This is a genomic window from Saccharopolyspora sp. NPDC003752, from assembly GCF_053605825.1.
Window position 1 is genome coordinate 56549 of sequence record NZ_JBSGJZ010000017.1, and the last position, 113182, is coordinate 169730.

The window sequence follows — 113182 nt, forward strand, 5'->3', positions numbered from 1 at the left end:
GGCAGGTCGCGGCGGCGGCCGCGCTCGGGCCGGTGGCCGTCGCGGACGCCTCGGCGACCAAGGTGTTCTCCTCGGAGCGCATCCAGCACCTGGGCCGGCTGCTGGCCGAGGTCGTCGGCCGGCACGGCGATCCGTCCGATGTGGACACCGCGGACCTGCTCGCCTGGCTCGACGTGCAGTACAAGCGCAACCTCGTGCTCACCTTCGGCGGTGGGGTCAACGAGGTGCAGCGCGAACTGATCGCCACTGCCGGACTCGACCTGCCACGCGTGCCGCGCTGAGCCGGAGGGAACATGACCAGCACTGCCACCGCGGCGGACGCCATCCTGGCCGCCGCCGACCGCATCCAGCAGCGCGGGCCGAGCGCCCCGCGAGCCGCGCGCGATCCCGTGAACCTCCCGATGATCAACAACTGGGTGGAGGCGATCGGCGACGCCAACCCCGTCTACACCTCGGCGGCCGACGCGGCCGCATCGGTCCACGGTGGACCGGTCGCGCCCCCGGCGATGGCGCAGGTGTGGACGATGGGCGGCCTGCACCCGGACCGCGACACCGACGACCCGCTGTACGCGATGATGGCCGCGCTCGACGACGCCGGGTACATCTCGGTCGTCGCGACCAACTGCGAGCAGACCTACCACCGGTACCTGCGGCACGGCGAGCAGCTCACCGTCACCACCCGGCTGGACGGCGTCGTCGGGCCGAAGAAGACCGGTCTCGGGGAAGGCTGGTTCGTCACCACCCGCAACACCTGGTACGTCGGCGACGAGCCGGTGGCCGAGATGCTGTTCCGGGTCCTGAAGTTCCGCCCGCCGGAGCGGAAACCCGAAGCGCCGCAACAACGATCCGGCGCCGACGTGATCCGGCCGGCGATCAACCCGGACACCGCGTACTTCTGGGAGGGCACGGCGGCCGGCGAGCTGCGCATCCAGCGCTGCGGGCAGTGCGGGCTGCTGCGGCACCCGCCGGGGCCGATGTGCCCCGAGTGCGGCGCCACCAAGCGGACCTACCTGGTTTCCGAGGGCCTCGGCGAGGTCTACAGCTACATCGTGCACCACCACCCGCCGGTGCCGGGCAAGGAACTGCCGCTGGTCGTCGCGCTGGTCGAGCTCGACGAGGGCGTGCGGATGCTCGGCGAGCTGCGCGGCGTCGACCCGGTGGCGGTCGAGATCGGCCAGCGGGTCGTGGCCGACTTCCAGCGGATCGACGACGAACTGGTGCTACCCGGATGGAGGCCGAAGGCGTCATGACACTGGCTCGAACGCGGTCGCTCGCCGAAGTGGCCATCGGCGACGCGCTGCCGGAGGAACGCATCGAGGTCTCGCCGACCTTCGTGGTCAGCACCGCCATCGCCACCCGCGACTTCCAGGACGTGCACCACGATCGCGACCTCGCGGTGGCCAAGGGCTCCAAGGACATCTTCGTCAACATCCTCACCACCACCGGCCTGGTGCAGCGCTACGTCACCGACTGGGCCGGGCCGGAGGCCCTGGTGCGCGGGGTGGCGATCAAGCTGGGCGTGCCGTGCTACGCCTACGACGTGCTGACCATGCACGGCCAGGTCCTGGAGCGGGACGGTGACGTGCTCGTCGTGGAGGTGCTGGGCCGCAACAGCCTCGGCACGCACGTCACCGGCACGGTCCGGGTGGAACTTCCGGAGGTGGCGCGATGATCTCGGGTGAAGCGGCGATCGTCGGGATCGGCGCGACGGAGTTCTCCAAGGAATCCGGGCGCAGCGAGTTGCAGCTGGCCGCCGAGGCCGTCCGGGCCGCCCTCGCGGACGCCGGGCTGGAACCGTCCGATGTGGATGGCCTGGTGACCTTCACCATGGACAACAACACCGAGACGGCCGTCGCCCGGGAGCTGGGCATCCCGGAGCTGAGCTTCTTCAGCCGCATCCACTACGGCGGCGGCGCGGCGTGCGCCACGGTGCAGCAGGCCGCGATGGCCGTGGCCACCGGCGTGGCGGAGGTCGTGGTCTGCTACCGGGCGTTCAACGAGCGCTCCGGGAGCCGGTTCGGGCAGGTGCAGGCCGCGGCAGCCGCGGCACCGACCTCGTCGGGGCTGGACAACAGCTGGTCGTACCCGGTCGGCGTGGCCACGCCCGGCGCGCAGGTCGCGATGTTCGCCCGCCGCTACATGCACGACTACGGCGCCACCAGCGAGGACTTCGGCCGCGTCGCGGTGGCCGACCGCAAGCACGCGGCGACCAACCCCCACGCCTGGTTCTACCAGCGGCCGATCACCCTGGCCGACCACCAGGCGTCGCGCTGGATCACCGAGCCGCTGCGGCTGCTCGACTGCTGCCAGGAAAGCGACGGTGGGGTGGCGATCGTGGTGACGAGCCGGGCGCGGGCCGCGGACCTGCCGCACCCGCCGGCCGTCGTGGCCGCGGCCGCGCAGGGCAGCGGCGCCGACCAGTTCACCATGACCAGCTACTACCGCGACGACCTGGCGGCGCTGCCGGAGATGGGCGTGGTGGCCCGGCAGTTGTGGCGGCAGGCGGGGATCGGGCCGCAGGACGTCCAGGTCGGCATCCTCTACGACCACTTCACGCCGTTCGTCCTGGTGCAGCTGGAGGAACTGGGCTTCTGCGGGCGCGGCGAGGCGAAGGACTTCATCGCCGGCGGCGCGATCGAGCTCGGCGGGCGGCTGCCGCTGAACACCCACGGCGGCCAGCTCGGCGAGGCCTACATCCACGGCATGAACGGCATCGCCGAGGCGGTCCGGCAGGTCCGGGGCTCGGCGGTGAACCAGGTCGACGACGTCGAGCACGTCGTGGTCACGGCCGGAACGGGCGTCCCGACCAGCGGCCTGGTGCTATCGACGGCGTGAGCTTCGCGGTTGCGCCGGTTTCGCGCGAGAACGGCGTTCGCCACGCCTGCGGATGACGGTTTCGCGCGAAACCGCCGCCCCGGGCGCCCTGCTAGCAGGACTCGCCGCACTTGGCGCAGATGCGCCCGCCGCCGCCCTGCTTCGGGACCGGCGCGTGGCCGCCGCCGGCCGGGCATTCGTCCATGTTCGGGACGTGCGGGGGTCTGCATCGGAGTGCGATCCGGCCTCGGTACTGCGTGAGTTTGGCTCGGATTGCGCCGCCGACACCCATGGTTCACTCCCGATCTTCGTGCCCTCGGACTTCACGTCGGCCGAGATCGCTTCGAGGAAAAGGTGCAAACGGTCGGTTTCTCGGGGGAAATTCGGGCACTCACCGTGGTCGGCTACCCGGACAGCACGTCGAGCAATCGCCCGAGACGTGATCGCAGGTGATCGCGCAGGTCCTCCGGGGCGTCGATGGTGAAGTCGGCGTCGAGGACGGCCAGGTCGAGGACACGGCGGGTGATCGCGGGCAGCGCGTCCTCGCCGAGCCGCACGGTGCAGCTGTGCTCGTCGATCGGGGTGACCCGGTCCGGCAGCAGCGGGTGCAGGTGCTCGCGCACGGTCTCGGCGGGGGCTTGCACCGTGACTCGGGCGGAGTAGCGGTAGGGCGCGTCGATGATCGAGCGCCGGATGTGCGCGGCCGGGCTTTCCGCAGGTAGGGCTTGCGGTTCGAAGCGGCGGCCGGTGGCCAGTGGCCGGATCAGGCGGTCGGCGCGGAAGGTGCGCCAGTCCTCGCGATCGCGGTCGAAGGCGATCAGGTACCACAGGCCGCGCACCGCGACCAGGCTGTGCGGTTCGACCCGACGGGATTCCGTTGCGCCACCGCGCTTCTCGTAGTCGAAGGACAGCACCTCGTGATCGCGGCAGGCCGCCCCGATGAGCGCCAGCGTCCCGGCGTCGACCTGCGGGCCGTCGCGCACCACCACCGGCACCGTCGCGCCCGCGAGGGCTCCCACCCGGCCGCGCAGCCGGGCCGGGAGCACCTGCTCCAGCTTGGCCAGCGCGCGGATCGAGCTCTCCTCGATGCCGGTCACGCTGCCGCTCGCGGCGGTGAGCAGCCCGGCCGCCACCGCGACGGCTTCGTCGTCGTCGAGCAGCAGCGGCGGCAGGTTCTTGCCCGAGGCCAGCCGGTAGCCGCCTGCGGTGCCGGTGGTGCTCTCGACCGGGTAGCCGAGCTCGCGGAGCCGGTCGATGTCGCGGCGCACGGTGCGGCCGGTGACCTCCAGCCGGTCGGCGAGCTCGCCGCCGGACCACTCGCGGCGGCTCTGCAGCAGCGACAGCAGGCGGAGCAACCGGGCGGGCAGCGTCGTCGTCATGTTCTCAGGATCGCACACCCTTGAGGACAAGAACTGTCCTCAAGGTCGGTTAGTGTTTCGGGCATGGCACCAAACGAATTCGCCGCACTGACCGACCGCGTGCAGGGACCGGTGTTCCTGCCGGGAGACACCGACTACGACGCCGAACGTTCCGGATTCCTGGCCTTCGACCAGCGCCGACCGCAGGTCGTGGTGGGCGCGGTCGACGCGGAAGATGTGCGGGCGGCGGTCGAGTTCGCGACGGCGCTGGACCTGCCGGTGGCGGTGCTGAGCACTGGTCACGGCATCGCCTCCGAGGTCGAGGGCGGGCTGCTGATCACGACCGGTCGCATGTCGGAGGTCCGGATCGACGCCGAGCGACGCACCGCGTGGTTCGCCGCGGGCGTGCGCTGGGGCCAGGTGGTCGAGGCCGCGGCGGAGTTCGGGCTGGCGCCGCTGTCCGGCAGCGCACCGCACGTCGGCGCGGTGTCTTACACCCTCGGCGGCGGCCTCGGGCACCTCGGGCGGCGCTACGGCTACGCCGCCGACCACGTGCGGGCCATCGAGATCGTCACCGCCGACGGGCGGCTCCGCCGCGTCACCGCGGAATCCGACGCCGAGCTGTTCTGGGCGCTGCGCGGCGCGGGCGGCAACTTCGGCGTGGTGACCGGCATGGAGGTGGACCTGATGCCGGTCGCGAGTCTCTACGGCGGCGGGCTGTACTTCGACTCGCACCTGATCGGCGACGTGCTGCGGAGCTGGCAGCAGTGGACCCGCGACCTGCCGGAGGAGATGACCTCCTCGGTCGCGCTGGTCCCGTTCCCGGACGTTCCGGCCCTCCCGGAGCCGCTGCGCGGCCGCCACGTCGTGCACGTGCGCATCGCGTACGCCGGTGATCCGGCGGAAGGGGAGCGGCTGACCGAGCCGCTGCGAGCGGTCGGGCCGCGGCTGATCGACTCGGTGCGCGAGATGCCGTACCGGGAGGTCGGCTCGATCAACAACGACCCGGTCCAGCCGATGGGCTACGTCACGGACAACGCGATGCTGCACGACTTCGACGACGCGGCGATCAAGACGCTGCTGGACCTGGTCGGCCCGGACGCGCCGCAGCGGTGCGTGGTCGAGGTCCGCCACCTCGGCGGCGCGCTGTCCCGGCCGGCGGGCAACTGCGTCGGGCACCGCGACGCGCCGTACGTCTTCGGCGTCAACTCCAAGGTCGACGAAGCCACCGTCGACGCGGCCCGCGAGCTGCAGAGCCGCGTCATGCGCGAGATGTCCCCGTGGTCGACGGGCGGCCGCAACCTGAACTTCCTGGCGGGCGGCAGCGCCGATCCGGAAGGCGTCCGCGCGGCCTACGATCCGGCCGACTACGACCGCCTTGCTGCGATGAAGGCGAGCCACGATCCGAAGAACCTCTTCCGCCTGAACCACAACATCCCGCCGGCGCGCTCGTGAGTGTTTGAGGCTGGCAGGAGGCTCGTGCCCCGAAGAGGCCGAGCGAACGGCCTGTTCACCTCGTCTACCGGGGCGAACGGTCCGTTCGCTTCGCCTCGGACGTGCTCGCCGGAGCGCTCACTCGTAGGTGATGTGGACCTCGTCGGTGATCGGGAGGGACTGGCAGGCCAGGATGATTCCGTCGTCGAGGTCTTCCTGGTCGAGGACCGAGTTCTGGAGCATCTTCACCTCGCCGCTCCGGATCCGGCAGGCGCAGGCGCTGCACGCGCCTTCGCGGCAGGAGAACGGCGCGTCCAGGCCCTTTTCCAGGAGCAGGTCCAGCAGGCGCTTCTGGCGCGGCCACGCGAACCGGTGGTGTTCGCCGTCGAGCTCGACCGCGATCGTCGCGGCGTCCTCGGCCGGTTCGGGCGCTTTGGGCCGCTTCTTCTCGAAGGGGTTGCGCTTCAGCGAGACGAAGCGTTCGACGTGGGTCCGAGCGCGCGGGACTTCCAGGTCCTTCAGCGCTTCCGCGGCGGCGTCCATGAAACCGCCCGGGCCGCACACGAAGCACTCGCGGTCCGCGAACGGCCTGATCAGCTCGCGGAGTGCGGGCACCGTCGGGCGGCCTTGCACCGATTCCAGCCAGTGCACCACGACGAGCCGGTCGGGGTGCCGGGCGTTCAGATCCCGGAGCTCGGCGGCGAAGATGACCGAATCCTCGTCCTGGTTGGCGTAGACGATCGCCACGCGCCCGGTCCCGGCCGCCAGCACCGACTTCGCGATGGAGATCACCGGCGTGATCCCGCTGCCCGCCGCGAGCAGCAGGAAGTCCTCGTCCAGCGAACCCGGCGTGAACGCCCCGCCGGGCGGCAGAACGTCCACAGTGGTCCCGGCGACGACGTTGTCGCACAACCAGTTCGAGCCGTAGCCGGCTCGCTTCACCGTGACCTGCCACGCCTCGTCGACGTGCGGCGAGCTGGACAGGGAGTAGCTGCGCGCCACCGAACCGGTGCGGTCGCTGGGGATTCGCAGGGTGAGGAACTGGCCGGGCCGGTAGGACCACTCCGGTGGCGGCTCGAACACCAGCGACCGGCTGTCCCGGGTCTCGTCGATGACCGCGGCGACCCGCAGTCGGGCGGGTTCGGGCATCACTGGCTCCTGGGGTCTCCTGGGGTCTGGTCCGCAATTTCCATTGAAATCGAACCTTCGATTTCAATGGAAATTGCGGTTCTGGGCTCCATCGGAATCCTGCGGCGACGTGGTGAGGTGGCCGTCGCGGGCCGCGGCGTCGACGCTCGCCAGCACGTCGGCGCAGGACTCGGCGACCTCGCCCGGACGGTCGGCGAACGTCGCGCACCGGCGAGCGCCTTCGGCGGTCCACTGGATGCTGGTGTGCTGCGGGCTGTTCTTCTTCGCCAGCACCCGCACGCCGCAGCGCCCGCACTCCACCGGGCACAGCCCCGACCGCAGGTAGTCGGCCCGGTCGGCGGCCGTGTCCTCGCGCACCCTGGCCAGCGCCGCGGGCCGGTCGGCCAGATCCGGTGCCTTCGCCCAGGTCATGAGCTCTCCGCCTGCTTGCGCGCGAGGTTCTCCGCGACTTCCCGCTCCCACACCTCGTTCGCGCGGCTGGTGTCCACTTCGAACTCGAACCGCGCCACCATGTCCTCGCTGACGTCCTCGACGTCCACGTAGAACTGCTCGTACCAGCGGCGCAGCTGGTAGACCGGGCCGTCCTCCTCGCACAGCAGCGGGTTGTCGATCCGCGTCTTGTTCCGCCAGATCTCCACGTCCTGCAGGAACCCGACGCCGGTGTTCTTGGCGATCTTGGCCGCCAGCTTGTCCGCCTGCTCGTCGGAGAGCCCCGGCAGCTTCTTGACCAGCACGCCCCACTGCAGCACGAACGAGTCGGCGGTGATCGGGTAGTGGCAGTTGATCAGGATCGTCTCGATGGTGTAGCCGTGGTACTCGTTCCACAGCCGGTCGATCATGTACGACGGCCCGTAGTACGACGCCTCCGAGCGCACCTGGTTGTCGCTGCCGGAGTAGGTGCCCGCGCCGATGTCCGGGCGGCCCTTGGTGGTCAGGTACTGGCTGGCGATGTGGCCTTCGAAGACGTTCTTGAAGTACGTCGGGAACGCGAAGTGGATGTAGAAGAAGTGCGCCATGTCCACCACGTTGTCGACGATCTCGCGGCAGTTCGAGCCCTCGATGCGCACGGTGTCCCAGGTCCAGTTGCTCCACTCGTCGGAGAACGACTCCGGCAGGTGCGGGATCGTCACGTCCGCCGGGGGCGGGTTGCCCTGCGGGTCGTTCCACACGAAAAGCTGCTTGTTCTCCTCCATCGCGGGCCACGCCTTGGTGCGGGCGCGCAGCGGAATCCGCTTCGCGTAGGGGATTCCGGTGCAGCGGCCGTTGCCCGCCCAGCGCCAGTCGTGGAACGGGCAGGCGACCGCGTTGCCCTTGATGGTGCCCTGCGTGAGGTCGCCACCCATGTGCCTGCAGTAGCCGTCGAGCACGTTGAGGCCGCCGTCCTCGCCCTGGAACACGACGAGCTTGGTGCCGAACGCCTCCACGGCGTGCGGCCGGCCGTCCTTGAACTGCTCGACCGGTCCGAGGCAGTGCCAGCCGCGCGCGAACCGGGTCGGTGGGGTCCCGACGTCGATGGTGCGCACCTCGTCGTTGTTTGCCGCCGTCATCTCGTCCCTTTCGCTCGTACCGCCTCGGTTGCCAGGTGTTGCGCGGCGAGGTATCCGAAGGTCATCGCTGGGCCGAGGGTCGCGCCCGGCCCCGCGTAGGTTCGGCCCATCACGGCGGCGCTGGTGTTGCCTGCCGCGTAAAGGCCTTCGATGGGCGTGCCGTCGTCGCGCAGCACCCGAGCGTGCACGTCGGTGCGCAGGCCGCCCTTGGTGCCGAGGTCGCCCGGCACGATCTTCACGGCGTAGAACGGCGCTACCTCCAGCGCGCCCAGGCTGGGGTTCGGCTTGTTGCGCGGATCGCCGTAGTAGCGGTCGTATCCGGAGTCGCCGCGCTGGAAGTCGGCGTCCACCCCGTTGCGCGCGAAGCCGTTGAACCGCTCGATCGTGCGGCGCAGCGCATCGGCGGGCACGTCGATGCGCTCGGCCAGCGCTTCGACCGTCGCCGCCCGCTGGATGGCCCCCGTCTTGTACCAGCGGCCCGGGAACGGCTGCCGCGGGCCCAGGCCCGCGAACATGTACCGGTTGCGGTAGCGCTGATCGGCGATGAGCCAGGTGGGCATGTGCCGCCCGGGCCCGTCGCCGGGGCCGTACATGGCGTGCACCGCGTCGACGTACGGCGCGGCCTCGTTGACGAACCGCTCTCCATCGCCGTTGACCAGGATGCAGCCGGGCAGGGTTCGTTCGGCGAGGCAGAACCACGGTCCGCCGGGCAGCGGGATCGACGGCCCCCACCACGCGTCGTCCATCAGCTCCGTCGCGGCACCGAGCCGCTGGGCGGCGATGATCGCGTCGCCGGTGTTGGCCTTCGCTCCGACTGTCCACTGCGTACCGATCGGCTCGCGCTGGTGCTGCTTGCGCAGTTGTTCGTTGTGCTCGAAACCGCCTGCGGCCAGCACCACTCCGCGCCGCGCCGACAAGATCCGGCGCTCACCGTCGTGCTCGACGACGACACCGGTGACCCGGCCGTCGTCGTGCTCCAGGTCGACCAGCGGGGTGTTCAGCCACACCGGCACGCCGGCGTCCCGCAGCGCGACCCGCAGGCCCGCGGACAGCGCTTGGCCGAGCGCGAGCAGGCGCTGCCCGCGGATCCGGGCGATCAGCCAGCGCGTTCCCACCCGCAGGGCGCGCAGCGGGCCGCGCGGGTGGCGGGCGAGCAGGTTCAGCCACCGGAAGTCGGCCTGCGTGACGACCAGGTTCGCCGGGGACTTGCCGTAGCCGGGTTCGAGGTCGGCGAGCAGGTCGCCGAGCACCCGGCCGTCCAGCGGTGCGGCCTCGATGGATCGCCCGCGCACCCGGCCGCCGGGGGCTTCGGGGTAGTAGTCCGCGTATTCGGGCACCCACCGCATGCGCAGCGGCGTGCTCGGCAGGACCTCGGCGAGCATCCGCGGGCCGGCTGCCAGGAAGGCCGCCTGCAGTTCGGGGTCGACCGCGTCGCCGACGATGTGGGCGAGGTAGGCGCTCGCGGCTTCCGGGCTGTCGGTGATGCCGGCCTCGGCGAGCACGTGGTTGTTCGGTACCCACACGCCGCCGCCGGAGCGGGCCGTGGAGCCGCCGAACTTCGCCGCCTTCTCGACGAGCACGACGTCGAGTCCCTGCCGGGCCGCCGTGAGCGCCGCCGTCATCCCGGCGGCGCCGCTGCCGACCACGACGACGTCGAACTCGGAGCGGGCATCGGGTGTCCCTGCGGTCATCGCACCTCCCTCGCGCCAACCTCGCGGTCAATACTGAAACATGTTATAGATTTCTGCGCCAGTGGCGCTATGGTGTAGCCAGAAAACGGGCACTTGCCTCGATGAACTCACGAAGAGAACCTGTTCCAAACTTGTGAGGGGTGCGATGGTCCAGCGCAGCGCGTTGCACGCCGATGTGGTGATCGTCGGCTTCGGCGTCGCCGGGGCCTGCGCCGCGCTCGAAGCGGCCCGCGCGGGCGCCCGAGTGGTGCTCATCGACCGGTTCGGCGGCGGCGGTGCCAGTGCCCTGTCGGGTGGCGTCGTCTACGCCGGTGGCGGCACCCGGCAGCAGCGCGCGGCCGGTGTGTCGGACACGCCCGAGGCGATGTACGCATACCTGCGGGAAGAGGTCGGCGACGCGGTCGGCGCGGACACGCTCCGCCGGTTCTGCGACTCCAGCGCCGACATGATCACCTGGTTGGAGCAGCAGGGCGTGCCGTTCGAGGGAAGCCTCTGCCCGTACAAGACGTCGTACCCGAGCAACCGGCACTACCTCTACTACTCCGGCAGCGAAGCGGCGGGCGGGTTCCGCGACGTCGCCGCGCCCGCCCCGCGCGGCCACCGCACGAAGGGCCGTGGCACGTCGGGGAAAGTGCTGTTCGCGGCGCTGGCGGAAGCGGTGCGCCGGGCCGGGGTCCAGGTGCTCACCGAGACCCGCGCGCGAGAGCTGGTGCTGGACGCCGATGGCAGGGTCTGCGCGGTCGACTGCGAGCGCGTCGGCGGAGCCGCTCGCCGCGTGCACCGGGCGTTGAGCCGCGTCGCGGCGAAACCCGGGCTGTACGTGCCGAAACTGGCGCGGCTGCTGCACGGCCGGGTCGAGCGGCTGGAGCGGCGCGGCGAAGCCGTGCGGATCCACGCGGACCGGGCAGTGGTCCTGGCCGCAGGCGGATTCGTGGCCAACCGGGAGATGATGCGGCGATTCGCGCCCGCCTACCGGGGCGGGCTGCCGCTGGGCACGCAGGGCGACGACGGCAGCGGCATCCGGCTCGGGCAGGACGCCGGCGGCGCGGTCGGCAAGCTGGACCGGATCTCGGCATGGCGTTTCATCAGCCCGCCCAGCGCGATGCTCAGCGGCGTCCTCGTCGACCGGGACGGTCGGCGGATCGGCGACGAATCCCGCTACGGCGCCGCGCATGGGCAGGCGCTCGTCGAGCGGCACGGCGGTCGGGGCTGGCTGCTGGTCGACCAGCGGTTGCAGCGGCTCGCGAAGCAGCAGCTGCGCAGCCAGACGGTGTGGTTCCAGCGGCTGCAAGCGCAGTACCTGCTCTCGACCGCGGCGACCGGCGACACGCTCGAATCGGTCGCCCGCGCAGCCGGTGTCGACGCTGCGGGATTGCAGACCACAGTGGACAGCCACAACATGGCGGCGCACGACGGGAAACCCGATCCGGCGGGCAAACCCGCGGAGTTCGTCCAGGTCCTGGACCGGCCGCCGTTCGCGCTGCTGGACGTCTCGATCCGGCCGAGCCTGGCCTACCCGTGCCCGATGCTCACCCTCGGCGGGCTGCTCGTCGACGAGGGCACCGGGCAGGTGCGGGACGAGCACGGCGGCACCGTTCCCGGCCTGTTCGCGGCCGGTCGCTCGGCAGTCGGCGTGTGCTCGGAGTCCTACATCAGCGGGCTGTCGCTGGCCGACTGCGTGTTCTCCGGCCGCCGGGCCGGGCTCAACTCGGCGAAGGGGTGAACGGATGCTGGCAGCTGACGCGCGCGCCGAGGTGGCGCAGCGGCTTTGGGACGCGGAGCGCGATCGCGCGCCGATACCGCCGCTGGTGGAGGCGATCCCGCGGCTGGACGCGGTCGACGCCTACGAGATCCAGCTGCTGAACGTGCGCCGGCGCGACGAGCCGGTCGTCGGCCACAAGGTCGGGCTGACCTCGCCGGTCATGCAGCAGATGATGGGCGTGTCCGAGCCCGACTACGGGCACCTGCTGGCGAGCATGCGGTTGCCCGAGGGCGAGCCGGTCGACCCGCGGCGGTACTGCGTGCCGCGGGTGGAGGTCGAGGTCGGGTTCCTGCTGGGCGCGGACCTGCCCGCGGAGTGCACCGAGGCCGACGTGCTGGCCGGGACCGAGGCGCTGGTGCCGGCGATCGAGCTGATCGACAGCCGGATCGCCGACTGGCGGATCAGCCTGGTGGACACGATCGCGGACAACGCGTCCTCGGCGGGCTTCGCGCTCGGCGCGGCGCGGATCGATCCGGGTTCCGTTGACTTGAAACGGATCGGCGCGGTGCTGTGGCGCAACGGCGAGGCCATCGAGCACGGCCGGTCCGACGCGGTGCTGGGCAACCCCGCCACCGCCGTCGCCTGGCTGGCGCGCAAGGTCGCCGCCTTCGGCGTGCGGCTGCGGGCCGGCAACGTCGTGCTGCCCGGCTCCTGCACCCGTGCGATCGACGTGTCGCCCGGTGACGAGTTCCGCGCCGACTTCCGGTGCGGGGGAGCCGATCTGGGCTCCGTGTCGGTGTCGTTCGGGTCGTGAGTGGTTGTGGCCGCCCTGGCGGCCACCACCACTCACGACACCTGACCTGCAGAAAGGAGGCGGAATGGGCAAGGCGACCGCGGCGATCGTCGGATCCGGCAACATCGGCACCGACCTGCTGCACAAGCTGAGCCGCTCCGCGCACCTCGAACCCCGGTGGATGATCGGCATCGACCCGGCCAGCGCTGGGCTGCGCCGGGCGGCGGACCTCGGGGTCGCGGCGAGCGCGGACGGCGTGGACTGGCTGCTGGAGCACCACCGCCCCGACGTGGTCTTCGAAGCCACCTCGGCGAAGGTGCACCGGGCCAACGCGCCCCGCTACGCCGAGGCGGGCATCCGGGCCATCGACCTCACGCCGGCCGCCGTCGGGCCCTACGTGGTGCCGCCGGTGAACCTCGACGAGCACCTGGACGCGCCGAACCTGAACCTGATCACCTGCGGCGGCCAGGCCACCATCCCGATGGTGCACGCGGTGTCGCGGGTGGTGCCGGTCGCCTACGCCGAGATCGTCGCGTCGGTCGCATCGGTGTCGGCCGGGCCGGGCACCCGCGCCAACATCGACGAGTTCACCCGCACCACCAGCAAGGGAATCGAGGTGCTGGGCGGCGCGGAGCGCGGCAAGGCGATCATCGTGCTGAACCCGGCCGATCCGCCGGTGATCATGCGCGACACGATCTTCTGCGCCATCCCGGCCGACGCCGACACCGACGCGATCGGCGCGTCCATCACCAAGATGGCCGCCGAGATCGCCGAGTACGTGCCCGGCTACCGGCTGCTCGCCGAGCCGCAGTTCGACCCGCCGTCGCCGGCCACCGGCGGCATGGCGCGCGCGGCGATCTTCGTCGAAGTCGAGGGCGCGGGCGACTTCCTGCCGCCGTACTCCGGGAACCTGGACATCATGACCGCCGCCGCGGTGCGGGTGGGGGAGCAATTGGTCAGCAAGGAGGCAGTGGCATGAGTAGTCCTGTGTCAACATCAGTCCTCCTCAACCGCACCTCAGGGGAACGTGACGCGAACCCGCCACGAGAAACCGCGAAACGCGAGATCGAGCCGGGCGCAACCACAACTGTGAAACGCGGAGAGGCGGAACTGGCATGACCGGCCTGCCGAACACCTACTCCGAGGCCCTGGACGTGCGGATCACCGACACGTCGCTGCGCGACGGCTCGCACCACAAGCGCCACCAGTTCACCGCGGCGGAGGTGCGCGACATCGTCACCGCGCTCGACGGCGCGGGAGTGCCGGTCATCGAGGTGACGCACGGCGACGGGCTGGGCGGCTCGTCGTTCAACTACGGGTTTTCCCGCACGCCCGAACAAGAACTCATCACCATCGCCGCCGAGACGGCGCGCAACACCAAGATCGCCGTGCTGATGCTGCCGGGAGTCGGCGTCACCGACGACATCGTCATCGCCCGCGACAACGGCGCTTCGGTGTGCCGGATCGCCACGCACTGCACCGAAGCCGACGTGTCGGAGCAGCACTTCGGCCTCGCGCGCGAGCTGGGCCTGGAGACCGTCGGCTTCCTGATGATGGCGCACTCCCAGCCGCCGGAGTCGCTGGCGGAGCAGGCGCGGATCATGGTCGACGCGGGCTGCCAGTGCGTCTACGTGGTCGACTCGGCGGGCGCGCTGGTGCTGGAGCAGGTGGCCGAGCGGGTGTCGGCGCTCGTCGCGGAGGTCGGCGGCGAGGCGCAGGTCGGCTTCCACGGGCACGAGAACCTCGGCGTCGCCGTCGCCAACTCCGTCGCCGCGGCACGGGCCGGCGCGGTGCAGATCGACGGCAGCGCAAGGCGTTTCGGCGCCGGGGCGGGGAACACTCCGGTGGAGGCGTTCGTCGGCGTGTGCGACAAGCTCGGCATCCGCACCGGGATCGACTTCTTCGCCATCGCCGATGCGGCCGAGGACGTGGTGCGCCCGGCGATGCCCGAGGAATGCCTGCTGGACCGCTCGGCGCTGATGATGGGCTACGCCGGGGTGTACTCCAGCTTCCTCAAGCACGCTGCCCGGCAGGCCGAGCGCTATGGCGTCAGCGAGGCGGCGCTGCTGGTGCGCGCGGGCGAGCGCAAGCTCGTCGGCGGCCAGGAGGACCAGCTCATCGACATCGCGCTGGAACTCCAGCGGGATCGACACGAATAAGAACATGTTCTAGCCTGTGATCACTCGGGAAACGGGAGCGGCCGATGAAGGACAGTCGAGCAGTCGTCGAACGGGTGCGGGAACTCCTGCCGGTCCTGCGGGACCGCGCGCAGAAGGCCGAGGACGGCCGGAAGATCCCGGACGAGACCATCGCGGCCCTGCAGGAGGCGGGCTTCTTCGCACTGCTGCAACCGGAGCGCTACGGCGGCTACGAGGCCGACCCGCTGGAGTTCTACGGCGCGGTCCGGCTCATCGGCAGTGCGTGCGGCTCGACCGGCTGGGTGGCGTCGATCCTCGGCGTGCACCCGTGGCACCTGGCCCTGTTCCCGGAGCAGGCCCAGGACGATGTCTGGGGCGAGGACCCGGCGACGCGGATCTCGTCGTCGTACGCGCCGATGGGCAAGGCGACCGTCGTCGATGGTGGCTACCGGCTCAGCGGGCGGTGGAGCTTCTCCTCCGGCTGCGATCACGCGTCGTGGGTGTTCCTCGGCGGGCCGGTGCTGGGCGATGACGGCAAGCCGGTCGACTTCTGCACGTACCTGCTGCCGTTGGGCGACTACCGGATCGAAGACGTGTGGGACACCGTCGGCCTGCGCGGCACCGGCAGCAACGACATCGTCGTGGAGGACGTCTTCGTCCCGCAGCACCGGGCGCTGAGCTTCGTGTCGATGTCCAAGACGCAGTGCCCGGGACACCAGGTCAACACCGCGCCGCTGTACAAGCTCCCCTGGGGGACGGTGCATCCGTCGACGATCACCGCCCCGATCATCGGCATGGCCCAGGGCGCCTACGACGCGCACGTGGCGCACCAGGCCAAGCGGGTGCGGGCGGCGTACGCGGGGGAGAAGGCCAAGGAAGACCCGTTCGCGAAGGTGCGGATCGCGGAGGCGGCCAGCGAGATCGACGCGGCGTGGCTGCAGCTGACGAACAACCTCGCCGAGGAGTACGCGCTGGTGCAGGCGGGCGAGGAAGTCCCGATGTCGCTGCGGCTGCGGGCCCGGCGAGACCAGGTGCGCGGCACGGCGCGGGCGATCTCGGCGATCGACCGGCTCTTCGAGAACTCCGGCGGTCGGGCGCTGTGGTCGGGCACGCCGATCCAGCGGTTCTGGCGCGACGCGCACGCGGGCCGGGTGCACGCCGCCAACGACCTGGAGCGCGCCTACCTGATGTTCGGTTCCGGAGAATTCGGCATCCCAGTTAAGGACTCCATGGTATGACGGTCGATTTCGAGACGACGAGCCGGACCGCGAAGCTGCCGTCCGGATTGACCCTGCACTACCACGAGGCCGGCGACCCGTCGGCGTCCACAGTGGTCATGTTGCACGGCGGGGGACCGGGGGCTTCCTCGTGGAGCAACTTCTCCCGCAACATCGGTGTCCTCGCCGAGGACTTCCACGCCATCGCGGTCGACCAGCCCGGATTCGGCCGCTCCGACAAGCCGACCGAGCACGGCCAGTACTTCACGCACAGCGCGACCGCGCTGCTGGAGCTGCTCGACGAGCTCGGGATCGAGCGCGCCCACCTGCTGGGCAACTCGCTGGGCGGCGGCACGGCGGTGCGCTTCGCGCTGAACCACCCGGATCGCGCCGGGCGGCTGGTGCTGATGGGCCCCGGCGGCCTGAGCCTGAACGCGTTCGCGCCGGACCCGACCGAGGGCGTCCGCAAGCTCAGCGCCTTCGGCGCGCCGCCTGGCCCCAGCAAGGAGAAGCTCGCCGACTTCCTGCGGGCCATGGTCTACGACCAGTCGCTGATCACCGACGAGCTCGTCGACGAGCGCTACGCCGCCGCGTCGAGCCCCGAATCGCTGGCCGCGATGCGGGCGATGGGCGCGTCGTTCATGCACCCGGACACCTTCGAGGAAGGCATGCTGTGGCGGGAGGCGTACCGCCTGCGGCAGCGCGTCCTGCTGATCTGGGGTCGCGAGGACCGGGTCAACCCGCTGGACGGCGCGCTGGTCGCGCTGAAGCTGATCCCGCGCGCGCAGCTGCACGTGTTCGGCCGCTGCGGGCACTGGGCGCAGGTGGAGAAGTTCGCCGAATTCAACCGGATCGCCAAGGATTTCCTGCTCGACTGAGAGACCTGGTTTATGCGAGAAGGCGGCCGCAATTCCCGCAGGGGGGCCGCTACTCGCACCGCCACGCAAGCCACAATCAAGACGATCAATAGGAGGCCCGCGGTGGGCATTCGTTCGCTCGGTTACTTGCGCATCGAGGCGACCGACGTCGAGGCGTGGCGGGTGTTCGGCCTGAAGGTGCTCGGCATGGTCGAAGGCACCGGAGGCGACCCGGACGCGCTGTACCTGCGGATGGACGACTTCCCGGCACGCCTGGTGATCCTGCCCGGCGAGCAGGACCGGCTCGCCACGTCCGGCTGGGAGGTCGCCAACTCCGGGGAGCTGGACGAGGTCCGGGCCCGGCTGGAGAGCGCGGGCGTGCCGTACGAGGAAGGCACGGCCGACGAGCTCGCCGACCGCCGGGTCAACGGGCTGATCAGCTTCACCGACCCGTCCGGCAACGGGCTGGAGGTCTTCCACGGGGTGGCGCTGCAGCACCGCCGCGTGGTCAGCCCGTACGGGCACCGGTTCGTCACCGAGGAGCAGGGCCTCGGGCACGTGGTGCTGTCCACCCACGACGACGAGGCGGCGCTGCGGTTCTACCGGGACGTGCTGGGCTTCCGGCTGCGCGACTCGATGCGGCTGGCGCCGGAACTGGTCGGCCGGCCCGCGGACGGGGATCCGGCCTGGCTGCGGTTCTTCGGCTGCAACCCGCGCCACCACAGCCTGGCGTTCCTGCCGATGCCGACGCCGAGCGGGATCGTGCACCTGATGGTGGAGGTCGCCGACGTCGACGACGTCGGGCTGACCCTGGACCGCGCGCAGCGGCGGAAGGTGCCGATGTCGGCGACGCTGGGGCGGCACGTCAACGACCTGATGCTGTCGTTCTACATGAAGACGCCGGGCGGCTTCGACGTCGAATTCGGTTGCGAGGGCAGGCAGGTCGAGGACGAGGACTGGATCGCCCGCGAGAGCACGGCGGTCAGCCTGTGGGGCCACGACTTCAGCGTCGGCGCCCGGCCATGACCGGCGACGAGGCACGGGTGTCACTAGCCCCGGAGCCGGCGGTGTTCCGGCGGGTGCTGGGGCACTTCGGCACCGGCGTCACGGTGGTGACGGGGACGGACGGCGAGCGGCCGGTGGGCTTCGCCTGCCAGTCGTTCGCGGCGCTGTCCCTGGACCCGCCACTGGTCCTGTTCTGCCCGGCCCGGACGTCCCGGGCCTGGCCGGTGCTGGAGCGGGCGGGGCGGTTCTGCGTCAACGTCCTGGCGGAGTCGCAACGACCGGTCAGCACGGTGTTCGGCCGCAGCGGCGACGACAAGTTCGCCGGCCTCCGCTGGCACCCGGCCCCGTCGGGCGCCCCGATCCTCGACGGCGTGCTGACCTGGATCGACTGCGACATCGAGGCGGTGCACGAGGCGGGCGACCACTACATCGCCATCGGCCGCGTCCGGTCCCTCGGCGAAACCGACGCCGGCGCACCGCTGCTGTTCTACCGGGGTGCCTACGCGGGCCTGGCCCCGACGCCGCAGGCCCCGCCAACGGATCTCGACCTGTTCCTCACCACGATCCACCCCGACGACTGGCTGTAACACCAGAAGCGAACGGCCCGTCCACTCCGCCTATCGAGACGAACGGCCCGTTCACCTCGGTCCGATTCGTGCCAGCCGGTATTGGATGAAGTGAACGGCCTGTTCACCTTGGCTATTGAGGTGAACGGGCCGTTCACCTCGGTCTGATTCGTGCCAGCCGGTATTGGATGAAGTGAACGGCCTGTTCACCTCGGCTATTGAGGTGAACAGGCCGTTCGCTTCGGCTTCTTCAGCGCAGCCGTTCGATGATCGTGCCCGTGGCCAGGGCTCCGCCGGCGCACATCGTGATCAGCGCCGTCGTGGCGTCGCGGCGCTCCAGCTCGTGCAGGGCCGTGGTGATCAGCCTGGCTCCGGTGCTGCCGACCGGGTGGCCGAGCGCGATCGCGCCGCCGTTGACGTTGACCCGGTCCAGGTCCGGTTCGTGCACCGTCGCCCACGACAGCACCACCGAGGCGAACGCCTCGTTCACCTCGAAGACGTCGATGTCCCCGAGCTTCATGCCGCTGAGCTCCAGCACCCGCTGGGTGGCCTGCACCGGCCCGTCCAGGTGGTAGTACGGCTCGCCGCCCACCAGGCACTGCGCGACGATCCGGGCGCGCGGCCGCAGGCCGAGCTCGGCGGCCCGGTCGGAGTCGGCCAGCAGCACGGCCGCCGCGCCGTCGGAGATCTGCGACGACGTCCCGGCCGTGTGCATCCCGTTCTCCAGAACGGGTTTCAGGCCGCCGAGGGCCTGCATGCTGGTTTCGCGCAGGCCCTCGTCGCGGGTCACCGGGTCACCGCCGGGAACGCGGACCGGGACGATCTCGCGGTCGAAGCGCCCCTCCCGCCACGCCGCCTGCGCTCGGTCCTGGGAGCGCAGGCCGAAGGCGTCCAGGTCCTCGCGGGTGATGCCGCGGCGCGCGGCGATGCGGTCCGCCGCCTCGTACTGGTTCGGCAGGTCGATGTCCCAGGTGTCCGGCCGCGGCATGCCCACGTCGGTGCCGAGGTTGCTGCGCAGCGGCACGCGGCTCATCGCCTCGACGCCGCAGGAGATGCCGACCCGCACCGCGTCGACGGCGATCAGGCCCGCGACGAGGTGCGTGGCCTGCTGCGCCGACCCGCATTGCGCGTCGACCGTGGTGCACCCGACCTGGTGCGGCAGGCCGGCGTTCAGCCACGCCGTGCGGGTGACGTTGTTCGACTGCTCGCCGGCCTGGGTCACGCAGCCGCCGATCACCTGGTCGGCCTCGGCGGCGTCGATGCCGGCGCGGTCGAGCAGGCCGCGTTGCGCGGCGCCGAGGATCTCGGCGGCGTGCAGCCCCGAGAGCCGGCCGCGGCGCTTGCCGATCGGCGTGCGGACCGCTTCCACGATCACCGGATTGCCCACCTGGATCTCCTCTCGCACGGTCTTCGACGTCAAAACTAGAACACGTTCTGATTCCTTTGCAAGAGTTCGGATCAAGCCTGGTCGAAAGTGCGTTCTCTTGCACGATTCAAGGTTAGTTACAGGGGTTTACTGAATCTTGGAAGTGTGGTTCTCTTGCTTAGAACTCGTTCCAATTCTTCGGTCGGATCTCGCGCCGCTGTAGGAGGTATCCGTGGTCGCACCGCGCATTCCGGAGGGCTTCGACTTCACCGATCCCGACCTGCTCGCCGAACGGCTGCCGCTGGCCGAGTTCGCCGAGCTCCGCCGCACCTCGCCGGTGTGGTGGAACCAGCAGCCCGACCGTCGCAGCGGGTTCGACGACGGTGGGTTCTGGGTGGTCAGCAGGCACGCCGACGTCAAGGAGGTCTCCCGGCGCAGCGATGTGTTCTCCACCTGGGAGAACACCGCCGTGATCCGGTTCAACGAGGGCATGAGCCGCGAGCAGATCGAGCTGCAGCGGTTCATCATGATCAACATGGATCCGCCGCAGCACACCAAGCTGCGCAAGATCGTGCAGCGGGGCTTCACGCCGCGGGCCATCAACAGCCTGGAGGCCGCGCTGCGCGACCGGGCGCAGCGCATCGCCACCGAGGCGCGCAAGCGCGGCACCGGCGACTTCGTCACCGACGTGGCCTGCGAGCTGCCGCTGCAGGCGATCGCGGAACTGCTCGGGCTGCCGCAGGAGCACCGCAGGGAGATCTTCGACTGGTCGAACCAGATGATCGGCTACGACGACCCGGAGTACGACATCCAGCCGGAGGTCGCCGCCGCCGAGATGCTCGGCTACTTCGCGAACATGGCCGAGGAGCGCCGCGGCTGCCCGATGGACGACATCGTGACCAAGCTCGTGCAGGCCGACATCGACGGCAACGCGCTGACCGCGGACGAGTTCGGTTTCTTCGTGATCCTGCTGGCGGTGGCGGGCAACGAGACCACCCGCAACGCCATCACCCACGGCATGCTCGCGTTCATGGACAACCCGGACCAGTGGGAGCTCTACAAGGAGCAGCGCCCGTCGACGGCGGCCGACGAGATCGTGCGCTGGGCGACGCCGGTGGTCGCGTTCCAGCGCACCGCGACGGCGGACGTCGAGCTCGGCGGCGTGGAGATCAAGAAGGGTCAGCGGGTCGGGATGTTCTACAGCTCGGCGAACTTCGACCCGGAGGTCTTCGACGAGCCGGAGCGCTTCGACATCACCCGCGACCCGAATCCGCACGTCGGCTTCGGCGGCAACGGCGCGCACTACTGCCTCGGCGCGAACCTGGCGCGCCTGGAGATCGACCTGATCTTCAACGCGATCGCGGACCACATGCCGGACATCAAGCGGGTGGGCGACCCGCGTCGCCTCCGCTCCGGCTGGCTCAACGGCATCAAGGAAGTCCAGGTCCAGTACACCTGATCGAACGCGCGACACCCCCGGCCGGGAAGTTCCGGCCGGGGGTGTCGCAATCCGATTTCGCCTGGAATCGGGAACTTCGGTGCCCGGGCCAACCGGTCAGGTCTCGGGCCCGCCGGGTGAAGTCGGCGAGCGCGTCTCCGGGAATCGGGCTGAGCGGCGGCGTCAGTTCGCCTGGCGGATGGTGGCCATCGCGCGGTCGAATTCCCAGAACGCTCGCATCGAGCGGATCAGGCCGGCGTCGTCGACGTGGTAGACGAACACGCCTTCGGCGTCCATCGCGTTGCCATCCGGGAGGAACGTGGTGACCCGGCCGACGTTGGCGGCTTCGCGGCCCGCCGCGAAGGAGTCGTCGATGTGGAACTCGATGCGGTCGGCCTGGGCGATCGCCAGGTCCCAGAAGGCGGCGATGCCTTCGCGGCCGTGGTGGCCGCGGCCTTCGGGATCGAAGACCGACGGGCCGACCGGGTCCTCCACGACGCCGTCCGGCGCGAACAGCGCCACCCATTCGTCCTTGGCGCCGCGCGCCACCGCGCTCATCGATGCCAGCGCCGCTTCGCGCGCCGGGTGCGGCTCGCGGGTCGCCGCCCAGTGCACGCCCTTGCTGTCCACGTCCACGTCCTGCCTCCTGATCCGGTCCGTGTCGGTTTCGCGCGAAAACGGCCGGGTGAACGTCGATTCCTCGCGAAATTGCGCCCGGGTCGCGTCACACGTTGTTGATCACGTTACCGGCGAACTTGGCGATCGACGACTGCTTGGTGCTCAGGTCCGCGTCGAAGCCGTGGCCGTCGAACAGCCAGGGGACCACGATCGCGTCCGTCACGCCGATCTCCGCCTGCTCCCGGTAGCCGTCGACGCCGAAGCGGTCCACGCAGACCGCCTGGATCTCGAACGGCTCACCGGCTCGCCCGCACTCCGCGCGCAGCTCGGCGAGCCGGCCGATGGTGCTGCGCAGGTCGTCGATGCCCATCATCGCCGATGCCCAGCCGTCTCCCACCCGGGCCGCCCGGCGCAGCGCCGCATCCGTGTGCCCGCCGACGTAGATCGGCACCGGGCGCGCCGGTGCCGGGCTCATCTGCAGGCGGTCGAAGTCGAAGAACTCGCCGTGGTACTCCACCATTCCGCCGCCGAGGATCAGCCGCAGGACCTCGATCGCCTCGTCCACCCGCGCGCCGCGCTTCGCGTACGGGGCGCCGCACCACTCGAACTCCTCCGGCGCCCAACCGAGCCCGATGCCCAGGCCGAACCGGTCGCCGGTGAGCACCGCGACCGACGCCAGCTGCCGCGCCAGCAGGACCGGATTGCGCGGCCCGAGCTTGAGGACCGACGTGTAGAACCGCAGGCGCGAGGTCGCCGCGCCCATCGCCGCGGCGGCGATCAGCGGGTCCGCCCACGGCGTTTCCGCGGTCCACATCCGCGAGCCGTCCGGGGTGTACGGGTAGGCCGCCGAGACCTGTTCGGAGTAGAACAGCGAATCCGGCAGGGCGACCGAGTCGAAGCCGCATTCCTCGGCGGTGCGGGCCAGCTCGGTGAGCTGGTCGAGCGGGCTCATCGCAACGGACAGCGTGAACTTCATCGTTCCCCCGGTTTCTGGGCTCCGACGACCCACATCGAGAAGTACTGGGAGCCACCCCCGTAGGCGTGGCCGAGCGCGGTGCGGGCGCCGTCCACCTGGTGCTCGCCCGCCTTGCCGGTCACCTGCATCGCCGCCTCGGCGAACCGCAGCAGCCCGGACGCGCCGATCGGGTTCGACGACAGCACGCCGCCGGACGGGTTGACCGGCAGCCGCCCGCCCAGCGCGGTTTCCCCGGCCTCGGTGAGCTTCCAGCCCTCACCGGCGGCCGCGAAGCCGAGGTTCTCCAGCCACATCGGCTCGAACCAGGAGAACGGCACGTAGATCTCCGCGGTGTCCACTTCGGACAGCGGATCGGTGATGCCCGCCTGCTTCCACAGCGCCGCGGCCGCGTCCCGCCCGGCCTGGGGGTTCACCTGGTCGCGCCCGGCGAAGGTGGTCGGCTCGGTGCGCATCGCGGTGGCGTGGATCCACGCGGCCGGGCCGCCCGCCGGTTCGTCGCCGATGATCACGGCGCACGCGCCGTCGGAGGACGGGCAGGTCTCGTCGTAGCGGATCGGATCCCACAGCACCTGCGAGGCCAGCACCGATTCCAGCGTGATGTCGTCCTGCTTGAGGTGCGCGTACGGGTTCCGGGCGCCGTTGCGCCGGTCCTTCACCGCGACCATGGCGCCGATGTGCCCGGGCGCCCCGGAGCGGCGGATGTAGGAGCGGACGTGCGGGGCGAAGTAGCCGCCCGCGCCCGCACCGACCGGCATGGTGAACGGCGGCACGATCGACAGCGCCCACATCGCGTTCGACTCGGACTGCTTCTCGAACGCCACCGCGAGCACCCGGCGGTGCACGCCGCCCTGCACGAGGCTGGCCGCGACGTTGCCGGTCGAGCCGCCCACCGATCCGGCGGTGTGCACCCGCAGCAGCGGTTTGCCGGTGGCGCCGAGGGAATCGGCGAGGTGCAGCTCCGGCATCATCACGCCCTCGAACAGGTCGGGCGCCTTGCCGACCACGACGGCGTCGATGTCCGGCCAGTCCAGGCCCGCATCGGCCAGCGCCCGCTCCGCGGCCTCCCGGCACAGCCCGGCGATCGAGACGTCCAGCCGCTTGCTGGTGTGGTGCGTCTGGCCGGTCCCGAGGACCGCCGCCGACCGCTTGCCCATCAGGACCTTCCCTCCATCACGCAGACCAGGTTCTGCTGCAGCGCCGGTCCGCTGGTCGCGTGCGCCAGCACCCGCCCGGCCCGCCCGTCCATCACGCGCGCCGCGGCCTCGCCGATGCGGGCCAGACCGGCCGCGAACATCGGATTGCCGCAGAGCGCGCCGCCGGAGGGGTTGATCGCGACCGAGTCGTCGAGCCCGATCGCCCGGCGCAGCAGGATTTCCTGGTGGGTGAACGGCGCGTGCAGTTCCGCGACCTCGACGCCGTCGGCCCCGGCGGCTCGCGCCGCGGCGGTGGTCGAAGCAGACCGGCGCAGGTCGCGGGAGCCGAGGCTGCCCGACTCGACGCGGTGCTCCAAACCGGTTATCCAGGCAGGCCTTTCGCGGATCTCCCGGGCCCGGTCCGCGCTCGCCAGGACGACGACGGCGGCGCCGTCGGAGATCGGCGCGCAGTCGTGCGCGCGGAGCGGATCGGCGATGTAGGGCGCGCCGAGCAGATCCTCGGCGTCGACCGATCCGGACACCTGTGCTCTGGGGTTTTCCGTTGCCGCTGCGCGACTTCGCGCGGCCACGGCCGCCATGTCGCGCTCGGTCCAGTCGCCGGCGTCCAGGCCGAGCCGGGCCTGCAGCCCGGCGATGCTCACCGAGTCCGGCCACAGCGGCGCGACCGAGTAGGGATCGAGCTGCAGCGCGAGGGTCCGGCGCAGGTCGCCCGCCGAGGACTTGCCGAAGCCGTAGACCAGGGCCGTGTCGACCTCGCCGGTGCGGATCTTCACCCACGCCTCGTAGAGCGCCCACGCCGCGTCCATCTCCACGTGCGACTCGTTGATCGGCGGGAACGCGCCGATGGCGTCGACCGCAGCGATGAACGAGAACGCCCGGCCCGCGAGGTAGTCCGACGACCCCGAGCACCAGAACCCGATGTCCTCCTTGGCGAGCCCGGTTCCGGCCAGCACTTCGCGGAAGATCGGCACCAGCATCTCGACGCCGTTGGTGGTGCCCCGGGTGGCGCGCACGTTCGGTGCCTGCGCGAACCCGACGACGGCTACGTCTGTCACGGCGGACTCCCGGGGGTTCAGAGGTGTTGGGCGTAGGACTCGAACGGCGCATCGGGCTCGCCGGTCGGTTCGAAGTGGTCGATGTTCTGCAGCGTGTGGTCCCACTCCTCGCGGGGTTTCCACACCGCGCGCACCCGCATCCCCATCCGGACCTCGTCGGCCGCGCAGCCGAGCACGAGGTGCAGGAACGCGATGTCGGCGCCGTCGAGCAGCACGTACGCGGACACGTACGGCGGCTTGATGCGCTGGCCCAGGAAGGGGACGTTGACGATGCAGAAGGTGGTCACGATCCCGGTGTCGGGGAGCTCGACCTCTTCCTCGGTGGGCACCCCGTCCGTCGGGCACGCGCCGCGCGGCGGGATGTAGACCTTCGCGCACGCCGGGCAGCGCTGGCCGAGCAGCCGCCCTTCGGCGAGGCCCCGCAGGTACCGGCTCTCCTCGGGGGACGCCGAGTGCCGGTAGTGCAGGTGCACCGGGGAGGTCAGCGTGGTGACGGGTTCCGCGCCCTCCGGTTCGTCGCGCTCCGAACCGCTCACGACGTCGTGCGCCGGTTCGAAGCAGGCGATGTCGCGGATGCCGTTGCCGAGTTCCTCGGCCCAGCGGACCCGCACGCGCATCCCGGTGCTGATCTGCTCCGGTGTTGGCACGTCGACGGCGTGCAGCATCGGCGTGTCCGCCCCGTCCAGCAGGACGAACGCCCAGGCGAACGGGCGCTGGAGCGGCTGGCCCTCCATCGGCTCCGGCATCCACGTCCAGCTGACGACGGTGCCCTGCGTGCCGACCGGCACGAATTCGTCGAGGACGGCGGCGGTTTCCGGGTCGTGCTCGACCGGCGGCACGTGCACCCGGCCGTCGCTGCCGCGGACTCCGACGATCCGGCGATCGCGCAGGGCGGTGGCGAACCGGCCGTGCACCGGCCCCAGGGATCGGGTGTAGTCGAAGCCGATTTCGAGAGGGGCGCTGAGTGGTTCCGGGAGCCCAGTCACGCACTGAAGTGAAACATGTTCTCGATTTTGGGGCAATATCCGGGCAGGATGACCCGGGAGGATTCGTCAGCAGTGCCGCCGGACGAGGAGGTTCGCGGATGAAGATAGGGCTGCAGCTCGGATACTGGGGTGCGCAACCGCCGTCGAATGCGGAAGAACTCGTTCTCGAAGCCGAGCGCGCGGGATTCGACGGGATCTTCGCGGCGGAGTCCTGGGGATCGGACGCGTTCACGCCGCTCGCCTGGTGGGGCTCCCGGACGAGCCGGGTCCGGCTGGGCACCTCGGTCGCGCAGCTCTCCGCGCGCTCGCCGGCCTCGTGCGCGATGCACGCGCTGACGCTGGACCACCTCTCCGGCGGGCGCTGCGTGCTGGGGCTCGGCGTGTCCGGCCCGCAGGTCGTCGAAGGCTGGTACGGCACGCCGTTCGCGAAACCCCTTGCCAGGACGCGGGAATACGTCTCGATCGTGCGGCAGGTGCTGGCCCGCGAGGCGCCGGTGCGCAACGCCGGCCCGCACCACCCGCTGCCCTACGACGGGCCCGGCTCGCTCGGCCTCGGCAAGTCGCTGCGCCCGATCACCCATCCGCTGCGCGCCGACCTGCCGATCTGGCTGGGCGCCGAGGGGCCGCGCAACGTTGCGCAGACCGCCGAGATCGCCGACGGGTGGCTGGCGGTGTACTACTCGCCGCGCATCGCCGCGACGTACGAGGACTGGCTGGCCGAGGGATTCGCCCGGCCGGGCGCGCGCCGCAGCCGCGAGGAGTTCGAGATCGCGGCCAGCTGCCAGGTGGTCGTCACCGACGACCCGGCGGCGGAGCGGGCGCGGCTGAAGCCCTCGCTGGCCCTCTACATCGGCGGGATGGGCGCGCCGGGCATGAACTTCCACGCCGAGCTGTTCCGGCGGATGGACTACGGATCCGCCGTCGACGACGTGGAGCGACTGTTCGCGGCCGGGCGGCGCGAGGAGGCGGTCGCGGCGGTGCCGGACGAGATGGTCGACGACATCGCGATCATCGGCGACGCCGAATCGGTGCGCAGCCGGGTCCGGGAGTGGGAGCGGGCCGGGGTGGACACGCTGCTGGTCGGCTGCCGCGAGACCGGGCACCTCCGCGGTGTCGCGGACGCGCTGGGGCTTGCCGAAAATCTGTAACGGGTTCTAGTTTGTAGGTCGCGCGGGTCGGCGTGCGGAGTCGTGAGTGCTGAGTCCGGTGAGAACCGGCTTCAGCGCTCACGACACCTCGCCCACCGCCGCGCCCTGCTCAGTACTCCGATTCCCGCGTCATCGTCGACAGGAGTCCGCCGTGTCCGACATCGGGCTGTGGAAGATCGCCGAGCAACAACCGAACCGGACGGCCGTGATCGCACCGGACGGAAGGGCGGTCGGCTACGCCGAACTCGCCGCCGCCGCGGACCGCTACGGACGCGGCCTGCAGAGCAGGGGTCTCGAGGCCGGCGACAGCATCGTCCTGATGCTGCCCAACGGCGATGACCTGCTCGCCGCGTACTTCGCGGCGCTGCAATGCGGGCTGTACGCGGTGACGGTGAACTGGCACCTCGTCGGTGCCGAAGTCGCCTACCTGATCGAGGACAGCGGGGCGAAGGCCTTCGTGGCGCACGAGCGGTTCGCCGAGACGGCTGCGGATGCCGCCGCGCGCAGCGGGCTTCCCGCGTCGGCCCGCTTCGCGGTCGGCGAGATCCCGGGATTCCAGGCCCTTTCCGGGCTCGGCGCGCAGGAGCCGCCGAAACGCCCGGAGGTGCGGACGACGGGCTCGCCCATGCTGTACACGTCGGGAACCACCGGTCGCCCCAAGGGCGTTCGGCGCCCGCTGACCGGGGCCGATCCGGACGAGGTTCCGGCCGCGGCGAAGTGGTTCTTCGGCATCTTCGGCCTGCAGCCGTTCGACGACCACGTGCACCTGTGCGGCTCGCCGCTGTACCACACCGCGGTGCTCAACTTCGTCAGCCACTCCGTCCAATTCGGACACACGGCGGTGCTGATGGACCGCTGGGACCCGGCGGAGATGTTGCGGCTGATCGAACTGCACCGCGTCACCCACACGCACATGGTGCCGACCCAGTTCCACCGGCTGCTGGCGCTGCCGCCGGAAGTCCGCGCGCGCTACGACGTCTCGTCGCTGCGCGCGGCGATCCACGGGGCCGCGCCGTGCCCGCCCGAGGTCAAGCGGGCGATGCTGGAGTGGTGGGGCCCGGTGGTGGTGGAGTACTACGCGGCGACCGAGGGCGGCGGCACCTCGATCACCGCGGCGGAGTGGCTGGACAAGCCGGGTTCGGTCGGCAAGGCGTGGCCGGGCTCGACGGTCAAGGTGCTCGGCGACGACGGCGCGGAGCTGCCGGCCGGCGAGATCGGCACCGTGTACATGCGGATGGGCGGCTCCAGCTTCGAGTACCACCGGGACGCGCAGAAGACGAAGCAGGCACGGGTGGGCGACCTGTTCACCATGGGCGACGTCGGCTACCTCGACGAGGACGGCTACCTGTACCTGTGCGACCGCAAGAGCGACATGATCATCTCCGGCGGGGTGAACATCTACCCGGCGGAGATCGAGAACGCCCTGTCGGTGCACCCGGAGGTCGCGGACGTGGCGGTGTTCGGCGTGCCGCACGCGGACTGGGGCGAGGAGGTCAAGGCCGTCGTGCAGCCGGCCGACGGCGTCGAGCCGGGGGAGGAGCTGGCGGCGGACCTCATCGCCTTCGCCCGGGACCGGCTGGCGAAGTTCAAGATCCCGCGCAGCATCGACTTCGTCGCGGAACTTCCCCGCGACCCCAACGGAAAGCTCTACAAGCGAAAGCTCCGAGAGCCCTACTGGACCGACCGCGACCGAGCGATCTGACGCCCCAGTTTCAATTGAAACCACCGAACCACACACCACCGGACGCAAGTTTCAATGAGGTTTTTCCAACCTCGTTCTGCGTGGCGGTGCGGGTAGCGGAACCTCAGAGGCTCCCTGGTCTGTGGGTGCCCTGACTTATGTATGTCCAATACACGGCGTCAGGACCGTCCTCGCCAGGAAGCCTCTGAGAACCCGCGGCGGTGCGAGTGCCGTAGGTGGGCTATGCGCCTGCGGCGCATGCGACACCCCATCGACGTGCACCTTTGCGACCCGCAGCTGCGGGCCGACCAGGATGAAAAACGCTCAATGGAAACCACCGAACCACACACCACCGGACGCAAGTTTCAATTGAAACCTGCGTCCGATGGCGCCCAGAACCAGAGGTTTCCATTTTCATCCTGGTCTGCGGCGTCAGGCCAGGTCCCGAGTGCGCAGGGGTCGTGAGTGCCCATGGTCGCCATAGCAGCCGTGACCACTCACGACCCAGGACGCAGGCCATTCGCGTAGAGGATGAAAAAAGGTCATTGAGACCTGGCCCGGGGGTCCCCGGGATGGAGGTTTCAATTGAAACCGGGCACCTCCGGGTCCAGTTTCAATTGAAACCTGGGTTGGGTGGGTTCTGGGTTACTTGCCGCGGAACTGGGGCTTGCGCTTCTCCGCGAAGGCCCTGGGGCCTTCCTTGGCGTCCTCGCTGCCGAAGACTGCCATGCCGAGCCGGGCGTCCACCTGGAACGCCTCGTTCTCCGGCATGCCTTCGGTTTCCCGCATCGTGCGGAGGATCGCCTGCACCGCGAGCGGGCCGTTGGCGGTGATGAGGCCGGCCAGTTCCAGGGCCTTGTCGAGGGCCTGGCCGTCCGGGACGACGTGGCCGATCAGGCCCAGGTCCTTGGCTTCGGGCGCGAAGATGTGCCTGCCGGTCAGGAGGATGTCCGCCGCGACCGTGTACGGGATCTGGCGCGGCAGGCGGACCGCCGAGCCGCCCAGCGGGAACAGGCCCCAGCGCGCCTCCGACACCCCGAACCGCGCGCTCTCGCCCGCCACCCGGATGTCGGTGGCCTGCAGGATTTCCGTGCCGCCCGCCACCGCGGGTCCTTCCACCGCCGCGATCAGCGGCTTGGTCAGCCGCCGGCCCTTGAGCAGCGGTTCGATCACGGACATGTCCATGCCGCGGGCGGTGTCGCCGGGATGCGCCTGCGTCATCGCCTTCAGGTCGGCGCCGGCGCAGAACGCGCCGCCCGCGCCGGTCAGCACGCACGCCCGGATGTCGTCGTCGCCGTCCACCTCGTCCCAGGCCTGCCGCATGATCTCCAGCATCGGCCCGGACAGGGCGTTGCGGACCTCGGGCCGGTTCATCGTCACCACGAGCACCGCGCCGCGCCGCTCGACCAGGCAGTGGGGTTGCTCGACGACCTCGGTTGTCGACGTCATGGGAACCTTTCCGGTCGGTGTTGGGAATCGGCTCGCCGGATCACCCGTTCGGCCGCAGGGGGAACCTGCCGGACGGCAAGCCGGATCACGCTCCGCGAGCGGCTGTCCGGGGCTTGCAGAACGTGACAATGATTCGGCTTTTCGGGTTCTTGTCCAGAACGATAACACGTTCTACTTTCTCTGGGGTGGCATACAACATCGCAGATCTTTTCGAGCACGCCGTCGATCTGGTGCCAGATCGCGTCGCCGTGGTCTGCGGCGAGCGGCGGTTGACCTTCGCGCAGCTGGACCGGCGGGCCAACCGGCTCGCGCACCACCTCACGGCCCGCGGCCTCGGTCCGGGCTCCCACATCGGGGTCTACTCCCGGAATTCCATCGAGGCACTGGAAACCATGCTCGCGGCCTACAAGATCCGCGCGGTGCCCATCAACATCAACTTCCGCTACGTGCCGAACGAACTGCGCTACATCTTCGGCAACGCCGACCTCGCCGCCCTGGTGCACGAGCGCCGATACAGCGACAACGTGGCCAAGGTCCGGCCGGATTTCCCGGAGCTGCGAGAGGTTCTCGTCATCGAGGACGGCAGCGACGCCGACTACGCGGGGTACGGCGGCATCGAGTACGAGTCGGTGCTGACCGGCCGGTCCGGCGAGCGGGACTTCCCGGAACGCAGCGCCGACGACCTCTACCTGCTCTACACCGGCGGCACCACGGGCATGCCGAAGGGCGTGATGTGGCGCCACGAGGACGTCTGGCGGGTGCTCGGCGGCGGCATCGACTTCATGACCGGTGAGGCGATGCGCGACGAGTGGCAGCAGGCCCGCGCCGGCGCCGAGAGCGGCGGCCTGATCCGGCTGCCCGCCGCGCCGTTCATCCACGGCGCCGCCCAGTGGGCCAGCTTCGGCAACCTCTTCGCTTGCAGCGCAGTGGTTTTCGTGCCGCAGTTCGACGCGCACGAGGTGTGGCGGGCGGTCGAGCGGGAGCGGGTCAACGTGCTGGCGATCGTGGGCGATGCGATGGCCCGGCCGCTCATCGAGGCGTTCCACGAGGGCAACTACGACGCCTCGTCGCTGGTGGCGATCTCCAGCAGCGCCGCGCTGTTCTCGCCATCGGTGCAGCGCCAGTACCTCGACGCGCTGCCCAACGTGGTGATCACCGACTCGATCGGCTCCTCGGAGACCGGGTTCAGCGGCATCGGCGTCATCGGGCGCGACAGCGCGCAGACCGGCGGCCCGCGGGTCAACGCCGACGCCGACACCACGGTGATCAGGGACGACGGGAGCTTCGCGGATCCCGGCGAGATCGGGTGGCTGGCCCGCAGCGGGCACGTGCCGCTGGGCTACTACAAGGACGAGGAGAAGTCGCGGTCGGTGTTCGTCGAGATCGACGGCACCCGCTACGTCGTCCCGGGCGACTACGCGCGGATCGAGGACGACGGCACCGTGACGATGCTGGGACGCGGCTCGGTGTCGATCAACACCGGCGGCGAGAAGGTCTTCCCGGAGGAGGTCGAGGCCGCCCTCAAGTCGCATCCCGACGTGTTCGACGCGCTGGTCGTCGGGGTGCCCGACGAGCGGCTCGGCCAGCGGGTCGCGGCCGTGGTCCAGCCGAGGGCCGGCGCGACGCCGGGGCTCGCGGACCTCGACGCGCACGTCCGGGAGTGGATCGCGGGTTACAAGGTGCCGCGCAGCCTGTGGCTGGTGGACCAGGTCACCCGCTCGCCCAGCGGAAAGCCCGACTACACCTGGGCGAAGCGGCACACCGAGACGCACGAGCCGGCCGACGTGCGCAAGCCGTCGCGGCGCGAGACAGCCACCGAACCGAGCTGAGGATCTATGCGAACGAAGATCTGCGACACCTTGGGCATCGAGCATCCGATCGTCGGCTTCACGCCTTCCGAGCACGTTGCGGCCGCTATCAGCCGGGCCGGTGGGATGGGCGTGCTCGGCTGCGTCCGGTTCAACGACGCCGACGAGCTGGACGCCGTACTGGACTGGATGGACGAGAACACCGACGGCAGGCCCTACGGCGTGGACGTCGTGATGCCCGCGAAGATCCCCACCGAGGGCGCGGCGGTCGACCTGCAGGCCCTGATCCCGCCGGAGCACCGGGAGTTCGTGCAGCGGACGCTGGCGGACCTCGGCGTGCCGGAGCTCGCCGATGGCGAGCAGCAGGCGGACGGCGTGCTCGGCTGGCTGCACTCGGTCGCGCGGTCCCATGTGGACGTTGCGCTGCGGCATCCCATCCGGCTGATCGCCAACGCCCTCGGCTCGCCGCCGGTGGACGTCATCCGGCAGGCCCACAATCACGACGTGCTGGTCGCCGCGCTGGCCGGGAAGGCCGAGCACGCCAGTCGCCACGTCGACAACGGCGTGGACATCGTCGTGGCGCAAGGGCACGAGGCCGGTGGGCACACCGGCGAGATCGCCACGATGGTGCTGGTGCCGGAGATCGTCGACGCGGTCGGCGACCGGGCTCCGGTGCTGGCGGCCGGGGGAATCGGGTCCGGCCGCCAGATCGCGGCGGCGCTAGCGCTCGGCGCCGGCGGCGCGTGGCTGGGCTCGTACTGGCTGACGACCAGCGAATACCAGCAGATGCCGGGCAACACCGCGACGCAGCAGGCGCTGCTGGCGGCGGGCTCCAGCGACACCGTGCGCTCCCGGATCTACACCGGGAAACCGGCCCGGCTGCTCAAGACCCGCTGGACGGACTCGTGGGCGGCCGACGACGCCCCCGAACCGTTGCCGATGCCGCTGCAGAACATCCTGGTCAGCGAGGCGCACCAGCGCATCATGCGCTCCGGCGATCCGGGAGTGGTCTCGATGCCGGTGGGTCAGATCGTCGGCCGGATGAACCAGATCCGCCCGGTCGCCGACGTCATCGCAGACCTCCTCGCCGAGCTGGACGAAACCATCGCCACCCTCAACAAGCTCCGCTGACAGCCTGTATCCGGCTCGTTTTGCGTGGCGGTGCGGGTGGCGGAACCTCAGACGCCGTCTGGACTGTGGGAGCCCCGACTTACGTATGTCCAATACGCGGCGTCGGGGCTGTCCTCGCCAGACGACGTCTGAGAACCCGCGGCGGTGCCGGTTGCGAGGGTGGGCTAAGCGGCTGGCGCCGCTTCAAAGGTAAAAGCCCGTGCTACAAGGTATCTCGGCGCAGGGCCCAGAATCCCTCGTCCTCCGACAGGACGTGGAAGCTGGCCCCGCCGTATTCCCTGGCGTAGTCGCGCATCTCCTCGGCCGTCTTGTCCGGCTCGTAGACGGCGACGTAGTCCGGGACGAAACCCTCGGTGTTGCCGGGGAAGAAGACCCGGCAGCGGTCGGTGAGGTGCGCGATCGTGGGGCTGTTGGCCAGGACCGTGGCGCCGTCCGGGATCTGGCTCAGCACGCTCTCCGCGGCGACCGGGTCCTGGTCGAAGCGCTCGTCGTTGCTCTTGGTCAGCTGCCCGATCGGGAGCATCAAGCTGAGTGCGGCCGCCGCCGCCAGGACCAGCCCCGGCAGGTGCGAGGCGTAGCCCCGCAACCAGGACGGATGCGTCTCGCGCAGCCGGGCGATCGCGTCGACCATCGCGAGCGTGACGATCGGCATCAGCACGGCGTTGTAGTGCCAGTCCGTGCTCCAGTAGTGCTCCTCGACGGACGCGAACCGCCAGCCGAGCGTCGGGAGGATGACCAGCAGCACCGGCGAGCGGAGCGCGATCAGGCCCGTCGTCGGGATCAGGAGCCACAGCGTGGTGCTGAACTTCTCGTCCACGCCCTCCAGCAGCGAGGCGGGGAAGGGGGTGTCGCCGGAGATCTTGTCCCAGTACCGGTACGCGCCCGTCGGGCTGAACGAGGGGATGACCAGCAGCGTGACGCAGGCCCAGATGACGCCGAACAGCACGGCGCTCGCCACGGCGACCCGGGCGAACCGCTTGTCGTGCCTGGCGCACCAGGCCAGCACCAGCGCCATCGCCGCCGCGGTGAGGGCGAGATCGTCCTTGACCAGCACGAGCGGCGCGGTGAGCGCGAGCGCGCGCCACCACCGCTGCGCCAGCATCGCCTCCAGGGCGAAGGCGACGAGCGGGACGGCGAAGCAGATCTCGTGGAAGTCGAAGTCGACGGCCCGCTGCACGCCCCAGGACAGGCCGTAGGCGACGCCCACGGTCCACCCCCGGGTGCCGCCGAGCAGGCGGGTGGCGGTCCGGGTGACCGGCACGACCGAGAGCGCGAACAGGGCCGCCTGCGCGACGAGCAGCGTCTGGGCGGAGGGGAACAGGTAGTACAGCGGCGCGAGCAGGACCAGCACCGGGCTGAAGTGGTCGCCGAAGATCACGAACCCGGGGCCCAGCAGGTCCGCGACCGGCATCCGGCCCTCGGCGTAGGAGCGCACGACCTGTTCGAAGATGCCCAGGTCGAACGACATCGAGCCGTAGTTGTTGTAGCGGGACAACGACAGCCAGGCGTAGCAGCCGAAGAACACCGCCCACAGCAGGAACAGGACCGCCTGGTTCGACACCGCGCGGTGGCCGCGGGCCGCGGCGGTGGTGGGAACGGCGGTGGTGGTGCTCATCGGGACTCCGTCGTGATCGGGGTGCTGGGTGTGATGGGCGGGTTCGAGGCGGACGAGGACGGGACGACCGCCGTCACGGCGGACGTGGTGAGCGTCGGCGCCGGGCCGGCGGGGACCACGGGCTGCTGCTCGCGGCCGTCGGTGGTCACGGTGACCGCGACGGCTATCGCCACCACGGCGGCCGCGCCGGTGACCCCGGCGGCGATCTGCTGGCGCAGCAGCCGCCGCCCGCCGCGCTTGGTGATCTCGCCGGCGGGCAACGGAGACGCGTGCCGCTCGGCTTCGGCGGCGGCGCGGCGGAATGCCGCGCGCACCTGGTCTTCCGCCGCTTCGGCGGGCTCGAAGTGGTGGTCAGGCACCGTGGTCCTCCGCGCGCAACATGTCGTCCATCCGCGCCGCCACCGCGGCCCTGCCCCGTGCCAGGTGGGTCTTCACGGTTCCGGTGGACATCCCGGCCTCCTCGGCGATCTGCGCGACGGACAGGTCGCAGACGTAGTGCAGCGCCATCACGAGCCGCTGCCTCGGCGGTAGCTGCCGCAGGATCGCGGACAGCGTGAGGAGCCCTCCCGGGTCCGGCTCGTCCGCGACGGCCGGGCGCTGGCCGGCGAGCCGGGCCCACGCCTGCGTCGCGCGCTTGGCGCGGTGCCACCGGCTGATGGCCACCCGGGTGGCGGTGACGCGCACCCACGCCTCCGGCGCGCCGTCGTGGAGCAGCGCGCTCCGGTGCGCCCACGCCCGCGCGAATGCCTCGTGCACCACGTCCTGGGCTTCGTGGACATCACCGGTGACCAGGCACAGCTGACCGATCAGCCGCCTGGCCGACAGCGCGTAGAACTCCTCGAACTCTTCGACCGTCAAGACTCGCGTAACCCCCGTGCGGTGTCCCTCATGAACCCTGTACTCGGCTAGGACGTTCCGGGTTGACATCGCGGGAGGATTTCCGCTCCGATGTGATCACCATCACGTCTGCGCGACGCCTTGCAAGTCCACTTAGGACAGCGGATCGGCGCCGGGCGCGACTAGTCGCGGGGCTCGACGAGCGCTTGCAGCAGCTCGCGCAGGGTTTCCTGCTGCTCCGGGGAGAGCGGGGCGAGCGGGGACCGGGTGCTCAGCCGCCGGACCACGGTGGTCCGGCTGCGCCGGCCTGCCGGCGTGAGCACGATCTGCTTGGCGCGCCGGTCGGTCGGGTGCGGCCGGCGCTCGACCAGGCCCTGCTGTTCGAGCCGGTCCAGCACGAACGTGGCGTTGGATGCCTCGCAGGACATCCTGGCGGCGAGCTCTCGTGCCGTGATCGGTTCGGAGAGCTCGCGGAGCGCGACGACCTGCGACGCGGTCAGGCCCAGTTCCTCGGCGACGCGGCGCACGTGGACGTCGAGGGTCTGCGCGAACTGGTGCACCAGCTTGCAGACGTCCCGGTCGATCTGGCTGCTCGTCGACGGATCCCTCGCCATGGGTCGAGTCTAGCGGCGATGATTCGAACTGTGGTAGTTCTAATTCACATCATGTGAGTTCGAACTAATTGGGGGTTCCGTGCCGCTTCCCTTGCTGTCCCTGATGCTGGTCGTTTTCGGCTTCACCACCGGGGAATTCGTGATCGCGGGCATCCTGCCGGACGTCGCCGCCGACCTGTCGGTGTCGCTCCCCGCGGCGGGCCTGCTGGTGACGGCCTACGCGCTGGGCATGATCGTCGGGGGACCGGTGGTCACCGTCCTGACCGCGCGACTGGCCCGCAAACCGCTCATCGTCGGCCTCATCGCCGTGTCCCTCGCCGGGAACCTCGGTTCGGCGGTGGCGCCGGACTACCCGGTGCTCTTGGTGGCGCGGTTCGTCGCCGGCCTGGTCGTGGCCACGTTCTTCGCCGTCGCGATCGCCACCGCCGTCTCGATGGCCCCGGCGGACAAGCAGGCCTCGACCGTGGCGAAGGTGGCCCTCGGCATGAACCTGGGCATCATCCTGGGCACGCCGATCGGCACCTTCATCGGTCACGACTTCGGCTGGCGGGCGACGTTCGCGGCCGTCGCCGCGCTCGTCGGCGTCGCCTTGCTGCTGGTGCTGCGCTTCGTGCCCGCCCAGCCCGCGATCGCCACCGGGCCGGTCCTCGCCGAGCTGCGCGTGCTCGCGCGCCGCGACGTCCAGTTGGCGATCGGCCTCACCGCGGTGGGCAACGTGGGCGTGGTGACCGTCTTCTCGTTCATCACCCCGCTGCTCACCGACGTCAGCGGCTTCGCTGCCGGGGCGGTCCCGGTGCTGCTGCTGGTCTACGGGGCGGGCGCGGTGGCCGGGAACTTCCTCGGCGGCTGGCTGGCGGACAAGGCCCTGATGCCCTCGGTGGCCGGTCTGCTCGCCGTGCTGGCCGGGACCTTGGCGCTGTTCTGGCTGGTCGGCGGCATGCAGGTGCCCGCGGCGGTGCTGACGTTCGTGATCGGCGTGCTGGCCTTCGCGATCATCCCGGGCATGCAGGCCCGCGTGCTGGCCGCCGCCGGTTCCGCGCCCACGCTGGCGGTGGCGGTCAACGCCGCGGGCTTCCAGGTCGCCGCCGCCTTCGCCGGGTGGCTGGGCGGGCAGGTCATCGACAGCGGCCTCGGCCTGCGGTCGATCTACCTCGTCGGCGCCCTGCTCACGGTGGCCGGGCTGGGCATCGCGGGCTTCATGCTGCAGCGCGACCGCCAGCCGGCCCACCGCTGCTGACACCGAGAGACGAGGAATTTCCCATGAATGGCAAGAAGTTGAGCGGCAAGGTCGCGCTGGTGACCGGCGGATCGCGCGGCATCGGGGCGGCGACCGCCCGGGCGCTGGCGGCCGAGGGGGCGACGGTGGCGATCAGCTACGCCAGGTCCGGCGACCGAGCCGAGGAAGTGGTGGCGGAGCTCGACGGGGCCGCCGCGTACCGGGCCGACCAGGGCGATCCGCGGCAGGTGGCCGATCTCGTCGGAGCCGTGGCCGCCGACTTCGGGCGGCTGGACATCCTGGTGAACAACGCCGCGAGCTTCGTCCCCGGCCGGGTCGACGCCGATGCCGATCCGGCCGCCCTGGAGCGCCAGTTCGCCGTCAACGTCGGCGGGGTCACCGCGGCCATCCGGGCCGCCGCGCGGACGATGGGCGAAGGCGGGCGGATCATCACGGTCGGCTCCATGCAGGCCACCCGCGCCGGGTTCCCGGGCGTCGCCGACTACGTGTCGACGAAGGCCGCGATCACCGGCTACAGCAGGGGCGCCGCCCGGGACCTGGGGCCGCGCGGCATCACCGTCAACGTCGTCCAGCCCGGCTCGGTGGCGACCGAGATGAACCCCGACGAAGGGCCGTTCGCCGACGTCCAGCGCTCGGCGAACGCGTTGGGCCGGTTCGGGAGGCCGACGGAGGTCGCGGCGGCCATCGCGTTCCTGGCCGGGCCCGGCGCGTCGTTCATCACCGGCGCGGTCCTCGACGTCGACGGCGGCTACCTGGCCTGATCGGACACCGGGGAGTAGCGGGTGGTCGAACGGTGCCAGACCGGGTCCGCGGTTTCGCGGCCCTCCGCGGCGAGTTGGCGCTTGACGACCTTGAAGGTCGCGGTGCGGGGGAGTTCCGCCGCGAGCCGGACGTAGCGGGGCCACTGCTTGGGGCCGAGATCGGATTGGGCGGTGAGGAAGTCGTGGAGGGTCGCGGGGTCGAACCCGGGCGTCGCGACCAGCGCGGCCATCACCTGGTCGCCCACCTGCGGGTCCGGGATGCCGTACACGGCGGCCTCGGTGATCTCGGGGTGGCGCAACAGGATTCGCTCGATCGGCGCGGTGCCGAGGTTCTCGCCGTCCACCCGCAGCCAGTCGGCCGAACGGCCCGCGAAGTGGCAGAAGCCGTCCGCGTCCAGGTAGGCGAGGTCGCCGCTCCAGTACATGCCGTCGCGCATCCGCTCCGCGTCGGCCTCCGGGGCGTTGTAGTAGCCCGCGAACCAGCCCGAACCGGCGGTGTTGACCAGCTCGCCGATCGCCTCACCGGGATTGAGCAGGCGGCCGTCGGCGGAGAACTCCGCCCGGGCACAGGGTTTCCCGGTGTCCGGGTGGAGCACCGCGACTCCGTCGGGGAGCCTGCCCAGCGCGCCGGGCGGCGTGTCGGGAGTGCGGGCCACCGCGACGCCGCCCTCCGAAGAGCCGAAACCGTCGACGACGCGGCAGCCGAACCGCTCGCCGAACCGCGCCAGGTCCCGTTCGTTGCCCTCGTTGCCGTACACCACGCGCAGCGGGTTCTCGGCGTCGTCCGGCCGTTCCGGGGTGGCGAGGATGTGCGAGAGCGGTTTGCCGACGTAGTTGGCGTAGGTCGCGCCGAAGCGCCGCACGTCGGGCAGGAAGCCCGAGGCCGAGAAGCGGCTGCGCAGCGCGATGCCCGCCCCGGCGGCCAGGCCGACCGCCCAGCCCGCCATCAGGGCGTTCGAGTGGAACAGCGGCATCGACACGTAGGTCACGTCGTCGCCGGTCAGGCCGAACCGGTCGGCCAGCATCCGGCCGGGCGCGGCGATCTTGCCGTGCGTGCAGCGAACCGCCTTCGGCTCGCCGCCGGTGCCGGAGGTGAACACCAGGACGAGCAGATCATCGGGCGTCGCGGGCACGGGATCGACCGCGCTGCCGGCGTGCTCGGCGAGCAGCGCCTGCCACGGCGGCTCGTCGATGACCAGCAGCTCCGCCGCCCCGAGGTCGAGGCCGTCCAGCAGCTCCGCGTGCGCGCTGTCGGTGACGACCAGCTGGCAGTCCGCCAGCCGGACATCGCGCGCCAGCGCCGCCCCGCGCCGCGTCGGGTTCAGGCCCACGACCACCGCGCCGGACAGGGCCGCGCCGCCGAGCAGGAACACGAACTCCGGGACGTTGCCGAGCAGGACACCGACGTGGAAGGGGCCGGGGCGGCGCAGGGATTCCAGCAGCGAGGCGTACTGGGCGCAGGCGCGGACCTTCGCCGACCACGTCCAGGCGCGGTCCTCGAACCGCAGCCCGCAGCTGTCGTCGTCGGCGCGGGCGAGCAGGAGTTCGGTCACCGTCGGCGTCATGTCAGACCGCCAGGGCGTCGCCGAGCCGGCCCAGCTGGTCGGCCGCGCCGCCGAAGGAGAACTCGTTGCGCTTGGCCGCGACGAAGTAGCGGTGCAGCGGGTGGTCGACGTCGATGCCGACGCCGCCGTGCACGTGGACCGCGGTGTGGGCCACCCGGTGCCCGGCGTCGGCCGCCCAGAACTTCGCGGTGGCCACCTCGGTCGCGCACGGCAGCCCCTCGTCGACCCGCCACGCCGCCTGCCACAGCGTCAGCCGCACGGCCTCCACGTCGATGAACGCGTCGGCCAGCCGCTGCGCGACGGCCTGGAAGCTGCCGATCGGCCGCCCGAACTGCACGCGTTCGCGGGCGTACTCGGCGGTCAGCTCCAGCGCCCGTTCGAGGACGCCGACCTGGTGCGCGCAGGTGCCGATGGTGGCCCGGGTGAGCAGCCAGTCCAGCGCCGCCGGATCGTCGCCCAGCACCCGGTCGTCGCCGACCCGCACGCCGTCGAGCTCCAGCCACGCTTCGCTGTCGGCGTCCACGATGCGCTGCCGCTCCACCGACAGTTGCGCAGGTTCGACGAGGAAGACCCTCACTCCGTCCGATGTGGACGCGGGAACCAGCACGAGATCGGCGACCATGCCGGCCGGGACCGTGGTCTTGGTGCCGGTGAGCACCCAGCCGTCGCCGGCGCGCTCGGCGCGGCAGGCGGGATGGCGCGGGTCGGGGTTGTGCTCCTCGGTGAGCGCGGCGGTCAGCACCAGCTCCCCCTTCGCCGCCGGGACGCCCCAGCGCTGCTGCTGATCGGGGTCGCCGAAGCGGGCCAACGCCGCCGTGGCCGTGGTGATCGAGGCGAGGTAGGGCACCGGGGCGACCGCGCGGCCCAGCTCGATCAGCACGGAGCACTGCTCCAGCAGCCCGAAACCGCCGCCGCCGACGGAACCCGGCAAGGCCGCCGACAGCACCTCCGCCCGCGCCAGATCAGTCCACAGTGCACGGTCGAACCGGTCCGGCCCGCGCTCGACCTCGCGCAGCCGCTCGTTCGTCACGCGATCGTCGAGGATCTCCCTGGCCAGCCCGCCCAGATCGAGCTGCGCCTCGGTGCACGAGAAGTCCATGAACCCTCCCTAGGGGCCTTCACCGCGGCGAACGGTGATTCCGGTTCTTGCCGGAGTGATCGCTCACGAGTGTGGTGTGTGGGTCGTGCGTGCCGGTTCCCACTGGCACGATCGCTCACGACTAGCGCTTCGACGGGGGCAGGCCGAGGCCCACCGCGGCGACGATGTCCCGCTGCACCTCGTTGGTCCCGCCGCCGAAGGTCAGGATCAGCGACGAGCGGTGCATTCGTTCGATCCGGCCGCGCAGCGCCGCACCCCGGGAGCCCTGCCGCACGTACGCGGCGCTGCCCAGCACCTCCATCAGCAGGCGGTAGGCCTCGGTGGCGAACTCCGTGCCGTACACCTTGGTCGCCGACGCCGTGGCCGGCGCGGGCTGCTGCTCCGCGGTCGTCGCGATCTTCCAGTTGACCAGCTTGAGGAACTCCGCCCCGGCGTGCACGCGCGCCAGATGCCGCCGCACCCACTCCTGGTCCAGCACCCGGCGCCCGTCGGTGAGCCGCGTTTCCCGCGCCCACTCCTGCACCTCGTCCAGCGCCAGCCGCAGCGGGGCGGCGGAGGTGAGCGCGACGCGCTCGTGGTTGAGCTGGTTGGTGATCAGCGGCCAGCCCTCGTTCTCGGCGCCCACCAGAGCGGACGTGGGCACGCGGAGATCCTGGTAGTAGGTGGCGCTGGTGGACGGTCCGGCGACGGTGTGCACCGGCGTCCAGGAGAAGCCGGGCGCGGCCGTGGGCACGATCAGGATGCTCAGGCCGCGGTGCTTCTTCGCGTCGCGGTCGGTCCGGCAGGCCAGCCACACGTAGTCCGCGTACTGGATCAGGCTGGTCCACATCTTCTGGCCGTTGATCACGTACTCGGCATCATCGCGGTCGGCGGTGGTGCGCAGCGAGGCGAGATCGGTGCCCGCCTCCGGTTCGGAGTAGCCGATCGCGAAGTGGATCTCGCCGCCCGCGATCTTCGGCAGGTAGTGCGACTTCTGCTCCGGGGTGCCGAAGCGCATGATCGTCGGCGCGATGCTGTTGAGCGTCAGGAACGGCACCGGGGCGCCGGCGATCGCCGCCTCGTCGGTGAAGATCAGCTGGTCCAGCATGCTCCGGTTCTGCCCGCCGTACTCCTCCGGCCAGCCCAGCGCGAGCCAGCCGTCCGCGCCCATCTGCCGGACCAGCTGCTTGTAGGCCGCGCCGTCGCCGTAGTCGCCGTGCGCGGTCAGTTCGTCGCGGAGCTCCGGTGTCATGAGCTTGCCGAAGTAGCGGCGCAGCTCCTTGCGCAGCTGCTCCTGCTCGGGCGTGTAGGCGATGCGCATGCATCCCTCCTGCGTCGACGGGAGAGCGTGTGGAACATGTTTCACCAACCATAGTCCGGATGTGGCGAGGTGGTCGATACATCGGGCTGCCACGAGTGATTTTTCGCTAGCGGCGCGCCGCGTGCGGTCGTGAAAACCGGTTCTATGATGGCGCGGCGCTCGGATCGGTCCCCGAATGGAGCAGTCACCCGGGGCCGGGTGGCTCGTTGTGCGGGCTGGATGACCGATCGGTGTGGCTCGGATGGCGGGTCTGCGCGAATCGGTAGAACTGGTTGCAACGTCGGATATCAGCGGATTCGGCGAATATTCCCCGATCTGCTCCCCGGCTCTTGATTGCAAGTGAGAACACGTTCTAATGTGTCTTGGATAACAGTGCGGGCGATCACGGTGAGGTGGCCAACCGGTGGAGGCAGCGGTGCTCAAGGGGAAGCGAAATGGTCCGCCAGATCGTGACCTTCGACTGAGCCGGGAGGCGCGGTGAGCTTGGACGGGAAAGTCGCGATCGTCACCGGAGCAGGTGCGGGGCTCGGTCGCGCGGAGGCGCTGGCCCTGGCCCGGGCCGGTGCGAACATCGTGGTCAACGACGTGTCCGATGGTGCGGCGGCGGTGGTGGCCGAGATCGAGGAGCTCGGCGTCAAGGCCGTGGCGGTCGCCGGGGACATCTCCGACAGCGCCGTCGCCGACGAGCTGGTCGGCACCGCGGTGCAGCGCTTCGGCGGCTTGCACGTGGTGGTGAACAACGCCGGCGTGTTGCGGGACCGGATGTTGTTCAAGATGACCGAGCAGGAGTGGGACGACGTGATCCGCGTCCACCTGCGCGGCCACTTCCTGTTGTCCCGCAACGCCGCCGCGCACTGGCGGGACGAGTACAAGCAGACCGGATCGACCTGCGGCAGCGTGATCAACACCGCTTCGGAGGCGTTCCTGCTCGGCTCTGCGGGGCAGCCGAACTACGCGGCGGCCAAGGCGGGCATCGCGGCGCTGACCGTGTCCACGGCGCGCGCGTTGGGGCGGATGGGTGTGCGGGCGAACGCCATCTGCCCGCGGGCGCGCACGGCGATGACGGAGGAAGTCTTCGGCCCGGCACCGGAAACCGGCGTCGACCCGCTGTCGACCGATCACGTCGCGCCGCTGGTCGCCTACCTGGCCGGCCCCGGTGCGCAGGCGATCAACGGACAGGTCTTCGTGGTGCACAGCGGGATGATCGCGCTGATGGCGGCGCCCGTCGTCGAGCAGCGCTTCGACACCGGCGGTCCGCTGTGGACGGAGGACGAGCTGGCCGGCACCGTCGGCGCCTACTTCGCGCAGCGCGACCCGGAACGCAACTTCGCCAGCGCCGAACTGCTTTCCCTGCCCTAGCCATACCCACAGCCAAGAGAGTCCCCAGGCGAGGAGGAGCCAGATGGCCCTGACCGTGCGGCAGCATCTCGACGCCGCGGCGCTCAAAGACGGATTGCTGCTGGTCGACGGCGAGTGGCGGCAGGCCCGCGCGGGCCGGACCTGGACGCACCACCACCCGGCGACCGGCGAGGCGGTCGGCGACTTCGCCATCGCCGATGCCGACGACGTCGACGACGCGGTCCGCGCCGCGCGCCGGGCGTTCGACGAAGGCCCGTGGCCGACCATCCGCGCCGGCGAGCGGGTGCGGCTGCTGCGCCGCTGCGCCGACCTGCTGCGTGAGAACGCCGACGACCTGCGGGCCCGCCAGGCGCTGGACAACAGCGTGCCGCTGTCGTTCGGCACCGTCTACGCGGGATCGGTGGACGTGGCGGCCGACGTCTTCGACCACCACGCCGGATGGATCGACAAGGCGGGCGGCGACACGCTGCCGCCGTACCAGGGCGGCGACCACCTGGCGATGACCTTCCGCGAGCCGGTCGGCGTGGTCGCCGCGGTGCTGCCGTGGAACGCGCCGTTCCTGCTGTTCGCGCAGAAGATCGCGCCCGCGCTGGCCGCTGGGTGCACCGTGGTGCTGAAGCCGTCGGAGTACGCGACGTTCAGCGTGCTGCGGATGGTGGAACTGCTGCTGGAGGCCGGTATCCCGGATGGCGTGGTCAACGTCGTCACCGGCCCCGGCGACCCGACCGGCGAAGCGCTGATCACGCATCCGCAGGTGGACAAGGTGAGCTTCACCGGCAGCCGCGAGGTCGGCCGCCGCATCGTCGAGGCCTCCGCGGGCACCATGAAGCGCGTGTCGCTGGAACTCGGCGGCAAGAGCCCGGCCATCGTCTTCCCGGACGCCGACGTGGGCTTGGCGGGCATGACCGCGATGGGCATGGTCACCCTCGGTCTTTCCGGGCAGGCCTGCGTCGCGCACACCCGCGCGCTCGTGCACCGGGACGCCTACGACGAGTTCGTCGGCGCCGCCGAGCTGATCGCCGGCTCGGTCACCTACGGCGACCCGTTCGACGCGGGCGTGCTGTCCAGCCCGCTGATCAACCAGCGGCAGCTGGACCGGGTGCTGGGCTTCATCGACAAGGGCCGCGAGGAAGGCGCGCGGCTGGTCACCGGCGGCGGACGGCCGGACGGCGACCTCAGCGCCGGGAACTTCGTGCAGCCGACGATCTTCGCCGACGTCGACAACGCGATGACCGTCGCGCAGCAGGAGATCTTCGGCCCGGTGCTGACGGTCGTGCCGTTCACCGACGAGGACGAGGCGGTGCGGATGGCCAACGACTCCGAGTACGGCCTCGGCGCCGGGGTGTACACATCGGACGTCCGGCGGGCGTTCCGGGTGGCGAAGCGGATCCGCACCGGCACGGTCGGGATCAACGGGTTCCAGGTGGAGCCGCACCTGCCCTTCGGCGGCTACAAGCAGTCCGGGCTCGGCCGGGAGGGCGGCCGCTCCGCGTTCGAGGCGTACACCGAGCTCAAGACCGTGCTGCTGCCGCTGACCGACGAGTTGATGTGACATGCGGTTAGCGGACAAGGTCGCGATCGTCACGGGCGCCGCGCGCGGCCAGGGCGCGGCGACGGCGCGCCGCTTCGTCGCCGAGGGCGCCAAGGTGCTGCTGGCGGACGTGGCCGACGAGGCGGGCAAGGAGCTCGCCGACGAGCTCGGCCCGGCCGCGGTGTACCAGCACCTCGACGTCGGCTCGGAGGACGACTGGGTCGACGCGGTGCGGGCGGCGCGCGAGCTCGGGTCGGTGGGCGTGCTGGTCAACAACGCCGGGGTGCTGCACTTCTCGGAGCTCGCGGACACCAGCCTGGCCGACTACGAGCGGGTCATCCGGGTCAACCAGATCGGCACGTTCCTGGGCATGCGGGAGGTGATCCCGGCGATGCGCGAGGCGGGCGGCTCGATCATCAACGTGTCCTCCGTGGAGGGTCTGGGCGGCATGCCGCTGCTGGTGGCGTACTCGGCCAGCAAGTTCGCCATCCGCGGGATGACGAAGGTGGCCGCGATGGAGCTCGGCAAGCTGGGCATCCGGGTCAACTCGGTGCATCCCGGGGCGATCGACACCCAGATGATCCACGAGGCGGCGGGCGGCCAGGTCCCGATGGACCACGTCGGCAAGCGCGTCGCGCTGGGCCGGGTCGGGCAGCCGGAGGAGATCGCGTCGCTGGCGGTCTTCCTGGCCAGCGACGAGAGCTCTTACTGCACCGGCGCGGAGTTCACGGCCGACGGCGGCGCAACGGCAACGCACGCACTCGCCTGACCAGGCGAGAGGCAAGGGCATCCCGGACGGTTCCACACCCGATGGGGTGGGTTCCTCCGCAATTTCAATGGAAATCGAAGGTCCGATTTCCATTGAAATTGCGGGACCCCGGATCAGCGCGGATCGGGAGGTGAGCTGGTGGCAGTGCGGAGTGCTGGGGCGTTCGCGCAGGTCGGGCGGATGGCCACGCTCGGGTGGGAGGTGCTGCGGGCCGTGCCGCGGCGGCCCTTCCAGGTCCGCGAGTGCATCCAGCAGGCCTGGTTCTTCGCCAGCGTCACGATCCTGCCGACCGCGCTGGTGGCGATCCCGTTCGGCGCCGTCATCGCGATGCAGCTCGGGTCGCTGACGCAGCAGATCGGGGCCCAGTCGTTCACCGGCGCCGCCAGCGCGCTGGCCATCCTCCAGCAGGCCAGCCCGCTGATCACCGCGCTGCTGGTGGCCGGGGCCGGCGGGTCGGCGATGTGCGCCGACATCGGTGCGCGCACCATCCGCGAGGAGATCGACGCGCTGGAGGTGCTCGGGATCTCGCCGATCCAGCGGCTGATCGTGCCCCGCGTCATCGGCGCGGTGCTGGTCGCCCTGCTGCTCAACGGCATGGTCAGCGTCGTCGGCGTGCTCGGCGGCTACTTCTTCAACGTGATCCTGCAGGGCGGCACGCCCGGCGCGTACCTGGCCAGCTTCAACGCCCTCGCGCAGCTGCCCGACCTGTGGATCAGCGAGTTCAAGGCGCTGCTCTACGGGTTCGTCGCCGGCGTCGTCGCCGCCTACCGCGGCCTCAACCCGGCCGGCGGGCCGAAGGGCGTGGGCGACGCGGTCAACCAGGCCGTGGTGATCACGTTCCTGCTGCTGTTCCTGATCAACCTGGTGCTCACCGGGATCTACCTGCAACTCGTGCCCCCGAAGGGATTGTGAGCCGATGGCCGTCGTCGACCCGGTCGCCGCCCCGTTGCGGCGGCGGATCACCCGCGGGCCCGGCGACGCGCTCGCCGAACTGGGCTGGCAGCTGTCGTTCTACCTGCGCGCCCTCGCCCTGGCGCCCGTCGCGCTGCGCCGCTACTACCGCGAAACCGCCCGGCTGCTCACCGAGGTCGTGTTCGGCAGCGGCGCGCTGGCCGTCATCGGCGGCACGCTCGGCGTGATGATCGGCATGACCGTCGCGACCGGCGCGATCGTCGGCCTGCAGGGCTATTCCTCGCTGAACCAGCTCGGCACCTCGGCGCTGACCGGGTTCGTCGCCGCCTACTTCGACACCCGCGAGGTCGCGCCGCTGTCGGCGGGCCTGGCGCTGTCGGCGACCGTCGGCTGCGGGTTCACCGCGCAGCTGGGCGCAATGCGGATCTCCGACGAGATCGACGCCCTGGAGGTGATGGGCGTGCGGACGCTGCCATACCTGGTGACCAGCCGGGTGCTGGCCGGGGTCGCGGCCGTCATCCCGCTGTACGTGGTGGGGCTGCTCGGCTCGTACTTCGCGTCCCGGCAGATCACCGTGTGGTTCTACGGCCAGTCCGCGGGCACCTACGACCACTACTTCCACCTGTTCCTGCCGCCGGAGGACGTCCTGTGGTCCTTCGGCAAGGTGATCGTGTTCAGCATCGCGGTGATCCTGACGCACTGCTACTACGGCTACACCGCGCGCGGCGGCCCGGCTGGTGTCGGCGTCGCGGTGGGATGCGCGGTGCGCACCTCGATCGTGCTGGTCGCGGTGCTGGACTTCTTCCTCAGCCTGGCCATCTGGGGCTCCACCACGACGGTTCGGATCTCGGGATGAACGGCCGGCGGAGCAGGCGCCGCTACCAGGCGCTCGGAGTGGTGTTCCTGGTCGCGGCCGGGATGTTCGTCGCGGGCACGATCGCCATGTACCGCAAGGCGTTCACGCCGGTCGTGGCGGTCAGCCTCGAAACCGACCGGATCGGCAACCAGATGCGGGTGGGCGCCGACGTCAAGGCGCGCGGCGTGGTGGTCGGCGAGGTGCGCGGCGTGCGCGCCGAGGGCGACCACGCGGTGCTCGACCTGGCACTGCGGCCGGACCAGGCGGAGCTGATCCCGGCGAGCGCGTCGGCGCGGCTGCTGCCCAAGACGCTGTTCGGGGAGCGCTACGTCTCCTTGCACATCCCGGAGAACGCCGGCTCGCGGGCGCTGGCCTCCGGCGACGTCATCCCGCAGGACCGCAGCGGATCGGCGATCGAGATCGAGAAGGTGCTCGGCGACCTGCTGCCGGTTCTGCAAGCGGTGCAACCGGAAAAGCTCTCGACGACGCTGACCGCGGTGTCGCAGGCGCTGGACGGCCGCGGCGAGCAGCTCGGCGACACGCTCGTGCAGCTGGACGGCTACCTGGAGCGGCTGAACCCGTCGCTGCCGAAGCTGGAGTCGGTCATCGCGCGCATCGACGACGTGGCCGACACCTACGCCGAGGCCGCGCCCGACCTCGCGCAGGCGCTGTCCGACCTGACCACCACCAGCAAGACCATCGCCGAGCAGCGGCAGGCGCTGAACACCATGCTGGGCACCGTCACCGGCAGCGCGAACGACCTGAACCGGTTCCTGGCGCTGAACGAGGACAACCTGATCAACCTCACCGGCACATCGAGGTCCACTCTGGAACTCCTCGCCGAATACGCCCCGGAGTACCCCTGCATGCTCAAGCAGTTCGCGGACTCGATCCCGAACGCCGAGCGATCCTTCGGCAAGGGCACCGAGAACCCCGAGATCGCCAAGTTCACCATCGAGATCACCGGCAGCCGCGGCAAGTACCTGCCGGGCGTGGACACGCCGAAGTACCTGGACCAGCGCGGGCCGCGCTGCTACCCGTGGGTCGAGGCGCCGGACACCTTCCCGCAGTACCCGCCGGGCGGGCCGGTGCAGGACGGTTCCGTGTTCCCGGAGCCGCCGCGCGACCGCGACGAAGTGTTCCCGTGGAAGCAGAAACCGGCGTCCACCACGTCGCAGTCGGTGGCGAACACGCCTGCTGAGCGGGACCTGCTGTCGACGCTGCTGGCGCCGCAGATGGGCGTGCCGCGCTCGGACGTGCCGGACTGGAGCGGGCTGCTGGTCGGCCCGGTGTACCGCGGGGCGGAGGTGACGGTGAAATGAGGTCGATAGTCGCGCCGCTGGTCAAGCTGCTGATCTTCGCGGCGGTCACGATCACGCTCACCGGGGTGCTCGCGATGACCATCGCCGCCTCCACCTCCGGCTCCGCCGACTCATACCACGCGCGGTTCGCCGACGCCTCCGGCCTGGACGTCGGCGACGACGTGCGGATGGCGGGCGTGAAGGTGGGCCGGGTGACCGGGCTGGAGGTCGTCGACGGCAAGCACGCCCTGATCCGCTTCGACCTCGACGCCGGCCGGCGCCTCCCGCGCGACGCCGCCGCGACCGTGAAGTTCCGCAACCTCGCCGGCCAGCGCTACCTGGCGCTGGACGCGGCGCTGCGCGATCCGGCGGACGTGCTGCCGCCGGGCGGCGAGATCCCGCTGGAGCGGACCCATCCGGCGCTGAACCTCACCGCGCTGTTCAACGGGTTCAAGCCGCTGTTCCAGGCGCTTTCACCGCAGGACGTCAACCAGCTCTCGGGCGAGATCGTCCAGGTGCTGCAGGGCGAGGCGGGCACGGTGGACAGCCTGCTCGCCCACACCGCGTCGCTGACGTCCACCATCGCCCGCAAGGACGAGGTGATCGGCCAGGTCATCGACAACCTCAACGCCGTGCTGACCACCGTCAACGCGCGCGGCCCGCAGCTGGGCGAGCTGATCACCTCGATGCAGCAGCTGACCAGCGGATTCGCCGAGCAGCGGAAGCCGGTGGGGGAGGCCGTCGCCGCGCTCGGCGAGCTCTCCAACACCACCGCCGGAATGCTGGAGGAAGCGCGGCCGCCGCTGCAGAGCAGCATCGGCGAGCTCAACCGGGTCGCCGGCATCCTCAACGCCGAGCAGCCGAAGCTGGAGGCCGACCTGCAGAACATCCCGGAGCGGCTCAACGCGCTGACCAGGACCGTCAGCTACGGCAGCTGGTTCAACTTCTACCTGTGCCGGATCTCGGGCACGGTCGGGATCTCCGAGATCAACATCTCGATCCCGATCCTGCCGCTGCCGGCCTCGGAGATGCCGGAGAGGTGCAAGCCGTCATGAAGCGGTTGCGGGAGCGGAACCAGGCCGTCGTCGGCCTGGTCGCCGTCGTGCTCATCACCTGCGCCACGCTGGGCGCGTTCTTCGCCAAGGACCTGCCGGTGATCGGCGGCGGCACCACCTACGAGGCCTACTTCTCCGAGTCGGCCGGGCTCGCGGCGGGCAACGACGTGCAGATCGCCGGGGTCAAGTCCGGCGAGGTCACCGACGTCTCGCTGGCGGGAAACCGGGTCCTGGTGTCGTTCCGCGTCGACGGCGCGCAGATCGGCGACCGCAGCCGGGCGAGCATCGAGATCAAGACGCTGCTCGGCGAGAAGTACCTGGCGCTGCAACCGGAAGGCGCGGAGGAGCTCGCGGAGCCGATCCCGGTCGAGCGGACCGCCGCGCCGTTCGACATCCCGGACGCGCTCGACCAGCTCACCCGCACCGCCGACCAGGTCGACACCCAGCAGCTAGCGCAGAGCTTCCGCGTCCTGGCAGACACCTTCCGCGGCGCGCCGCAGCACATGGGCCAGGCGATCGACGGGCTTTCGCAGCTGTCGCAGACCATCGCTTCGCGCGACCAGCAGCTCACCGAACTGCTGCGCAACACCAGCGGCGTGAGCAAGATCGTCGCGGACCGCGACGATCAGGTGCAGCGGCTCATCTCGGACGGGAACCTGCTGCTGACCGAGCTGCAGCACCGCCGGGAGGCGATTTCGGCGCTGCTGATCGGAACCCAGCGGCTCTCCGACGAACTGCGCGGCCTGGTCGCCGACAACCAGCAGCAGCTGCGGCCGACGCTGGAGCAGCTCAACCAGCTGACCGAGATGCTGCAGCGCAACCAGGACGACCTGGGCCGCGTCGTGGCGGCGATGGCGCCCTACGTGCGCGGCTTCAACAACACGGTGGGCAACGGCCGGTGGTTCGACGGCTACCTGTGCGGTCTGTTCCCGCCCGCGATCAACGCCGGGCCGCTGCAGACGAACACGACGTCCTGCGAGATCCCGGTGCCGACCCGGCCCGTCGGAGGTGGCTGATGTCCAAAGTGGTCGGAATCGGATGCGCGCTGGCGCTGCTCGTCAGCGCGGGATTGTGGTGGCTGTTCACCGATCCCGGGAAGCAGATCACCGCGTACTTCGACCGCACCGTCGGGGTCTACGCCGGATCCACCGTGCGGGTGCTGGGCGTCGAGGTGGGCAGGATCGACGGCGTCGTGCCGCAGGGCGACGTGGTGCGGGTGGACATGCACGTCGACGACGACGTGCAGATCCCGGCCGACGTGAAGGCCGTGGTGGTCGCGCCGAGCCTGGTCAGCGACCGGTACGTGCAGCTCACCCCGGCCTATTCCGGTGGCGCCGAACTGGTTTCGGGCGCGGTGCTGGCCAAGGACCGCACCGCGACGCCCGCCGAGCTCGACGACCTCTACCGCAGCGCCAACGCGCTCGCGCAGGCCCTCGGCCCGGACGGCGCGAACAGCACCGGAGCGCTGTCCGAGGTGCTGTCCACCTCGGCCGCCGCGCTGGAGGGCAACGGCAAGGACCTCAACGCCACGGTGAAGCAGCTCGGCGACCTTGCCGGCACCCTGCAGGAGAACCAGGGCGACCTGTTCGCCACGGTCGACAACCTGAACACCTTCACCGCGACGCTCGCCGCCAGTGACCGGCAGATCCAGGAGTTCTACGGGCGGGTCGACGACGTCACCGGATTCCTGGCCGGTGAGCAGCAGCAGATGGGTGCCGCGCTGAGCTCGCTGGCCGTCGCGCTGGACGACGTCTCCCGGTTCATCCGCGACAACCGGGAACTCATGACGTCCAATGTGGACAACCTGACGGGCGTGACGCAGCAGCTGGTGGACCAGCGCCAGGCGCTGGCGGAGGTGCTCGACGTCGCACCGCTGGGCGCGACGAACTTCATCAACTCCTACGACGCGGCCTCCGGCAGCGTCACGGTCCGCGGCCACCTCAACGAGCTCACCCACCCGCCGGTGCTGATGGTGTGCAAGCTGATCCAGCACAGCATGCCCGAGCCGGTGCCGCAGGGCCTCAAGGACGCCTGCGACAAGCTCGCGCCGTACCTGGACGGCAAGCTGCAGCTGCCGTCGATCGGCGAAACCATGCACCACCTGCAGCAGGGCGAACTGCCGCCGCTGCCGCTGGTGGACGCCGCCCAGCAAGGAGGCCCCCGATGAAGCGGTTCGCGCCGGTGCTGCTGGCGGCGCTGCTGGTGTCCGGTTGCGGCACGGCGGGATTCACCGGTCTCTACAACGCTCCGCTGCCCGGCGGCGCGGAGCTGGGCTCGAACCCGTACCGGGTGACCGCGCACTTCGCCGACGTGCTCGACCTGGTGCCGCAGTCCAACGTGAAGGTCAACGACGTCGCGGTCGGGCGGGTGGAGCGGATCGAGCTGAGCCCCGACAACACCACAGCGCTGGTGCACATGTCGGTCAACGGCGACGTCCGGCTGCCCGCCAACGCCGACGCCCAGCTGCGGCAATCGAGCCTGCTGGGGGAGAAGTTCGTCGAGCTCACAGCACCCACCAGCGCGGCCGAGGGCGCGCTGGCCGACGGCGCGGTGATCCCGCTGGAACGCACCAACCGCAACCCGCAGGTCGAAGAGGTGCTCGGTGCGCTGTCGATGCTGCTCAACGGCGGCGGCGTGGCGCAGCTGCAGGACATCGTGCGCGAGCTCAACGGCGCGTTCACTGGCAACGAGGCGGAAATCCGTTCGCTGCTGGGAAATCTCAACGAAACGGTCACCCGGCTGGACGGGCAGAAGGACAACATCACCCGCGCCATCGACGGCCTCAACCGGCTCTCGTCGACGCTGCGCGGGCAGACCGACCAGATCGCGGGCGCGATCGACGGCCTGGGCCCCGGCCTGCGAACCCTGGAGGAGCAGCGCGGCCAGCTCGTCACCATGCTGCAGTCGCTGGACCAGCTCTCCGGCGTGGCGGTGCAGACCGTCAACCGCAGCAAGGACGACATGGTCGCCGACCTGCATGCGCTGGCGCCGACGCTGCAGAAGCTCGCCGAGACCGGCGACGCGCTGCCGGACGCCATCGCCTACCTCGCGACCTACCCGTTCCCGGAGTACGTCATGAAGCCGCTCAAGGGCGACTTCGTCAACGCGGACGTGCGGTTCGACCTGGACCTGAGCACGATCATGGAGAACCTCACCCGCTCCTCCGGCCCGCTGATCCCGATCCCCGGCCTCAGCGACGCGGGCCAGCCGGGACTGCGGCCGCCACCGCCGGCCCCGGCCCTGCCGCCGCTGCCGATCCCGGCTCCGCAGTCGATGCCGCCGGTCCCGGCCCCGATCCAGTTGGGAGGACGCTGATGTTTGCGCGGAAGACCAAGATCCGGCTGGGGCTGTTCATGGTGCTGGCGGTCGTGGGCATCGGCTACGCGGGCGGGCAGTACGCCGGGCTGGACCGCTACTTCGGCGGCAGCGGCTACACCGTGACGGTGCGGATGGCGGACTCGGGCGGGCTGTTCACCAATTCCGAGGTGACCTACCGCGGCGTCGCGGTCGGCCGGGTCACCGAGATGCGGCTCACCGACGCGGGCATCGACGTCGACCTGCACATCGACGACGCCGCGCCGCCGATCCCGGCGGGCGCCCGGGTCGCGGTGGCCAACCGCTCGGCGGTGGGGGAGCAGTACCTCGACCTGCGCCCGGAGCGCGACGGCGGCCCGTACCTGGCGTCGGGATCGGTGATCGAGCAGGAGCGCACCGAGTTGCCGCCGGCGCCGGAATCGCTGCTGGTCGACCTGGACCGGCTGGTCGGCAGCGTCCCGGTCGACGACCTGCGCACGGTCGTCGACGAGGTCGGCACGGCGTTCGACGGCACCGGCGGTCACCTGCAACGCATGCTGGACGCGACGAGTTCGGTGACGGCCGCCGCCGACCAGCACCTCCCGCAGACCACCGGGCTGCTGGCCAACAGCGACGTGGTGCTGCGCACCCAGCAGCAGCAGTCGGAGCAGATCGTGTCGTTCAGCAGCGGGTTGCGCGAGATCTCCGGGCGGCTGAAGGAATCCGACCCGGACCTGCGGCGGATCATCAACGGCGCGCCGGCGGCGAGCCAGGAGGTCGACGCGCTGCTGCGCAGCGCGGGCACGGATTTCGGCGTGGTGGTGGCGAACATGCTGACCACGATGCAGATCACCGACGTGCGCGGCCCGGCGATGGAGCAGATGCTGGTGGCGCTGCCGGTGATCTCGGCGTTCTCCCACACGCTGTCGCCGGACGGCACGGGACACCTCGGCCTGGTGCTGAACTTCTTCAACCCGATCGCCTGCACCAGGGGCTACGAGGGCACGCCCCGCCGCCCGGGAAGCGAAACGGCGCCGGGCCCGACGAACGAAGACCTGCACTGCGCGGAACCCCCGGGCAGCGTGATCAGCGTCCGAGGCTCCCAGAACGCCCCCCGAGCCCCGGTCCCGGACCCGGTAGCACCACCACCCCCGTTCGTGCCGTGAGCGCTGGCCGTGTGTACTTTGTGTCGCTATAGCAGCAGAAAGTACTCACGGGCCCAGACACCTCCGGCACCTTCTCGTCGGTCCTTGCCACCCCTCCCGCCGAAGCACCGCCATCACTTCGCGTGCCACCGCGCACGGGGTGCGGTCGACGTCTTGCCAGCCGTACACGAGCCGAGCCGTTCCGCTGAGCTCGGCATTGTTGTCCCGCCGCCGGTCGCGGAACGCGGTTTCGGCGTCGCTGTGGTAAGCGCGGCCGTCCAACCGGACGATCAGCGAGACGCCGATGCCGTCGTAGCTGCAGTCCTCAAGAAGCTTCCGCCCGAACGCGTGAACGGGCACCTGGCGCCGTGCGCGAGGAATGCCGTGAGCACGCTCGACGTCCAGGAAGTAGCGGGCCTCCAGCATCGACGTGAGCCCTTCGGCGAGCAGCCGAACCGCTCGATCAAGGGCGGAGCCGTAGCGGAAGGCCGGTCTTGCTGCCAGCCGGGCACGAATTTCGTCCGACCCGACCCGGTTCGCGGAGGCGACCGTCAACAGGGTGCGTTCGGCCGCCGCCTCGTCGGGTTCGGCCGTGGCCAGGTCGACAACGGTATCGGCACGCGACGTTCGCGGCGGATCGTGGGACACGACGATGTGCCGGAACGCGCGACTGCGGTGCACGACAACGCCTTCCTGCGGGACGGCCGACGTCCCGAACGGGACGGTGACGTGGATGGGTCCGTCATCGGGGGGTAGCCAGCCCCATTCCTGCGCGGCCGTGCGATGGCTGAGCGCGGCCGGGAGCTCGGCGTAGAGAAGGGCGGCGGCGAGCCGGGCTTTGCGCGGGAGCGGGCCGCTGAACAAGGCAATCACGCCACGATGGACGCGTTGCCAGCGGCGGGCCTCGATGTTCGCCCGGACCGTGGCGTAGCTGATGCCGAATTTCCGCAGCTGCTTGCACGTGAAGACGGTGTGCTGTCCGCGGCTCAGCGACTCCCAGTCGGCTTGGTCGGTCTCTCGGATGTGGAAGGGCACACCCTCATAGAGGCGCGGACTTCTTGCCCAGATACACCCGCCAGCACTTCGAGTGGACTTGGCACCGGGAAATGCATCCGATCCGGTCTAGGCGGGCTGTGCGGCCCGTGTGTACTTTGTGTCGCTATAGCAGCACAAAATGCACACGGGCCGGTTGGCGCCGGTGCGGTCAGGCGTTGGTCGGCACGCCTGCGTTGGTGAGGACCTCGCGGGCCGGGAGGGCCGTGCTCTGGGCCGCGGTCAGGCCGGAGGCCGCCAGGTGCGCGTCGACGATGCGCAGGCCCGCCGCGTATCCGGCGAAATCCGGTAGCCCCACCGGTTGCTGTCCCATGTGCCGGGCCGTGGCGTCGCCGAAGACGTACGGGGTCAAGTTCTGCATCCCGGCCACGTCGACGGCGGCCGCGATCTTCCGGTACGCCGAGTCCAGTTCCGCGCCGGTCAGCGCCTGGGACCACGGGCCCATGGCCTGCTCGCCGGCCAGCTCCCGCACGAACGCCTCGGCCAGGCCCTCGGCGACGACGTGTTCCCCGACCGTGACGGCAGCGGGGTCCCAGACGACGTTCGCGTAGCGCACGTTGTGGTGCATCTCGTGCGCGGCGGCGTGGCCGATCTTCGCCAGGCTCGTCTCGGTGGGCCACATCACCAGCTGGATCGCGCCCGGGAACCCGCCCATGCCGAAGTACCCGGCACTGCGCTCCATCAGGTGCTCGTCATCGGGGTTGCCGAGCACCAAGACGACGTGCACCGTGTCGGCGTGCTCGATGCCGGGCGCCGCCCCGCTGATCCGCGCCCACGCGGCGGAGAGGGACTCTTCGACGCGGCTCCACACCTCGGCTTCCTGCATCCGGCGCAGCGCGGGCACGTATCGCGGGTCCTCGCAGTCGAGCCGGAAGCCGCTGCCGCCCATTTCGTACATCTGGACCAGGTCCACATCTCCCATCACGGACATCGCGGGCTCCAGCGGGCTGAGTATCTCGCGCAGGGCATCGCGCCGCTCCGCCTGCGGTCGCTGGAGGAGGTCGAGCATCGCCGATGCCGTGTCGTGAACAACGATCTTCATGGCCCGGGACCGTAGGGTCTCCAGTCGCTGGAGGGTCAAAAGGTCCCGCCGTGGGGCTTTAGGCTCTGATGCGATGGATGATCGGGAAGGGACGAACATGAGTCTTCAGCGGGAATCGGTCGCGGCCGTCGATGCCCGGGGTGTGCCGTACCACCTGCTCGCGCGCACGGCGGCGCACCGCTGGTGGCGGCCGCTGGTCGGGATCCTGCTGCTGGTCGGCATCGCGTCGGTGTTCCTGGTGGTGACCGCCGCCGTCGGCATGGGCCTGGCGGTGCTGGTGGGCATCGGCCTGGACGCCGAGCTGGGCTTCGCCGCCCCGCTGTGGGAATTCGGGTTCGGCTTCGCCACCATCGCCATCATCCTGCCCGCGGTCCTGCTGACGGCGCGGTGGTCGCAGCGCCGCCCGGTCGGCACGGTGTCCAGTGTGGAGGGACGGCTGCGCTGGCGGTGGTTGCTGCACTGCGGGGGATGGGCGGTGCTGGGCTTCGCCCTCATCGCCGCCGTCGACCTCGTCCTGGCGCCGGACTGGGACGCGGCGTCGTGGCCGGGCTGGCCGACGTTCCTGGCGGTGCTCGCGATCGCCGTGACGCTCGTGCCGCTGCAGGCCGCCGCCGAGGAGTACCTGTGCCGCGGCTGGCTGGTGCAGACCTTCGCCTCCTGGACCCGCACGCCGTGGCCGGGGGCGTTGGCCACCTCGGTGCTGTTCGTGGCGCTGCACGACTACACCGAGCCGCTGGTGTTCGCCGACCTCTTCATCTTCGCGATGGCCATGTGCTGGCTGACCATCCGCACCGGCGGGCTGGAGGCGGCGATCGCGCTGCACGTGGTGAACAACGCGGCCTTCGCCGTGTTCGCCGGCACCCAGGGCGTGCCCAGCCTCGACCAGAGCGGCAGCTACTCGGTGTGGGACGTCCTGCCGACCACGGTCCTGACCGTGGTCTACGCGTGGTGGATCGACCGCCGAGCCCGCCGCCTCGGGGTCGCCACCCGCAGCCGCCCGGCTACGATCGGGGCATGTTGAAGATCGGATTCACCCCGGCGCGGTGAGCGCCGCCGGAGCGCGGCACCGGCTGACGGTGCCCGTCCTGCTGGACGGCTGGCAGATCGAGTGCTGCGGAACGCCGCCCGCGGTCGGCGACGAAGTGTCCTGGTGGCTGGAGTGGAGCCAGTGGTCCGCATCGGCGGTCCCGACCGATATGGCGCTCCGGGCGAGGCTGGAACGCCGCCCTGCGCCGGAAGGCTCCGGAGCACGAATGACCGGCGGAACCGCGCACGCGGTGGCGATGGCCGGCGGCGTCAGCGTGTTCGTATCGGTACCGGAGCCGCTTCCCGCGGAGCTCACGCTCACCGGAGTGCTGCACGAAGACCACCACTCAGCCCGGTCGCCCGACCTGCGGACGGGCGGACGGGTCACCGCGGTGTGGCTCGTGTCCTGGGAGTACGAGCTGCAGGATCGCTGCTGGCGGCCCGTCGACGGCACCGCTGAACTCGAGAGCGTTCAGCGCGCGCCGAAGTTCATGCCCCGCTCGACGCCGCCAGAGCGCGGCGGGCACTGGCGGAATACCAACGCGGTGCTGGTCGAGCTCGAAACATCCGGTGGGCCGCCCGCTGCGTCATGAGCGGGGACGATCGAGGGGACAACGTCGTCCCCGGCGCGTCGGACGGCACGCGCCCATCCTCCCGGGCCGGTGCGGCTCGGGAGGTCTTTGCCCAGGTGGCCGCGGTCGTGGGGGGTTCCCATACTGAGGGTGTCGGCCTCGCGGGACCCGCCCGCCGGCGGGTCGGAGGGGAGTGCGTGATGGGGCGCGTGGTGGGAATCGACCTGGGGACGACGAACTCGGTGGTGGCCGTGCTGGAGGGCGGCGAACCGACGGTCATCGCCAACTCCGAGGGGTCCCGGACCACTCCGTCGGTGGTGGCCTTCGCCAAGAACGGCGACCTGCTGGTGGGGCAGCCCGCGAAGAACCAGGCGGTCACCAACGTGGACCGCACCATCCGGTCGGTCAAGCGGCACATGGGCACCGACTGGAAGGTCCAGGTCGACGACAAGGCTTACACGCCGCAGGAGATCAGCGCCCGCGTGTTGATGAAGCTCAAGCGGGATGCGGAGTCCTACCTCGGTGAGGACGTCACCGACGCGGTGGTGACGGTGCCCGCGTACTTCGACGACTCGCAGCGGCAGACGACCAAGGAAGCGGGCCAGATCGCGGGGCTGAACGTGCTGCGGATCATCAACGAGCCGACCGCGGCGGCGCTGGCCTACGGCCTGGAGAAGGGCGAGAAGGAGCAGACCATCCTGGTGTTCGACCTCGGTGGCGGCACCTTCGACGTGTCGCTGCTGGAGGTGGGCGAGGGCCTGGTCGAGGTCAAGGCCACCTCGGGCGACACCCATCTCGGCGGTGACGACTGGGACGAGCGCGTCGTCGAGTGGCTGGTGGACCGGTTCCGGGCCTCCTCGGGCATCGACCTGAACAAGGACCGGATGGCCATGCAGCGGATCAAGGAAGCCGCCGAGAAGGCCAAGATCGAGCTCTCCAGCTCGTCGCAGACCAGCGTCAACCTGCCCTACATCACGGTCGACGCGGACAAGAACCCGCTGTTCCTGGACGAGACGCTCTCCCGCGCCGAGTTCGAGCGCATCACCTCCGACCTGCTGGAGCGCTGCCGCAAGCCGTTCAACAACGCGATCCGCGACGCCGGGATCAAGGTCGGCGACATCAACCACGTGGTGCTGGTGGGCGGGGCGACCCGGATGCCCGCCGTGACCGACCTGGTCCGCGAGCTCACCGACGGCAAGGAGCCGAACAAGGGCGTCAACCCGGACGAGGTCGTCGCCGTCGGCGCCGCCCTGCAGGCCGGTGTGCTGCGCGGTGAGGTCAAGGACGTCCTGCTGCTCGACGTCACGCCGCTGTCCCTGGGCATCGAGACCAAGGGCGGCATCATGACCAAGCTGATCGAGCGCAACACCACGATCCCGACCAAGCGCTCCGAGACCTTCACCACCGCCGAGGACAACCAGCCGTCGGTGATGATCCAGGTCTTCCAGGGCGAGCGGGAGATGGCCGCGCACAACAAGAAGCTCGGCATGTTCGAGCTGACCGGCCTGCCACCCGCGCCGCGCGGCATGCCGCAGATCGAGGTCACCTTCGACATCGACGCCAACGGCATCGTGCACGTCAACGCCAAGGACCTCGGCACCGGCCGGCAGCAGTCCATCAAGATCAGCGGCGGCTCGGCGCTGCCGAAGGACGACATCGACCGGATGGTCAAGGACGCCGAGGCGCACGCCGAGGAGGATCGCAAGCGCCGCGACGAGGCCGAGACCCGCAACCAGGCGGAAACGCTGGTCTACCAGACCGAGAAGGTCCTCACCGACAACGCCGACAAGATCCCGGCCGACACCCGGACGCAGGTGCAGGACGCGATCAAGGAAGTCAACGAGGCCCTCAAGGGCGACGACGTCGACAAGATCCGCGCGGCGGTCGACCACCTCGCGGCGACGTCGCAGGCCATCGGCCAGGCCATCTACGGCCACCAGCAGGCGGCGGCCGGAGACGGCGAGGCGAAGCAGGCGGAAGAGGACGTGGTCGACGCCGAGATCATCGACGAGGACGACAAGAAGAAGGAGTGATCCGGAGGGCTCGGTCCTTTCGCTGCTATGGCGACACGAAGTGCACACGGGCCCGGCTCGTGCAGTCGCAGGACGATGTTCGCCTGAGAAGAATAGAATTCCAGCATGAAGAACAAGCCGTCCTACGCGCTGGCGTCCGTCGACAACGCTCTGCTGCTCCTGCAGATGCTGCGCGACCAGGGTGGCCTGCGGGTCAGCGAGGCGGCCGAGGAGCTCGGCATCGCCCGCTCCACCGCGCACCGCCTGCTGTCGATGCTGGTGTACCGGGACTTCGCGATCCAGGACGACCGGCGCACCTACGTGCCTGGCCCGGCGCTGGCTGCGAGCCAGGTGGCCGGCCACCCGAACCAGCAGCTGCGCAAGGCGCTCCACCCGCACATGGACGCGCTGTGCGAGCGGGTGCAGGAGACGGTGAACCTGATGGTCCGGGTGGGCACCCAGACCCGGTTCCTCGCCAGCGTCGAGTCGACGCAGGTCCTGCACGTCGGCGACCGGCGCGGCACCATCCTGCCCGCGCACCTGTCCTCGGGCGGGAAGGCGCTGCTGGCGGAGCTGGAGCGGGCCCAGCTGGAGCAGCTCTACCGGCCGGGCGAGCCGGACCGGCAACTCCCGGAGCGGGAGTGGAAGACGTTGCTGCGCGAGCTAAAGGCGGCCCGCGAGACCGGCTACGCCCTCAACCGCGAGCGGACCGAAGACGGCGTGGCGGCGGTCGGCATGTGCGTCCACGACGGCTCCGGCGAACCGGTCGGGGCCCTGTCGATCTCGGCCCCCGCGGCGCGCTTCGCGCCCAAGCGGATCCCGGTGCTGGTGCAGGAGATGCGCGCCGCGGTCGCCCGCGCCGAGATCGACCTCAAATCCCTCCCCGACCTGTGACCGGTGGGACGCCGGTTTCAATCGAAACTGTCATCCCACCGGTGAGTCGGGCGCGGTGTCGGCGCAGTTTCAATTGAAACTGCGGCTCCTGTCGGCCAGGAGGGCATTCGAACGTTCCTCGTGGTCGCCCTGTGCTGGGTCACCGTGGTATTCGACGGCTACGTCCTGATCGTCCACGGCACCGTGCTGCCGGTTCGTCCCGCGCAACCGGCGGACCCTGGTTTCGACGCTGATGATGTCCGGCGTGCCGATCGGTGGGAGCGCGGCGGCCTCGCTGGACATCTGGATGATCCCGGCGTGGGCTGACCGAGCATGCGAGTACCAGGTGGACATCGACGGCGATACCCCGCACGTGGTGCGCGGATCCACTGTGGACCTATGGTCGTTCATGAGTCGGGGATCCCACAGCGAGAAGGCGACCGCAATTCCCGCAGGGGGCCGCTACCCGCACCGCCACGCAGAGCAAGTTCGGAAACAGGCTCTGTAGCAGCACAAACTGCTCACGACTCCGGGTCTGCGGAAACGTGCGGCCGCGGTCCAAACCACCATCGGTTACGCTTCCGCCGTGCACGACGACTACCAGGTCCCCATCGCGCTCTTCTTCGTGCCGGCGGGTGTCTTCTTCGCAATGTTCTTGGTGAGCTTCGCCTTCGACCGCCGGAAGGTGCGCAACGGCCTCTACCTGTTCTTCGCGCTCGTGTTCCTGGTGGGCGCGTCGCTGATGGCGCTCGCTTCGAAGTCGCTGGCCGTCGCCGGGTTCGTGCTCATCTCGCTGCTGTTGCTCTTCGTGCTGATGATCCTGGTGCTCGCGATCTTCCTGATCGCCAACGGCGTGACGATGATCCGCCGGGAGGGCAGGCGCCTGGCCAACCTGCTGTCGCTGGCCGCGGGCCTCGGGATCTTCGCCTACATCGGGTTGCGGGCGCTGGCCAACAGCGTCCAGTGGACCCCGCTGCAGGCGACCATGGACGCCGTCGGTGCCGTGCTCTCGTACGTTTCCCTGCTGTTCATGTGCTTCCTGCTCTACTCCTTCGTCTACGGCCGGATCTGGCACCGCCGCGCCGTCGACTTCGTCGTGGTGCTCGGTTCCGGCCTGATCGGCTCGCGCGTGCCGCCGCTGCTGGCCAGCCGTCTCGACCGCGGTCGCGCCGTGTTCGACGCCCAGCGGGCGAAGGGGCGCGACCCGGTGCTGGTGACCTCCGGCGGTCAGGGGCCGGGCGAGGACCTGCCCGAGGCGCGCGCGATGGCCGATTACCTCATCGACAAGGGCGTGCCGGAGGACCGGATCCTGGTCGAGGACCAGTCGCGCAGCACCGAGGAGAACCTGCGGTTCAGCAAGGCGATCATGCAGCAGCACCAGCCGGAGTACCGGTGCGTGGTGGTGACGAACAACTACCACGTCATGCGCGCCGCCACCATCGCGCGCAAGGAGAAGGTCAACGGCCAGGTGCTCGGTTCGCCGACGGCGCGCTACTTCTGGCCGAGCGCGACGATCCGCGAGTTCGTGGCGGTCTTCCTGTCGCACAAGATCGTGAACTTCGGCATCTGCGCGTTCCTGATCATCACGAACGTGCTGCCGGCTCTCTAGGACGGCTGAGGGGCAGGTCGATTTGAGCGCGAGGTTGACGCCGGCGGTGCTGGCGATCGCCATCGGCGTCCTGCTCGCGGTCGCCTGTTTCGTCCCGTACGTCGCGAGGCAGTACCGGCGGCGCGGCGAGCTCGGCATCGGCAACGCCGTGCTGGCGCTCGCCGGGCTGATCTGCGGGCTCGGCCTCATCGCCTACGTGCTCGTCCCGTTCCCGACGGTGGGGCCCGATTTCTGCGCCGTCTCCGGTGCGGGCGGGCCGCAGCTGGTCCCGTTCAACTTCCTGCGCGACATGCAGAAGGAGGCCACCGGCAGCGGGATCGCGGCGACGCTGCGCAACCCCGCGCTGACGCAGGTGCTGCTGAACGTGGCGCTCTTCGTCCCGCTGGGCATGTTCGTCCGGTACATGTTCCGGCGCGGCGTGGCGGCGACCGCGGTCATCGGCCTCGCCGTGTCGCTGCTGATCGAGACGACGCAGCTGACCGGGATCTGGTTCCTGTACCCGTGCGCCTACCGGCTGTTCGACGTCGACGACCTGATGGCCAACGGCCTGGGGGCGCTGGCCGGGGCGCTGGCGGCTCCCGTCCTGCGCGCCGTGCCCGGCCAGCGGCTCGGCACCGAACCGGGAACACCGCGCCCGCTCACCCGGTCCAGGCGGGTCCTGGCGGCCGTGTGCGACCTGTTGATCTTCAAGCTCTCCGGCGTGCTGGTCGCCACGGCCGGAACCGTGCTGGTGGTGGCGGTCAACGGCGAGCTGTTCGACGAAGACGGGACCAGGATCGGTCACCTGGCCGGCCAGGAGGCGGCTCAGCTCGTCGGCGTCTGGCTGCCGTGGCTCGTGCTCGCGGTCGTGCTTCCGCTGGCGGGCAGCGCGACCAGCCTCGGGCAGCGCATCGTCCGGCTGCGGGTGGTCACCGAGGATGGGAGCGCGCCGGGCGCCCGGGCGCGGTTGGTGCGCAGCCTCACGGGCGTCGGCGGCTACCTGCTGCTGGTGCAGCTGGGCGATCTGCCCGTGCTGACGATGTTCTCCCTGCTGGGTTCCGCCTTCGCGGTGGTGTCGTTCGTCGCGCTGTTCACGACATCCGGGTTCCGCGGCCTGTCCTGCCGCTTCGCGCGGCTGCGGATGGTCGACGCCCGAACACCGAGCGAGGAGCCCGCCGAACCGGCCCGGTGAGCGCCTGTTTGGATCGGGGCGTGGATCTGTTGCGTCACCTCCGCTTCTTCGTCGCCGTGGCCGAGGAAGGCCATTTCGGACACGCCGCGGACCGGCTCGGGATGACGCAGCCGCCGCTGTCCCAGGGCGTCCAGCGGCTCGAGACCAGGCTCGGTGTCACCCTGCTGACCAGGGGTTCTCGCGGCGTGGGGCTGACCACCGCCGGGGCCGAGCTGCTGCCCAGGGCGCGGGCCCTGCTCGACGGGGCGGAGCAGTTCGAGGAGGAAGCGCGCCGCCAGCGGGAGAACCGCGGCGCGGTGCGCGTCGGCGTCGTCGCGGCGCTCAGCGACCGGCAGGTCGCGGCCCTGACGGCCGCGGTGCGGGCCGCCGCGCCCGATCCGGCGGCGCGCACCGTGATCATCACGACGGCCTCGACGGTCGACCTCGTCGACGCGGTCACCGCCGGCCGGCTCGACTGCGCGGTGGTGCACCACCCGGCGCTGATCGGTGCCCTGCAGGCCGGTCCGGTCCGGAAGATCCCGCGTTCGCTGCTGGTGCCCGCCGACCACCCGGCGGCGCGCCGCAAGCAGTCGCTGCGCTCGCTGGCGGGTCTGGCCTGCGCGACCGCGCCGCGCAGTCATGGGACGGCCGCGTTCGACCTGCTCGTCGACACGTTGCGGATCAAAGGGCTCGACCCGGACTTCCTGCCCGCGGCGGGTGATCGCGACGCGCTGACCGCGGTTGCCGCCGGTCGTGCCTTCGCCCTCACCACCGACCCGTCGCTGGAGGCCTCCGGCGTGACCCGGCTGCAGGCCCCGGGGGAGGACCTCGCGCTGCGGGTGCGGCTGGTCTGGCAGGAGCCCGCGCCGCCGGACGACGTGCTCGCGGCGGTCGAGGCCGCGCTGCGTCCGGAGGCGCCGCGGTGAGCCCGGTCGAGCGCCGCATCCGCGAGGTGCTGGCCGACGCCGGCGCCGAGGGCTGGGTGCACGCGAAGCCGCTGAACCCCGCGTCGGAGCGGGAGATCGACGTGGGCGGCGACGAGCTCGTCGTCACGGCGTCGGTCTACAAGCTGCCGCTGCTCGTGGCGTTGTGTCGCGCGTTCGACGCCGGTGCTCTCGATCCGCGGGCCAGGGTGCGGATCGATCCCGCGTCCTGCACGCCCGGGCCCACCGGGATGTCGGCCTTCCAGGACCCGGTCACGGTGTCCTGGCGCGACCTCGCCGCGTCGATGATCGGCGTCTCGGACAACGCGGCGGCGGACCTGATCCTCGGCGAGGTGGGGCTCGACGCGCTCGCCGACACCCTCGCCGACCTGGGGTTGTCCCGCACCCGCGTGGTCGGTGGCACCGCCGACTCGCACGCCGCGCTGATCCGCGACACCGGAACGACCACCGCGGCCGAGGCGTTCGCGCTGCTCAGCGACAACGACGCCGCCCGCACGGTGAGCGCCTACGACCCGTCGTACGCCAGCGCCACCACACCGCGCGAGATGACCCGGTTGCTCGAACTCATCTGGGCCGACGCGGTCGCGTCGCCGGAGCAGTGCGAGTTCATCCGGCGGCTGCTGGCGAACCAGGCGTGGCAGCACCGGATCCGGGCCGGGTTCCCGTACCGCGGGGTCCGGGTCGCGGGCAAGACCGGCACGATCGGCGCGGTGCGCAACGAGGTGTCGGTGGTGGAGTTCGACGGCGAAACGCCGGTCGCGGTGGCGGTGTTCACGCTCGCGGCCCGCGCCGACGCCGCGCTGCCCGGAGTGGATGCGGCCATCGCGGAATGCGCCCGGATCGCGGTCACGGACCTGCGTTCCGGCCGGTTGTGAGCGAACTTTTTTTCGCGGGCCGGGAGCGGCTGGGCGCCGCCCGGCAGCTGCGGCCATATCGAATCGCTATCGGACGCGGGCCGGGCGTGGATTGGCGCTATCGGTCGTGGGCTGCTTGATTGGCGGCAGACCCGATCGATTGGAGAATTTCCTTGCAGCACCACGAAACCCGCGTTGGACGTCGAGCGATCCTGGGTGCGTTGCTGGCCGCCCCGGCGGTCGCCGCGTGCGGTTCGAGCGGCGTAGCGGCGGCGCCGAGCGACGCGGGGCCGGACCTGACCGGCAAGCACGCCCCGGTCTTCGCCGACCTGGAACGCCGCTACGACGCCCGGCTCGGGCTGTTCGCGGTCAACGTCCACACCGGACGTTCCCTGGGGTACCGCGCCGACGAGCGCTTCGCGATGTGCTCGACGTTCAAGACCTACGCGGCCGGCGCTCTGCTGCACCGGCACGGCCTGGCCGACGGCTACTTCGACAAGCTGATCCACTACACCAAGGCCGATCTGGTGGCGAACTCGCCGGTCACCGCGCCCAACGCGGGCATCGGCATGATGGTCAACGAGCTGTGCGCCGCGGCGATCACCCGCAGCGACAACACCGCGGGCAACCTGCTGCTCGCCGAGCTCGGCGGCCCGCCCGCGATCACCGCGTTCGCGCGCTCGATCGGCGACGGCAGCACCCGCCTGGACCGCTGGGAAACGGACCTCAACACGGCGATCCCCGGCGACGAGCGCGACACCACCACGCCGGCCGGGATCGCCGCGGGCTACCGGGCGCTGGTGGTGGGCGACGCACTCGGCGCGCCGGAGCGCGACCGGCTGACCGGGTGGCTGTTCACCAACACCACCGGCGCCGCCCGGATCCGCGCGGGCCTGCCGCCGGCCTGGCGCACCGGCGACAAGACCGGCACCGGGGACTACGCCTCGGGCAACGACGTGGCCGTCACCTGGACCGACCGCGGCCAGGCCATCGTCATCGCCGTCCTGACCACCCGCCCGCGGAAGGACGACAAGGTCGACAACGGGCTGCACGCCGACACCGCGCGCATCGTCGCTGCGGCGCTGGGCTGATACCGACCACTGTGGACGATCGTCAGCTGGCGGGAAGCGTTGCGGTCACGCGGAAACCGCCGTCGGGCAGCGGCCCCGAGCCGATGTCGCCGCCCGCCAGCTGCACGCGTTCGGCGAGCCCGATCAGGCCCTGCCCGCCGCTGGGCAGGCTGCGCCGGAAGCCCTCGGCGGGACGGCTGTTGCGCACCGAGATCTCCAGGGCCTCGGGCCGGTAGGAGAGCGCGACCGAGGCGTGCGAACCGCCCGCGTGCTTGTGCACGTTGGTCAGCGCCTCCTGGATGACCCGGTACGCGGCGCGCTCGACGTGGTCGGGCAGCCGCCGGCGGTCGCCGTCGATGCGCAGCTCGGCGGCCAGACCGGCGTCCCTGGAGGCGGAAACGAGCGCTTCGACGTCCTGCAGGGTCGGCTGGGGCGGCTCGGGCCGCTGGTCGGAGGGGTCCGAGCGCAGCACGCCGATCATCTGCCGGAGCTCGTTCAGCGCGCCGCGGCCGACGTCCTGGATGGTCGCGGCCGCCTGTGCCGCCTTCGCGGGATCGCGCTCGGCCAGCAGCTCCAGCGCGCCCGCGTGCACCACGACCAGGCTCACCTGGTGCGCGATGGAATCGTGCATCTCGCGGGCGATGCGGGCGCGCTCCTCGGCGCGGGTCTGCTCGGCGATGAGGGCCTGCTCCCGCTCGGCCCGCTCGGCGCGCTCCACCCAGTGGGCCAGCCGCGCGCGACGACCGGCCATGTAGAGCCCGACGACCAGCGGGAACAGGTTGACCAGCGAGATCATGATCATCATCGTGATGAAGTCGCCGAGGCTTCTGAACGTGGTGATCCCGCTTAGCACGGCCGGTGCCGCAACGATGCTCAGCGCTGCGGTGCCCCAGATCTGCCAGCGCTTCCGGCCGTAGGCGCCCAGCGCGTACTGCGCGACGAAACCGCCCATGTAGAACGGCGTCGCCAGGTGCGTGACCGTCGCGGCCAGGGCGACGGTGACCGGGAACCGCCGCATCCCGAGCAGGGCGAGCGAGCCCACGAGCCCGGTCCCCAGCTGCCACCACATCTCGAGGTCGTGGTCCGGGTTGTTCAGGATCGTGGCCCACAACGAGAGGAAGAAGACGAATCCGCTGATGACGGCGAGGATCACCCACCGGGGCACCCGCGCCATCCAGGCCGGCCGCGTGCCGACGAAGTTCGGCTGCTCGTCGGGGGTGAGCTTGCCGGGGAAGTTCGCGATCAGACTCCGCATTGCCACGACACAAGCGTATGGGAACGACGCGCCGACCGAATTGGCCTGCGGTCGTACTACTCAGGTATGACTCCCGCGTTGCGGCACATGGGTTTCTGCGATCCGGGAATGATCACGGCATGGGACTCGCGGTCGATGTCCGCGCAGGACCGCCCGCCATAGCTTTGGTCCATGGTCCACACGAACGAAAGCCGAACGGCACCCAGCGCCGTCGAGATACCCGAACCGCGGCCGCGCCCGGCGCGCCTGAGCGGTGTCGACCTGGCCCGCGCATTGGCGGTGCTGGGCATGTTCGTCGCGCACATCGGGCCGGCGATGCTGGATCCGCAGGCGGGCACGGCGGCGGAGGTGCTGGCGAAGCTCGGCAACGGGCACGCGTCGATCCTGTTCGCCACGCTGGCCGGCGTGTCGCTCGCGCTGCTCACCGGTGGCAGCGATCCGCACGACGGTGCGCTGCTGCGGCGGGATCGCGTCCGGATCGCCGTCCGGGCGGCGATCCTGTTCGTGCTCGGCATGGCGCTGACGCAGATCGGCGCCCCGATCATGGTGATCCTGTCGTTCTACGCGATCTACTTCGTGCTCGCCCTGCCGATGCTGCGCATGCCTCCCGTGGCGCTCGCGGCGCTCGCCGGGATGTGGGCGCTCGCCGCCCCGCAGGTCTCGTTCCTCATCCGCGGCTCGGTCGAAAGCGCGGAAACGGCAGGCGGCGCGTTGTCCTTCGACGACCTGGCTTCGCCCCAGGAAGCCGGGGCAGGGCTGCTGCGGCTGCTGCTCGACGGCGCGTACCCGGTGCTGACCTGGATGCCGTTCGTGTTCGTCGGCATCGCGGTCGGGCGGCTCGATCTGCACTCGACGGCCGTTCGGCTGCGGCTGCTGGTGGCGGGCGCCGGTGTGGCGGTCGTCGGGTACGGCGGTTCGTGGCTCGCGCTGAACGTCTTCGGTGGTGTGAAAGCGCTTTCCCCGCTGCTGGACGCGCTGAGCCCGATGGCGGCCGAGCTCGGGAAGAGCCCGATGGAGCTCCTGCAGATGTCGAACTTCGGGACGGTGCCCGCAGGCACTCCGGCGATGCTGCTGCTGGCGGCGCCGCATTCCGGCACGACGTTCGAGATCGTGGGCTCCACCGGCGTCGCGCTGGCGGTCCTCGCGCTCTGCCTGTTCGCCGGTGACCGGCTGGGCCGGGCGCTCGCGCCGCTGACGGCGGTCGGCGCCCTTGCGCTGACCGTCTACACGGCGCAGGCGGTGGCGCTGAAGGTCCTGGTGGACACCGCGGCACCGGCGATGGCGGCGCACCCGTGGCTCCCGCTGATCGGCTTCGCACTGGTCTCGATGCTGTTCTGCGGATTGTGGCGACCATTCCTCGGCCGCGGCCCGCTGGAGCGAGTCCTGCACTGGACGTCGGTCCGAGTCGCCGCCGCGGTCGTCCGCTGACCGGCCCGGCACGACGCCTGCCCGCCGGGAACGCACCCGGCGGGCAGACGGGGTTCAGCGCGCCGCTTCGACGACGGGCTCCGGCTCCGGCTTCGGCGCCGGGCGCAGGGCGACGAAGGCGATGACCAAGCCGGCGAACACGAAACCGGCGGAGAGGAGGAAGCTCATGCTGTAGCCGTCGCGCAGTGCCGACAGCGCGTCCGCGCCGGCCTGGAGCCGGGTGTCGGTGTGACCGGCGGCGAGCGTCGCCAGGGTCGCGAGCCCGACGGCCGCTCCGGCCTGCTGGGCGGTGTTGTTGAGCCCGGAGGCCAACCCGGCGTCGCGCGGGTCGGCGCCCGACATGGCCATCGTGATGACGGCGGGTATCGCCAGCCCCATCCCGGCGCCCATCAGGAAGAGCGTCGGCAGCACGTCCGCGAAGTAGTCGCCGCCCACCGGGGCGCGGCTGAGCAGCGCCAGCCCGGAGCCCAGTGCGAACAGGCCGGTGAGCAGCACCTTCCGGGCGCCGAACCGGTCGGTCAGCCGGGCGGCGAAGAACAGCGAGACGGTGCCGAGCGTCACCGGTGCCGGGACGAAGGCCAGCCCGGTCTGCAGCGAGTCGAAGCCCAGCACCCGCTGCAGGTACAGCGCGTTGAAGAACTGGAAGCCGAAGCCCGCGGCGAACACGAGCACCACGACGACGTTGGCGGCGGAGAGCTGCCTGCTCCGGAAGATCCGCAGCGGCAGCAGCGGAGTGGCCGTTTTCGCCTGGCGCACCAGGAAAGCCGCCACCAGAGCGACGGCGACCACGGCGCAGCCGAGCGTCGTCCCGGTGCTGCTGGTCGGCTCGGCCAGCTGCACGATCGCGTACACGCCCAGCGACAGCCCGGCGGTGACCAGGACCGCGCTCAGGAGGTCGGCGCCGCGGCGGAAACCGAGCCCGGGGGAGTCGGCCAGCACCCGGACCGCCAGCACGAGCGTCACCGCGCCGATCGGCACGTTCACCAGGAAAGCGCCTTCCCAGCCCAGGGTTCGGGTGAGGACGCCACCGGCGATGAGCCCGATCGCGCCGCCGCCGGCGGAGACGAAGCTGTAGATGCCCATCGCCCTGGCCTGCTCGCCGGGCCGCGGGTACAGCCCGGCGATCATGCCCAGGATCACCGCCGACGACAGGGCGCCGCCGACGCCCTGCGCGAACCGCCCGACGACCAGCATCGCCGGGTCGACCGCCACCCCGCACAGCACCGACGCGGCGGTGAAGGTGATCAACCCGGCCACGAACACCTTCTTGCCCCCGATCAGGTCGCCCAGCCGCCCGGAGAGCAACAGCAGCCCGGCGAAGGCGATCAGGTAGGAGTTCACCACCCAGGCCAGCCCGGACGGCGAGAAGCCCAGCTCGTCCTGGATGGACGGCAGCGCGACGGTGACGACGGTGCCGTCCAGGACGACCATCAACTGCATGGTCAGCAGCACGCCCAGCGACAGGCCGCGCCGGCGGGGTTGCTGCGAAACGCTGTGAGTCATCGACGAGTCTTCCCGGTGAGATTTGCGGACCGCGGGCCCGATCGGCCCGCGTTGAAGCAAAGCTAGTCCGCGATCATGAGACGAACGATGGCTAAGAATCTCGATTTGATGTCCGGTCGTATCAAGTGCGGGCACGATAGGATTCCGGCGTGGATGTGCTGAGCGACACCGTCGCCGCGCTGCGCACCGGGCGGCCCGCCTCGGGGACGTTCGTCCGGCACGCGCCGTGGGGGCGCCGGTACTCGAAGGCGTCGGGCGCGGGATTCCACGTGGTGCTGCAGGGTTCCTGCTGGCTGATCCCGCGCGCCGGCGAACCGGTCCCGCTGGGCGTCGGTGACGTCGCCTTCCTGTACCTGGACGAGGGCCACGGGCTCGCCGACAGCCCGGACACGCCGCTCGACGAGATCCCCGGGCCGGGCGAGCCGCGCGTGGTCGACGGGGCGGGCGCGCGTTCGACGCTGCTCTGCGGCGTGTACGAGTTCGCTTCCGGCTGGTCGCATCCGCTGCTCGACGAGCTGCCCGAGGTCGTGCACGTTCCGGCTCGCCTCGGCCGCCACCCCGAACTGCGCGCGGCGGTCGACCTGCTCACCGCCGAGCTCGCCGGCGACCGGCCCGGCCGGGACGCGATGGTGCCCGCCCTGCTGGACGTGCTGCTCATCTGCACGCTGCGGGCCTGGTTCGACGAGCGGGCAGAGGGCGACCGCATCACGGGCTGGGCTTCGGTGTTCCAGGACCGGGCGATCACCGCCGCTCTCGCCGCGATGCACGGCGATCCCGCGCACCAGTGGACGGTAGAGGGGCTCGGCGCGCGGGTCGGGATGTCGCGCGCCACCTTCTCGCGCCGCTTCACCGCGCTGGTCGGCGAACCGCCGCTGACCTACCTGACCAGGTGGCGGATGATCAACGCGGCCCGCCGCCTGCGCGAAACCGACGCGGCGCTGTCGGTGATCGCCGAAGAGGTCGGCTACGCCTCGGAATACGCGTTCGCCAAGGCGTTCAAGCGGGCGCACGGCGCCGCCCCGGGCCAGTACCGCCGCGAGCAGCTCGCGCATCGATCGAACGGTTGATTTCGCGGTGCACCCTTCGGCTCCGCGCGGCCATCCCGCGGTGCGATGTGCCGGACGACCGGCTCGACCACAGTGGATACCGGTGGAACGCCCCGGTTGGAAGGAAGCGCATCGGCGATGAAGAAGCTGTACTGGTCGGCACTGGTCTACATGATCCTCGGGCTGGCCGCGGGGCTGTACTACCGCGAGTTCACCAAGGCGCTGGACTTCACCGGCGACACCCAGCTCTCCGTTCTGCACACCCATCTGCTCGCGTTGGGCATGCTGTTCTTCCTGCTGGTGCTGGCGCTGGACAAGGCCTTCGCACTGTCCGGGAACAAGCTGTTCACGCTGTTCTTCTGGTTCTACAACTCCGGTCTCGCCCTCACCGCGGCGATGATGCTCGTGCACGGCACGCTGACCGTGCTGGGCAACGAGAGCTCGGCCGCGATCTCCGGGATCGCCGGGCTCGGCCACATCCTGATCACGCTCGGCCTGATCCACCTGTTCCTGGCACTGCGAAAGGCGTTGCCCGGCAAGGAGAACGCCGAGCGGCGCGCCGAAGCGATCCGGTGACCGAGCCGGGCAGCGCGGGCCCGCCGCGCAAGTGGGCGGCGCTGGCGGTGCTCGCCGCCGGGCTGTCCATGATCGTCGTCGACGGCACGATCGTCGGGGTCGCGCTCCCGGTCATCATCGGCGACCTGTCGCTGGACATCAGCGATGCGCAGTGGATCAACAGCCTGTACTCGGTGGTGTTCGCGGCCCTGCTGCTGACCGCGGGCAGCCTCGGCGACCGGCTCGGGCGGCGGCGCCTGTTCGTCGTCGGCGTCGTGGTGTTCGCGGCGGGCAGCCTGCTCGCCGGGCTCGCGGGCGGCGCCGGTGGGCTGATCGCCGCCCGGGTGGTGCAGGGCGTCGGCGGGGCCGCGGTGCTGCCGGCGACCCTCTCCACGGTCAACGCGGTGTTCCGCGGGCGGGACCGGGTGATCGCCTTCGCCATCTGGGGTTCGGTCATCTCCGGGATGGCGGCCGTCGGCCCGCTGCTGGGCGGCTGGCTGACGAGTTCGGCGAGCTGGCAGTGGATCTTCCTGGTCAACCTCCCGATCGCGGCGGTCGTGCTCGTCGGGGCCTGGCTCGTCGTGCCCGAGACCCGCGCTGAGGCGGCCGAGCCGGGCCGCGACGTCGTGGGGCTGCTGCTGAGCGTGCTGGGCTTCGGCGCGGTCGTGTTCGCGGTGATCGAAGGCGCCGCGCTGGGCTGGTGGCGACCGGCGGCGGACTTCGCCGTTCTCGGCTTCACCTGGCCGAGAACGGCGCCGGTGTCGATCGTCGTGCCCAGCGCCGCGATCGGCCTGCTCGCGCTGGCGCTGTTCGTCGCGTGGGAGCGCCGCCGCGCCCGCATCGGCCGCTCGGTGATCCTGGACCTGGGCCTGTTCGGCGTCCCGACCTTCCGGTGGGGGAACCTGACGGCGCTGGCGGTCGCGGTCGGTGAGTTCGGGCTGCTGTTCGTGCTTCCGCTGTTCCTGGTGAACGTCCTGGCCATGAGCACGATGTCGGCCGGGCTGGTGCTGGCCGCGATGGCGGCGGGCGCGTTCGCGTCCGGGGCCGCCGCACGACACCTCGCCGCCCGGCTCGGACCGCCGAAGGTCGTCGTGACCGGCCTCCTGCTGGAGGTCATCGCCGTCCTCGCGATCGCGCTCCTGGTCGACCCCGAGATCTCGCCGTGGCTGCTCGCGCTGCTGCTGGTCGGCTACGGCGCGGGCCTGGGCCTGGCCGCCGCGCAGCTGACCGGCACGACGCTGGCCGACATCCCGGCCGCGAAGTCCGGGCAGGGATCGGCGACGCAGAGCACGGTGCGCCAGCTCGGGGCGGCGCTGGGCACGGCCATCGCCGGCGCGGTGCTCGCCCTCGGCCTGTCGGGCGCCACCGAAGCCGAGCTGCTCGCCGCGCACGTCCCGCCCCCTGCCGCGCACGAGCTGGCCGAAGGCACCCGCGAATCGGCCGGGGCGCTGATCCGCGAGCTCCGCGAGACCGATCCCGCGGCCGTCCCGGCGCTGTCCCGGGGATTCGGCGACGCCACCCGCGATGCGGTGCTGTTCAACGCGGCCTTCCTGGTGCTGGGACTGGTCGGCGCCACCCGGGTGTCCACTGTGGCCACCCGGTAGGAGATCGCCGCGGCGAGCCGGGAATGAGGCGGGTCAGGACTTCTTGGCGCGGCTCGGCGCGACGCGGGGCGGCTCGTTGGGCTGCTTCGGGTAGACCGGCGGCCACGGCGCGTCCAGCAACCCGGCGGCCATGTCCCGCCGGGACCGTTCGAGCAGCGGCTCGATCGACTGCGGCCGCCGGTCGGCCCACGGATCGCCGAGCTCCGCGACCCGGCCCGGCACGGTCGCGATGGTGAGCTCGTCGGGGTCGACCGATCCGAGCTCGTCCCAGCCGATCGGGGTCGAGACCTGCGCGCCCACCCGGGGCCGCACGCACCACGCGCCGAAAACCGTCTTGTGCGGGGCGTTCTGGTTGAAGTCGACGAAGACCCGCGCGCCCCGCTCCTCCTTCCACCACTTCGCGGTGATGAGCTCGGGGTGGCGGCGCTCCAGCTCGCGGGCCAGCGCGACCGCGGCGGCCCGCACCTCGTAGCTGTCCCAGCGCGGTTCCAGCGAAGCGTAGATGTGCAGGCCCCGGGACCCCGACGTCTTCACCTGCGCGGCGACGCCGTCCTCGGCGAGCAGCTCCCTGGTCGCTACGGCGGCCTCCACCACCTGCGGATACCGCACGCCGGGGGAGGGGTCGAGGTCGATGCGCAGCTCGTCGGCGATCTCCGGCGTGTCGGCGTGGTACGGCCAGACGTGGAACCCGAGGCACCCCAGGTTCACGGCCCAGACGATGTGCGCCAGGTCGGCGGCGACGAGCGCGTCGCTGGTGGTGCCGTTGGGCGTGGCGACGACGGTGGTCTGCAGCCAGGGCGGCGCGGACTTCGGCACCCGCTTCTGGAAGAAGGACTTGCCCCCGGCGCCGTCCGGGTACCGCTCCAGCAGCAGCGGCCGCCCCTGCAACGTGCCCAGCAGCGGGCCGGCGACGGCCTGGTAGTACCGGACGAGGTCGAGCTTCGTCTCGCCGCGCCGGCTGAAGAAGACCTTGTCGGGATGCGAAACCGAAACCTCGGTCCCCCCGACGTCCACCGTGACGCCCTCACCCATCGCACAACCCTCCGCTCGGTCACCCGCAGCAAGCCTAGGTCGTCGCAGGCCCGGCCACCGGGATGTTCGACGCGCGGAGCCGGTGCCGGGGCGGCCCGACTTGTCGGTGCCGGGCCCCGGTCCTACCGTTCCGCAATGGCCGAATCCACGTCCCGGCTCTGCCTGGTGACCGGAGCGACCGGCTACATCGGCGGCCGCCTGGTGCCGCTGCTGCTCGACGCGGGCCACCGGGTCCGCTGCCTCGTGCGCTCCCCGGAGAAGCTCCGCGACGTGCCGTGGCGCGACCGGGTCGAGGTGGTGCGCGGCGACCTGCTCGACGCCGACCAGGTGCGCTCCGCCTGCGAAGGCGTCGACGTCCTGTACTACCTGGTCCACTCGTTGGCGAAGAAGGGATTCGCCGACCTCGACCGGCGGTCCGCGGCCATCGTGGCTGCCGAGGCGGAGCGGGCGGGCGTGGCGCGGATCGTCTACCTCGGCGGCGTGCACCCCGCGTCCGGCCAGTTGTCCGAGCACCTCCGATCGCGCGCCGAGGTCGGCGAGATCCTGCTGCGCGGCGGGGTCCCGGCGGTCGTCCTGCAGGCGGCGGTGATCATCGGATCCGGCTCGGCGAGCTTCGAGATGCTGCGCTACCTCACCGAACGGCTGCCGCTGATGGTCACGCCGAGCTGGGTGCGCAACCGGGTGCAGCCGATCGCGATCCGCGACGTGCTGCACTACCTGGTCGGCGCGGCGCGGCTGCCGGCGGCGGTCAACCGGACCTTCGACATCGGCGGCCCGGACGTGCTGACCTACGCGGACATGATGAGCGGCTTCGCGGCGGTGGCCGGGCTCCCGAGGCGGCGGATGGTGCCGGTCGGGGTGCTCTCGCCCCGGCTGAGCTCGCTCTGGATCAACATCGTCACCCCGGTGCCGCGCAGCATCGGCGCGCCGCTGATCGAATCGCTGATCAACGAGGCGATCTGCGCCGAGCACGACATCGACGAGTTCGTCCCGCCGCCGGAGGGCGGGACGACGAGCTACCGGGACGCGGTGGGTCTCGCCCTTCGGAAGATCCGGCGCGGCGAGGTGGAGACGAGGTGGTCGGACGCGTCGCCGGCGGGCGCCCCGTGGGAGCCGCTGCCATCGGACCCGCCGTGGTCCGGGGGCAGCGCGTACCGGGACGTGCGCGAGCACCGGACCACGGCGTCGGCGCCGGACGTCTGGCGGGTCGTGGAGGGGATCGGCGGCGGCAACGGCTGGTACTCGTTCCCGCTCGCGTGGGCCGTGCGGGGCTGGGCCGACCGGCTGATCGGCGGCGTCGGCCTGCGGCGAGGCCGCCGGGACCCGCGCCGCCTGCGCACCGGTGACGCGCTCGACTGGTGGCGTGTAGAGGAACTCGTGGACGGCCGCTACCTCCGGCTGCGGGCGGAGATGAAGGTGCCGGGGCGGGCCTGGCTGGAGATGTCGGTGGAGCCCGGCGGGACGGCCGGGTCCTGCTACCGTCAGCGCGCGGTGTTCATCCCGAGGGGCCTGCTCGGCCACGCCTACTGGTGGGCGGTGGCGCCGTTCCACGGCCTGGTCTTCGGCGGAATGGCCCGCAACATCACGAGCGCCGCCGAGCGCGCCGCGACGGGATAGTCCTAAGTGGATGCTGATCTTCGCCGCGCGCGGCGCGGTTGTCGCCGAAACGTTCGGACGCTCCCGTTCGCGATGCGGGCACCCCAGTGAGCGGTTGTACTGGGTCCGCTGTTGCAGCGCGCGATCCGGCACCGGCGCGAAGGCTCCAGGATCGAGGCGCGCGAGGTGTTCGCGGACGTTCAGGAGTGTCTCGTGAGTGAGCTGCCCTTCTCCGATCGCGCAGATTTCGACGATGCCGACCGCGGGTTCATCGCCGCGCTGAAACCCGGCGCGGTGCAGGACGACGAGGGGCGCGTCGTGTGGGACGCCGACGCCTACGGCTTCCTGGACGGCGACTGCCCGGCGACGGTCGATCCCAGCCTGTGGCGGCAGTCCCAGCTGTGCGCCAGGCAGGGGCTCTACGAGGTCGTCCCGGGCATCTACCAGGTCCGCGGCCTCGACCTGTCGAACATGACGCTGGTCGAGGGCGAGCGCGGCGTGATCGTGATCGATCCGCTGGTGTCCGTCGAGACCGCCGCGGCGGCGCTGGCCCTCTACCGGCGGCATCGCGGCGACCGCCCGGTCACGGCGGTGATCTACACGCACTCCCACGTCGACCACTTCGGCGGCGTCGAAGGCGTCACCTCCGGCGGCGTGCCGGTCCTGGCCCCGGCCGGGTTCATGGCGCACGCCGTGTCGGAGAACGTCTACGCCGGGACCGCGATGGCCCGGCGCGGCGCCTACCAGTACGGCATGGTGCTGCCGAACGGCCCGGACGGACAGGTCGGCACCGGGCTGGGGCAGGCCGTGTCGAAGGGCCGCGTGTCGCTGATCCCGCCCACGACGGACATCACCCGCACCGGGCAGGAGGAGACGCTCGACGGCGTGCGCATCGAGTTCCAGCTCACGCCGGGCACCGAGGCGCCCGCGGAGATGAACTTCCACTTCCCGCAGCACCGCGCGCTGTGCCTGGCGGAGAACGCGACCCACAACATGCACAACGTCCTCACCTTGCGCGGTGCCGAGGTGCGCGACACCCGCATGTGGTCGCGCTACCTCACGGAGACCATCGCGCGCTACGCCGGGCAGACTGACGTCGCGTTCGCCTCCCACCACTGGCCGACCTGGGGCGGCGATCGCGTCCGGAAGTTCCTGACCGAGCAACGCGACCTGTACGCCTACCTGCACGACCAGACGCTGCGGCTGATCAACCTCGGCTACACGGGCGTGCAGATCGCCGAGCTGGTCCAGCTCCCGCCGGCGCTGGAGAGCGCCTGGCACGCGCGCGGTTACTACGGCTCGGTGAGCCACAACGTCAAGGCGGTGTACCAGCGCTACATGGGCTGGTTCGACGGCAATCCGGCTTCGCTCTGGGAACATCCGCCGGCGGAGTCGGCGAAGCGCTACGTCGACTGCATCGGCGGCGTGGACCGCGTGGTGGAGAAGGCCCGCGAGTACGCGTCCGAGGGGGACCTGCGGTTCGCGGCGCAGCTGCTGAAGCACGCCGTGTTCGCCGAGCCGGGCCACGCCGCCGCCGGGGAGTTGCTCGCGGACACCTACCAGCGGCTCGGGTTCGGCTCGGAGAACGCGACGTGGCGGAACTACTACCTCACCGGCGCCCACGAACTCCGCCACGGGATCGTCCCGACGCCGACGGCCATCTCCGGCGGGATGGCCGCGGCGCTGACGGTCGAGCAGATCCTGGACTCGGTGGCGATCCGCATCGACGGACCGCGCGCGGCGGGCGCCGGCCTGGCCATCGACTGGCACGTCACGGACGCCGACGAGCACGTGCGGACCACGCTGTCCAACGGCGTGCTGGTCCAGGAACCCGTCCGGGAAGCCGAACCCGCCGACCTCGCCCTCGCGCTGACCAAGGCCCAACTGCTCGGGCTGGTCGCCGGCCGGCAGCCGGAAGGCATCGACTACCGGGGCGACCGCAGCACCCTCGAGCGCCTGATGGACCTGGTGGGCGAGCCCGACCCGAACTTCCCGATCGTGACGCCCTGACGGCCCGCCCGCTCAGCCCGCGGGCTTCGTCTCGGTGTCCTCGAACGCGTGGCGCAGCGCGGCTTCCTGCTCGTTGGACAGGTTCGTGTGGATGAGTTCGGCGTGGCCGCCGGGGAAGTGCTCCTTGATCCGGTCCAGCACCGCGTTGTCGCTGAGCAGGAACAGCGCCGACGTCCCGGGCACGACCTTGTTCCGCGTCTCGTCGATGAAGTCGTCGTCGATGCCCGCGTCGGTCAACGAGCCGGCCAGCGCCCCGGTCGCGGCGCCGATGGCGGCGCCGAGGATCGGCACGAAGAAGATCAACCCGAACAGCATGCCCCAGAACATGCCGCCGAGCGCCCCGGCCCCGGTCAGGTCGTGCAGCTGCCGCGTCTTCGGTTTCTTCGCCGACTCCGGCCACGTCACGGTGGCCGCGTCGTAGATGGTGATCAGCCCTTCCTTCTGCAAGGACTGCAGCTTCTGCGTCGCTCCCTCGGCGCCTTCCGGGCTGTCGAACTTCCAGGCGGTCAAAGTGGCCATCGGTTCTCCTCGGACCTGAGCGATTCCACGGCTGGGCGGGTCCAGCCCGCCCAGTAGAACCGTCCGACCACCCCCACGCAGCCCGGACAAAACCCGGAAGAGTGAAGAAGGGGGAGCGGCTCGCCCGTGTTTGCGCGCCGTGCCGGGTGGACGGACAGTGGCGGTACTCGCGGGACGATGCTCCGGGCGCCCCGCCGGGACTCGGCTGGGGGAGGCGGCGGGAATGAGCGGTGCGGAAGGCGGCGGGCTCTCGCTGTTCGACCACGCGAAGATCGCCTGCGTGTACCTGCTGGTCGGGGTCGTCGCCGTGCTGGCGTACTCGGCCCGCAGCATGCTGATCCTGATCTTCCTCGGGTTCTTCCTGGCGCTCGGCGTGGAACCGATCATCGCCTGGCTGCACCGGCACGGCTGGCGGCGCGGGCTGGCCCTGCTGGTGCTGCTCGTGGTGGTCGTGCTGCTCATCGGCGCGCTCGTGCTGCTGGCGCTGGTGCCCGCCGTGGGGCAGGTCGGGCTGTTCGTCTCGGAGCTCCCGGAGCTCGTCAGCGGCATCGCGGCGAAGCTCAGCGCCGATCCCGAGCTGCAGGCGAGGCTGAACGATCCGAGCGTGCACGAACAGCTGCAGACGGCGATGGGTGCGGTCACGGGCGTCGTGACGAGCACCCTGGCGGCGGGGTTCGCGGCGCTCGGGGCGTTCTTCGGCGGCATCTTCGCCGCCTGCACCGCGGGAGCCCTGATGGTCTACTTCTCGCTGGCGATGCCCCGGATCAACGCCGCGGTGGAACGTGGCGCATCGGCCCACGAGGGCCGGGCCGAGGCCCTGCGCGAGGCGATGGGCCGCGTCGGCGGCTACGTCACCGGGCAGGCCGGGGTCTGCCTGTGCGCCGGGATCGCCGCGTACCTGTTCTTCCTCATCGCCGGAGTGCCCTACCCGGCGCTGCTGGCGCTGGTCGTAGCCCTGTTCGACGCGATTCCGCAGGTCGGCGCCACGCTGGCGTCGGTGACGGGAATTCTCGTCGCCCTGAGCCAAAGCCTGACGCTGGCGGTGGTGACGCTGATCTTCTTCTGCCTGTACCAGATGGTGGAGAACTACCTGATCGCACCGCGCATCTTCGCGAAGACGGTGGAGCTGAGCCCGCTCGGCGCGTTCGTCGCGATCCTGCTCGGCGCGGCCCTCGCGGGGGTGCTCGGCGCGCTGACCGCGCTCCCCATCGCGGCGGCCCTGAAGGTCCTCATCCGCCAGTTCCGCGCCGAACACGCCACCGGCGTCGGCTGATCACGTCTCGAAGGGCATCTCCGGCCGGCCCGTCACGAGCCGGCCGGCGACGGCCGTGCGAGTCACCGCTCGGTGAAGGCGAGCTTGGCGCCGAGGGCGACGAACGCCGCGGCGAAGGTGCGGCGCATCCAGGCCAGCACCCGGGGGCGGCTGATCACGTGGTTGCGGATCGCGGCGGCGAACGCGCCGCAGGCGGCGAAGACCACGAACGTCAGCAGCATGAACACACCGCTGAGCTCGACCATGCGGAGGAACGCGTTCGGCTCCGCGCTGCTCACGAACTGCGGCAGGAACGCGAAGAAGAAGATGGTGAGCTTCGGGTTGAGGATGTTCACCAGGACACCGGAGACGATCACCTTCGCCGCCGAGCGCGGCGCCGTGTCCTGCTCCACGGTGAGCGCACCCTTGTCCCGGAACGTGCTCCACGCCATGTAGAGCAGGTAAGCCACGCCCAGGTACTTGATGACCTGGAACGCGACGGCGCTGGTGTGCAGCAGCGCGGCGAGCCCCGTGATGGCCGCGAGCATGTGCGGGACGATCCCGAGGGTGCAGCCCACGGCGGCGATGATGCTGGCCCGGGCCCCGCGGGAAAGCCCAGCGGCCAGCGTGTAGAGCATGCCGGTGCCCGGCGTCGCGACGATCACCAATGAAGTCAGCAGGAATTCAACGCTCACTCGAGCATTGCTACCACCTCGCGGCCGCCGGCGGCGACGCATTTTGCGGAGTCGGCGGCCCGTGGGTCTCCCGGCTGCCGGAAGACCCGCGGCACCTGCCTCAGCCCGCTACCGCCGTCTCGTGGAGGTGCTGCCAGCGGAGGCCTTCGCCGGTTCGCCGCAGGACCGCCGTCGTCCGGCGGCGGGTCGTCGTGCCCTCGTGGTGGTGGGTTTCGCGGAAGTGCACCACCGCGAAGTCCGCCGCGTCCGCGGCCGCGGTGATCTCGTCGACCTCGATGGCCAGGCCCGGCGCCGCGTTCCGGGCACCGGCGAGGGCGCCGAAGAGGTCCTCGACCGCCATCGGCCTGCCATCGGTGGTGATCATGGTGAAGTCGTCGGCGTGCGCGGCCCGCAGCGCTTCCAGCACCGCGGGCCCGCAGTCCGTGCCCAGCCACTCCGCGAGCAGCCGGTGCACCCGCTCGACCTCGGCCGCGAGGTCGGCGCTCACCAGCCACGCTCGCGCCACTCGGCGAGCTTGGGGCGCTCCGCCCCGAGCGTCGAGTCGTCGCCGTGACCCGGGTAGAACCAGGTGTCGTCCGGCAGCTCGGCGAAGATCCGGTTCTCCACGTCGTCGATCAGCGACCGGAAGTTCTCCGGGGAGCCGGTCTTGCCCACGCCGCCGGGGAACAGGGAGTCGCCGGTGAACAGGTGCGGGTGCCCGTTCGGGTCGCGGTAGAGCAGGGCGATCGACCCCGGCGTGTGGCCGCGCAGGTGGATCACCGACAGCTGGGACTCGCCGACCTCGATGGTGTCGCCGTGCTCGACCAGGCGGTCCGGCGGCACCGGCAGCGCATCGGCGTCCGCCGGGTGCGCCAGCGTGAAGCACCCGGTCTGGCCGGCCACGGCGCCCAGCGCCTGCCAGTGGTCGGCGTGCTGGTGGGTGGTCACGATGGTGCGCAGCCGCGGGCGCAGGGCGTCGTGGCCGAGCAGGTCGGCCAGCCGCTCCGAGTCGTTGGCGGCGTCGATCAGCAGCGCGTCGCCGGTGCTGCGGCACACCAGCAGGTACGCGTTGTTGTCCATCGGACCGACCGAGATCTTGGTGATGGTCAGCGCGTCCAGTTCGCGGCGCGCCGGGGCACCACCTGGTTCGACGTGTCCGTCGTACTGTCCTTGAAGCTCCACGGCCCGAGCCTAACGCCCCGCGCTCGCGGTTCCGGCGGATGATCGCCGGTCAGGCGACAGCCCCCCGCGGAGGCACCATCAGGCCGTAGATCACCAGCACGGACATCGCGATGACCACCAGCGACCACAGCGGGAACGCCGCGAAGAACGCCAGGTGCGCGATCGCGCTCAGCGCGGCCAGGCCGATGCCCGTCATCCGCGCCCACATCTGCCCGTACATGCAGCCGACGCCGGCCACGACCTGCACGACGCCCAGTGCCAGCCAGAACCAGCCCCAGGCGGCGAAGTCGAAGACCAGCAGCTGAGCGGTCCCGACGAGGTAGTAGGTGGGCCGGAACAGCGCGGTGATCCCGCCGATGATGTTGAAGATGCCGATCATCGCGATCAGCGACCCGGCGAACGCCAGCCACCCGGACATCGCGCCGGTGGGCTGCGCGGGCGCCATCGCCCACTGCTTCTGCTGCTCAGGCGCAGCGGTCTGCTCGGGCATCGTCCCCTCGGCCTTCGCCTGGGACTCGGGCCCGGTCTGCGGACTGGACATCGTGCACGCCCCCTCAAGTTGCTCGATGACGTGTCCACCGACAGAGTCGCGCTTTCGGGGCATTCGTGCAGCTCGACCGGGTGGCTCAGGTGTCCGACTTCGCCAGGGCTGTCGAGCGGCTGATGCGCAGTCCCAGCATCGGGAAGACGAGGACGTTGATCATCGCCGCGCCGACCAGGGCGGAGGCGGTGCTCGGCGGCATCGCGCCGACCTCCGTGCCGATCGTGGTGATCACCACGACCATCGGCAGCGCCGCGGACCCGAGCAGCGCGAGCGTCCACTTCGGACGCTTCGGCAGGTCGCGACGGTGCAGGACGAGGATCGGCAGCCCGCGGATCACGAAGAACAGCACCAGGAACACCGGCAGCAGCGCGAACGCGCTCGGCGTCGCCAGCAGCGCGGCCAGGTCGTAGCGCATGCCGCTGACCACGAAGAACAGCGGGATGAACAGGCCGAAACCGATGGCCTCGATCTTGCCCTCCACGACTTCGGCCTCCTCGGAGTCGCCGGCGTCGAGGAACAGCCGGACCACGAGCCCGGCGACGAACGCGCCGAGCAGCACGTCGAGGCCGAGGGCGCCGGCGATCCACAGCATCAGGACGACCACGACCATGCACAGCCGCACCGCGAACTGCGCGCTGGTGCCCAGCGTGGTGCGCGCGGCGCTGCTGCGCGTGAAAGCACCCTTGCCCCGAACGTGGCGGGTGCGCCCGCTACGGGTCAGGACGAACGTTTTGCCTGGTCAAGGGCCGTGCGCATGTTGTGCTGCTATGGCGACACGAAGTGCGCACGGGTGGTGAGCTGCGGAAACGGGCGGGTTCAGAGCCAGTCCGGGAGGTTCGGGGGGTCGCCGTCCAGCAGCTCCGGGCCGGTCCGGCCCAGCAGCCAGCCGAGCATCGGGCCCGGCTCGCCGCGCACCCGGCTCGGCGGGGCGGTGGTGCCGCGCAGGTCCCAGGTCCGCCGGTGGTCGCCGAAGTCGACCTCCACCGACAGGGCGGGCACGTCCGGCCGCCCGCCGTACTGCTGCACCACGTCCTCCAGCAGCTGCTCCGCGGCCGGCCGCGGGATGTCGTCGAAGTCCACGTCGTGATCGAGGTCGACCAGGTGCACCCAGATCTCCAGCAGGCGCAGCCGCAGCATGTGGTGCGCGGGCATCGGGTCGCCCACCGCGTCGGCGATCTCCGCGGTCCACGCCGCCTCCGGCAGCGCGCGGGCGGCGTGCGCGAAGCGGTCGCAGGACGCCGCCAGGTCCTCCAGCAGCAGCCGGTGGCTGCGCACCGCGCCTTCGGTGATGGCCTCGTCCCGGTCGTCGCGGCTGGCGTACATCGCGTGCTCGATCCCGGTCCGCGCCCAGATCAGCAGGTTGACGAACCCGTCGGCGTTGCGGGCCAGGTGCGTGATCACGTGCGCCCTGCTCCACCCGGGCAGCAGGCTGGGCTGGCGCACGGCCAGCTCGTCGAGCCCGGCGACCGTGTCCAGCAGCCGGCTGCTCGCTTCGTCGATGCCGGTCAGCTGGGTCGTGACCTGGTGGGCGAGTTGTGCGGCGGCCGCCGGCTGCGCAACGCTGCGGCCACCGGTCCCGAGGGCGATATCAGCCATGAGGTCTACCTCTGCGTGCAGGAGGGAATTTCGCGACCGGTGAGCATCGAGCTTAATTGCGCAGGCCACAGGCGCGACAGTGCCCATTCCGGGGGAATTTGCGTATCGTCGGTGGAGTCGCGGTCGACCTCCCCGTGTGTCACTCGTTCGGGTACGGGGTGGTTGTTGCGCGGGCTGCGCGCCGCACGCGATCCGGGACTGTCAGAGGCCCCGAATAGCATGGGCGGGCGACGTCGCGTACCTGCCGATGCACTGCCTGCAGCCGGCGCGCGTCCACGTCAACACCAGAACTTTTCGAAGGGATCACCGTGGCTGACCGCCTTGTCGTTCGCGGCGCCCGTGAGCACAACCTGCGCGGGATCGACCTGGACCTGCCCCGAGACAGCCTGATCGTGTTCACCGGGCTGTCCGGCTCCGGGAAGTCGAGCCTGGCCTTCGACACCATCTTCGCGGAGGGACAGCGCCGCTACGTCGAGTCGCTGTCCGCCTACGCCCGGCAGTTCCTCGGCCAGATGGACAAGCCCGATGTGGACTTCATCGAGGGCCTGTCCCCGGCGGTGTCGATCGACCAGAAGTCCACCAGCCGCAACCCGCGGTCGACGGTGGGCACCATCACCGAGGTCTACGACTACCTGCGGCTGCTGTACGCCCGAGCCGGCAAACCGCACTGCCCGGCTTGCGGCGAAGCGATCAGCAAGCAGACCCCGCAGCAGATCGTGGACCAGGTGCTGGAGATGCCCGACCGGGCCAAGTTCCAGGTGCTGGCCCCGGTGGTGCGCGGCCGCAAGGGCGAGTACGTCGACCTGTTCGAGCAGCTGCAGTCGCAGGGCTACGCGCGCGCCCGCATCGACGGCGTGGTGCACTCGCTGGACGCCCCGCCGAAGCTGAAGAAGCAGGAGAAGCACGACATCGCGGTGGTCATCGACCGGCTCACCGTGAAGGCCGGCGCGAAGCAGCGGCTGACCGACTCGGTGGAGACCGCGCTGCGGCTGGCCGACGGGCTGGTGCTGATCGAGTTCATCGACCTCGACGAGGACGATCCGAACCGGGAGCGGAAGTTCTCCGAGAACCTGGCTTGCCCCAACGGCCACCCGCTGGGCGTGGACGAGCTCGAACCGCGGTCGTTCTCCTTCAACTCGCCCTACGGGGCGTGCCCGGAGTGCGCGGGCCTGGGCATCCGCAAGGAGGTCGACCCGGAGCTCGTCGTGCCGGACGAGGAGCTGTCGCTGGCCGACGGCGCCATCGCGCCGTGGGCGGGCGGGCACACCGCGGAGTACTTCACCCGGCTGCTGACCTCGCTGTCGGAGGCCATCGGCTTCCGGATGGACGCGCCGTGGCGGCAGCTGTCCACCAAGGTCAAGAAGGCGGTGCTGCACGGCACCAACGACCAGGTGCACGTCCGGTACAAGAACCGCTACGGCCGGACCCGCTCCTACTACGCCAACTACGAGGGCGTCATCCCGTTCCTGGAGCGGCGGCTGGAGCAGACCGAGTCCGACTACGCCCGCGAGAAGTACGAGGGCTACATGCGGGACGTGCCGTGCCCGGCCTGCGACGGCACCCGGCTCAAGCCGGAGATCCTGGCCGTCACGATGGAGAACGACGAGCGCGGCGAGCTGTCCATCGCCGAGGTCAGCGCGCTGAGCGTGCGCGAGTGCGCCACGTTCCTGGACGGGCTGGTGCTGGGCTCGCGCGAGCAGATGATCGCCGGGCGGGTGCTCAAGGAGGTGCAGGCGCGGCTGGGCTTCCTGCTCGACGTCGGCCTGGACTACCTGTCGCTGGACCGCGCGGCCGGGACGCTCTCCGGCGGCGAGGCGCAGCGCATCCGGCTGGCGACCCAGATCGGTTCCGGCCTCGTCGGCGTGCTCTACGTGCTGGACGAGCCGTCGATCGGGCTGCACCAGCGGGACAACCACCGACTGCTGGAGACCCTCAGCCGGCTGCGGGACCTGGGCAACACGCTGATCGTCGTCGAGCACGACGAGGACACCGTGCGCAGCGCGGACTGGGTGGTCGACATCGGTCCCGGCGCGGGCGAGCACGGCGGCCAGGTCGTCCACAGTGGACCGTACAAGAAGCTGCTGGAGAACAAGCAGTCGCTGACCGGCGCGTACCTGGCGGGGCGCAAGCAGATCCCGGTGCCCGAGGTGCGGCGCCCGCGCGACCGCAAGCGGCAGCTGACGGTGGTCGGGGCGCGCGAGCACAACCTGCGCAAGATCGACGTGTCGTTCCCGCTGGGCTGCCTGGTGTCGGTCACCGGCGTCTCCGGATCGGGCAAGTCGACGCTGGTCAACGACATCCTCGCGGCGGTGCTGGCGAACAAGCTCAACGGCGCCCGGCAGGTGCCCGGCAGGCACACGCGGATCAAGGGCCTGGAGCACGTCGACAAGCTGGTGCAGGTCGACCAGTCGCCGATCGGCCGCACCCCGCGGTCGAACCCGGCCACCTACACCGGCGTGTTCGACCACATCCGCAAGCTGTTCGCGGCGACCACCGAGGCGAAGGTGCGCGGCTACCAGCCGGGCCGGTTCTCGTTCAACGTCAAGGGCGGCCGGTGCGAGTCGTGCGCCGGTGACGGCACGCTGAAGATCGAGATGAACTTCCTGCCGGACGTGTACGTGCCGTGCGAGGTGTGCAAGGGCGCCCGGTACAACCGGGAGACCCTGGAGGTGCACTACAAGGGCAAGACGATCGCCGAGGTCCTCGACATGCCGATCGAGGAGGCCGCGTCGTTCTTCGAGCCGATCAACGCCATCCACCGGCACCTGAAGACGCTGGTGGACGTGGGCCTGGGCTACGTGCGGCTGGGGCAGCCGGCGCCGACGCTCTCCGGTGGTGAGGCGCAGCGCGTCAAGCTGGCCAGCGAGCTGCAGAAGCGGTCCACCGGCAAGACGGTCTACATCCTCGACGAGCCGACGACCGGCCTGCACTTCGAGGACATCCGCAAGCTGCTCGGCGTGATCAACGGCTTGGTGGACAAGGGCAACACGGTGATCGTGATCGAGCACAACCTGGACGTCATCAAGACGGCGGACTGGGTGCTGGACATGGGCCCGGAGGGCGGCTCCGGCGGCGGCATCCTGGTGGCCGAGGGCACCCCGGAGGAGCTCGCGGAGATCGACGAGAGCCACACCGGCCGCTTCCTGGCTCCGGTGCTCTCCGAGAACTGATCCATCGACGCGGCAGAACACCTGCTGTCCGCTCGGACAGCAGGTGTTCTGCCAGGTCAGGCTCGGGTGTAGTGCACGCCGACAGGATGGAACTCATCGCCGCGGAGAGGAGTTCTTCGATCCGGATCCGCAAATTCGCCGCCATCAGCCAGAAGACGCCTTCCGCGTGTCGGGTTCGTTACCCCGGCTGACTAGGTTCGGCGGCATGGCGCAGAACGAGTTCTCGGTTTCCAGCAGCGTTGTCGTGCAGGCCCCGCCGGAGGCGGTTTTCGCCGTGCTGGCAGATCCGCGCAAGCATGCGGTCATCGACGGTTCCGGCACGGTGCAGGGGGAGATGAGCGGCCCGGAGCGGCTGGTGCTCGGCTCCAAGTTCGGGATGCGGATGCGCAGGGGCGTCGGCTACCGGATCACCAACACCGTGGTGGAGTACGAGGAGAACCGGCTGATCGCGTGGCGGCACATGCTGCCCGGCCGGTGGCGGTACGAACTGGAGCCGGTCGGCGACTCGGCGACGAAGGTGACCGAGACCTACGACTTCACCACGATGCTGCCGAAGCTGGTCGCGCGCACCGGCCTGCCGAAGCAGAACCAGCGGTCGATCGAAGCCACCCTGCAGCGCCTCAAGGATCACTTGGAGGCCGAGCAGGCCTGAAGTGGTCGACATCGGGCGCCTCCGCGCCGTTCCCGGTGCGGAGGCGCCCGCCTCTTCGCCGACCAACGGCAAGTAGGTGTCGCATCGGCATCTACTTGACAAGTTGGAAAGTAGTTGCGAACGTAGCTGTCATGAACCAGGTGCAGATGGATGCCGCCGCGCAGCTGGCGCGGGCGGAACGGTTGGGGGCCGAGGCGCGTCGCGGCGGCCGCTGGTACGTGCGGTACATGCTGGTGTTCGGGGTCGGGTCCTTCGCCATGGCAGCGGTCTTCGCGTTCGTGGACGGCAAGACCGCGGCGTTCGTGACGATGCCGCTCTGGATCGCTTTCGTCGTCGCCATCTCCGTCTGGTCGGCCACCCGCAAGGTGGGGATGCGCGGATTCGGGGCGCTCCACGGCACGGTCATGCTGGGGTGGACGCTGGCCTGGATCGCCACGATCGTCGTCGGCAGCAACTGGATGCCCGACGTCTGGCAGTGGTGGATCGGCGGCGGGGTCGTGATGGCCGTGATCGCGTTCGCGGGGGCCGGTGTCGCGCACCGCCGGAGCCGAGGATGAGCGGCGGCGCACACCCCCGGCACCAGCTGGACGATCTCATCCACTCGCCGGTGCGGTTCTCCATCGCCGCGACGCTCGCGGCGGTCGACCAGGCCGAGTTCAAGTACGTGCGCGACATCATCGAGGTCAGCGACTCGGTGCTCTCCAAGCAGGTGTCGACGCTGGAGGGCGCGGGCTACGTCAAGGTGAAGAAGGGCTACGTCGGCAAGCGCCCCCGCACCTGGCTCAGCCTCACGGCGAAGGGCCGCCGGGCGTACGAGGCGCACCTGGCGGCGCTGAAGGCGATCACCACGCAGCCGGCGGCGGAGCCGGCCGAAGAGCGGAGCTGACATGAGCGCAGCGAACATCGCCGCGATCGCGCAACGATCGGGATCGGATGCAACCCGGTTGAGGTCCACTGCGTCCTAGGCGTCGATTTCCAATGCCTGGAACGGAGCCCAGCAACATGACCGTCCTCTACCGGATCTCCATCGACGACAGGACCGACGCCACCGTTCGCGGTCGCTTCCACATGATCAACCCCGATGCGGGGATCCTCCCGGAAGAGGACGACGACCTCCTCCCGCTGGAAATCATGATCGACGCGTGGCGCCGGATGAAGGACGGGTACTTCTTCGTCGGCGACGGGCTCGGGGACGACAGGCTGCCCATGTCCTTCGAGCGGGCTGCCGCGATCGCCGACGAGCACGAGCTGAGGGACGCCTTCGAGAAGGAGCTCGACGACGAGGCGGAACCGGACGAGTACTTCTTCGACCGGATCGACGAGATCATCGAGTCCTCCGGAGTGAGCGAAACGCAGAACGCGCCTGCCTTCTGGGAGGCCGATGGCTTCTGGGACGCCGCCACCGACGAGGATTTCCCGGAAGACATCGACGCCTACCCGTACGTCGAGTTCACCTTCACCGCTCGCGACGCCCGATACGTCGCGCACCTGACGCCCGGCACGCACTGGGCGACGGCGCAATACTGCGACTAACGCTGCCCCCGGAACAGCGAGAAACCCAGGTCAGCACCGCGTATTCGAAGCAGATCGAATGCGCGGTTCTGCGGCGGCGACCCTGGTCCGCTCGGCGAAGCCGGGATCGCCAGCGCGGCCGGCGACCCCAGCACCGACGTCCTGGGCGGGCTGAAGCTTCCGCTGCTGGGCTAGTCGTTCCGCCGCCGCGAGTGCCGGGCATCCCGCCGGGGTGCCCGGCACTCGCATCATCTGGGGCAGGTGGGGGACGGCTCCGGCGTTCTGCCGCAGTGCATCACGGGCTCGGGCGCCCGGCCGCTCTTGCCCTCCACGCGCATCACCGAGATCGCCTTCCGCACCGGGACCTGCCCGGTCGGCGAGCCGAAGTCGATGGGGCCGCTGATCGCGCGGATGCCTTCGGGGTTCTCGCTGAGCCGCGCGATCCCGTACCAGACCGCCAGGCCGTTCAACGGTGTCGTTCCGACATCGGCCTGTCCTTCGGTGACCTTCTGCACCGCCTGCCGGACGAGGTGGACGGCGTCGAAGGCCAGCATCGACCGGCCCGCCAACCCGTCATCGCCCGGCAGCACGCGCTTCCCGGTGAAGTCGATGTAGTCGAGCTGGATCCCCTCCCGCAACTCCCGGTCGAGCAGGAACTTCGTCGCGTCGTCACCGGCCATCAGCTTCGGCATGTTGGCGTCGCCGACGCACCGGTCCTGCACGGCGCTCAGGTAGTTGCTGAAATCGTCCGCCCGCGCCGTGTACAGGGCCAGCGATTCGGGTCCGCACTGCACGGCGTCCGACGGGATGCCGTGCTGGGTGTTCTGGAGCTCGGCCGAACCTCCCAGTTGCGCGTCGACGTCGAGCGCGAGGTTCCTGCTGTAGGTGTCGGCTTCGTCGTAGAAGACGGTGACGTTCTTGCTGCCCAGGTCCCGCACGTGCTGCGCGATGACCTCGGATTCCCAGTGGTTCGTCGGCCCCACCTGGTGGTAGAGCCTGCTGAGGCCGGGGAAGCTGTCGGCCGAGGTCACCGTGCCCACCATGGCAAGCCCGCTGCTGCCCAGCACGGTGATCGCGTCGCCGGTCTCCCGCCAGCTGCCGCCCAGCCCGACGACCGCCACCACCGGTGCTTCCTGCCGGGGCTCGGCGAAGTCGACGATGTGCTCGGCGACGGCCTCGGCGTGCTTCATCTTCGCGCCGCCGTTGGCGAGCACGATCCGGATCGCCACGCGGTCGTTGATCCGCGCGCTCCGCTGGGCCTCGGCCAGCCCCTCCAGCTCCGCCGCGACCCCGTCCAGCGTCGACGAGTCCGGATCCCGGCCGGTGAGGGTGCTGAAGTAGACGATCGAGAAGTACGCGACCTGCTTGCCATCCGCCACCGACCGCTGGTGCAGGTCCGCGGCCTCGGCGTTCTGCTGGTTGATCCGGTCCTGCGCGGCGATGAGCCGATCGCGCAGGGCCGGCTCCGAGATGTCGGCGGAGAAGCGGTGCTCCGAGTCGGCGATCCCGACGCACTCGCCGCCGGTCGACCACAGCGCGGTGTTGGTCCACGGCCACCAGCTCCGGCCGCAGTGGCCGTAGTACTGCTGCAGGTAGACGCCGCCGCCCCCGAGCACCAGCAGGACCACCAGCAGGACCGGGATGCGGCGCAGCAGCTTGGAGCGCTTCAGCGGCAGGGTCGTCTGGCCCAGCGAAACGCCCGGCTCGTCCTCCGTCGACGGCGGTTCGTCGGCCACCCGCAGCGTCACGTACCAGGCGGTGTTCGAGCGCTTGCGCCGCGCTTCCTGCAGCGTCTCCGGCCAGCTTTCGAGGGTGACCGGCGCGCTCGGCGTCTCGCTGTCCTGCAACGGTTCCGGGCCGCTGCCGATCACCAGCAGCGGATCCGGCAGGCCGGTCTCGTTGCGCACGTCGTTGATGAGCCGGACCAGCACCTTGCCGACGGTGTCCTCGCCGAGGTTGCGCAGCAGCAGGACCGGGTAGCAGTCCTTGGGCACCCACTGCCAGCGCCACAGCCGTCGCGCGTAGGAATCGGTGAGGTCCGCCAGGAACGCGTGCACCAGGAGTTTCCGCACCTGTTCGGCGTTCTCCCAGCGCGACGGCGTGGTGATCAGGCGCTGCGCGAAGCTCGGGAAGTCCGCGGATTCGCCCGGCGACAGGTAGCGCTGCCGCATGAACCAGCGGGCAGCGCGGCCCCGGCGCACCCACCACGCGTAGTAGAGCGGGAAGAACGTCAGCGACAGCACGAAGAGGTACCAGGGCAGGCTCTGCGCGGCCGACTCCCACAGCGCGGCCTCCTGCTGCTGGGGCTGGCCGCGCCGGGGCCGGCGGCTGCGGAGGTATTCGCGCAACAGCTGGCGGGTGTGCGAATGCGGGGCCTGGGCCAGGTTCGTCGGCGGCAGGTTCTTCTTCAGCAGCCAGCTCAGCAGCGCGTACCGGCGGAAGCGCAGCCGGCCGATCCGCGGCCAGGAGTCGGCGTCGCGCAGCCCCTGGGCCGCGTTGTCCAGCAGCTTCCGGATCTGCACCGACTTCTGCCGCGGCGTCTCGGCGGGCGTTCCGCCGACGTCGAGCACCACGTGCGGCACGATGGTGCCGAGGTGGTCGGAGAGCTGGTCGATGAGCCGACCGGAGGCGTTCTCGCGCAGCAGGTGGATGATCGGCTGGTCCGGGAGCTTCTCCACGCGGCGTCGCCGGACCCATCGCCGCCCGAGGCGGGACGGCAGCCGGGTGACCGGAACTCCCTGGCTCACGGGTGCTTCCGTCATCCTCACCTCCGGTGACCGGTAGATCATTCAACGTTACCGGTGGCGGCGGCGAATCCGAACGGATTTCAGGGTTTTCCCCGCCGGCTCACCGCGGCCTGCCGGGCACGCCGGGGCGGGTCTGCCAGGGGAGCGGGCCGCCGAGCGGGCGGTATTCGACGCCGTAGGCGTCCAGGCGGGGCAGGTGGTGGTCGACGAGGCGGCGCCGGAAGTCGGCGAAGTCCCGGTCGCTGCTCCAGGCGACCTCGGCGAACGCGGTCAGCCGCGGGAAGGTGGCGTAGTCGACGCGGCGCGGGGTGTCCAGGTGCTCGGTCCAGACCTGCGCCTGCACGCCGAGCGCGCGCTCGGTCAGCGGTTCGTAGGCGTAGACGTCTTCGAGGGTGGTGTTGAAGCCGACCGGGATGGGCTCGTCGGGGTGGTCGGACTGCCGGTGGTCGAAGTAGAGGTGGTGTTCCGGGCACAGCACCACGTCGTGGCCGCGCTCGGCGGCGCGCAGCGCGGTCCGCTCGTCGCGCCAGGTCGCGATGATGGTCCGCGGCGGCAGCGGGTCGACCGACTCCAGGATCTCGTCCCAGGCCGATGCCCGGCGCCCCTGGGCGTGGATGTGCTCGACGAGCGAGCGCAGGAAGGAGCCGTGCTCCGGCGTCACGCCCGGGACCTCGTCGCCGCCGATGCAGATCACCGGCGACGGGAAGACCTCCATCAGGTGGTCCAGGACGGCGCGGTAGAAGTCCAGCGTGGCCGGGTCGGTGTTGAGGATTTCGTCGCTGATGCCCCAGGATTCCCAGACGCGCGGCCGCTGCGCGGTGCCCAGTTCCGGGTAGGCGGCGATCGCGGCCTGGCTGTGGCCGGGCACGTCGACCTCCGGGACGACCGTGATGTGGTGCCGGGCGGCGTGGGCGACGATCTCCCGCAGGTCGTCGCTGGTGTAGAAGCCGCCGTGCGGGCGTTCGTCGAACTCGGGCTGCTCGCCTCGGCCGACCATCGAGCGCCGCCGCCAGGCGCCGACGCGGGTCAGGTTCGGGAACCGCGGCACCTCGACGCGCCAGCCCTGGTCGTCGGTCAGGTGCAGGTGCAGGACGTTGAGCTTGTGCATGGCCAGCAGCTCGACGAACCGGAGGACTTCGCGCTTGGGCAGGAAGTGCCGGGCCACGTCCAGGTGGCAGCCGCGCCAGGCGAACCGCGGCCGGTCCTCGACCCGGCCGCACGGCAACAAGCACCGTCCATAGTGGATCAGCGCGCTCCGGTACGCGGCCGGGCCGAGCAGCTGCCGCAGGGTCTGCGCGGCGTGGTGCGCGCCGGCCGCGTCGTGCGCGACGACTTCCACGCCGTCCGGCCGGATTTCCGCGCGGTAGCCGCCGGGCGCGGACTCGGCCGGGTCGACGCGGAACTCGATCGTCGGCCGCGCCGCGTCCGGCAGCGGCAGCCCGGTGGCGGCGCCGATGTGCCGCCGGAACCAGTCGGCCGTGGTGGGTTCGCCGCCCACCGTGGTGTCCCGGTCCAGCTCGAACATCCCCGCGGCCGGTGCCACCAGCGCGGGCTTCGGTACCAGCGAGTCCCAGCTCATCCCTTCACCGCCCCGGCCAGCCCGGACACCAGGCGTCGCTGCACCACCACGAAGAAGATGAGCACCGGAATCGTCATCAGCGTTGAACCGGCCATGATCGCGCCCCAATCGTTGCCCTCAGGTGTGAAGAACACCAGGATCGCCATCGGCAGCGTCTGGTTCTCCGACGCCGAGATGATGAACGTCTTGGCGAACAGGAAGTCGTTCCAGGCGTGGATGAACGAGAGCACGCTGGTGGCCACCAAACCCGGTGCCACCAGCGGGAAGAGCACCTGCCAGACGAACCGGGTGCGGCTCGCGCCGTCCAGCGTCGCGGCCTCCTCCAGCTCGTCCGGGACGGCCGCGACGAACCCGCGCAGCATCCAGATCGCCAGCGGCAGGCTGAACGCCAGGTGCACCAGGACGAGTGAACCGAGGTGGTTCAGCCCGAACGCCGGGGCGACCGAACCGACCTCGCGCATCAGGAAGAACAGCGGGATCGTCAGCGCCTCCACCGGAACCATCTGCGCCACCAGCAGCATCAGCAGCAGCACGGTGCGGCCGCGGAAGCGGAACCTGGTGAGCGCGACGGCGGCGAGGAACGACATCAGCAGCGAGACCAGCACGACCGCGCCGGCCACCAGCAGGCTGTTCACGAAGTACCCGCCGAGTCCGTCCACTGTGAACACGCGGCGGAAGCTGTCCAGGGTGGGGGTGAAGGTCCACGGCCGGGGATCGGTCGAGAGCAGCTCGCCCTCCGGCTTGAAGGCCGAGAGCACCATCCAGTACAGCGGGAACGCCACCACGACCGCGATCAGCACCGCGACAGAGTTGGCGGCGAGCAGCCTGGGCTTGCGCAACGCACTCATACGAATGCCTCGTCCTTCCGCTGGGCCCGCAGGTAGGCCAGCGTGATCAAGATGAGCAGCACGGTCATCACCACGCCGATGGCCGAGCCGAGCCCGTAGTTCGAGCCCGCGAAGGCCGACTGGTACGCGTAGACGTTGAGGACCATGTTCTGGCCGGCCACCCCGCCGCCGTTGGTCATCACGTAGATCTGGGTGAAGATCTTGAAGTCCCAGATGATCGACTGGATGGTGGCGATGACCAGCACCGGGCGCAGCATCGGCAGCAGCACGCTGCGCGCGGTGCGCCAGGCCGACGCCCCGTCCAGCGCCGCGGCCTCCACCACCTCGCTCGGGATCCCGGTGAGCCCGGCGTAGGTGGTGACGAGCACGAACGGGAACGAGCACCAGATCACCTCGGCGGCGACCAGGCCGAAGGCCACGAACTTGTCGTAGGTCCACGAGAAGCCCGCCGCGCCGTCGATGCCGACGCCGGTGAGCACCTCGTTGACCAGGCCGAAGTCCTGGTCGAACAGGAACAGCCAGACCGTCGACCCGGCCATCGCCGGGGTGGCCCAGGCGCCGATGGCGGCCAGGAACAGCAGCAGCCGCGGCAGCGGGCTGATCCTGGTGGCCAGCACCGCGAGCGCGATGCCGACCGCCATGCTGCCCACCACGCAGACCGCGGCGAAGACGCAGGTCTGCACCAGGATCGTCCAGAACTGGCCGTCCCCGAGCAGCGTCAGGTAGTTGTCCGCGCCGATGAACACCACCGGCGCGCCACCGGACGCCTGCGCCTGCCCGTACTCGTACAGGGAGATCTGCACCAGCTGGTAGAGCGGGTAGCCCATCATGCCGATGAGCAGTAGCGCCGCCGGTGCGAGGTAGAGCAGCGCGGCCATCACACCCGACCTCGAACCCGCGTCGCGCAGCGGAGCGGGCAGCGGAGCCTCACCGGGACGGGCGCAATTTCCATTGAAATTGGACCTTCAATTTCAATGGAAATTGCGGATCCGCTGGTCCGTCGTGTCGAAACCGGCATCTCAGCGACCTTCGAAGACGGTGTTCATCTGCTTGGCCGCGTTGCCGGTCGCCTCGTCGACGCTGGTGCCGGTGATGATCTGCTGCACCATCGTCGGCAGCACGCCCTGCGCGTCGACCTTCGACCAGGTCGCCGAGGTGGGCACGAACCGGGTGCCCGCCTGCAGCGTCCGCACGAACGGTGCGACCTTCGGGTCACCGGCCGCGAGTTCCTGCTGCACGTCGGTGAAGGTCGGCAGGTTGCCCATCGCCGCGTACATCTTGCGCTGGTACTCCTTGCCCGCGAGCAGCTGCACGAACTCGCGCGCCAGCGTCGCGCGCTTGGACGACTTCATGACGCCGAGCATGTTGCCGCCGGCGAAGGCCGGGGCGACCGAACCGGCGGTGTTGCCGGGCAGCGGCACGACGGCGTACTTCCCGCCGGCGGCGCCGGCGTCGACCGCGGCGCGGTTGAAGTCGCCGCCGATCGTCATCGCCGCCTTGCCGGAGGCGAACGCCTGCACGGCCTGGCTGCCGGTCAGGTCCGCGCACTGCTCGCGCGGGCATGCCCCGCCGGTGATCAGCGAAGCGTAGGCGTCGACGCCCTGGCGGGCTGCGGGCTGATCCACAGTGGACACCCACTTCTCGCCGTCCTGGCGGGCCAGGTCGCCGCCGTTGGCCCAGATGAACGGCATCAGCGCGTAGTGGTACTTGCCGCCGACGGAGATTCCGTACATGTCGGGGCGGGCGGTGCGGATCCGCTGCGCGGTGTCGGCCAGTTCCGCCAGCGTGCGCGGCGGCTGCAGGCCCAGTTCGGCGAAGACGTCGGTGCGGTAGTACAGCGCGCGGATGCCGGTGTACCAGGGCACGCCGTAGACCTTGCCGTCGACCTTCGCGGTCTCCAGCACGGACGGGTTCAGGTCGCGGGATTCCGGCCACTGCCCGAGGTTCCCGGTGAGATCGGCCAGGCCGCCGGCGGCGACGTACCCGGCCACGTCGGTGTTGCCGTACTCGGCGACGTCCGGCGCGCTGGCCGGGTCGTTGAAGGCGCCGGTGAAGCGCTGCGACCGGGTGTCCACGGGGATGTACTGGACGTCCACCTGCACGCCCTGGTGTTCGGCTTCGAAGCGGGCGACCGCTTCGTCCACAGTGGCCTGCTTCGGGCCGCGGTTGGTCTCGTCGAACAGCCAGACCCGCAGGGTTCCGGTGCGTTCGTCCTCGGTGGGCGCGGACTGCTGGACCTGCGGCGGGCCGCAGGCCGCGAGCAGCGCGCCGACGGCGGCGACGGTGATGACTTTCCAGGCGCGCATGGGGATTCTCCGTTGCATCATGTGCAATTCCCGTTTTGCATTGAGCAATCGGATCGTAAGGACCGGTTTCCCCGAAGGCAAGGTCTGAACCAATCATGGCTCGTCCGGGCTCGCGCCGTCGCGCCCGGTCCGCGAGCCGGATTTTCCCGGCGAAGAACGGGAAAAGCGTTGATTTCACAGATCATTTCCGCCCGTCGACCCTGCGAGGATGGAGTCCCCGCCGCCGAATCCGCGAATCGTTCGACCTGATTGGGAAGCCGACTTGGGAGACGCACGCATGATCGCCGGGGTGCTCGCCGCCGTCCTCGCGGTGCCGCTGCTGGCTCCCGTCCAACCGGTCGCCGAGGCGAAAACCGGGAAAATCGAGGAGACCGGCGAATCGTGGGCCGGACCGCTGCGCACCGAAGGGCGCTACATCGTCGACGCGGGCGGGAACCGCTTCAAGCTGAAGGCCGGGAACTGGCACGGCGCCAGCGGAACCTGGAACGGCAGCGGCGATATCAACGACCCGGCCAACCACCACTCGGGGGAGAACAGCAGCGGCATCCCGCTCGGCCTGGACCGGGCCCCGATGCGCGAAATCGTCGACAGCTTCCGGGAACTCGGGATCAACAGCATCCGGCTGCCGTTCTCCAACGACATGATCCGCGACTCCGCGACCGTGCCGGACGCGGCCGTGGCCGCGAACCCCGAGCTGCGCGGCAAGACCCGGCTGCAGGTGTACGACGCGGCCGTTTCGGCGCTCACCGACAGCGGTTTCGCGGTGATCCTGAACAACCACACCAACACGACCCGCTGGTGCTGCGGCCTGGACGGCAACGAGCGCTGGAACAGCAGCCAGAGCGACCAGGCGTGGCAGGACGACTGGGTCTTCATGGCCGCCCGCTACCGGGACAACCCGCGCGTGGTCGGCGCCGACCTCTACAACGAGGTGCGCCGCGACCTGATGGACGACCCGAACTGGGGGCTGGGCGACGGCCACGACTGGCACGCGGCGGCGCAGCGCGCGGGCGACCGGATCCTGACCGAGGCCAACCCGAACCTGCTGATCATCATCGAGGGCATCAACTGGTTCGGCATCCCGGCCGACGGCCTGCCGCACGGGAGGCCGACGCTGGAACCGGCGCGCACCCTCTCGCACACCCTGGTGGCGTCGGGAAAGCTGGTGTACTCGGCGCACTTCTACGGCTACACGGGCCCGAACCACAGCGGAGCCACCGGGCTGGGGGAGACGCACGACCCGCGGTACCAGGACCTCAGCCGCGATGAGCTCTACGAAGTGCTGCGCCGGCAGGCGTTCTTCGTCACCGAGGAGGGGCAGCACTTCACGGCGCCGCTGTGGATCAGCGAGTTCGGCGTCGGCGGCCGCGACGAGCAGGACCCGAAGGCGCGGGCCTGGTTCGGCAACTTCGTGGACTTCCTCGTCGCCAACGACACGGACTTCGCCTACTGGCCGCTGGTCGGCTGGCACGAGAACCGGCAGGGCAACGGCTGGGGCCTGGTGCACTGGGACGCCGCGGGCAACCGGATGTTCGTCGACGACGGCGACGACTGGCGCGCGGAAGCCTGGCACCGGCTGGTGAACGCCGAGGCGAGCCCGGCGGGACCGGTCGACACCTGGCGGATGCTGGACGTGGACCACGGCGACCTCGTGCAGTCGGCCCGCCTGCGGGCCGAACCGGATTGGGACCCGGGCGCGGGAAAGGCGGCCTGCCCGGACGGTCAGCGCCTGGTCGGCCTGAGCCACACGGGTTCCCGGGGCCTGTGCACCGACACCGGAGGCGGCGGCTGGGATGCGGGCTACGAGGTGGTCCGCGACGAGCGGCACGTGACCGACGACTGGGCGCCGGGCTTCACGAAGTTCCAGTGCCCGCCGGATTCCTTCGTCGTCGGCTACGCGACCAGGGGCGCAGACCTGTCGTCAACGGTGTGCGGCAAAGTCGCGAACCAGCTCGGAACGACCGGGAGAGCGGTCTGGTTCGACAGGTCGGACGCCCGCCCGCCGGAGGCCCGCGGCGGCGACTTCGCCACGGGCCACTACAAGGGACAGTGCGCGGACGGCGAGTACATCGCGGGAGTCGCCTTCAGCGCCCGAGCCGGCTCCCTGGCGAAGGAACCCGACGCGCTGCTGTGCCGCACTTGGAGTTCTGCGCGGGAGTGATCGTGGGCCTGCCCGGCGGATCACGCCGGACAGGCCCCGTCCCCGGGAGGACTCAGTGCTTGAGCGTGAAGGTGAAGTCCCCGGAGAGCTTGCCGCTCAGGCGGACTGCCGATACGAGATTTCCCTCGGTGAGCAGCCTCTCGACCTCGGCTCGCGAAAAGCCGAAGCCTTCGGCGATCAGCCGCACCGGGCGGACGGGGATCCGCGCCGCAAAGCGGACCGAGACCTCGATCGCCTCGTCCTCCAGCTGATCCGATCCGCCGGTGTCGAGGCGCCAGGCGTTGTCCCAGTCGAGGGCGATGCGATTACGGCGCCGCACGACCGGGTCCTGGAGCAGCTCGGCCGTCAGGTCGGAGTCGTTGTGGTGCAGCCGGTCGAGCAGCTCGGGTCGCACGGAGCGCACGTTCATCCGCTCCAGGACGGTGAGCTTGGTGGTCTCCCCGCAAACTGTGCACAGCGCGAGGAGCCAGACGTCGAGGAGCTTGTGGTTCGCGTTGACGCGGAATTTGCCGCTTGCCTGGAAGCGCTCGGAGGCGCACGCGTGGCAACGGCGGACAATGATAGGCAGGCAGGTGGGCACGACCACCCAGGTTTTGGACATAGAAGTACACCAGTTCCAGTGAGAAGTCCGCAGCGAAAAGGAGCGCGGCGCACATGGGCGACGCGCGACGAATCAGCGCTCGGGAGGTCTCACTGGGTGTACAACGGCACGTCCTCGACAAGGCGACAGGGCGGGAGCACGGTAACAGCACGGGGAAGTGCGACTCCACTGGTTTTCGGGCGAGGCGGTTGTGCTGCCTCGCCACGGCGCCTGGCACCCGCAGCATGCCGATGGACGCGACACGACGTGGAATCCGCTCTCACCCGGCGGCGGAACCCGGCGCCCGGCTGTGTCGCACCTGGAGTTCCGGGCAGGGGTGATCCTGTGTCAGACCGCGGGTTCCAGGTCGGCCGGGAGGATCTGCTCGGTGAGCAGGCGGCGGACCCTGGTGGTTCGGTCGGCTGCTTCGAGCCAGGTGTCGAGCAGTCGCCAGCCGTGGAAGTAGCCCAGCACGTACAGGGCCATCCCGCTGGCGCGCAGTGAGCCCAGCGCCGCACCGGCTTCGGCGTCGGAGAGCAGCGCCCAGCGCGAGAGGTATGCGGCGAGTTCCGACTCCGGACGTCCTTCGGCGGCGAGGAAAGCGGCGTTGGCCCAGGCTCCGAACAGGATGTTCTGGGCCCGGTGGATCGCGGCGAAATCGCTGCCGTCCCCGGCGATTCCCTGTTCGGCGAGGACGTTGTCCGTCAGCCACGCCTGGGCCTCGTCGCCGGGGAACACGATGCTCTCCGCGTGCAGGCCGAGCCCTTCGCTGATCACGAACGACGGCGCGAGCATGAACCGGACCTGCTGGTCGAGGTGGCCCTGCTCGTCGATGAGCAGGCGCTCCTTGAGCATCGACTCGGCGATGTGCCCGGGGTGTCCTTCGTGCGCGACGACGTACAGGAGATCGGCGAGGTTGAACGGCAGGTCGGTGTTGATGTGGATGGTCGATCGCAGGCCGCCTTCGTGATCTCCGGCGGCCCGGAAGTGCGCGCCCGGCACGAGCTTGCACCTCACGACCTCGTCCGCAGGGAGCGACACGATTTCGTTGGTGCGCCGACGAGTCTCGGCGACAGCCCTGTCGACGAGGCCGGGCAGCCTGTCGAGTTGCTCGCGGGGCAAGGTGTGGGCGGCTTGCCAGGCGTGCAGCCGTTCCGCCAGAGAGCCGGTGCTGCGGGGTAGTGCGGCGTTCAGAAGGTCGTGCGCCTGCTGGAACGTTTCCTCCGGAAGCCACTCCGCAGACACGCCCAGGCATTCGCGGGCGTACTCCGGCAACGGCAGCTCTTCCCCGGCCAGCCGCCGGGTTACCGCGCGCAGCGCCGTCAGTTGCGCGCCGAGGTAGCGGGCGTGATCCGGCGCGAACGGCGACTCGGCGAGCAGCGCTTCGGCGTCATCGGCCAGTCGCCCGGCCGGGACCGGCTCCTCGCCGTCCACCCGCTCGCTCCACTCCTGCGGCCCCCGGTAGATGAGCACCGTGCCGCCGGCGTTTTCCGTCACCTGGCGGTTCACCCGCAGCGCCAGCAGCGCGTACTCGCGAAACCATTCCTGCTCTGTCGCGGCCATCGATTCCTCCGGGCCTCGGGGTCTGATCAACGCCATCGAAGCTAGCTGTACGGTTTTCCGTACGGTGTAAGGGAGGAGTGGCGGATGCCCGAGCAACGCCAGTCGGCGATCTGGTTCACCGAGGAAGGCCCGCGCCGAGCCCGGTTGTCCAGGGAACGGATCACCCGGGCCGCGGTGCAGGTGCTGGACGTGGAAGGAGTGGCGGGCCTGTCCATGCGGCGTCTCGCCGCGCGGCTTGAAGTCAGCCCCATGTCGCTGTACGAGTACGTCGGCAGCAAGGAGGACGTGCTCGATCTCGCCGTTGACGAGGTCATCGCCGAGATCGAGCTCGACGACGCGGAAGACGTGCGGTGGCGCGAGGAACTCGTACGCAGGCTGGGCCAGAGCCGGCAGGTCATGAACCGCCACCCGTGGCTGCCCGCCCTGATGGCCACCCGTCCGCTGCTCGGCCCCAATTCCCTCGCGCGTTCCGAGCGCGTCTATTCGCTGCTGGAGAAGGCGGGGCTGGAAGGGCCGCAGCTCGTCGCGGCGGTCGGGAGCCTGACCTACTACGTCCAGGGCTACGCCGCCGCGGAGAACGTCTGGCGAAGCTCGCACCACGATCCGGGTGGCGTCGCCGAACTGCGGGGCCGAGCCCAGCAGCACATCGACCGGCAGTCCGACCGCTATCCCGCGCTGACGCGGCATGCCCAGCTCACGAACGACGACCTCGACGGCTCGTTCGAGCTCGGGCTCGACACGATCCTCGACGGGATCGAGGCCCGGCTCGGCACCTAGCCGCCCAGCCGGGCCACCGCGGCAGGAACCGGTCAGCCGTGGAACGTGATGGCCGCGACCGAAGGGCAGGCGTAGCTGTCCTGGGTGGGGGTGAGAACCCCGGTGCCGGGGTCGCGGGCCAGGCGGGTGATCGTGCCCGCTCGCTGGTTCGCCACGAACAAGGAGGTCTGCTCCGGGTCCAGGGCGAAGTGCCGGGGCCAGCTGCCGCCCGTCGGCGTCGTGCCCCGGAAGGTGAGGCCCGCTTCGTCGATGGCGAACGTGGCGATGTTGTCGTCGCCGCGGTTGGAGGCGTAGGCGAACTTCGCGTCGCGGGAGATCGCGATCTCCGCCGGGAAGTTCTCGCCGGACGCGTCGGGCTCGCGGGTGCCGACGACCTGGCCCGGGGTGAACCGGCCGGCCTCCGGATCCCAGTCCAGCACCGTGATCTCGGACTTCAGCTCGGCCAGCAGGTAGGCGCGGGTGTAGTTGAACGCCAGGTGCCTGGGTCCGGTGCCCGTCGGGAGCTCCAGGTGCTGGTGCTGGGTGAGCTTGCCGGTGGCGGTGTCGAAGGCGTAGACGAACACCGCGTCCGCGCCGAGGTCGACGGCGACGACCCACCTCTTGGTGGGGTCGACGAGCACCTGGTGGGCGTGCGGCTGGGAGCCGGGGTGCTTGACCAGGTCGGTGGACTCGCCGATGCTGCCGTCGGCGTTGCGGCGGTGCACGGCGACCGTGCCGTCGGTGTAGTTGGCGGTGAACAGGAATTCGCCGCTGGGGTGCATCGCGATGTGCGTCGGGCCCGCGCCGCCGCTGGGCCGGCTGTTGAGCACCACCGGGTGGTGCGCGGAGAGGTCCACCGCGGTGATCGTGCCCTGCGGGATCTCGTTGGTGACGTACAGGAACTTGTGGTCCGGCGACCAGGCGAAGAACGACGCGTCGGGCACCCCGTCGACCACTCCGGACGGTTCGAGCACGCCGGCCTCGTCGCGGATCGCGACCTCCAGGCCGCGGCCCGGCGGGTTCGCCGAGGTGTAGCTGCCGATGAGCGTCATCAGGCCCGCCTGGTGGTGCGTCGCCGGCGCGGCGGGGTGCGGCGCGGCGACCGGGGGTGCCGCGCAGGCGGTGCTGGTCGTGGCGATCCCGGCCGCGCCGGCGAAGCCGACTGCGCCGACCGCGGTGAGGAACCGGCGACGCGGCATTGCGTTGTCCCGCACGATGTTCTCCCTGTTCGGTGGATGATCGCGGGTCAGTCTGCCGCATCGCGCCCGATTGGACTAGACCAAAACGGCCTAAGGTCGCCCGGGTCAGGAGAAGATCGCGTGCACCTGGTCGACGGCCTCGGGGCCGTAGCCGACGGTGCCGACCGGGACCGCGCCGTCGATCGCCTCGATGATCCGCCCGGCCCAAACCGGCCCGAACCCGCCGCACAGTTCGATCAGCTGCGCACCCTCCTCCACCAGACGACGCGCGACCTCGATGCCCTCTTCGGGCTTGCCCACCCCGACGAGAACGGTGCGGCACTCGCCGGTGTCGACGACGTTGAAATCGCCGCCCGAAGTGCTGCCCGCTGCCGTGTAGATGAATCCCCAGTGCGTGAGCGCCATGCGAACCTCCCGTGGTCGTTATCGCCAACACGACCAGCAAAGCAGAAACCGGGAGAGATCGGAGGTGATCCGCACTGCACCGCGCTAGTGGTCAGGGGAGCGCCGCCGCGCGCTTCGCGGGTTTCGCGGCGGGAGCGACGTCGGCGCCCGGGTTGCCGCCGCAGGGGCCCGCGGTGCTCCAGTCCGGATCGACGTCCCGGCACGCGCCGGCCGCCTTCTGCGCCTGCACCATCTCGGCGACGTCGGCGAGCAGGCGCTTCGCGTCGTAGACGATGCCGTTGCGGATCGTCCACTGCACGCCGCCGATGCGCCTGATGTCGCCGGTTTCGGGGTCGAGCCGGGGAGTTCCGGTGCCGTACAGCGTTTTCAGGTCCTGCAGCGGGTTCTCGCCGGTGATCGCCAGGTCCGCCAGCAGGCCCTCCCGGACGAGCCCGAACTCCGGCGCGGCACCGGTCGGCTCGGCCAGCGTCTGCGCGGTGCCGTACGTCATCGCCTCGATGGCCTCGATCGGCGACAGCCCCGCCTCCCGCAGCATCTCCAGCTCGGCGATGTTGGCGAAGCCGTACAGGTTGTAGATGAAGCCCGGGTCGGTGCCGCCCGCGATGCGGCCGCCGATCGCCTTGTAGTCGTGGACGAGCTGCATGTACTGCAGGTAGAAGCGCTTCCAGCGCACCTCGTCCTCGGTTCGCCAGTCGTAGTAGAACGAGCCGTGCGCCTCCGGGCTCGGCTCCCAGAAGTTCCACAGCGACGGCAGCGCGAACCGCGGATGCCACTCCAGGCCGCGCGCCCGCAGCAGGTCCCGCCCGGCCAGGTAGACGCCGAACGTCGGCCCGAACGTCACGCCGTTGTCCAGCTGCCGCGCCAGGTACGACCGCCACTGCGGCGAACCCGGCGGGAAGGTGTAGTCGATGACCTCGGCCACCGCGCGCCAGCGCGACGCCTCGTTCTCGTAGTCGTAGTCCGGCGGCTTCGGGTGTTCGCGGCCCTCCTTGAGCAGCGCCTCGAAGTGGCCGTAGAAGTGGGTCACCGTGCCCAGGCCGAGCCGGCCGGTCTCCAGCGCGTTGAGCTGCGGGTAGATCGGCGGCGAGTGGTGCATGGTGGTGCCCAGCCCGTGCCGCTTCGCCCGGGCGATCGCGGCCTCGATCTCCGGCCGCCCGTACGGGCCCTCGCCGAAGAACTTGATGCCGTCCACGCCGTGCCGCGCGGCCCAGTCCACCCAGCGGCGCGCCTTCTCCGGCGAATCGACCGGGCCGTCCTCCCAGCCGCTGCCCGGGGTCTGGTAGTTGACGATGCGCGGCGCCACGATCTCGTTGCGCTCGCTGCGTTCCTGGTCCGCGACGGCATCGGCGTTCTTGGTCAGCGAAACGCCGCGCACCGTGGTGACGCCGTGGCCCAGCCACAGCTTGTACGCGTAGGTCCGCGGCGAACCGCCCGTGCCGCTGTGGGCGTGCTCGTCCACGAACCCGGGCAGCAGCCACATGCCCGTCGCGTCGATCTCGTGCTCGGCGTCGTGCGGCGCCCGGTTCGGCGCGAGCGGCTGCGACGGCGCGCCCGCGGGGATGATCTGCTGGATCCGGTTGCCCGCGATGACGACGTCCACCGGGCCGCGCACCTCGCCGCCGGTCCCGACGATCACGTTGACGCCGCGGACCACGAGCTTGCGGAACGGACCGAGCCCTTCGCCCGGGCCGCGCGGCGGGGTCGGCGCATCCGCCGGGATCAGCGCGGCGGCGTCCGCCAGCGCCGGCGTCAACCCCACCAAACCCGCCGCGGCACCAGCGGATCGAAGCAACGACCGTCTGCTCAGGCCCATGCGGACACTCCTCGCGTCGGCGTCGGTGAACCCGTTCCTCAGTTGACAATCCGTTGAAGATTACGGGCATTTCCGACGCCGCAGCAAGGAAATCGGCGTCCTTCCGGCCGTTCGGCCCAGCGGTGGCTACGGAACCAGGGCGCTGAGCAGGGCTGCCATCGCGAAGCCCACTACCGACAGGATGGTCTCCAGCACCGTCCAGCTCTTCAGCATGTCCTTGACCGGGATGCCGAAGTAGCGGCTGATGATCCAGAAGCCGCCGTCGTTGACGTGCGAGGCGATGATCGAACCGGCGGCGATGGCCACCGCGATCAGCGCCAGCTGCGCCTGCGAGTAGTCGCCGGCGTGCAGCAGCGGGGCGATGATGCCGCCGGTGGTCACGATCGCCACCGTCGCCGAACCCTGCGCGATGCGCAGGCCGCTGCTGATCACGTACGCCGACACCAGCACCGGCAGCCCGGTGGACTGCAGCGACCCGGCCAGCGCCTCGCCGACGCCGGTTTCGGCCAGCACCTTGCCGAAGAACCCGCCCGCGCCGATCACCAGCAGGATCATCCCCAGCGGGCGCAGCGCGGCGCCGGTCAGCTCGGAGATCTCCTTGCCGGTCATCCCGCGCCGCGTGCCCAGCAGCCAGAACGACAGCAGCACCGCGATGGTCAGGGCCACGGTGGGGTTGCCGAAGAAGGTCAGCACGTTCAGCGCCGTGCTGCCCTTCGGCAGCATGACGCTGCCGAAGGTGGCGCCGAGGATCAGCACCATCGGCAGGCCGATGATGAACCCGACGGTGCCCAGGCTCGGATCGCGGCGGCCCTCGGCGGCGTTCTTCTCGGCGACCGCGTCGGCCGCGGCCAGCATGTCCTCCGGCACCGGCAGGTGGATGCGGTTGCCGATCCAGACCGGGTAGAGCAGACCGCTGGCGATGAAGGCCGGGATGCCGCAGGCGAAGCCCATCAGGATCACCCAGCCCAGGTCCACCCCGAGCAGCCCGGCGGCCACCACCGGGCCGGGGTGCGGCGGCAGGAACGCGTGCGTCATGGACAGCCCGGCCACCAGCGGCAGGCAGTACAGCAGGATGGACCGCTTGCCCTGCCGGGCCACCACGTACACCAGCGGCGCCAGCACGAAGATGCCGATGTCGAAGAACACCGGGATGCCGAACACCAGGCCGGACAGGCCCATCGCCAGCGGCGCGCGGCGCTCGCCGAAGGCGGCGAGCAGCCTGCGGGTCAGCAGTTGCGCGCCGCCGGAGGCCTCCAGCATCGAGCCGAGGATCGTACCGAGGCCGACGATCGCGGTGATGTGCCCGAGGATTCCGGCGAAACCGCCTTCCAGCAGCGATTCGCTGCTCTTCTGCGCGGTGCCGACGATCTCCTGGACCGACAGGCCGGCGGCCAGCGCGATCAGCAGCCCGGAGACGATCAGGGCGATGAACGGTTCGATGCGGAACTTGATGATCATCAGCAGCAGCACCGCGATGCCGACCGCGCACAACGTGAGCAGTCCGGAGGTCTCGTGCTGCAGCCAGTGGAGGAAGGTGTCCACTGCGGGGGCTCCTAGGGAGGGGGAGGGGGAGGGGAGGGGGCGAAGCATCGGCCGCCACCCGCACCGCTACGGAAAACGAGTCCGGAGATTCATTTTCAGGCGGGCTTGCGCAGTGCGCGGCCTGGTAGGGCGTCGGTGCGGTGGCCGTCGTCGATCACCGGCACGCCGTTGACCAGGACGTAGGGGATGCCGGCCGCCTGCTGGCGGGGCTCGTCGAAAGTCGCCTTGTCGGCGACGGTTTCCGGGTCGAACAGCACCAGGTCCGCCGCGAATCCCTCGCGGACCCGGCCCCGGTCGGTCAGACCTAGCCGGTCGGCCGCGCGTGCGGTCAGGTGCTGGACGCATTCCTCCAGCCCCAGCACCCCCAGCTCGCGCACGTAATGCCCCAGGTAGCGGGGGAAGGTGCCCCACGCGCGCGGATGCGGGCGGGCCCCGACCAGCAGCCCGTCGCTGCCGCCGGTGTGCACCCGGTGGCGCATGATGGCCTGCACGTTCTCCTCGTGGCCGACGTGCATCAGGCACGAACTGCCGAGTTCCTCCGACACCAGCACGTCGAAGTAGAACTCGGTCGGCTGCTGCCCGGCCGCGCGAGCGGATTCGGCGACGGTGCGCCCCACCAGGTGCGCGTTGTCGGCCCGCCGGACGCCGTTGATCTCGATGGTGTCCCACTCGACCGGCACGCCGTGGCAGCCGTCGGAGCCCTCCTCCTCCAGGACGACGCGAATCCTGGCCCGCTGCGCCGGATCCCGCAGCCGCTCCAGGGTCGCCGCCACGCCGCCCTCCATCGCCCAGCTGGGCAGCAGCGCGTGCAGCGAGGTGCTGCCCGGCAGGTAGGGGTAGGTGTCGAGGCTGATGTCGCAGCCCCCGGCGAGCGCTTCGTCCAACATGGACAGCAGGTCGGCGGCCCGGCCCTTGTTGACGCTGAAGTTCATGGTGGCGTGCGCGAGGTGCAGCGGGCAGCCGGTGGTCCTGCTGATCTCGATCATCTCGGCGTAGGCGGCCAGCGCGCCGGCGCCGTAGCTGCGGTGGTGCGGGCTGTAGAACCCGCCGCGGGCCGCGACCACCTCGCAGAGCGCGGCGAGCTCGCCGGTGTCGGCGTACATCCCGGGCGTGTAGGTCAGCCCCGAGGACATGCCGAAGGCGCCCTCGTCCAGCGATCGTGCCAGGACCTCGCGCATCCGGTCGAGTTCGGCGTCGGTGGCCGCGCGGTCGTCGTAGCCGACGCACAGCAGCCGCAGCGTGCCCTGCGGCACCAGGTACGCGGCGTTGGCGGCGATGCCGGTGTCGAGCCGGTCGAGGTATTCGGCGACGCTGCGCCAGTTCCAGTCGAATCCCGGCGGGTCGTCGTTCCAGCCCGCGATCTGGGCGCGCACCGTGGCCAGCGTGGCGTCGTCCACGGGTGCGTAGGACAACCCGTCCTGCCCGATGACCTCCAGCGTCACGCCCTGCGACACCTTCGCGGTGTGGTCGGGCGCGGCCAGGATCTGCAGGTCCGAGTGCGCGTGCATGTCGATGAAGCCGGGCGCGAGCACCAGGCCGCCGGCGTCGATCGAGCGCTTGCCGCTCAACCGCCCCGGCCCGGCGATCTCGGCGATCCGCCCGCGCTCGATCCCGACGTCGGCGAGGTAGCCCGGGCCGCCGTCTCCATCGACGACCCGAGCCCCGTGGACCACGATGTCCATAGTGGAACCCTTCAGAGGTGGTTCGGTCCTCGTCGCACCCGGAGGTGCGTGCGATCGCGCGGTCGTCCTAGAAGAACGTGCGCACCAGGTCGATCACGGTGTCGCCGTCGACGACCGGGATCAGGGTCCACTTGTCGAACACCGTGCAGGGGTGCGACAACCCGAAGCCGATCCAGTCGCCGATCTGCAGATCGGCGCCGCGCACGGTCAGGAACGCGTGCTGGTCGGCCAGCGACGTCACCTCGCACGAACCGGCGGCCAGCTCCCGGATCTCGCCGTCCGCGCCGCGGATCACCTGCGGTTCGGGCAGGTCCTGGTCGAAGGACACGTCCCGGCGGCCCATGGTCAGCAGCGCCAGGCCTTCCTCCGGCCGCGAGGTGACCTGCGCCCACACCCGCATCGCGGGGTGGAACGGCCGCTCCTCGCCCGTCAGCCGGTGCTCGCGGCCGAACGGCGAGCGGACCCGGTAGAAGCCGTCGTCGTGCAGCAGGTATCCGCCGCTGCGCAGCACCGGCACCACCGGCAGCCCGGCGGGCCACGGCTCGGTGAACGCCTCGGCGACCTGGTCGAAGTAGGCGCTGCCGCCGCAGGTGACGATCACCTCGTCCAGCCCCGAGAAGTGGCCTGCCTCGGCCAGTTCCGCGACGAGCTCCCGCAACCGGCGCATGTATCCGTCCACAGCGGACAGCGACTGCTCGCTGATGTCGTGGCCGAGCGCGCCTTCGTAGCCGCCGACGCCGACGAGCCGCAGCATCGGGCTCTCCAGCACGAGGTCGGCGATCTCGCGTGCTTCGGCGATCGTGCGTGCGCCGGTCCGGGCGCCGTCGCTGCCCAGCTCGACCAGCACGTCGACCTGCCGCGACGCGCCGTGCCGGGCCAGCACCTCGGCCATCAGCTGCACGCCGCGCACCGAGTCCGCGAAGCAGCTGAACTCGAACTCGGGGTGGGCGTCCAGCTCGTCGGCCAGCCACGCCAGACCGCTGGGGTCCAGCAGCTGGTTGGCGAGCATGATCCGCTCCACGCCGAACGCCCGGTAGACCCGCAGCTGGCTGAGGTTCGCCGCGGTGATGCCCCACGAGCCGTTCGCCAGCTGCAGTTCGAAGAGCTGCGGGGCCATCGTCGTCTTGCCGTGCGGCGCGAGCTGCAGGCCGTGCTGGGCGCACCAGTCCGCCATGGTCCGCAGGTTGTGCCGCAGGGCCGCATCATCGAGCACCAGCAGCGGGCCGACGAAGCCCGCCTCGTGCAACTTCGGGCGCTGCGCGAGGAACTCGCCGACGGTGCTGCCGAAGGCATCGGACGGCATGCCCTTGAAGCGCCAGTCGATGCGCTCGTCGTGCAGCGCGCGCACCGCTGCGGTGTTGATCCCCCGTGTCGACACGAAGGCCTCCTATTGCGTAGACTGCAACGCCAGTTGCATAAAATGCCGGGTAGGTATGTACCATCAGCGGCGCAGCACGTCAACGGACGGAGTGGTCGGTGAGCCAGAGCCTGGAACGCGGTCTGACCGTGCTGACCGCACTCGCCGCCGGCCCGCAAACGCTCGACCAGCTCGCGCAGCGCCTGGGCGTCCACAAGTCCACCGCCATGCGCTTGCTGCGCACCCTCGAATCGGGCCGCTTCGTGCGCCGCGAGGACGTGCACCACTACCGCCTCGGCAGCGCCCTGTTCGACCTGGCCCACCAAGCGCTGGAAGACCTCGACGTGCGCACCGTCGCCCGCCGGCACCTGGTCGAGCTGGGGGAGATCAGCGGGCACACGGTGCACCTGGCGACCCTCGAAGACGACCAGGTCGTCTACATCGACAAGGTGGACAGCCGTCACCCGGTCAGGATGTACTCCCGCATCGGCCGCCGCGCGCCGGTGCACTGCACGGCCGTGGGCAAGGCCCTGCTGGCCGACTGGCCGACGCAGCAGCGCCGCCGGTTCGCCGAGCAGCTCAAGTACCCGAAGATGACCGCCAACACGATCGACTCGGCCGACCGGTTCCTGACCGAGCTGGACCGGGTGCGAGCCCAGGGCTACGCGGTGGACCGCAGCGAGCACGAGGACTTCATCCACTGCGTCGGGGCGCCGATCCGCAACCACCGCGGCGAGGCCGTCGCCGCGGTGTCGCTCTCGGTTCCCAAGGTATTGATGGACTTCGACGGACTGCTCGGTCTCGTCGACGACGTGCTGCGCGCCGCCGGCGAGGTTTCCGCCGAGCTGGGGTGGCAGCGCAAGAACCCGAAAGGAAAGGAAGTCTGATGGCCAGGACCGTGGTCAGCACTGACAAAGCCCCCAAGCCGCCGGCGAGCATCCCGCTGTCGCAGGGCGTCCGCAAGGGCAACATCCTGCAGGTCTCGGGCCAGACCGCCGTGAACCCGGCGACCGGCAAGGTGGTCGAGGGCGGCGTCCCCGAGCAGACCGAGCAGTGCCTGCGCAACGTCATCGCGATCCTGGAGGCCGAGGGCGGCTCCCTGGAGGACGTGCTGATGCTGCGGGTGTACCTGACGGATGTCTCGCAGTTCGCGGAGATGAACGAGACCTACGCCCGAGTCGTCGGCGAGCCGTTCCCGGCCCGCACGACGGTCTACGTCGGCCTCCCCGCCGGGCTCCTCGTCGAGATCGACGCCCTCGCCGTCCTCGACTGATCGCCTCGCGATGAAGGGCGTCTCCAGGCAGGAGGCGCCCTTCGCTCATTCCTTGCGGCCGGTGACGGCGACGGAGAGACCGAGGCCGATCATGGCGAAGCCGCCCGCCTTCTGGACCACCGCCAGGCGGCGCGGGGCGCTGGCGAGCCAATTGCGGGCCGTGGCCGCGAACAGGCCCCAGGCGCTGTCCGAGACCAGCGCGATGCCGATCGGGATCAGGGCGAGCAGCAGCATCTGCACCGGGACGTGGCCCAGCGCGGGATCGACGAACTGCGGCACCACCGCCGTGAAGAAGATGAACGTCTTCGGGTTCGCCACCCCCACCACCACGCCCTCCCGCAGCGTTCGCAGGCCGCCGAAGGCCGGCGCCTGCTCGGGCAGCTGCGCCGCCAGCGGGCGACTGCTGCGCAGCGCCTTGATGCCCAGGTAGACCAGGTACACCGCGCCCGCGACCTTGATCGCGGTGAACACCGCGATCGACTGCGCCACCACCGCACCGACGCCGAGCGCGACCGCGATGGCGACCAGGTAGCACCCGATGGCGTTGCCGACGACGCTGGTCAGCGCGGTGCGCCTGCCGTGCGCCAAGGCCCGGCCGACGACGAACAACACGCTCGGCCCCGGTACCGCGATGATCACCAAGGACATCGCCGCGAACACCAGCAACCGATCGACGGAAATCATTGCGACACACCTCCTAGGACAGCCTGGCAAGCCGCCGCGCCGGACGCCAGCGAGTTCCACCGTTCCGAGCGGGGTCGGGTCTACTGTGGACACATGTCGCTGCGTTCGATGTTGTCCTGGAACGTGCTGGTACCGGTGCTCGCGATCGTCGCGCTGGCCATCGCCTGGCCCGGCAAAGGACTCGGCATAGGCCTGGTGATCGTCCTCGCGGTCCTGCTCGCGGGCGCCGTGCTCACCGCCGTGCACCACGCCGAGGTCATCGCGCACAAGGTGGGCGAACCGTTCGGCTCGCTGGTCCTGGCGGTCGCCGTCACGGTCATCGAGGTCGGGCTGATCGTCACGCTGATGGTCTCCGGCGGGCCGGAGACCGTGACGCTGGCCCGGGACACGATCTTCGCCGCGATCATGATCACCACCAACGGCATCGTCGGGCTGTCCCTGCTGGTGGGCGCCCTGCGCTACGGCGTGACGAGCTTCAACGCCGAAGGCACCGGCGCGGAGCTGGCGACGGTGGCGACGTTGGGCGCGCTGAGCCTGGTTTTCCCGACCTTCACCACCACGGTGCCGGGGCCGGAGTACTCGTCGTCGCAGCTGATCTTCGCCGCGGTCGCGTCGATCGTGCTGTACGCGACCTTCGTGTTCACCCAGACCGTCCGGCACCGCGACTTCTTCCTGCCGGTCACCGACGAGGGCACCGTCGCTCCGGAGGACGACCACGCGCCGCCGCCGACCGGCCGCCAGACCGCGGTGAGCATCGTGCTGCTGCTGATCGCGCTGGTCGCCGTCGTCGGGCTGTCGAAGCTGGAATCCCCGGCGATCGAAGCCGCGGTCGACGCGATCGGCTTCCCGCAGTCCTTCGTCGGCGTGGTGATCGCGATGCTGGTGCTGCTGCCGGAGACGATCGCGGCGGTGCGCGCCGCCCGCCGCCGGCGGATGCAGATCAGCCTCAACCTCGGCTACGGCTCGGCGATCGCCAGCATCGGCCTGACCATCCCGGTGATCGCGCTCGCCACGATCTGGC

The 113182-nt window shown here is 70.7% G+C and carries 103 protein-coding genes (2 of these 103 cut by a window edge); 57 read left to right on the forward strand and 46 right to left on the reverse strand.

The genetic code is table 11. The features are described from left to right. The 4 genes in view from ACWEV3_RS22640 to ACWEV3_RS22655 are tightly spaced (at most 12 nt apart) and all read left to right on the forward strand, a layout consistent with a single transcriptional unit that may run on beyond the window. Positions 1-281, forward strand: the final stretch of a protein-coding gene (locus ACWEV3_RS22640; RefSeq protein WP_452615812.1) for an acyl-CoA dehydrogenase family protein. 892 nt of this gene lie to the left of the window's left edge; the window shows 281 of its 1173 coding nt (coding positions 893-1173); its start codon lies off the left edge, out of view; the stop codon is at positions 279-281. Between the two features lie 12 nt (positions 282-293). Further along, positions 294-1250 carry a bifunctional MaoC family dehydratase N-terminal/OB-fold nucleic acid binding domain-containing protein gene (locus tag ACWEV3_RS22645; protein WP_452615813.1) on the forward strand — a complete coding sequence of 319 codons (957 nt, stop codon included), beginning with the start codon at positions 294-296 and terminating at the stop codon, positions 1248-1250. Continuing rightward, entirely contained in the window at positions 1247-1672 is a 426-nt protein-coding gene (locus ACWEV3_RS22650; RefSeq protein WP_452615814.1) for a MaoC family dehydratase, read from the forward strand. Before ACWEV3_RS22645 ends, ACWEV3_RS22650 begins: the two co-directional genes overlap by 4 nt. Further along, entirely contained in the window at positions 1669-2835 is a 1167-nt protein-coding gene (locus tag ACWEV3_RS22655) for a lipid-transfer protein (protein WP_452615815.1), read from the forward strand. Before ACWEV3_RS22650 ends, ACWEV3_RS22655 begins: the two co-directional genes overlap by 4 nt. A gap of 383 nt (positions 2836-3218) precedes the next feature. Here the strand turns inward: ACWEV3_RS22655 and ACWEV3_RS22660 are convergent, their stop codons facing one another. Further along, complete coding sequence (locus ACWEV3_RS22660) at positions 3219-4193, reverse strand: helix-turn-helix transcriptional regulator (protein WP_452615816.1); 975 nt, start codon at positions 4191-4193, stop codon at positions 3219-3221. A 63-nt stretch (positions 4194-4256) separates the two neighbouring features. Here ACWEV3_RS22660 and ACWEV3_RS22665 point away from each other — a divergent pair, with 63 nt between their 5' ends. After that, positions 4257-5627 carry an FAD-binding oxidoreductase gene (locus tag ACWEV3_RS22665; protein WP_452615817.1) on the forward strand — a complete coding sequence of 457 codons (1371 nt, stop codon included), beginning with the start codon at positions 4257-4259 and terminating at the stop codon, positions 5625-5627. Between the two features lie 117 nt (positions 5628-5744). Here ACWEV3_RS22665 and ACWEV3_RS22670 read toward each other — a convergent pair whose 3' ends face one another. The 4 genes from ACWEV3_RS22670 to kstD all read right to left on the reverse strand — a co-directional run bounded on the left by ACWEV3_RS22670 (position 5745) and on the right by kstD (position 9993). Further along, entirely contained in the window at positions 5745-6755 is a 1011-nt protein-coding gene (locus ACWEV3_RS22670) for a 2Fe-2S iron-sulfur cluster-binding protein (protein ID WP_452615818.1), read from the reverse strand. A gap of 63 nt (positions 6756-6818) precedes the next feature. Next, a complete protein-coding gene (locus ACWEV3_RS22675) occupies positions 6819-7166 on the reverse strand; it encodes a hypothetical protein (protein WP_452615819.1) in 348 nt (115 codons plus the stop codon). Continuing rightward, a complete protein-coding gene (locus tag ACWEV3_RS22680) occupies positions 7163-8302 on the reverse strand; it encodes a Rieske 2Fe-2S domain-containing protein (protein ID WP_358572760.1) in 1140 nt (379 codons plus the stop codon). The genes ACWEV3_RS22675 and ACWEV3_RS22680 overlap by 4 nt, the downstream gene beginning before the upstream one ends. Continuing rightward, positions 8299-9993: a 3-oxosteroid 1-dehydrogenase gene (kstD, locus tag ACWEV3_RS22685; RefSeq protein WP_452615820.1), complete on the reverse strand. Its 1695-nt coding sequence runs from the start codon at positions 9991-9993 to the stop codon at positions 8299-8301. Before kstD ends, ACWEV3_RS22680 begins: the two co-directional genes overlap by 4 nt. Before the next feature lie 145 nt (positions 9994-10138). On the opposite strand from kstD, the gene ACWEV3_RS22690 reads away from it, so the two are divergent. From ACWEV3_RS22690 to hsaB, 8 genes are all read left to right on the forward strand, one after another. Then, positions 10139-11716: an FAD-binding protein gene (locus ACWEV3_RS22690; protein WP_452615821.1), complete on the forward strand. Its 1578-nt coding sequence runs from the start codon at positions 10139-10141 to the stop codon at positions 11714-11716. A gap of 4 nt (positions 11717-11720) precedes the next feature. Then, a complete protein-coding gene (locus tag ACWEV3_RS22695) occupies positions 11721-12509 on the forward strand; it encodes a 2-keto-4-pentenoate hydratase (RefSeq protein WP_452615822.1) in 789 nt (262 codons plus the stop codon). Between the two features lie 64 nt (positions 12510-12573). After that, positions 12574-13467 carry an acetaldehyde dehydrogenase (acetylating) gene (locus tag ACWEV3_RS22700; RefSeq protein WP_358572768.1) on the forward strand — a complete coding sequence of 298 codons (894 nt, stop codon included), beginning with the start codon at positions 12574-12576 and terminating at the stop codon, positions 13465-13467. A gap of 136 nt (positions 13468-13603) precedes the next feature. Continuing rightward, positions 13604-14647, forward strand: coding sequence for a 4-hydroxy-2-oxovalerate aldolase (dmpG, locus tag ACWEV3_RS22705; protein ID WP_452615823.1), 1044 nt, complete (start codon positions 13604-13606; stop codon positions 14645-14647). 44 nt (positions 14648-14691) lie between these two features. Further along, positions 14692-15864 (forward strand): 3-hydroxy-9,10-secoandrosta-1,3,5(10)-triene-9,17-dione monooxygenase oxygenase subunit, encoded by a 1173-nt coding sequence (hsaA, locus tag ACWEV3_RS22710; RefSeq protein WP_452615824.1) that lies wholly within the window; start codon positions 14692-14694, stop codon positions 15862-15864. After that, on the forward strand, positions 15861-16721 hold the full coding sequence (hsaD, locus tag ACWEV3_RS22715; RefSeq protein WP_452615825.1) for a 4,5:9,10-diseco-3-hydroxy-5,9,17-trioxoandrosta-1(10),2-diene-4-oate hydrolase: 861 nt from the start codon (positions 15861-15863) through the stop codon (positions 16719-16721). Before hsaA ends, hsaD begins: the two co-directional genes overlap by 4 nt. A gap of 102 nt (positions 16722-16823) precedes the next feature. Further along, positions 16824-17726, forward strand: a complete 903-nt coding sequence (gene hsaC / locus ACWEV3_RS22720; RefSeq protein WP_452615826.1) for an iron-dependent extradiol dioxygenase HsaC — start codon at positions 16824-16826, stop codon at positions 17724-17726. After that, the gene (gene hsaB / locus ACWEV3_RS22725) at positions 17723-18292 is read left to right on the forward strand and encodes a 3-hydroxy-9,10-secoandrosta-1,3,5(10)-triene-9,17-dione monooxygenase reductase subunit (RefSeq protein WP_452615827.1); all 570 of its coding nucleotides are present in this window, start codon (positions 17723-17725) and stop codon (positions 18290-18292) included. Before hsaC ends, hsaB begins: the two co-directional genes overlap by 4 nt. Before the next feature lie 229 nt (positions 18293-18521). On the opposite strand, the gene ACWEV3_RS22730 is transcribed toward hsaB, so the two are convergent. Beyond that, complete coding sequence (locus tag ACWEV3_RS22730) at positions 18522-19658, reverse strand: steroid 3-ketoacyl-CoA thiolase (RefSeq protein ID WP_452615828.1); 1137 nt, start codon at positions 19656-19658, stop codon at positions 18522-18524. 211 nt (positions 19659-19869) lie between these two features. On the opposite strand from ACWEV3_RS22730, the gene ACWEV3_RS22735 reads away from it, so the two are divergent. Then, a complete protein-coding gene (locus tag ACWEV3_RS22735) occupies positions 19870-21096 on the forward strand; it encodes a cytochrome P450 (protein WP_452615829.1) in 1227 nt (408 codons plus the stop codon). A 162-nt stretch (positions 21097-21258) separates the two neighbouring features. Here the strand turns inward: ACWEV3_RS22735 and ACWEV3_RS22740 are convergent, their stop codons facing one another. From ACWEV3_RS22740 to ACWEV3_RS22760, 5 genes are all read right to left on the reverse strand, one after another. Beyond that, positions 21259-21711, reverse strand: coding sequence for a nuclear transport factor 2 family protein (locus ACWEV3_RS22740; RefSeq protein ID WP_452615830.1), 453 nt, complete (start codon positions 21709-21711; stop codon positions 21259-21261). A gap of 88 nt (positions 21712-21799) precedes the next feature. Beyond that, positions 21800-22669 carry a TIGR03619 family F420-dependent LLM class oxidoreductase gene (locus ACWEV3_RS22745; protein WP_452615831.1) on the reverse strand — a complete coding sequence of 290 codons (870 nt, stop codon included), beginning with the start codon at positions 22667-22669 and terminating at the stop codon, positions 21800-21802. Then, positions 22666-23823 carry a thiolase domain-containing protein gene (locus tag ACWEV3_RS22750; RefSeq protein WP_358572787.1) on the reverse strand — a complete coding sequence of 386 codons (1158 nt, stop codon included), beginning with the start codon at positions 23821-23823 and terminating at the stop codon, positions 22666-22668. Before ACWEV3_RS22750 ends, ACWEV3_RS22745 begins: the two co-directional genes overlap by 4 nt. Next, positions 23823-24878: a thiolase domain-containing protein gene (locus tag ACWEV3_RS22755; RefSeq protein WP_452615832.1), complete on the reverse strand. Its 1056-nt coding sequence runs from the start codon at positions 24876-24878 to the stop codon at positions 23823-23825. The genes ACWEV3_RS22750 and ACWEV3_RS22755 overlap by 1 nt, the downstream gene beginning before the upstream one ends. A gap of 17 nt (positions 24879-24895) precedes the next feature. Then, the gene (locus ACWEV3_RS22760; protein WP_452615833.1) at positions 24896-25864 is read right to left on the reverse strand and encodes a Zn-ribbon domain-containing OB-fold protein; all 969 of its coding nucleotides are present in this window, start codon (positions 25862-25864) and stop codon (positions 24896-24898) included. A 98-nt stretch (positions 25865-25962) separates the two neighbouring features. Here ACWEV3_RS22760 and ACWEV3_RS22765 point away from each other — a divergent pair, with 98 nt between their 5' ends. After that, a complete protein-coding gene (locus ACWEV3_RS22765; RefSeq protein ID WP_452615834.1) occupies positions 25963-27012 on the forward strand; it encodes an LLM class F420-dependent oxidoreductase in 1050 nt (349 codons plus the stop codon). A 151-nt stretch (positions 27013-27163) separates the two neighbouring features. Further along, positions 27164-28714, forward strand: coding sequence for an acyl-CoA synthetase (locus ACWEV3_RS22770; protein ID WP_452615835.1), 1551 nt, complete (start codon positions 27164-27166; stop codon positions 28712-28714). 624 nt (positions 28715-29338) lie between these two features. On the opposite strand, the gene ACWEV3_RS22775 is transcribed toward ACWEV3_RS22770, so the two are convergent. Continuing rightward, entirely contained in the window at positions 29339-30142 is an 804-nt protein-coding gene (locus ACWEV3_RS22775) for a crotonase/enoyl-CoA hydratase family protein (RefSeq protein ID WP_452615836.1), read from the reverse strand. 185 nt (positions 30143-30327) lie between these two features. Between ACWEV3_RS22775 and ACWEV3_RS22780 the strand changes: the two genes are divergently transcribed. Beyond that, entirely contained in the window at positions 30328-31971 is a 1644-nt protein-coding gene (locus tag ACWEV3_RS22780) for an acyl-CoA synthetase (RefSeq protein ID WP_452615837.1), read from the forward strand. 6 nt (positions 31972-31977) lie between these two features. Continuing rightward, positions 31978-33081 carry an NAD(P)H-dependent flavin oxidoreductase gene (locus ACWEV3_RS22785; protein ID WP_452615838.1) on the forward strand — a complete coding sequence of 368 codons (1104 nt, stop codon included), beginning with the start codon at positions 31978-31980 and terminating at the stop codon, positions 33079-33081. Positions 33082-33283: 202 nt separating this feature from the next. Here ACWEV3_RS22785 and ACWEV3_RS22790 read toward each other — a convergent pair whose 3' ends face one another. The 4 genes from ACWEV3_RS22790 to ACWEV3_RS22805 all read right to left on the reverse strand — a co-directional run bounded on the left by ACWEV3_RS22790 (position 33284) and on the right by ACWEV3_RS22805 (position 36147). Then, a complete protein-coding gene (locus tag ACWEV3_RS22790; RefSeq protein ID WP_452615839.1) occupies positions 33284-34696 on the reverse strand; it encodes a DUF2079 domain-containing protein in 1413 nt (470 codons plus the stop codon). Then, on the reverse strand, positions 34693-35055 hold the full coding sequence (locus tag ACWEV3_RS22795) for a hypothetical protein (protein ID WP_452615840.1): 363 nt from the start codon (positions 35053-35055) through the stop codon (positions 34693-34695). The genes ACWEV3_RS22790 and ACWEV3_RS22795 overlap by 4 nt, the downstream gene beginning before the upstream one ends. Continuing rightward, a complete protein-coding gene (locus tag ACWEV3_RS22800; protein ID WP_452615841.1) occupies positions 35048-35554 on the reverse strand; it encodes a SigE family RNA polymerase sigma factor in 507 nt (168 codons plus the stop codon). The genes ACWEV3_RS22795 and ACWEV3_RS22800 overlap by 8 nt, the downstream gene beginning before the upstream one ends. 161 nt (positions 35555-35715) lie before the next feature. Beyond that, on the reverse strand, positions 35716-36147 hold the full coding sequence (locus tag ACWEV3_RS22805; protein WP_452615842.1) for a MarR family winged helix-turn-helix transcriptional regulator: 432 nt from the start codon (positions 36145-36147) through the stop codon (positions 35716-35718). Positions 36148-36226: 79 nt separating this feature from the next. Here ACWEV3_RS22805 and ACWEV3_RS22810 point away from each other — a divergent pair, with 79 nt between their 5' ends. After that, a complete protein-coding gene (locus tag ACWEV3_RS22810; RefSeq protein WP_452615843.1) occupies positions 36227-37384 on the forward strand; it encodes an MFS transporter in 1158 nt (385 codons plus the stop codon). A gap of 23 nt (positions 37385-37407) precedes the next feature. Continuing rightward, on the forward strand, positions 37408-38145 hold the full coding sequence (locus ACWEV3_RS22815; protein ID WP_452615844.1) for an SDR family NAD(P)-dependent oxidoreductase: 738 nt from the start codon (positions 37408-37410) through the stop codon (positions 38143-38145). On the opposite strand, the gene ACWEV3_RS22820 is transcribed toward ACWEV3_RS22815, so the two are convergent. From ACWEV3_RS22820 to ACWEV3_RS22830, 3 genes are all read right to left on the reverse strand, one after another. Beyond that, positions 38133-39710 (reverse strand): long-chain-fatty-acid--CoA ligase, encoded by a 1578-nt coding sequence (locus tag ACWEV3_RS22820; protein WP_452615845.1) that lies wholly within the window; start codon positions 39708-39710, stop codon positions 38133-38135. The two genes, ACWEV3_RS22815 and ACWEV3_RS22820, sit on opposite strands and share 13 nt — an antisense overlap. Position 39711: 1 nt before the next feature. Next, positions 39712-40809, reverse strand: coding sequence for an acyl-CoA dehydrogenase family protein (locus ACWEV3_RS22825; protein ID WP_452615846.1), 1098 nt, complete (start codon positions 40807-40809; stop codon positions 39712-39714). A gap of 121 nt (positions 40810-40930) precedes the next feature. Further along, a complete protein-coding gene (locus ACWEV3_RS22830; protein WP_452615847.1) occupies positions 40931-42109 on the reverse strand; it encodes an acyl-CoA dehydrogenase family protein in 1179 nt (392 codons plus the stop codon). A gap of 477 nt (positions 42110-42586) precedes the next feature. Here ACWEV3_RS22830 and ACWEV3_RS22835 point away from each other — a divergent pair, with 477 nt between their 5' ends. The 11 genes from ACWEV3_RS22835 (at position 42587) to ACWEV3_RS22885 (ending at position 54352) form a co-directional block, all read left to right on the forward strand. Beyond that, positions 42587-43468, forward strand: a complete 882-nt coding sequence (locus ACWEV3_RS22835; protein ID WP_452615848.1) for a 3-oxoacyl-ACP reductase — start codon at positions 42587-42589, stop codon at positions 43466-43468. A gap of 43 nt (positions 43469-43511) precedes the next feature. Then, the gene (locus ACWEV3_RS22840) at positions 43512-45020 is read left to right on the forward strand and encodes an aldehyde dehydrogenase family protein (protein ID WP_452615849.1); all 1509 of its coding nucleotides are present in this window, start codon (positions 43512-43514) and stop codon (positions 45018-45020) included. A gap of 1 nt (position 45021) precedes the next feature. Continuing rightward, on the forward strand, positions 45022-45768 hold the full coding sequence (locus ACWEV3_RS22845; RefSeq protein ID WP_452615850.1) for a glucose 1-dehydrogenase: 747 nt from the start codon (positions 45022-45024) through the stop codon (positions 45766-45768). Positions 45769-45948: 180 nt separating this feature from the next. Then, entirely contained in the window at positions 45949-46680 is a 732-nt protein-coding gene (locus ACWEV3_RS22850; protein ID WP_132489696.1) for an MlaE family ABC transporter permease, read from the forward strand. Positions 46681-46684: 4 nt separating this feature from the next. Then, positions 46685-47536: an MlaE family ABC transporter permease gene (locus ACWEV3_RS22855; protein ID WP_452615851.1), complete on the forward strand. Its 852-nt coding sequence runs from the start codon at positions 46685-46687 to the stop codon at positions 47534-47536. After that, entirely contained in the window at positions 47533-48858 is a 1326-nt protein-coding gene (locus ACWEV3_RS22860; RefSeq protein WP_452615852.1) for an MCE family protein, read from the forward strand. Before ACWEV3_RS22855 ends, ACWEV3_RS22860 begins: the two co-directional genes overlap by 4 nt. Next, on the forward strand, positions 48855-49892 hold the full coding sequence (locus ACWEV3_RS22865; RefSeq protein WP_452615853.1) for an MCE family protein: 1038 nt from the start codon (positions 48855-48857) through the stop codon (positions 49890-49892). The genes ACWEV3_RS22860 and ACWEV3_RS22865 overlap by 4 nt, the downstream gene beginning before the upstream one ends. Next, on the forward strand, positions 49889-50908 hold the full coding sequence (locus ACWEV3_RS22870) for an MCE family protein (RefSeq protein ID WP_452615854.1): 1020 nt from the start codon (positions 49889-49891) through the stop codon (positions 50906-50908). The genes ACWEV3_RS22865 and ACWEV3_RS22870 overlap by 4 nt, the downstream gene beginning before the upstream one ends. Continuing rightward, entirely contained in the window at positions 50908-52059 is a 1152-nt protein-coding gene (locus ACWEV3_RS22875) for an MCE family protein (RefSeq protein ID WP_452615855.1), read from the forward strand. The genes ACWEV3_RS22870 and ACWEV3_RS22875 overlap by 1 nt, the downstream gene beginning before the upstream one ends. Beyond that, complete coding sequence (locus ACWEV3_RS22880) at positions 52056-53207, forward strand: MCE family protein (RefSeq protein WP_452615856.1); 1152 nt, start codon at positions 52056-52058, stop codon at positions 53205-53207. The genes ACWEV3_RS22875 and ACWEV3_RS22880 overlap by 4 nt, the downstream gene beginning before the upstream one ends. Next, positions 53207-54352, forward strand: a complete 1146-nt coding sequence (locus tag ACWEV3_RS22885; protein WP_452615857.1) for an MCE family protein — start codon at positions 53207-53209, stop codon at positions 54350-54352. Before ACWEV3_RS22880 ends, ACWEV3_RS22885 begins: the two co-directional genes overlap by 1 nt. A 45-nt stretch (positions 54353-54397) precedes the next feature. On the opposite strand, the gene ACWEV3_RS22890 is transcribed toward ACWEV3_RS22885, so the two are convergent. Together ACWEV3_RS22890 and ACWEV3_RS22895 are read right to left on the reverse strand one after the other, a co-directional pair. After that, a complete protein-coding gene (locus tag ACWEV3_RS22890; protein WP_452615858.1) occupies positions 54398-55366 on the reverse strand; it encodes a hypothetical protein in 969 nt (322 codons plus the stop codon). A gap of 169 nt (positions 55367-55535) precedes the next feature. After that, positions 55536-56426, reverse strand: a complete 891-nt coding sequence (locus tag ACWEV3_RS22895; RefSeq protein WP_452615859.1) for a DUF2268 domain-containing protein — start codon at positions 56424-56426, stop codon at positions 55536-55538. A 73-nt stretch (positions 56427-56499) separates the two neighbouring features. On the opposite strand from ACWEV3_RS22895, the gene ACWEV3_RS22900 reads away from it, so the two are divergent. From ACWEV3_RS22900 to ACWEV3_RS22915, 4 genes are all read left to right on the forward strand, one after another. After that, a complete protein-coding gene (locus tag ACWEV3_RS22900; protein WP_452615860.1) occupies positions 56500-57447 on the forward strand; it encodes a CPBP family intramembrane glutamic endopeptidase in 948 nt (315 codons plus the stop codon). Positions 57448-57469: 22 nt separating this feature from the next. Beyond that, positions 57470-58045: a DUF6578 domain-containing protein gene (locus tag ACWEV3_RS22905; protein ID WP_452615861.1), complete on the forward strand. Its 576-nt coding sequence runs from the start codon at positions 57470-57472 to the stop codon at positions 58043-58045. Positions 58046-58224: 179 nt separating this feature from the next. Continuing rightward, on the forward strand, positions 58225-60057 hold the full coding sequence (gene dnaK / locus ACWEV3_RS22910; protein WP_452615862.1) for a molecular chaperone DnaK: 1833 nt from the start codon (positions 58225-58227) through the stop codon (positions 60055-60057). Between the two features lie 105 nt (positions 60058-60162). Then, a complete protein-coding gene (locus ACWEV3_RS22915) occupies positions 60163-60930 on the forward strand; it encodes an IclR family transcriptional regulator (RefSeq protein WP_452615863.1) in 768 nt (255 codons plus the stop codon). Positions 60931-60999: 69 nt separating this feature from the next. Here ACWEV3_RS22915 and ACWEV3_RS22920 read toward each other — a convergent pair whose 3' ends face one another. Beyond that, positions 61000-61212 carry a hypothetical protein gene (locus ACWEV3_RS22920; RefSeq protein ID WP_452615864.1) on the reverse strand — a complete coding sequence of 71 codons (213 nt, stop codon included), beginning with the start codon at positions 61210-61212 and terminating at the stop codon, positions 61000-61002. Between the two features lie 283 nt (positions 61213-61495). Here ACWEV3_RS22920 and ACWEV3_RS22925 point away from each other — a divergent pair, with 283 nt between their 5' ends. The 5 genes from ACWEV3_RS22925 (at position 61496) to bla (ending at position 66557) form a co-directional block, all read left to right on the forward strand. After that, the gene (locus ACWEV3_RS22925; protein WP_452615865.1) at positions 61496-62518 is read left to right on the forward strand and encodes a YdcF family protein; all 1023 of its coding nucleotides are present in this window, start codon (positions 61496-61498) and stop codon (positions 62516-62518) included. A gap of 22 nt (positions 62519-62540) precedes the next feature. Beyond that, a complete protein-coding gene (locus tag ACWEV3_RS22930; RefSeq protein WP_452615866.1) occupies positions 62541-63689 on the forward strand; it encodes a VanZ family protein in 1149 nt (382 codons plus the stop codon). Positions 63690-63709: 20 nt separating this feature from the next. Then, positions 63710-64594: a LysR family transcriptional regulator gene (locus ACWEV3_RS22935; RefSeq protein WP_452615867.1), complete on the forward strand. Its 885-nt coding sequence runs from the start codon at positions 63710-63712 to the stop codon at positions 64592-64594. Beyond that, on the forward strand, positions 64591-65487 hold the full coding sequence (locus ACWEV3_RS22940) for a serine hydrolase (RefSeq protein WP_358572859.1): 897 nt from the start codon (positions 64591-64593) through the stop codon (positions 65485-65487). Before ACWEV3_RS22935 ends, ACWEV3_RS22940 begins: the two co-directional genes overlap by 4 nt. Before the next feature lie 152 nt (positions 65488-65639). Continuing rightward, positions 65640-66557 carry a class A beta-lactamase gene (bla, locus tag ACWEV3_RS22945; RefSeq protein WP_452615868.1) on the forward strand — a complete coding sequence of 306 codons (918 nt, stop codon included), beginning with the start codon at positions 65640-65642 and terminating at the stop codon, positions 66555-66557. Between the two features lie 22 nt (positions 66558-66579). Here bla and ACWEV3_RS22950 read toward each other — a convergent pair whose 3' ends face one another. Further along, on the reverse strand, positions 66580-67791 hold the full coding sequence (locus ACWEV3_RS22950) for a sensor histidine kinase (RefSeq protein ID WP_452615929.1): 1212 nt from the start codon (positions 67789-67791) through the stop codon (positions 66580-66582). Between the two features lie 171 nt (positions 67792-67962). On the opposite strand from ACWEV3_RS22950, the gene ACWEV3_RS22955 reads away from it, so the two are divergent. After that, a complete protein-coding gene (locus ACWEV3_RS22955) occupies positions 67963-69219 on the forward strand; it encodes a DUF418 domain-containing protein (protein ID WP_452615869.1) in 1257 nt (418 codons plus the stop codon). Positions 69220-69273: 54 nt separating this feature from the next. On the opposite strand, the gene ACWEV3_RS22960 is transcribed toward ACWEV3_RS22955, so the two are convergent. Beyond that, a complete protein-coding gene (locus tag ACWEV3_RS22960) occupies positions 69274-70722 on the reverse strand; it encodes an MFS transporter (protein WP_452615870.1) in 1449 nt (482 codons plus the stop codon). 149 nt (positions 70723-70871) lie between these two features. Here ACWEV3_RS22960 and ACWEV3_RS22965 point away from each other — a divergent pair, with 149 nt between their 5' ends. The 3 genes from ACWEV3_RS22965 to ACWEV3_RS22975 all read left to right on the forward strand — a co-directional run bounded on the left by ACWEV3_RS22965 (position 70872) and on the right by ACWEV3_RS22975 (position 73927). Beyond that, entirely contained in the window at positions 70872-71789 is a 918-nt protein-coding gene (locus ACWEV3_RS22965) for an AraC family transcriptional regulator (RefSeq protein ID WP_452615871.1), read from the forward strand. A gap of 117 nt (positions 71790-71906) precedes the next feature. Then, entirely contained in the window at positions 71907-72344 is a 438-nt protein-coding gene (locus ACWEV3_RS22970; protein ID WP_452615872.1) for a DUF2871 domain-containing protein, read from the forward strand. Next, the gene (locus tag ACWEV3_RS22975; protein ID WP_452615873.1) at positions 72341-73927 is read left to right on the forward strand and encodes an MFS transporter; all 1587 of its coding nucleotides are present in this window, start codon (positions 72341-72343) and stop codon (positions 73925-73927) included. The genes ACWEV3_RS22970 and ACWEV3_RS22975 overlap by 4 nt, the downstream gene beginning before the upstream one ends. A gap of 33 nt (positions 73928-73960) precedes the next feature. On the opposite strand, the gene ligD is transcribed toward ACWEV3_RS22975, so the two are convergent. Continuing rightward, positions 73961-74959 carry a non-homologous end-joining DNA ligase gene (gene ligD, locus ACWEV3_RS22980; protein ID WP_452615874.1) on the reverse strand — a complete coding sequence of 333 codons (999 nt, stop codon included), beginning with the start codon at positions 74957-74959 and terminating at the stop codon, positions 73961-73963. Positions 74960-75094: 135 nt separating this feature from the next. Here ligD and ACWEV3_RS22985 point away from each other — a divergent pair, with 135 nt between their 5' ends. Beyond that, positions 75095-76576, forward strand: a complete 1482-nt coding sequence (locus ACWEV3_RS22985) for an SDR family oxidoreductase (protein WP_452615875.1) — start codon at positions 75095-75097, stop codon at positions 76574-76576. 192 nt (positions 76577-76768) lie between these two features. Beyond that, positions 76769-78565 (forward strand): alkyl/aryl-sulfatase, encoded by a 1797-nt coding sequence (locus ACWEV3_RS22990; RefSeq protein WP_452615876.1) that lies wholly within the window; start codon positions 76769-76771, stop codon positions 78563-78565. 12 nt (positions 78566-78577) lie between these two features. Here ACWEV3_RS22990 and ACWEV3_RS22995 read toward each other — a convergent pair whose 3' ends face one another. Beyond that, positions 78578-79084 carry a DUF1269 domain-containing protein gene (locus tag ACWEV3_RS22995; protein ID WP_452615877.1) on the reverse strand — a complete coding sequence of 169 codons (507 nt, stop codon included), beginning with the start codon at positions 79082-79084 and terminating at the stop codon, positions 78578-78580. 223 nt (positions 79085-79307) lie between these two features. Between ACWEV3_RS22995 and ACWEV3_RS23000 the strand changes: the two genes are divergently transcribed. Beyond that, positions 79308-80357, forward strand: coding sequence for an AI-2E family transporter (locus ACWEV3_RS23000; RefSeq protein WP_452615878.1), 1050 nt, complete (start codon positions 79308-79310; stop codon positions 80355-80357). Between the two features lie 62 nt (positions 80358-80419). On the opposite strand, the gene ACWEV3_RS23005 is transcribed toward ACWEV3_RS23000, so the two are convergent. From ACWEV3_RS23005 to ACWEV3_RS23030, 6 genes are all read right to left on the reverse strand, one after another. Then, positions 80420-81031, reverse strand: coding sequence for a LysE family translocator (locus tag ACWEV3_RS23005; RefSeq protein ID WP_452615879.1), 612 nt, complete (start codon positions 81029-81031; stop codon positions 80420-80422). A gap of 100 nt (positions 81032-81131) precedes the next feature. Beyond that, positions 81132-81536 carry a nuclear transport factor 2 family protein gene (locus tag ACWEV3_RS23010; protein WP_452615880.1) on the reverse strand — a complete coding sequence of 135 codons (405 nt, stop codon included), beginning with the start codon at positions 81534-81536 and terminating at the stop codon, positions 81132-81134. After that, entirely contained in the window at positions 81515-82192 is a 678-nt protein-coding gene (locus ACWEV3_RS23015) for an MBL fold metallo-hydrolase (protein WP_452615881.1), read from the reverse strand. The genes ACWEV3_RS23010 and ACWEV3_RS23015 overlap by 22 nt, the downstream gene beginning before the upstream one ends. 49 nt (positions 82193-82241) lie before the next feature. Next, complete coding sequence (locus tag ACWEV3_RS23020; RefSeq protein WP_452615882.1) at positions 82242-82733, reverse strand: DUF7144 family membrane protein; 492 nt, start codon at positions 82731-82733, stop codon at positions 82242-82244. A gap of 85 nt (positions 82734-82818) precedes the next feature. After that, on the reverse strand, positions 82819-83457 hold the full coding sequence (locus ACWEV3_RS23025; protein WP_452615930.1) for a cation:proton antiporter: 639 nt from the start codon (positions 83455-83457) through the stop codon (positions 82819-82821). 95 nt (positions 83458-83552) lie between these two features. Beyond that, entirely contained in the window at positions 83553-84332 is a 780-nt protein-coding gene (locus ACWEV3_RS23030) for a maleylpyruvate isomerase N-terminal domain-containing protein (protein ID WP_452615883.1), read from the reverse strand. Positions 84333-84640: 308 nt separating this feature from the next. Between ACWEV3_RS23030 and uvrA the strand changes: the two genes are divergently transcribed. The 5 genes from uvrA (at position 84641) to ACWEV3_RS23055 (ending at position 89687) form a co-directional block, all read left to right on the forward strand. Further along, entirely contained in the window at positions 84641-87502 is a 2862-nt protein-coding gene (uvrA, locus tag ACWEV3_RS23035; RefSeq protein WP_452615884.1) for an excinuclease ABC subunit UvrA, read from the forward strand. Positions 87503-87707: 205 nt separating this feature from the next. Continuing rightward, entirely contained in the window at positions 87708-88154 is a 447-nt protein-coding gene (locus tag ACWEV3_RS23040) for an SRPBCC family protein (protein ID WP_452615885.1), read from the forward strand. Between the two features lie 131 nt (positions 88155-88285). After that, positions 88286-88711, forward strand: coding sequence for a hypothetical protein (locus ACWEV3_RS23045; RefSeq protein ID WP_452615886.1), 426 nt, complete (start codon positions 88286-88288; stop codon positions 88709-88711). Further along, positions 88708-89040 carry a winged helix-turn-helix domain-containing protein gene (locus ACWEV3_RS23050; protein WP_452615887.1) on the forward strand — a complete coding sequence of 111 codons (333 nt, stop codon included), beginning with the start codon at positions 88708-88710 and terminating at the stop codon, positions 89038-89040. The genes ACWEV3_RS23045 and ACWEV3_RS23050 overlap by 4 nt, the downstream gene beginning before the upstream one ends. Before the next feature lie 116 nt (positions 89041-89156). Further along, positions 89157-89687, forward strand: coding sequence for a hypothetical protein (locus tag ACWEV3_RS23055; protein ID WP_452615888.1), 531 nt, complete (start codon positions 89157-89159; stop codon positions 89685-89687). Between the two features lie 227 nt (positions 89688-89914). On the opposite strand, the gene ACWEV3_RS23060 is transcribed toward ACWEV3_RS23055, so the two are convergent. From ACWEV3_RS23060 to ACWEV3_RS23080, 5 genes are all read right to left on the reverse strand, one after another. Then, the gene (locus ACWEV3_RS23060) at positions 89915-92428 is read right to left on the reverse strand and encodes an ABC transporter substrate-binding protein (RefSeq protein ID WP_452615889.1); all 2514 of its coding nucleotides are present in this window, start codon (positions 92426-92428) and stop codon (positions 89915-89917) included. Positions 92429-92513: 85 nt separating this feature from the next. Further along, a complete protein-coding gene (locus ACWEV3_RS23065; RefSeq protein ID WP_452615890.1) occupies positions 92514-93992 on the reverse strand; it encodes a beta-N-acetylhexosaminidase in 1479 nt (492 codons plus the stop codon). Beyond that, a complete protein-coding gene (locus ACWEV3_RS23070) occupies positions 93989-94840 on the reverse strand; it encodes a carbohydrate ABC transporter permease (RefSeq protein WP_132489570.1) in 852 nt (283 codons plus the stop codon). Before ACWEV3_RS23070 ends, ACWEV3_RS23065 begins: the two co-directional genes overlap by 4 nt. Beyond that, entirely contained in the window at positions 94837-95718 is an 882-nt protein-coding gene (locus tag ACWEV3_RS23075; RefSeq protein ID WP_452615891.1) for a carbohydrate ABC transporter permease, read from the reverse strand. Before ACWEV3_RS23075 ends, ACWEV3_RS23070 begins: the two co-directional genes overlap by 4 nt. Positions 95719-95859: 141 nt before the next feature. Beyond that, positions 95860-97146, reverse strand: a complete 1287-nt coding sequence (locus tag ACWEV3_RS23080) for an extracellular solute-binding protein (RefSeq protein ID WP_452615892.1) — start codon at positions 97144-97146, stop codon at positions 95860-95862. Positions 97147-97408: 262 nt separating this feature from the next. Between ACWEV3_RS23080 and ACWEV3_RS23085 the strand changes: the two genes are divergently transcribed. Next, positions 97409-99307, forward strand: coding sequence for a glycoside hydrolase family 5 protein (locus tag ACWEV3_RS23085; protein ID WP_452615893.1), 1899 nt, complete (start codon positions 97409-97411; stop codon positions 99305-99307). A 52-nt stretch (positions 99308-99359) separates the two neighbouring features. Here ACWEV3_RS23085 and ACWEV3_RS23090 read toward each other — a convergent pair whose 3' ends face one another. Together ACWEV3_RS23090 and ACWEV3_RS23095 are read right to left on the reverse strand one after the other, a co-directional pair. After that, positions 99360-99893, reverse strand: coding sequence for a DUF1062 domain-containing protein (locus ACWEV3_RS23090; protein ID WP_452615894.1), 534 nt, complete (start codon positions 99891-99893; stop codon positions 99360-99362). A 342-nt stretch (positions 99894-100235) separates the two neighbouring features. Beyond that, complete coding sequence (locus ACWEV3_RS23095; protein WP_452615895.1) at positions 100236-101450, reverse strand: hypothetical protein; 1215 nt, start codon at positions 101448-101450, stop codon at positions 100236-100238. A gap of 84 nt (positions 101451-101534) precedes the next feature. Here ACWEV3_RS23095 and ACWEV3_RS23100 point away from each other — a divergent pair, with 84 nt between their 5' ends. Next, complete coding sequence (locus ACWEV3_RS23100) at positions 101535-102227, forward strand: TetR/AcrR family transcriptional regulator (RefSeq protein WP_452615896.1); 693 nt, start codon at positions 101535-101537, stop codon at positions 102225-102227. Positions 102228-102259: 32 nt separating this feature from the next. Here ACWEV3_RS23100 and ACWEV3_RS23105 read toward each other — a convergent pair whose 3' ends face one another. From ACWEV3_RS23105 to ACWEV3_RS23130, 6 genes are all read right to left on the reverse strand, one after another. After that, on the reverse strand, positions 102260-103420 hold the full coding sequence (locus ACWEV3_RS23105; RefSeq protein WP_452615897.1) for a lactonase family protein: 1161 nt from the start codon (positions 103418-103420) through the stop codon (positions 102260-102262). Positions 103421-103510: 90 nt separating this feature from the next. After that, positions 103511-103810, reverse strand: a complete 300-nt coding sequence (locus ACWEV3_RS23110; protein WP_452615898.1) for a DUF6506 family protein — start codon at positions 103808-103810, stop codon at positions 103511-103513. A 91-nt stretch (positions 103811-103901) separates the two neighbouring features. Further along, the gene (locus tag ACWEV3_RS23115; protein WP_452615899.1) at positions 103902-105623 is read right to left on the reverse strand and encodes an amidohydrolase family protein; all 1722 of its coding nucleotides are present in this window, start codon (positions 105621-105623) and stop codon (positions 103902-103904) included. 126 nt (positions 105624-105749) lie between these two features. Next, on the reverse strand, positions 105750-107165 hold the full coding sequence (locus ACWEV3_RS23120) for a GntP family permease (protein ID WP_452615900.1): 1416 nt from the start codon (positions 107163-107165) through the stop codon (positions 105750-105752). A 95-nt stretch (positions 107166-107260) separates the two neighbouring features. After that, positions 107261-108847, reverse strand: a complete 1587-nt coding sequence (locus ACWEV3_RS23125) for an N-acyl-D-amino-acid deacylase family protein (RefSeq protein WP_452615901.1) — start codon at positions 108845-108847, stop codon at positions 107261-107263. Positions 108848-108914: 67 nt separating this feature from the next. Continuing rightward, positions 108915-110150 (reverse strand): amino acid deaminase, encoded by a 1236-nt coding sequence (locus tag ACWEV3_RS23130; RefSeq protein WP_452615931.1) that lies wholly within the window; start codon positions 110148-110150, stop codon positions 108915-108917. A 173-nt stretch (positions 110151-110323) separates the two neighbouring features. Between ACWEV3_RS23130 and ACWEV3_RS23135 the strand changes: the two genes are divergently transcribed. Both ACWEV3_RS23135 and ACWEV3_RS23140 read left to right on the forward strand, forming a co-directional pair. Continuing rightward, the gene (locus ACWEV3_RS23135) at positions 110324-111091 is read left to right on the forward strand and encodes an IclR family transcriptional regulator (protein WP_452615902.1); all 768 of its coding nucleotides are present in this window, start codon (positions 110324-110326) and stop codon (positions 111089-111091) included. Then, complete coding sequence (locus ACWEV3_RS23140; protein ID WP_452615903.1) at positions 111091-111477, forward strand: RidA family protein; 387 nt, start codon at positions 111091-111093, stop codon at positions 111475-111477. Before ACWEV3_RS23135 ends, ACWEV3_RS23140 begins: the two co-directional genes overlap by 1 nt. 45 nt (positions 111478-111522) lie before the next feature. On the opposite strand, the gene ACWEV3_RS23145 is transcribed toward ACWEV3_RS23140, so the two are convergent. Further along, positions 111523-112161 carry a LysE family translocator gene (locus tag ACWEV3_RS23145; protein ID WP_452615904.1) on the reverse strand — a complete coding sequence of 213 codons (639 nt, stop codon included), beginning with the start codon at positions 112159-112161 and terminating at the stop codon, positions 111523-111525. A gap of 93 nt (positions 112162-112254) precedes the next feature. On the opposite strand from ACWEV3_RS23145, the gene ACWEV3_RS23150 reads away from it, so the two are divergent. Further along, positions 112255-113182, forward strand: partial view of a calcium:proton antiporter gene (locus ACWEV3_RS23150; protein ID WP_452615905.1) — the 5' portion only. The gene runs 167 nt beyond the window's last position; the window shows 928 of its 1095 coding nt (coding positions 1-928); it begins with the start codon at positions 112255-112257; its stop codon lies beyond the right edge, outside the window.

Coding starts and splice junctions, on each gene's coding strand:
- ACWEV3_RS22645 (WP_452615813.1), top strand. CDS start 294: ATGACCAGCACTGCCACCGCGGCGGACGCCATCCTGGCCGCCGCCGAC.
- ACWEV3_RS22650 (WP_452615814.1), top strand. CDS start 1,247: ATGACACTGGCTCGAACGCGGTCGCTCGCCGAAGTGGCCATCGGCGAC.
- ACWEV3_RS22655 (WP_452615815.1), top strand. CDS start 1,669: ATGATCTCGGGTGAAGCGGCGATCGTCGGGATCGGCGCGACGGAGTTC.
- ACWEV3_RS22660 (WP_452615816.1), bottom strand. CDS start 4,193: ATGACGACGACGCTGCCCGCCCGGTTGCTCCGCCTGCTGTCGCTGCTG.
- ACWEV3_RS22665 (WP_452615817.1), top strand. CDS start 4,257: ATGGCACCAAACGAATTCGCCGCACTGACCGACCGCGTGCAGGGACCG.
- ACWEV3_RS22670 (WP_452615818.1), bottom strand. CDS start 6,755: ATGCCCGAACCCGCCCGACTGCGGGTCGCCGCGGTCATCGACGAGACC.
- ACWEV3_RS22675 (WP_452615819.1), bottom strand. CDS start 7,166: ATGACCTGGGCGAAGGCACCGGATCTGGCCGACCGGCCCGCGGCGCTG.
- ACWEV3_RS22680 (WP_358572760.1), bottom strand. CDS start 8,302: ATGACGGCGGCAAACAACGACGAGGTGCGCACCATCGACGTCGGGACC.
- kstD (WP_452615820.1), bottom strand. CDS start 9,993: ATGACCGCAGGGACACCCGATGCCCGCTCCGAGTTCGACGTCGTCGTG.
- ACWEV3_RS22690 (WP_452615821.1), top strand. CDS start 10,139: ATGGTCCAGCGCAGCGCGTTGCACGCCGATGTGGTGATCGTCGGCTTC.
- ACWEV3_RS22695 (WP_452615822.1), top strand. CDS start 11,721: ATGCTGGCAGCTGACGCGCGCGCCGAGGTGGCGCAGCGGCTTTGGGAC.
- ACWEV3_RS22700 (WP_358572768.1), top strand. CDS start 12,574: ATGGGCAAGGCGACCGCGGCGATCGTCGGATCCGGCAACATCGGCACC.
- dmpG (WP_452615823.1), top strand. CDS start 13,604: ATGACCGGCCTGCCGAACACCTACTCCGAGGCCCTGGACGTGCGGATC.
- hsaA (WP_452615824.1), top strand. CDS start 14,692: ATGAAGGACAGTCGAGCAGTCGTCGAACGGGTGCGGGAACTCCTGCCG.
- hsaD (WP_452615825.1), top strand. CDS start 15,861: ATGACGGTCGATTTCGAGACGACGAGCCGGACCGCGAAGCTGCCGTCC.
- hsaB (WP_452615827.1), top strand. CDS start 17,723: ATGACCGGCGACGAGGCACGGGTGTCACTAGCCCCGGAGCCGGCGGTG.
- ACWEV3_RS22745 (WP_452615831.1), bottom strand. CDS start 22,669: ATGAAGTTCACGCTGTCCGTTGCGATGAGCCCGCTCGACCAGCTCACC.
- ACWEV3_RS22750 (WP_358572787.1), bottom strand. CDS start 23,823: ATGGGCAAGCGGTCGGCGGCGGTCCTCGGGACCGGCCAGACGCACCAC.
- ACWEV3_RS22765 (WP_452615834.1), top strand. CDS start 25,963: ATGAAGATAGGGCTGCAGCTCGGATACTGGGGTGCGCAACCGCCGTCG.
- ACWEV3_RS22775 (WP_452615836.1), bottom strand. CDS start 30,142: ATGACGTCGACAACCGAGGTCGTCGAGCAACCCCACTGCCTGGTCGAG.
- ACWEV3_RS22785 (WP_452615838.1), top strand. CDS start 31,978: ATGCGAACGAAGATCTGCGACACCTTGGGCATCGAGCATCCGATCGTC.
- ACWEV3_RS22790 (WP_452615839.1), bottom strand. CDS start 34,696: ATGAGCACCACCACCGCCGTTCCCACCACCGCCGCGGCCCGCGGCCAC.
- ACWEV3_RS22805 (WP_452615842.1), bottom strand. CDS start 36,147: ATGGCGAGGGATCCGTCGACGAGCAGCCAGATCGACCGGGACGTCTGC.
- ACWEV3_RS22815 (WP_452615844.1), top strand. CDS start 37,408: ATGAATGGCAAGAAGTTGAGCGGCAAGGTCGCGCTGGTGACCGGCGGA.
- ACWEV3_RS22820 (WP_452615845.1), bottom strand. CDS start 39,710: ATGACGCCGACGGTGACCGAACTCCTGCTCGCCCGCGCCGACGACGAC.
- ACWEV3_RS22825 (WP_452615846.1), bottom strand. CDS start 40,809: ATGGACTTCTCGTGCACCGAGGCGCAGCTCGATCTGGGCGGGCTGGCC.
- ACWEV3_RS22830 (WP_452615847.1), bottom strand. CDS start 42,109: ATGCGCATCGCCTACACGCCCGAGCAGGAGCAGCTGCGCAAGGAGCTG.
- ACWEV3_RS22840 (WP_452615849.1), top strand. CDS start 43,512: ATGGCCCTGACCGTGCGGCAGCATCTCGACGCCGCGGCGCTCAAAGAC.
- ACWEV3_RS22845 (WP_452615850.1), top strand. CDS start 45,022: ATGCGGTTAGCGGACAAGGTCGCGATCGTCACGGGCGCCGCGCGCGGC.
- ACWEV3_RS22850 (WP_132489696.1), top strand. CDS start 45,949: ATGGCCACGCTCGGGTGGGAGGTGCTGCGGGCCGTGCCGCGGCGGCCC.
- ACWEV3_RS22855 (WP_452615851.1), top strand. CDS start 46,685: ATGGCCGTCGTCGACCCGGTCGCCGCCCCGTTGCGGCGGCGGATCACC.
- ACWEV3_RS22860 (WP_452615852.1), top strand. CDS start 47,533: ATGAACGGCCGGCGGAGCAGGCGCCGCTACCAGGCGCTCGGAGTGGTG.
- ACWEV3_RS22865 (WP_452615853.1), top strand. CDS start 48,855: ATGAGGTCGATAGTCGCGCCGCTGGTCAAGCTGCTGATCTTCGCGGCG.
- ACWEV3_RS22870 (WP_452615854.1), top strand. CDS start 49,889: ATGAAGCGGTTGCGGGAGCGGAACCAGGCCGTCGTCGGCCTGGTCGCC.
- ACWEV3_RS22875 (WP_452615855.1), top strand. CDS start 50,908: ATGTCCAAAGTGGTCGGAATCGGATGCGCGCTGGCGCTGCTCGTCAGC.
- ACWEV3_RS22880 (WP_452615856.1), top strand. CDS start 52,056: ATGAAGCGGTTCGCGCCGGTGCTGCTGGCGGCGCTGCTGGTGTCCGGT.
- ACWEV3_RS22885 (WP_452615857.1), top strand. CDS start 53,207: ATGTTTGCGCGGAAGACCAAGATCCGGCTGGGGCTGTTCATGGTGCTG.
- ACWEV3_RS22895 (WP_452615859.1), bottom strand. CDS start 56,426: ATGAAGATCGTTGTTCACGACACGGCATCGGCGATGCTCGACCTCCTC.
- ACWEV3_RS22900 (WP_452615860.1), top strand. CDS start 56,500: ATGGATGATCGGGAAGGGACGAACATGAGTCTTCAGCGGGAATCGGTC.
- dnaK (WP_452615862.1), top strand. CDS start 58,225: ATGGGGCGCGTGGTGGGAATCGACCTGGGGACGACGAACTCGGTGGTG.
- ACWEV3_RS22915 (WP_452615863.1), top strand. CDS start 60,163: ATGAAGAACAAGCCGTCCTACGCGCTGGCGTCCGTCGACAACGCTCTG.
- ACWEV3_RS22920 (WP_452615864.1), bottom strand. CDS start 61,212: ATGTCCAGCGAGGCCGCCGCGCTCCCACCGATCGGCACGCCGGACATC.
- ACWEV3_RS22950 (WP_452615929.1), bottom strand. CDS start 67,791: ATGCGGAGTCTGATCGCGAACTTCCCCGGCAAGCTCACCCCCGACGAG.
- ACWEV3_RS22955 (WP_452615869.1), top strand. CDS start 67,963: ATGGTCCACACGAACGAAAGCCGAACGGCACCCAGCGCCGTCGAGATA.
- ACWEV3_RS22960 (WP_452615870.1), bottom strand. CDS start 70,722: ATGACTCACAGCGTTTCGCAGCAACCCCGCCGGCGCGGCCTGTCGCTG.
- ACWEV3_RS22970 (WP_452615872.1), top strand. CDS start 71,907: ATGAAGAAGCTGTACTGGTCGGCACTGGTCTACATGATCCTCGGGCTG.
- ligD (WP_452615874.1), bottom strand. CDS start 74,959: ATGGGTGAGGGCGTCACGGTGGACGTCGGGGGGACCGAGGTTTCGGTT.
- ACWEV3_RS22985 (WP_452615875.1), top strand. CDS start 75,095: ATGGCCGAATCCACGTCCCGGCTCTGCCTGGTGACCGGAGCGACCGGC.
- ACWEV3_RS22995 (WP_452615877.1), bottom strand. CDS start 79,084: ATGGCCACTTTGACCGCCTGGAAGTTCGACAGCCCGGAAGGCGCCGAG.
- ACWEV3_RS23000 (WP_452615878.1), top strand. CDS start 79,308: ATGAGCGGTGCGGAAGGCGGCGGGCTCTCGCTGTTCGACCACGCGAAG.
- ACWEV3_RS23020 (WP_452615882.1), bottom strand. CDS start 82,733: ATGTCCAGTCCGCAGACCGGGCCCGAGTCCCAGGCGAAGGCCGAGGGG.
- ACWEV3_RS23030 (WP_452615883.1), bottom strand. CDS start 84,332: ATGGCTGATATCGCCCTCGGGACCGGTGGCCGCAGCGTTGCGCAGCCG.
- ACWEV3_RS23040 (WP_452615885.1), top strand. CDS start 87,708: ATGGCGCAGAACGAGTTCTCGGTTTCCAGCAGCGTTGTCGTGCAGGCC.
- ACWEV3_RS23045 (WP_452615886.1), top strand. CDS start 88,286: ATGAACCAGGTGCAGATGGATGCCGCCGCGCAGCTGGCGCGGGCGGAA.
- ACWEV3_RS23050 (WP_452615887.1), top strand. CDS start 88,708: ATGAGCGGCGGCGCACACCCCCGGCACCAGCTGGACGATCTCATCCAC.
- ACWEV3_RS23055 (WP_452615888.1), top strand. CDS start 89,157: ATGACCGTCCTCTACCGGATCTCCATCGACGACAGGACCGACGCCACC.
- ACWEV3_RS23060 (WP_452615889.1), bottom strand. CDS start 92,428: ATGACGGAAGCACCCGTGAGCCAGGGAGTTCCGGTCACCCGGCTGCCG.
- ACWEV3_RS23065 (WP_452615890.1), bottom strand. CDS start 93,992: ATGAGCTGGGACTCGCTGGTACCGAAGCCCGCGCTGGTGGCACCGGCC.
- ACWEV3_RS23070 (WP_132489570.1), bottom strand. CDS start 94,840: ATGAGTGCGTTGCGCAAGCCCAGGCTGCTCGCCGCCAACTCTGTCGCG.
- ACWEV3_RS23075 (WP_452615891.1), bottom strand. CDS start 95,718: ATGGCCGCGCTGCTCTACCTCGCACCGGCGGCGCTACTGCTCATCGGC.
- ACWEV3_RS23080 (WP_452615892.1), bottom strand. CDS start 97,146: ATGCGCGCCTGGAAAGTCATCACCGTCGCCGCCGTCGGCGCGCTGCTC.
- ACWEV3_RS23095 (WP_452615895.1), bottom strand. CDS start 101,450: ATGGCCGCGACAGAGCAGGAATGGTTTCGCGAGTACGCGCTGCTGGCG.
- ACWEV3_RS23100 (WP_452615896.1), top strand. CDS start 101,535: ATGCCCGAGCAACGCCAGTCGGCGATCTGGTTCACCGAGGAAGGCCCG.
- ACWEV3_RS23110 (WP_452615898.1), bottom strand. CDS start 103,810: ATGGCGCTCACGCACTGGGGATTCATCTACACGGCAGCGGGCAGCACT.
- ACWEV3_RS23115 (WP_452615899.1), bottom strand. CDS start 105,623: ATGGGCCTGAGCAGACGGTCGTTGCTTCGATCCGCTGGTGCCGCGGCG.
- ACWEV3_RS23125 (WP_452615901.1), bottom strand. CDS start 108,847: ATGGACATCGTGGTCCACGGGGCTCGGGTCGTCGATGGAGACGGCGGC.
- ACWEV3_RS23130 (WP_452615931.1), bottom strand. CDS start 110,150: ATGCCGTCCGATGCCTTCGGCAGCACCGTCGGCGAGTTCCTCGCGCAG.
- ACWEV3_RS23140 (WP_452615903.1), top strand. CDS start 111,091: ATGGCCAGGACCGTGGTCAGCACTGACAAAGCCCCCAAGCCGCCGGCG.
- ACWEV3_RS23145 (WP_452615904.1), bottom strand. CDS start 112,161: ATGATTTCCGTCGATCGGTTGCTGGTGTTCGCGGCGATGTCCTTGGTG.